Below are 115,343 nucleotides of genomic sequence, written 5' to 3' on the forward strand. Positions count from 1 at the left end.
TTGTGAACAATTGGCGTGAGCTCTGCTATTTATAGTAAGTGTTAGCTATTTTTTTTGTGTTGCAAAGTTAGTTGGTTTTAGGCAATAAAAGATGGTGAAAAATGATATATATGGGTTTAAGTGGTGTTTATTGGTCAATAAGGTAAATAATAGTGCGCACAAAAMCCTCCCGATCACGCCCTGAGCCTGATGATCAGACGGCTGAGCTAGACCGAACAGATCGGCGTATTCTGAAACTGCTTCAGGACGATGCCACACTCTCCAATGTGGCACTGGCAGAGCAGGTGAACTTGAGCCCGGCGGCGTGCTTACGCAGGGTGGAAAGGCTCAAGCGGGATGGGGTAATCAGCAGGGTGGTGGCGCATTTAGACCCGGAGCAGCTGCAGGCGGGGATGGTGGTGTTGATTGGCGTGGTGCTGGATCGCTCGACGCCGGAATCCTTCGCCGCCTTTGAAGAGGCGGCCCAGAAAGTGTCAGGCTGTATGGAGTGTCATGTCGTCACCGGGGAGTTTGACTACTTCATGTTGGTACGTACCCGGGACAGCCAAAGCTTCAACAGGCTGCACGCCGAACAACTGCTCTATCTACCCGGCGTGCGCCAGATCCGCTCATTTATGGGGCTGCGACAGGTGGTCTCGACCCATAAGGTGCTGGTTTAGCTATGAAAGAAAGTGTTGAACATAGGTAAAGGGTTGGGCTTACAGCGATGCTACTTATTTAACAGCCCTACTGATGAACTCCAAAAACCGGTGGTCGTTGGCATGGGCAATATTAATGCGCATTGAATTGGCATCAGTGCTGTCGGGGCGCAGTGAAAAAATGGMGCCTGGCGCAATAAAGATGCCTTTTTCAGAGGCGCGCTTGGCTAGCTCAGTGGTATTGATATGGGTAGGCAATTTGGCCCATAGATAGTAGCCACCGCCGGGCCCAATCACATCATGAACACCTATTTGTCCCAACACTCTTACCGCCGTAGCACTCGCTTTAGCCACTCTCTCGCGCAGTTGTGCGAGGTGGCGGCGGTAGCGGCCTCTGGCTAATAGCTCATGCACGATCATCTCATTGAAGGTTGAAGTGTTTACGACAGTGAGCATCTTAATATCGACCAGGGCGCGAATGATGGATCTGGCTCCTGCGATATAGCCACAGCGCAAACCGGTGGAGAGCGTTTTGGAAAAAGTGCCTACGTAAATAACCCTTTCTAACCCATCAAGCGCAGCAAGATGAGCGCTGCCTTTGGGCAGTATGTCAGCGAAAACATCATCTTCCACTAGGGTGACACCATAGTGGTCGGCGAGCTTTAGCAGGCGATGCATATTACTCAGCGACATGGTGCTACCAGTAGGGTTGTGGGCATTGGGTTGCAAGAAAAAAAGCCTAGGTCGGTACTGCTTGGCTTTTCTCTCAAACTCTTCTAGGTCGGGGCCATCGGTCGTGCGTGGAACGCCCACCAGTTTCGCTTTAGCGAGACGAAGCTTTCCAAACAGTGGGTAGTAGCCCGGTGTTTCAACCAGAACACTCTCTCCTGCGGCTACTAAGTGGCGAATGATTAAGTCGAAGGCATGATTAGCACCAAAGGTCATCATGACTTGATCCTGTGATGCATGGATAGAGCGCCCAGCCAATGTCATGGCTAAGCTCTCGCGCAGTGGTGAGTATCCCTGGGGCATGCCGTATTCGACGTCGCTCATTTCATCGGGTAAACCAGTTCTGCGCCTTACCAGACGCGTCAGTTCAGTGCCGCCCATCCAGCTTGCCGGAGCCCTACCATCGCCCACGCGCACTGCAAAATTCCCGACTAACTGCTCCCGCAGCAGTGACACGCTATCCACCGCCTCTGAAAGGTCGTGCGTAGGCTCATTAATAGGCGTTGGCCGGGGGCGCGAAACAAAAAAGCCTGCGCCCTGGCGAGCGCTCAAATGACCAAGTGCAACTAATTGGTCGTAGGCATCAATCACGGTATTTTTCGATACACCGAATTGTTTAGCGGCTTCTCTGATGGAAGCCACTCGGGTACCAGGCGAGAGGCGACCTTCGTCAATGGCTTTGAGCAGAGCGGTGGCGACCTGACGAGATTTTGACATGAATATCTCTCAATGGCGGTGGAACTGTACCTGTTATTTTATAGGTACAGTACTTCATACACTTCGCATCACTGTACCTTACTCAGCGCCTTGTCTTTCCACAAGCTAGGGCCAGCCTACTTGGGTATACAACACTAATAATGATCTCCGCGGAGAATAGGCATGCCAAATAAAACAACTTCTTACCTAACGGTTTGGGACGATACGGTGACCGGCAGAGACCTGCTGCTCGCCTTAGTAATTTCCACTCCTCTCACACTAGGTGGTTTCATTCTTACCCCTGGGCCAGCGCCAATGCCTCTAATAGTGGGCTTATGCGGCGCACTGCTGGGGTTTGTTATTAATACGGTTTGTTTACGCCCGAAACGACGCCTCGACACTGATGGGGAGGCGTAACCATGGACGCTCTATTACTTCTGCAGATGTTAATGGCTGCCTTAATCGGTGTGGTGGTTTATACCGCGATTGGAGTGGCGCCAGGTACCGATGAGACCGCCGTACTTGCCCCGGTGACGTTAGCGTTGGTGGTGGCAGGTGTTCCCTTGCCAGTGGTATTGGCTTTCTTTATGGCTGCCATCGTAGCCAAAAAGCTTACCGACTCAATACCCGTTTCAGTGGCGGGGATACCCGGAGGGGTGATGTCGGCCCCCATGGTTGAGCACGCAATGATACTAAAGCGTGAAGGTCACGCCACGTTGGCCATTCGCAAAATGGCGTCGGGCTCGGTGATCGGCACGCTTGTTGCCATTCCCGTGAGTCTGCTATTGGCTTTCCTGCTAACGCCGCTGGCGGATGTGCTAAGTCAGTATGCTAGCCAGATATTTTTTGTCGGGGCGGTATTTTTAGCGCTGATGAGCCGTGAAAAAGTGATCAGCTTGATCAGTATCGTGATTTTGGCTGCGCTGATTCAGGCCTTACGGCACTTCTACTGGGGGATGGGTGTTATCCCTGAGGGTCAGGTTGTCTTCATCTCGTTCTTTCTGGGTATCACGATAGGCCCAATGATCTTCAATTTGGCACAGCTAACCGTGCGTGAAGAGCGACAAAAAATGGCTACCGGTGAACCTAAAACAATCAAAATCTATGCGGCCGATGATAGKGATGACAAGAGCCGCTTCCCTAACCCTTTTCGAATTTTGACCCGCCAAGAAGCTGTTTCAGCAACCGCCAGCTCGGTGCTCGGTTCGGTCACTTTCTTTATGAGCCCGGTTGGAATCACCATTTTCCTGGGCGAAGTAATGTCCAGTTGGGTGAAGGGTACCGTTGAAAAAGCCAGTCGTGCGCTTTCTTCAATGGATGCGGTCACCAATGCCGCTTATATCGCAGGCATTCTGATTCCCCTGGCAGCGTTAGGCATCCCCATGAGCCCCATGGCGATTGGGCCAGGTAACGCCTTCTTTAATGCGCCGCCAGTACTTACGTTGGAACAGAATGCCCACCACCTAATGAGCTTTGGTGAAATCGCTGTTGCCAGCATTTTGGGCGCAGGCGTGGCGCTGTTGATTACGTATCCCATCGCTGTTCGCTATGCCCGGCACATTTGTGTGTTTGTTTTTCAGCGTATTCCTCATGAGGCCTTCCTGGCGATGTTCTTCTCGCTGGTCGTGCTGTTGGCTTATATGGATGCAGGTGTGATGGGCATTTTAGGTGTCGCGGTGTTAGCGCTTGTGGCGGGGCTGTTAAACCGCTGGGGCGTGAACTATGGGGTGCAGTTTATGACTCTTTATGCCGCCCCTTGGCTAATGGGCTGGTTGGCTTGAACACTTCCTTTTTAAGTGACGCTACACCAATAGTTTATTCATTTTAGGTAACGGTTATGACAATAAATTCATCGCGGATTCCAGGATTTTACCAACTATCACCACGCGAGCGATTGCGTAAAGTGGCCGCTTTAAGTGGCTTAGATGCTGAAGGGGAAGCCCACTTGGCAGACACCGGTAACCTGCCAGCAGAAACAGCCGATAGCATGATCGAGAATGTTATCGGCACTTTAAACATACCGATTGGCGTTGCCACTAATTTAATGATTGATGGTGAAGAGCCGCTGGTGCCTATGGCAACCGAAGAGTCGTCCGTGGTGGCTGCTGTATGTAATGCGGCGCGACAGTGTCGTGCGTCAGGCGGCTTTTATACGGATACCTCATCCCCGATTATGATTGCTCAGGTTCAGCTACTAGGCGTCGCTAATCCTGACTTTGCCCGGCTGCGTTTATTAGAAGCCCGCGAAGAGATTAAGCGTATTTGTGACGCGACAGACCCCGTGCTGTTAGAGCACGGCGGTGGTTTCCAGGATATAGAGGTGCGTGTACTTGAGGATATGGTCATTGTGCATCTGCTAGTGGATGTGCGTGATGCCATGGGCGCAAATGCGGTGAACTCGATGGCTGAAGCGGTAGCTCCGTCGTTAGCTGAGTGGTCGGGAGGCGAGAGTCGTTTGCGAATTCTGTCTAATCTGGCTGATCGTCGTTTAGCAAGAGTCAGAGCGACCTGGCATCTTGACCAAATAGGCGGGGAGTCGGTGCGGGACGGAATATTGGCGGCTTACCGCTTTGCAGACTTAGATCCCTATCGGGCAGCTACTCATAATAAAGGGGTGATGAACGGCGTGAGTGCGGTGGTGTTAGCGACGGGAAATGATACCCGTGCGGTAGAAGCCGGTGCTCATGCATATGCTGCACGTACCGGGCGCTATCGGTCACTTACCCATTGGGAAGCGGATCATGATGGTAATCTAACCGGCACCCTTGAGATGCCCATGCCAGTAGGATTAATCGGCGGCGCGACGAGAGCGCACCCCACTGCACGACGGTGTCTTGAAATTTTAGGCGTCAACAGCGCTGATCGTTTAGCCCGTATCATTGTCGCCGTTGGGCTAGCGCAGAACTTTGCAGCGTTAAAAGCGTTGGCTACCATCGGTATTCAAAAGGGGCATATGGCGCTGCATGCTAAAAATATCGCCCTAATGGCAGGAGCGGTAGGGGCGGAGGTGGCGTTGGTCGCCGACGAATTAGTGAAGCAAGGGAGTGTGCGTGTTGATATAGCGCAGGCGGCGTTGGCCAAGCTACGGTCTAAACCCGAATAAAGCGGCTTGAATATGCAGTGTGAGCATGCCAGAACGCTACTCTGCAGAGGAAGAAGAAGGCTCTGGCCGGGTAGCCAGCCACAGTGCAATCAGCACCAGCAGAGCGATCACTCCCCAGCGTTGCCAGCCGGGGCCGAGTGACCAGCCGGTGATCAGTGCACTCAATGCGATCATGCTAACGGCTGCCAGCTTGGCGCGGCGGGGGATGGCGCGCTCCTGCTCCCAGGTAACCAGCAGTGGCCCGACATAGTGGCGGGAGCGGATCCAGGCCTCAAAGCGTGGCGAGCCTTTGGAGGCGCAGTAAACCGCCATCAGCATAAACACAGTGGTGGGCAGCAGAGGCAGAAAAATGCCCAGTACACCGATGCTAAAACTTACCCCTGCCAGCACCACCCACATGAGGCGGATCAGTCTCATTCCTGCTCCTAAATTGGCGACCTGTGCAAATGACAACGTACTCCATGGATTAAGTATGAACACATCGAGGCGCGCCGTCAGCAGTGGTGACCTAGCATGAAGGTGACCTTAGATCGCCATTAAGGCGCCAGGGTCGGTGGGGCGCTGATAATCTCTATGTTGCACCGGTGGCCGCTAGCTGCTCAAACACCCCCTTGGGGCCAGCGTGTCCAGCGGCCAGGATTTCGGCGATATCGCCCCCCAAGCGATCGCTGGCCAATGCGGCCCCTCTGGTCAGCCATCCAACCAGCAGTGCTGCCAGCGAGCGTCGTATCAGGCGGGTTGCTTTCATGCCACCGCCTCTTGTTTGCCGAGTTCATCCAGCAACTGCCGCCACTCTCGGCGCTCAGCGCGGCCTTCCTGGCGCTCTGCATAAAGCTGTAGTACCAGCGAGCCTTGGGCATCGAAGGCCTCAATGCTGGTCACGCCGCCGTCGCGGTTGGGTTTGCTGACTTGCCACACTTGGTCGATAGCGGTGTCATCAAGGTGCAGGGTGAACTGCTCGCCAAACAGGTTCAGCCAGCCGCGGGCGCGTTGCGGAGCGGGCAGTATGCCGGTACGGATCTGCACGCAGCCGGGACTGGCGACAAACAGCATCAACGGCAGAGCCCGATGGCTGGCCTGCTCAAGCACCGTTTCCAGTGAGTGCACAGGCAGCGCACGGGTAAAGCGACCCTCCATTAACTGGTTGGCCTCAATGCGCTCCAGGTGATGGCGCTGGAGGAGCGCAAAGAACTGGTGTACATCGCGCATCGCACCCCACTCACTAGCAAGGGAGGGGACTTCGGGGAGTGGGCGCTTGAGACGGGGCATGCTCTGGGTAAATGCCGGCGTGTCCCGCGTTCCCAAGGCTGCCAGTGCGCCCCAAGGGCGCGGCAGCGGGTTTTCCAGAGCAAAGCATTTATGCACGGCGCAGCCATGCTGGTTAAATATCTGCAGGCTCCAGCGCCACTGCGGCTCTTCTGCGTTGCTGGAAGGTAGAGGGTCGCGGATCAAGCAGGCCCAGTGCCAGTGGGTGTAGAGCAAACGTAGATCCAGGCCGCCGGGGTCGAGCAGCAGGCCAGTTTGCGGCCCGCCGCTGAGTTCAGGGTAATCGCCGGTCTGTTCCAGCACGGCCAGCCGGGAGCGGGTCAACGCCTTCACCCGCCCCAACTGGGGCAGGTAGGCGGCAAGCTCGTTGGGCGTGAGCGGCAGCGTCCATACATCGCGGCCCAAGCGAGCGGCTTGGAGTTCACCTTCACTGATCGCTAAGCGTTCGGCAATCTCAATGGCAGGAAGGCGTGGCTTAGCGGCGCGCGCCGCGTCAAGGGCTTCGATAATGGCGATCTGTTGGGAGGGAGYCATGACGCACCTCTTTTATGGTTCACTGGCTGGGTGCGATGGGCTACCTGGCTGGCTTTGCTGTATAAATCTTTAAATTAATCAGGGCCTGAAGTGTTAACAGCTTTAAGCGTTGAGGATTAGCTTGCCGCTTTTAGTGCGGCGCAACACATAGCGGCGCTGTTCATGGTGAATCACCAGTTGGCCTGAGCTACCAAGCAATTCTTTGCTATCTACTTCGCGGGGCGCTGAGGCCGATGTATCCCTCTGGGACGTATCCCCCTGGCGAGTGCCCTTATCGGCTAGCTGCATGAGAGGATAACTCCTGTGTTAATGATAACTATTAGCGTTAATTTAGCAGAGTTGCCGGTATCTCTCAATAGGATTTGGGGCGTCTAGCCCAGCGTTCTTCATCTAAATGCAGCCACGCCGTCATCGTGTTGTCATTTAGCTTCTTTAGTGTCTCCTAACGTTCAATCGTTGGCCTACAAACGATCAGGGGGAGACCATAATGAGTAAAGAGATCGAAGACCATCGCCTGTTTAACCACAGCGGCAACCAACCTTTTGCCGAAGTATTGGCGCGCCATGTGTCACGGCGTGACGTGATGCGCGGTGGTTTGAGCATGGCGGCTGCCTCAATGCTTAGCTTTGGCGGTGCTGCTCAAGCGCTTGCCTCAAGCGGCGCGCAAAAAACACCCCTGACGCTGGCGTTTGAGGCGATTCATGGGTCACTCACTGATGCTGTGGTGGTGCCGGAAGGTTACATGGCCCAAGTCTTGGTGCCCTGGGGAACGCCGTTAAGCGCTGGCGAAAGTTGGCAGTCTGACCAGCCAATGACCGCCGAGCGTCAAGCCTCTAGTGTGGGCATGCACCACGACGGTATGGCCGGTTTTGCCCTGGATGCTGACAATGCCTCGCGTCGTTTTGTGCTGGCACTCAACAACGAATATATCGACCAGGCAGCGCTATGGGCGCCTCAAGGCGGCCCCACCAATGCGGATGAGGGGCAGCGCCCGGCGGAGGAGTCGCGCACCGAAATCAATGCTCATGGCGTTACTATGGTTGAGGTTGAAAAAGACGCCAACGGCCACTGGGCGCATGTGTCGGGGTCGCGCTATAACCGCCGTTTGACAAGCGCAACGGTGATGGATTTGGCTGGGCCTGTGGCGAGCAGTGATTACGTCAAGACGCGCTTTTCCCCAGCAGGTGCTCAAACCCGCGGTACTAATAACAACTGTGGCAATGGGGTAACGCCCTGGGGCACCTATATTGCCTGCGAAGAGAACTGGCCAAACATCTTTGTTCATACTGGCGAGCGCTTCCAGGACGACGCGCGCATCGGCATTCCCACTGAACGCGGCCGCTATGCCTGGGAAACCTCGGCGGGGGACGCTTCAGAGCAGAACGATGAGTTTGCCCGCTTCGATATTACCCCCCGCGGCGAGCGCGCCGAGGATGACTACCGTAACGAAGCGCGTACCTTCGGCTATCAGGTAGAAGTCGATCCTTACAGCGATGCCCTTGCGGTTAAGCGTACGGCACTTGGGCGTTTCCGCCATGAAGGGTGCTGGTTAGGCAAGCTGGAAGCCGGTCAGCCAGTGGTTTACTACTCGGGGCACGATTCCCGCAACGAGTACGTATATAAATACGTCTCCGATGCCGCTTGGGATCCCGCCGACGCCAATCGTCCCGGTGAGCACTATGACCGTCTTGCCATCGGCAGCAAGTATTTGGATAACGGCACCCTCTWTGTGGCCCGTTTCCACGCCGATGGCAGTGGTGAGTGGCTGCCGCTGACACCTGCTGCGCACACACAGGACGGCCGAACGCTGGCAGCGGCCTTAGGCCTGGCTGAGGATGATTTAGCCGGTGTGATTATCAATACCTGCGACGCGGCAGACTTAATGGGCGCCACGCCGATGGATCGTCCCGAATGGGCGACCGTTGATCCGGCTTCGGGGGATGTTTACCTCACCTTAACCAACAACACGCAACGCACAGGTGAAGAAACAGCACCGACCTATACCAACGGTGGTGATAGCTTGGAGCAGGTGGGGGTAGGTTACGACTTGGCACCCACTAATGCGGCTAATCCACGTGCCAATAACGAGGCTGGGCACATTATCCGCTGGCGCGAAAGCCGGTTGCCCAACGCCTTTACTTGGGAAGTGTTTGTGTTTGGCGCCGCCGCTGACGATGCGGATAACCACTCAGGCCTGACAGAAATGAATCAGTTCGCCAGCCCCGACGGACTCTGGTTCGACGAGCGAGAAGACGGTCAGGGTATCCTCTGGATCCAGACCGATAACGGTTATGATGGGGTAACCGAGTACACCAACGACCAGCTGCTTGCCGTGGTACCTAATGGGCTAGACGACATCCAGGGAACCGGCCCGGTCATTAACAGCAGCAACCAGCAGCAACTTAAGCGCTTTGCGGTGGGGCCGAACGGCTGTGAAGTGACGGGTATATTTGCCACACCGGATAAAACCGCCCTGTTTATTAACATTCAGCACCCCGGTAACTGGCCCGCCGACGGTGGCGCGCTGACCCAAGACGCCACCGTTGCGGCCAGCGGCCAAGTACGCCCTCGGGCATCAACCGTGGTGATTCAAAAGCGTGATGGTGGGCCGATAGGCGTCTAAAAGCCAGGCTTTAACACCAGGCTTAAATACTCAGTAGCAAGTCGATACAAGCGTCGAACCCCTCCAGGTTCGACGCTTTTTTGGTGTTAGCTTTGAAGTACATGGCCTGTTTTCTGCCGGGTCTTTAACGCCTGAAGGGCATCGACCTTTAATGGCAACTGGTTGGCCCAGAGAATATCTTCGCGGCAATGGCCAATATCCCGTAGTACCTGATCGTCGTAAGCGAGTAGCGGCAAGATATGGCGGCGAAATAGTCGCCGGCGCCGGTAACGCCACCAGCGCATATCGAGCGCTCGAATCATCCGCATTGACGGCATGGCAGGCATGTAAAACTGCAATTGTGGCGGCTTGGGCGGCGGCGCCAATTGGCTGGCTTTTTCCCAGGCGTTATGGGCATGTTGGATAGGGTTTTCACACTTCATCGCGCACCTCCATTTCCACGCCTGCAGTTGGCTAAACGGCGCATGAGCACCCTTTCGGCAGGTGTGTTTTGTGATTAATAAGTGGAGGGTCGCGACCTCTGGTTATCAGCTTGGCGCTTTACCTTGGATCAATCAAACGAAAAGAACTACACTGTGAGTTAAATTTTTCTGAAAGGTGGGTGTGATGAATCAACTCTCTAGCATAGCTCCCAGCCGGGCCGTCTTGCCGCTACTGGATAGCGAGGTGCTGCGCACCTTTGTGACCATTGCCGAAAGTGGCAGCTTCACCCGCGCCGCCCAGCAGCTATTTCGCACCCCTTCCGCGCTGAGTATGCAGATCAAACGCCTGGAAGAGATCCTCGGCCAGACGCTGTTTGTCCGCGAGGCGCGGCACGTACGCCTGACTGCTGAGGGGGAAGTGCTGCTGGGTTATGGGCGGCGGCTACTGAAACTCAATGCGGAAGCCGTGACCCAGTTTTTAGCCCCTACCATAGAGGGGCGTGTAGGGCTGGGGATAACGGATGACGTGGTAGGGCGTATTTTACCCACGGTACTCGCCCAGTTTGCCCGCTCGCACCCGGCGGTGCAGGTCGATGTCGAGGTGGGACGCAGCAAAGACCTGCTTGCCAGGTTGGACGAGGGGGAGCTTGATCTTGCCCTGGKGATGGCTGGAGGGCCTGGTCAGGCGACGCGGGGAGAGATCGTCCACAGCGAACCGCTAGTGTGGGCGGGCCGTGAGGATGGCGTTGCCGTGCAGCGAACGCCACTGCCTGTGACCCTGGCCCAGCAGGGGTGTGCGTGGCGCAGAATTACCCTTAATGCCCTTGATCAAGCAGGGATTGCTTACCGAATCGCTTACTCCTGCGACCACTGTGCCGGGCAGGAAGCGGCCATGCAGGCCGATTTGGCCGTGACGGCTTTCCCTAAAAGCTTGATCCGCCCGCCGCTCAAACGACTAAGTAATGATTCACTACCGCCGTTGGGTGACTATCAGGTATCTCTCGTCAAGCGTGTGGGTAGTGGCGACGCCAGTGAGGTGCTGGCTGAGCGGGTGGTCGAGGCGTTTCGGGAGAAGTGAGCATTTTTCTCTGTGCTAACCCTCCATTAAGGTGCGAAGCGGAAGCTGCTCTTTATTGATGGGCGTCTTGATAACGATATAGCTGAAGTACTTTTCAATGCCAATTTCGTCCTCGATAAGTGCCTCCATCACGCGTTGATAATGGGCAATACTGCGGGTGATAAAACGCAGTAAATAGTCATAGCCACCGCTGATGAGATGGCACTCCATGACTTCATCAACCTGACGAATTTTTTGTTCAAAGCGTAGAAAATCTTCCCGGTGGTGATCCGACAGGGTGACCTCCGTAAAGACGGTAACGCTTTCCATCATTTTCGATAGATTGAGTCGGGCTTGAAACGAAGTGATATAGCCAGCGGCTTCTAGTCGCTTGACTCGCTGTAGGCAGGGGCTGGGCGATAGCCCGACAGCATCGGCCAAATGGACGTTGGTCATCCGTCCATCTGCTTGAAGCTGAACAAGAATATTTATGTCGATACGATCAAGACGAACGCTAGCCACCATGTAAAGTCCTTTACTTATTAGGGGGCGGTGGAAGTCGCCCCGCGGTTTTTGACTAATACCTTTGTCTAAAGCAATTCTCCGCGTAGAGCAAGCTGGTGTTGATAAATAAAATCACTTAGCGAGATAAATGACTGCGTTTGGGGCTGCTCGGCTTTGGCACTGCGCGTGATACGGCAGTGCCCGCCTCGGCTATTCACTGATGGGGGGCCAGCCGTTAAGAGCAGAACCTGGCTATCCGCCTCCATCTCCCGCAGCTTGGCACGCGCGGCCACAAAGCTGCCGGTGGTGAGCCGCTCACTACCGGAAAGGCCAATGCGCTGATTAAAAGCAAAGAACTCCTGCTCATTCAGGGAAGTGACTACTCTGAGCTGATAGAACTTGCGCAGGTAGTGGATAGCGCCAGGGGCATCTTCATAAAGCGATCCAAAGCCCAGCGAACTGGCGAATTCAATTCCTTGTTGCCAATCTGCCTCCAGCCCCCAACTGCTCGCCAGGGCGCGATAGACCGTGCAGTGGGCAGAAACGGCGCCCATCTGCTCATCCGTCAACTCGTGCAGCGCATGCACATAGTCTGCTAATACCTGCTCCTGTGGTGGCGGGTTGGGCAGCATCGCTAACAGTGGCGTTAGGCCCCGCACAATGTCTCTATCCCGATCAATCAGCACGCCATGGGCATCCATGCATAGCGTCGTATAGTCAGTCAATGGCATGATGTCCTGCTCTCCCGGCGTTGGCGATTAACAAGCATTAGTGCGTGGCGTTGGATAGCGCGTCGTCCAAAATCTCTAGTGCTTCGTCGGTTTGCTGGTCGCTGGTAGTCAGCGGTGCCAGAAAGCGGATCACATTGCGGTATACACCGCACTTAATCACCAGCAAACCCGCTTCACGACAGTGATCAATGACCTGTTGCACTAGCGCAGCGTCTTCAGGTGTTACCCGTGGGCCCTTGAGAAGCTCGATAGCAAGCATCGGGCCTTGCCCACGTACCTCGGCAATCACAGGATGTTTGGCTTGCAGCCGACGCAGCCCTGTTTCCAGGCGTTTTCCCATGGCGATACCACGCTCAAGCAGTTGCTCGTCTGCAAAAATATCTAGCACCGCCAGTGCTGCCGCGCAGCTCAGCGCGCTGCCCCCATAGGTGCCGCCGAGCCCACCCGGCGCGGGAGCTTGCATGATCTCAGTGCGCCCAACCACGCCTGAAATCGGCAAGCCTCCGCCCAGGCTTTTAGCAACAGTGACAAGGTCAGGCTGAATATTGCTGTGTTCAAAGCCAAACATCTTGCCCGTGCGCCCGAAGCCGGTCTGAATCTCATCGGCGATCAGCACGATGCCGTGGCGTTCGGTTAAAGCGCGAAGCGCCTGCATAAACGCGACTGGGGCAGGAAGAAAACCGCCATCACCCTGAACGGGCTCAATCAGGATAGCGGCAACCTGGTCGGGGACGACTTCAGTGGCGAACAGCGTATCCAGCTCGGCAAGCACATCCTCACTGCTAACACCCCGCAGCGCATCCGGGTAGCTAACGTGGTGAATAGCGGGGGCAAAAGGGCCAAAGTTTTGCCGATAGGGCTGGCTCATGCCGGTTAGCGTGGTGCCCAGCAGCGTGCGTCCATGAAAGCCACCGCGAAAGGCAATCACGTTGGGGCGTCCCGTGTGGGAACGGGCAATTTTGATGGCGTTTTCCACTGCTTCAGCGCCGGAGGTAAAGAGCACGCTTTGGTAGGCGTTGTCACCACCGACCAACTGAGCCAGCTGGCTAGCCAGTTTTATATAGCCTGGGTAGGCCGCCACCTGGAAACTCATGTGGGAAATACGTTCCACTTGGGCCTGAACCGCAGCAACGACGCGGGGGTGATTGTGGCCTACGTTGAGTACGCCGATCCCGCCGACAAAATCCAGATAGCGTTGGCCATCCGCGTCGAAGACTTCGCTACCGCGAGCATGGGAAATGACAATAGGATGGGCATTGACCACACCGCGGGGAATGCACTGCTCCCGCTGGCGTAGCATTGAGTGAGAAGGGKGGGCATCGGTATTCATCTGCGGGCTCCTTAAACATTGTCGCGATATAGTCACTATGGTCATGTTGTGGTGTGTTGGCGCTGTCTTTAGAACGTGGAGAGCGAACGCCAMCACCCATACGTTTTTGAGCTTACCGCTGTTAGCAAACCAGATACGCTTGGCATGGCGTCAGCAACCGCGTAATCCTTCGTATTGTCTAGCTTGTGCAGCATGATTCACTGTCATGGGGGAGCGCAGTGTAATCTGCGCCTTAATCGTCGATTTAGACGCACCGCTTCGCTCCACAGCCGCCAAAACGGTATCCGCTGCCTCTCAAACCACCGTAGGATGACGTTTTAGCTAAGGAGACGCTGCTATGGCACTGCTGTATAAATCTGACCCGGTGCGCGGCGCCCGGTGGAAAGAACTTTTTGCCCAATACGCGCCGGATATTGAGTTCCGCCAATGGCCCGATATGGGTGACCCGGACGAGATCCGCTACTTGCTAGCGTGGATGCCCCCGGAGAACATAATGGCGTGCCTGCCGTCCCTTGAGGTGCTGTTTGCCACTTCCGCGGGTGTCGATCAGTTTGAGTTTGACGCACTGCCTCCAGAGCTGCCGGTCGTGCGGATGCTCGACCCTGCCATTGAGCGCGGAATGATTGAGTACGCCACCTTTGCAACGCTATGGCTGCACCGCAGGATGGGTGATTATGCGCGCCAGCAGCGCGAGGGGCAGTGGCAAGCGCATATGCTTGTGCCCACCGAAAAGCGGCGTATCGGGATTCTTGGCTTAGGCCAGTTGGGATGCGCTATTGCCACCCATCTAGCTGGTTACGGTTTTGACGTGAGCGGGTGGGCGCGTTCGCCACGAGAGCTGGCTAATGTTCACTGTCATAGTGGTGAGGAAGCGCTGGATGGGTTTCTGGCCTCAAGCGATATTGTGATCTGCGTGCTGCCACTGACCGACGCCACCCGAGGAATCCTCAACGCAGACCTATTTGCGCGTATGCCTAAAGGTGCGGCCTTGATCAATATTGGCCGTGGTGAGCACTTGGTTGAACACGACCTGACGCAAGCCCTCGACGACGGGCAGTTGAGTGCGGTGGTATTGGATGTGTTGAGCGAAGAACCACCCGCCGACGATCACCCCTTCTGGCAAGACGAGCGGATTTTGCTGACGCCCCACGTGGCCGCGATGACACAGCCCGATAGCGCTTTCCCTGTCCTGCTTGACAACCTGCGTCGTTATCAACGCGGTGAACCAATGGTTGGCCGTGTCGATCTGCAGCGTGGTTACTAGAATAGCGTTTCCCCTCTCGCTCGCTCTGAGTAACGGCGAGCGAGTGGGGTATGTTGGCGTTCGTTAAGTCCGTGTTAGTTCAGCCCGCCCATATGAAACGCTTTCTCTTCCAGGTACTCATCCAGCCCCTGGCGGGCACCTTCACGGCCCAGCCCCGACTGTTTCATGCCACCAAACGGCGCGACTTCCATGGAAATGGAGCCGGTGTTGAGGCCGACCATGCCGAACTCCAGCGCTTCGCCGACCCGCCAGGCCCGGCGTACGCTTTCGGTGAAGAAGTAAGCGGCTAGCCCAAAGGGCGTCGCGTTGGCAATACGAATAGCGTCTTCTTCGTGCTCAAATTGCATAATGGGGGCGACGGGGCCAAAGGTCTCTTCCTGGGTGACCAGCATGGCTTCGGTTACCTTGGTGAGCAGTACCGGCGCCACAAAGCGATCCTGACCACTGGGGACATCGCCGAGCACCCGTTCAGCACCGTGGGACAAGGCATCATCGAGATGGCGGGCGACTTTGCTCACCGCCTGGTCATTGATCAATGGCCCGATGGTTGTGCCTTCCTCCATCCCATCGCCACAGCGTAACGCCTTGATTTCGGTCGCCAAGCGGGCGACAAAGCGGTCATGAATGCCGGATTGAACCAGGATGCGGTTAGCGCAAACACAGGTTTGGCCCGCGTTGCGGAACTTGCTCGCCATAGCCCCGGCCACCGCCAGTTCCAGGTCGGCATCGTCAAACACGATCAGCGGGGCATTACCGCCCAACTCCAGGCTGAGGCGCTTGATATCGTCGGCACTCTGGCGCATCAGCAGGCTGCCCACCCGGGKTGAGCCGGTGAAGGAGAGTTTGCGCACGGTGGGGTTGGAGGTCAGCTCACCGCCAATCCCTTCAGGCAGCCCGGTGACGATATTCACCACCCCGGGGGGGAAACCCGCACGCTCTGCAAGCACTGCCAAGGCCAGTGCTGACAGCGGCGTCAGCTCCGACGGTTTGATGACAATCGGGCATCCGGCCGCCAGCGCGGGCGCGCACTTGCGGGTAATCATGGCGATGGGGAAGTTCCAGGGGGTAATCGCACCACACACGCCCACTGGCTGTTTGAGGATCACAATTCGGCGATCCGCGGTGGGGGAGGGGATGGKCTCGCCATAGGCGCGGCGTGCCTCTTCCGCAAACCACTTTATAAAACTTGCGCCGTACTGAACCTCTCCTCGTGATTCGGCCAGCGGCTTCCCCTGTTCAAGGGTCATCAATACCGCCAGGTCCTCACTGTTTTCCAGTATCAGCGCATGCCAGCGCTCCAGCAGTGCTGCGCGCGCTGCCGCTGTTTGCGCACGCCAGGCGGGCCACGCCGCTTCGGCGGCCTCGATTGCCCGGCGGGTCTCGTTGGCACCCATGCTGGGTATGCTAGCCAGCGCTTCGCCGGTGGCGGGGTTGGTGACGGTCAGCGTGGCCGCATCGTCGGCGTCGCMCCATTGTGCGTTGATAAAGGCCTGCTCACGTAGCAGGTTACGGTCATTGAGGGGCAGCGTCGGCATGCTTTTCTCCTTGTCATTAATAGGGCTAGTGATTAAACGGGCGCGGTTGAGGGCTGCGTATGGGTCGACCATTGGCACCCCTCCAGCCAGCCAGGCTGTAGTTCAGGCACTGAGCCGATCAGCTTGCGGGTGTAGTCGTGCTGTGGCTGGTTGAGCACCGTGCTGCAGGGGCCGAACTCCACACATTCCCCCTGGTAAAGCACCATGACGTCGTCGCACAGCGAGCGCACCGTCGAGATATCGTGGCTGATAAACAGGTAGGCAACGCCCAGTTCACGGCGCAGTTCGGCCAGCAGCTCGAGAATTGCAGCGCCCACTACGGTATCTAACGCCGAGGTCACTTCGTCGCAGAGGATCAGGTCGGGTTCCGCGGCCAGCGCCCGGGCGAGGTTGACGCGCTGCTTCTGGCCACCCGATAGCCCGCTGGGCTTGCGGTCGAGCAACGTGCGCGGCAGTTTGACCAAGTCCATCAACTCTTCAACCCGACGCTGACGGGCATCGCGGCTCATCTGAAAATAGGTTTCCAGTGGCCGATTGAGCAGCCGCCTAACCGAGTGGGCCGGGTTTAGCGCATTGTCGGCGCTCTGAAAAACGATCTGGATACGCCGAAACTGGTCGGGTATGCGGCCACGCAGCGTCGGCGGTAGCTCACGGCAATTGAACTGAACTTCCCCCCGTGACGGTGCCACCAGGCCAGCGACTGCCCGGGCAAGCGTTGACTTGCCTGACCCGGATTCACCAATCACGCCTAACGCCTGGCCGCGATCAATGCGCAGTTGGATATGATCCAGCACGACATTATTCGGCAGCCCATTGCGATCACAGCGCCCGTAGCCCACTTGCAGATCATCAATGCGCAACAATTCGTCGCCGCTTGCCGGAAGGCCGGTGGGCACGCGGGTCTCCGGTCGCGCCGCCGCCAATAAGCTACGCGTGTAGGCATGGCCTGGATTGTCCAGGATTTGCCCAATGGGCCCTTGCTCCTGCTCCTCCCCGGCCTGTAGCACCAGCACGTGATCGGCAATCTGCGCCACCACGGCGAGGTCGTGAGAGACATACAGCGCCGTGGTACCCCGCTCGCGCATAACGCGCTTGAAGGCCCGCAGCACATCGACCTGAGTGGTCACATCCAATGCCGTGGTCGGTTCATCCAGAATCACCAGGGCGGGATCGGTAATCAAGGCCATGGCGGCCATAAGGCGCTGTAGCTGGCCCCCGGAGACCTGGTGGGGGTATCGGTCGCCGATATGTTCTGGGTCGGGCAGGGCCAGCTCGCCAAACAGCTGAATGGCTTTCTGCTGAGCTTGCTGTCGATCCATAACGCCATGGATAAGCGCGCCTTCGATGACTTGGTCCATCAGGCGGCGCGAGGGGTTGAAGGCGGCCGCAGCGCTTTGGGCAATGTAGGTCACCCGGTGGCCGCGCAACGCGCGGGTTTCCACCGCAGAGAGGGTGAGTATGTCGGTCTCTCCCAGCTGCACGCTGCCCCCGGCGATCCGGCAGCCGAGCCGGGCGTAGCCCATCATGGCCAGCGCAATGGTGGTCTTGCCTGAACCGGATTCACCGATTAGTGCCATCACTTCGCCTGGCTTGAGCGCGAAATTGATCTGGCTGACGATCGTGCGCTCCTCCTCACCAGGCGGGGTCGCACAGATATCAAGATCGCGTACGATCAGCGATTCACCTTGCATGGCATCACTCCTTCTGGTTATCGCGGCTGTTCGAGAGGCTGTCGATCAACAGGTTGGCACCGACGGTTAATGAGCCAATCGCCAAGGCCGGGGCAATCACTGCCAACGCACCCTGGCTAAGACCACCGATGTTTTCACGCACCAGGGAGCCTAGGTCGGCGACCGGCGGTTGCACGCCTAAGCCCAGAAAGCTCATGCCGCTGAGCAGCAGTACGATAAACACAAAGCGCATGCCCATATCGGTGAGCACGGGCTGGATCATATTGGGAAAAATTTCCACGGCGGCGATATACAGCCGTCCTTCTCCCCGAGTACGAGCGACCTGCACGTACTCCAGGGTGGCGAGATTTTTGGCCAAGCTATGGGCAATGCGAAAAGAGCCCGGCGCATAGCTGAGCACTGCCGCCAGGATAAGCAGAGGAATAGAGGTGCCAAAGGCGGAGACCATCACCAGGGCCATCATTTTGCTGGGAATCGAGATGAGCGTGTCGAATATCCGCCGAACGCTCTCCTCGAGCCAGCGGGGTAGGAGCACCGTTAACATGCCAAAGCCCGCCCCAACCAGAGTTGACAGCAGCGCGGCCACTAACGCCAGCCCCACGGTATAGCGCGCCCCAGTGAGCATGCGGCTGAGCATATCGCGGCCCATATAGTCGGTGCCCAGCAGGTGTGCCGAACTTGCCCCGCCGTATATTTGGTCAGAGACAAAAGCCCCCATGGGATAGGGCGCTAACAGTGGCCCAAACAGTGCCACTAACAGCCAAAAGCTGAACAAGCTCAGGCCAATCCAGCGGGTGAGTTGCCACCCTGAACGGTTGCGCTGTTTTGGCACTGCTATTGGCAGGCGGCTTCTTGGCGAGACATAGGGATGACGGTTGCTCTTGCTAGCGGGCATTGTCTTGGTGTCGTTCATCGGTTTCGCAGCCTCGGGTTAGAGAGGATCGCGCATAGATCAGCCAGCATGACCAGCAGCAGATAAGCGCCGCAAAAGATCATGGCGCAGGCCTGTACCAGGGCGAGATCCCGGTTGGAAACCGCATCGACCATTAAGCTGGCGATGCCTGGATAGTTGAAGATGGTTTCGACAATGATGACCCCGCCCAGTAGATAAGAGAGGCTCAGGGCCACCGCATTGGCAATCGGGCCGACGGCGTTAGGCAGCGCGTGGCGCAGTACGCGACGCATGGGCGGAACGCCTTTGAGACGCGCCATCTCCACATAAGCGCTGTCGAGCTGATCGATTAAGGCCGCCCGTGTCATACGTGCCATTTGGGCAATTAATACGCTGCACAGGGTGAGCACCGGCATGGCGTAAACTTTCATAAAGGCGCCGAAACTGTCGACGGTGGAGACATAGGAGAGTGCCGGTAACCAGCCGAGTTGCACGGCGAAAATCAGCACCGCCAGGGTGGCGACCAGAAACTCGGGTACCGCCACCATCGACAGGGTGATCAGGTTCAGGGTGCGGTCAAGCACCCCACCCCGGCGCATGGCGGCGGCGATACCCATAGTCAGCGCCACAGGGACAGAGATAGCGGTGGTAATCGCGGCTAGCAGTAACGAATTGGGGAGCCGGTCATTGACCAGCTGTATGACATCCACACCATTGCTGGCGGAGCGGCCCAGGTCGCCGGTGGCAAAGCCACTCAGCCACTGCCAGTAGCGCAGCAAGGGCGGCTGATTAAGGCCTAGCTGGGCACGCAGCGCCTCCACCTGTTCCGGGGTGGCAAACTGCCCCAGCACCTGCTGGGCGGTATCGCCTGGCAGCAGTGAGGTAATCGCAAAGATCACCAGCGATACCAGCAGCAGGGTAATAAGACTGGAGGCCAAGCGACCTAGCACCAGTCCAAAGAGAGAGTCGCGCATCTTTCTTCTCCGGCTCAAGGGCCATGTTGATCATCACCAGGGTAGAAATTAAACGTCCTGGTGATGATGTCCATGGCCTGTGATCACAGTAGGGAGAGCAGGAATTAGCCTTTCCACCAGATATGCTCGGCGAACATATAGCCCATGAAGCTGCCCAGGGGGACGGTGCGATCCATCCCGCCAATGCGCCCATCAAAGCCTTCGATGCTGCTTAGGAAGACGGGGATGCCGATGCCGCCCTCTTCATGAATCATGGTCTGCATATCGGCATACATCTGCTTGCGGGTGGCCTCATCGGGTTCACCTCGGGAGGCAATCACCAGTTGATCGAACTGCTCGTTCTGCCAGCCGGATTCGTTCCAGGCAGCGCTGGAGAGAAAGAACTGGGAGAGCAAAATATTCGCCGTGGGGCGCGGGTTGATATTGCCGAACCCAAGTGGGTGCTTCATCCAGTGGTTCGACCAGTAGCCGTCGGAGGGAACCCGGTTGATATTCAGGTTGAGCCCTGCCTGTGCCGCGGACTGCTGGAGTAGCACGGCCATATCTTCCGACGAGGAAGCCGCAGGCGACGCCACCAGCGGTACTGTTGCTCCACTAACCCCCGCCTTGGCAAGCAAGGAGGCGGCCCGCTCCGGGTCGTACTCGCGCTGGGGTAACCCATCGAAGTAGTAGGGGGAACTGGAGATAATCGGCTGGTCGTTGGCGATCTCGCCATAGCCGCGCAGGGCGACGCGTTTGATCTGCTCGCGGTCGAAGAGGTACTTCATCGCCTCGCGGAATTCGGGGCGACTGGTGGGCTGTTGGTCAAAGCGCATGACCAGGTCGGTGTAGTTACCGGCGTTCGTCGCTTTTACCTGATAGCCGTCACTGGTTTTCAAGCGCTCTGCGGAGTTGCCACTGACTTCATTGATCATCTGCACATCGCCAGAGAGCAGTGCATTGACCCGTGACGATTCGTCGCTAATCCCCACCACCTCGATGGAATCCAGGTAGGGATAGCCATCGCGCCAGTAGTTCTCATTCCGAACGCCGATCGAACGCACGCCGGGGGTAAACTCTTGACACTTAAAGGCGCCGGTACCCAGCCCTTTCGAGAAGTCGGTGGTTCCATCGGCCACAATCACTAGGTGCGAAACGGCCAGGATAGAGGGCAACTCGATATTGGGCGAGGAGAGGTTGAACTCGACACGCTGATCATCCAGGGCCCTGATACTGTCGATTTGCTCGACCATGGAGGCGACCTTTGAACCCGTCGCCGGATCCTGATGGCGCATGATCGAAAAGATCACATCCTGGGGTGTCAATGGTTTGCCATCGTGGAAGGTAACGCCGCGCCGCAGGGTAAAGATCCAGTGGCTGCCGTTATCGGTATTCTCAAACGACTCCGCCAGGCAGGGCTGGGGCGTCAGATCTTCATCGTATTGGGTTAGGCCGTTATAAAACATGTAGGCGCGGACATAGTCGATCGCCGTCGCCCCTAAGGCGGGATCCAGGGTGTCTTTCGTGGACGCCGAGTGTGCCGCGACGCGAATACTGCCGCCGTACTGGGGGGTTGCGCTTTCGCTGTCCGCCGCCCAGGCTGAAGAGAAACCGGGAAAGGCGCCAGACGCGGCGGCAAAGACACCCGCCGCGCCAATAACTTTCATGGCCTCGCGTCGAGACAGCCCGCGCTGCATGGCGTTGTAAACCTGCATGCTTTGTTCGGGAGAAACAAACAGTTCATTAGGATTTTTTTCACGTGTCATAAGCCTTCTCCTTACTGCGATTAAGTGTTTTTGTGAGTCTGGCAGCGCGTGCTTAGTTTTTTATAGCCATTTCTGTTAGTGGCTGTTTTTTATTAATAGCTGTTTTGGTTAGTCGCTCTCTTGGTGAGTCTTGTTTGCAATGTGTGGGCTAGGATGGTGGCTTAATGCAATCGATCCTGTAGTCGGTACCAACTGCCCACCAGGGGTAAAAACCACGGTTTGCCAAAATGACCGGGAATCGCTGGCCACTTGGTATCCTGCCAAGGATGGTTTTGGCGGTTGCCAAGCATCACCTCGGCTAACACATGCCCCATATGCACCGACATCTGTACCCCATGGCCGCTATAGCCCATGGCGTAGTACATGCCGTTGTGCTGCCCTGCATGGGGAAACCGGTCTTGGCTCATATCGACCAGCCCGCCCCAGCAATAATCGAGCCGCACTCCTTTTAGTTGGGGAAAAGCCTCTTCCAGGCCGCGGCGCAGTATCTCGCCGCTTTTGGCATCCGATTGACTGCCGGACATGGCAAACCGTGCCCGACCGCCAAACAGCAGCCGATTATCGGCGGTAAGCCGGAAGTAGTGGCCGACAATGCGGCTAGTGACATAAGAGCGCCGCTGGGGAAGAAGCTGGGCACACTGCGCTGCTGAAAGAGGCTCGGTGACGACGATAAAACTACCCACCGGTACCAGACGGCGGCGAAACCAGCCCAGCGGGCCTGTTTGCGATGCGCCGGTGGCCAGTAGTATGTTTTCGGCGCGAATATTGCCACTGGGTGTGCCTAATCGATACGCTGATTTCTCACGGGTTAAGCGGGTCATCGGCGTATGCTCAAAAATGTGCGCGCCATGCCTGGCCGCCGCTTCGGCTAAGCCGATGCCAAAGCGGCCCATATGCATTTGGCCACCGTTATGTTGCAGCAGTCCGCCATAATAGAACGGCGAATCGACCTCCTCTCTAACGGCGGTTGCGGAGAGCATCTCTACGTCGCTATCCACGTCACGGCGAATGGCGTCGCAGGTACGCGCGAGCTTGTCGTAGTGCTCCGGTTTAGCCGCCAGCTTCAGCTTGCCGTGGTGCAGGTAGTCGCAGTCGATCGCCTCTTCGGCCATCACCTGCTCGACGCTGGAGACGGCATCGGCGTAGGTGGTGTAGTGGGCAATCGCGCGCTCGCGGCCAAGCTGTTCGACCAGACTGGCGTAGTCTTGGGCCACGCCGGTGTTGCACTGGCCGCCGTTGCGCCCTGAAGCTTCACCAATGAGTTGGCCTGCCTCCAGTAGCGCTACACGGGCACCGCCCCAGGCTAGCGTGCGGGCAGCCGATAGCCCGGTAAAACCACCGCCCACCACCGCAACATCGTAGTGCTCTTGGGTGAATGCCTGCTGGCCCCCGGTAAAGGGAGGCGCTGTGGACAGCCAATAGGAGTTGAGTTGCATGGGCGGCTCCTGCGCGGTGGGCGAAACGGKCAGTTTAGAGACCGACTAACGCGGGCAAGTCGCGGATATCGTTAATCTTTGTCGCCCCGTAGCCGTCGCAATAGGGCTCGTGGTTGCGCGCCACAAACGCCTTGTTCTTGATGCCCATCAGGTGAGCTGAAATAAGGTCATAGCGGAAGCTCGATGAGACGTGCAGCAGCTCTTCGGGGTGGCAATCCAGGCTGTCGATCATGGCTTCGAAGGCGGCTAAACGGGGCTTGTAGACTTTGAATGTATCGGCAGTGAAAACCTTGTGAAAGGGCACCTCAAGCTTTTGCACGTTAGCCATGATCTGGCTGTCATCGGCGTTGGAGTAAATCACCAGGGGGATTTTGTCGGCAATTTTTGCCAGCCCCTCAATCACGTCCGGGTGCGGGCCCCAGGTGGGGACGGCCTGGTAATACAACATGCCTTCGTTGTCACGGTACTCGACTCCCCAACGTTTGCAGGTGCGCTCCAGCGCCGCGCAAAGAATCTCAGCGTAGGGCTTCCACTCGCCGAGCACTTCGTCATAACGGTAGGCACCAAAATCTTGTACGAAGCGTTCCATGCGTTCTGAATCAGGGATACGATCGGCAAAAATTTCGCGCGTCATGCGCCCCATCTGGAAGTTGGTGAGTGTGCCGTAACAATCAAAGGTGATGTACTTAGGGCGCATAATCTCGCTCATGTTGTTTGATCCTCTTTTGTCATCATCGTGGTGGTGGGAGAGTTCTTAGCGCAGCCACTCATTTCATTACAGCATTCTCGAGCAGTCGCCAGACGCTGAAAGTACGCGCCTGACTAACACAAACGCGCTTTTTTTTTGGCCCATGCAGCACACAATGCGGCGGCCCATTTACATCATTTCTGGCTGGCGGATACGGCTGCCATCGGAAAAACGTTTGATGTGATAAGGCAGGGGATTAACCACAGGCGAGGAATTGGTGGCTAAATCAGCCGCTAACCGGCCGGCCCCCGGTCCAATGCCAAAGCCATGGCCGCTAAAGCCAGCGGCGACGATAAAGCCGGGGATGGCATCCACCGGGGAGATGATCGGTATCATATCCGGCGTAGTATCGATCATGCCGGCCCAGGCGCGGGCAATATGGACACCTTTGAGCGCCGGGTGCTCGGCCTGCAGGGCAGCCAGGGCAGCACGTGCCTGAGGAATGTCAGGGGTGGGGTCAAGCACGCGCTGGCGCTCAAACGGCGATACCTGATCAAACTGCCAGCTACCCGCCGCTTCTGGCCCGTTAAAGAAAGACGCGCCAATGCGGATTTGCAGCTTTTTGGCTAATTTGCTGCGGTAGGCGGCGTAGAATTTGCTCGCATAGCGAATCCCTTGGGGGCTGATTTCCACCCGGCCAAGCCCTGGCAGCGCCAAGGTGTAGCTGCCATCCAGGCGGCGGCGCAGTGCGACCTTGGGGGTGATCAGACAGCCCGGTGTGATCTCCGGCGCGGCGGTGGTTTGCAGTGCGGTGCCCATGATATTGGCCGAAGGTAGCTCAACGCCGTGGCGACGGCAGAAGCGAGAACTCCAGGCCCCGCCTGCACAGATGACCGTCGAGGCTTTGATCAATCCGTGCTCCGTCCAAACGCCGCCCACACGCCCGTCATGCAGGTCCAGGCCGCGCACCGCACAGTTTTGGTGAAGGTAGGCGCCGTGTTCACGGGCCCCAGTAGCGATGGCCGAGCAGGCCATCGAGGGCTCGGCCTGGGCATCGCTGGGCGACCAGACGCCACCAATGCAGGTTGAGGTAGTGCCAGGCGCCCGCTCACGGGCTTCTTCGGCACTCAACATATGGCTGGTAAAGCCCTGTTCCCGGGCCTGTTGCCCCCACGCCTCCCATTTAGCAAGGCTAGCTTGGCTATCGGTGGTGTAAACAATTCCGTTGCGACGAAACCCCACGTCGCGCCCAATCTCGGTGGAGAACGCTTGCCAACGATCGAGGCTATACATGGCTAGCGGCAGTTCGAACATATCGCGATTCTGCTGGCGTACCCAGCCCCAGTTGCGGCTTGATTGCTCAGCGCCGATAAGCCCCTTCTCCAGCAGCGCCACCGATACCCCTTGGCGAGCCAACTCATAGGCGGCGGTCGTCCCCACAATGCCGCCACCGATAACCACCACATCAACCTGTTCGGGCAGGGCAGGAGAGTCGTGCACGGCGTCTACGTTGATAAACATACTTGCTACCTCTATTTGGTAGATAAAGTAACCATCGAATTCGCTGCGTCACTCACTGGTCGAGATCAATCAGCACGCTTTTATGCTGCAGGCAGGCGTCAAAGGCGGCACGGCCTAGGTCACGGCCTACGCCTGAGCGCTTATAGCCGCCAGTGGGCAGAATGTAGTCGTTGCTGCGGCCGTAACGGTTAACCCATACCGTGCCCGCCGAAAGCCTGCGCACCGTGCGCAGCGCGCGCCCCAGGTCAGCGGTATGAATGCCAGCTGCTAAGCCGTAAACATCGTGTTCGGCCAGCGCTAACGCCTCCTCTTCACTCTCGAAGGTTTGAATGGTCAGCACCGGGCCGAAGATTTCTTCCTCCACGGCGGGATTGTGGCGGTCGTTCGTATGCAGCAGGGTGGGTTGGTAAAAGTGGCCGCCATCATTGCGTTCAAAGCGCTCTCCACCACCCAGCAGTTCAGCACCCGCCTCGCGGGAGCGTGCCACAATGGATTCAATGCGGGTCAACTGGGTAGCGGAAATAATCGGTGAAAACCAACCACCTGTTTGCCAGGTAGGGCCAGGGGTGAGGGCGTTAAAATGCTTGCTCAAGCGCTCAATCATGGGCTCCAACAGTTCGCGTTGGATCAATAGCCGTGAGCCTGCGACGCATACTTGCCCAGCGTTGCCGGTAATCGCCGCAGCGAGGGTTTTAGCGGTGCGATCAATATCCGGGATATCGGCAAACACCAGTTGCGGGCTCTTGCCACCTAGCTCCAGGGTGACCGGCTTGGGTCCGGTTTCTGCACAGGCACCCATGATGGTGCGCCCTGTCACCGTTGAGCCGGTGAAGGTGACCTTGGCCACATAGGGGTGACGGCATAGCGCGTCGCCGGTCACGGGGCCATTGCCTTGAATGACGTTGAATACCCCTGGAGGCATGCCCGCCTTAATGGCTAACTCGGCCAGCCGCACGGCGGTGAAAGGGGTCATCTCGGAGGGTTTGAGCACCACTGTGTTGCCTGCGGCCAAAGCGGGGGCGACCTTCCAGCAGGTCATGCTGAGGGGGAAATTCCACGGCGCTATCGCACCAACGACGCCTAGTGGCTCGGCAATCTGCATACCCAGATGGTCGTGGGCGGTCGCTGCTMCCTCGCCGCCGTGCTTGTCGGCGAATTCCGCAAAGAAGCGAATGCCCTCAGCGGTGTAGGGCACATCCCAGGTCCGGGTCTGATCAATCGGCCGGGTGGAGCCGAGGGATTCCAGCGGGGCGAGATAGTCAATATCGGCCTCAATCAGGTCTGCCCAGCGGCGCATGATGCGAGCCCGCTCCCGCGGCGCGCAGCGTGACCAGTCGCCGCGCACAAACGCTTGGTGAGCACTGGTGACGGCATCATCGACGCGATTGGCATCGGCCATGGGTAGTTCGGCATAAACGGCGCCGTCGGAGGGGCGGGATACGCTGAGCGCGCTGGGGTCAGTTACGCGCTGTCCCTGAATAAAGTGCGCACAGGGCAAGGCAATACGGGCAGGATCGAAACTTGGCATGAGAGTCCTTGAAGGTAGTCCAATAGCATTTTCGTTTAGCTACCATCCTAGGTCGGATGCCCCAGCATGGGGTGCTGAGTACAGGGCGTTTGTGCGCAGGTGATGCGCTCACCTATAGCAGTGACGGTTAAATCTGCTGAATTGCACCAAACGCCCTTTTTCGGCGTGGCACAGCGCCTCCCTGAGTGCCAAAGTAGCGGCAAACCGATCATCACCAGCTCAAGGAAAATAGTGCGATGACTGACTCCCCTTCGATGTCTGCTTCTTTAGCTAGCGCTCCCGCCCGCTTTGAACGTGAGAACTTAACGTGGCGAACAATGACCGTTAACGATCTGGAGGCAGCGCATCGCCTGTCGTTCAACCTCGGCTGGCCTCATCGTGTTGACGATTGGCGCCAGATGCTTGAGGTGGGTGAGGGCGKCGTGCTGGAAAGCGTCGACGGTGAACTGGTGGGCACTGGGCTCTGCTTTAATCAAGGGGCTGTGGCCMCCCTAGGGCTGGTGGTTATTAGCAACGATTGGCAGGGCCTCGGGCTCGGGCGCGAGATGATGGCACGGCTGATGGCGCTGGCGGGCCCACGAACGCTGATGTTGGTCGCCACGAAAGCGGGCCAGCCGCTGTACCAAAAACTGGGCTTTGAGCAGTGCAATCGTATTTGCCAATACCAAGGAGTGGTCACCGGTGCACCGCCTGCGCCACGTGAGCCGGGTTTACGCGCGATGGCGGCAAGCGATCAGGCGGCACTGCTCGCGCTCTCACCCGACAGCCCGGCTCATGCGGTGGCCGTTCAATCGGCTAATAGAGGAGTGGTGATTGAAAAGGCAGGTGTCATTGAAGGGTTTGCGCTAAAGCGTACCTATGGGCGCGGCGAGCATATTGGCCCCATTCTGGCGCGCAGTGCCGAACAGGCGCAGGCGCTGGTGTTGGCGCTGCTGACGGATGCTGAGGGTGATTTTATACGCATTGATTTAGTCGATCCCGACGACGATAGCTGGCTGACGGTGTTAGGACTCACCTGTGTCGATCAAATCACCCGCATGCGCTGTGGCGAGGCTGTCGAGGAGGGGCCGTTAACGCGCTTTGGCATGCTGACTCAGGCGCTGGGCTAACACGGAGGCAGCTTATGAACGCGAATATCGTGGATGCCGCTAACGCCATCGCCCCCCAGCTTTCTGCCCAGCGACGTGACTTTCATCGCTACCCCGAGCAGGGATGGCTGGAGTTTCGTACCGCCAGCCTTGTGGCTGAACGGCTTAGCCAACTGGGGTTCAGCGTTCAACTGGGGCAAGCAGTGGTGAGTGAGTGCGCGCGTATGGGCGTGCCGGATAAGCAAACGCTAGACGAAGCCTTGGCGCGTGCACGCGCCCAGGGTGCTGTTGAGCGCTGGCTGCCTGCCTTGGAAGGAGGCTTTACCGGCGTGGTGGGCACACTGGATACCCATCGCCCAGGGCCGACCCAGGCATTTCGTTTCGATCTTGATGCATTACCCATCGTTGAGTCCACTGAAGATGATCACCGTCCTTACCAGGAGGGTTTTCACTCGCTCAATCAAGGCTCTATGCATGCCTGCGGTCATGATGGCCATGCCACTATTGGGCTGGGGATGGCGGAACTGCTGTGCCAGTTTTCCAGCCAGCTGTGTGGCAAAATAAAATTGATTTTTCAACCCGCCGAAGAGGGCGTTCGAGGCGCCCAATCCATGGTCGAAGCGGGTGTGGTGGATGACGTTGATAGGCTGGTTGCGACGCACTTGGGGCTCGGCCACGCCAGCGGCCATGTGGTCTGCGCCGCCGATGGCTTTCTGGCCACCACCAAACTGGATGCGTACTTTTCAGGCAAAGCAGCCCATGCAGGCGGGCAGCCTGAGGTGGGCCAAAATGCTTTGCTAGCGGCAGCCCAGGCTGCTCTTGGTTTGCATGCTATTGCCCCCCATAGCCAAGGCGCTGCGCGGATCAATGTTGGTCAACTGCATGCTGGTAGTGGGCGCAATATCATTGCTGATAGCGCGCTGTTAAGGCTGGAAACACGTGGTGCCACCGCGGACATTAACAGCTATGTGGAAAGCCGTGCTTTTGAAGTGCTGAAAGGCGCTGCCACCATGCAGGGCGTTAGCGTCTCGATCGAGCGTGTTGGTGCTGCCAGTGCCTGCGCCGCCAGCCCGGCCCTGGTAGAAAAAGTTGTCTCTTGTCTTACCGATTACCCTGGAATCACCCAATTAGAAGGGCATGATATGACGCCAGCGGGCTCAGAAGATGCCACCTCGCTAATGGCCAGGGTGCTGGAGCGTGGTGGTCAGGCAACCTATATGATCTTTGGCGCCGATCTTGCTGCTGGTCACCACCATCACTGCTTTGACTTTGACGAGTCAGTGATGCCACTGGCAGTCGGTGTGTTGATGCAGGTAGCCCTTAATCCTTGAGAGGATGCGGTTGTTATTTTTTGCTAAAAGCCATATCAAAACACCTCGCTAAGCGTTTATGGCGCTTAGCGAGGTGGCTCTGTGTTGTTGAATAGCGGTGATAGCCAGCCCCCCCTCTTGGCTTAGGCAACCTGTCTTTCAAGCTCGCCTGGAATCAAGAAGCCGCGCAGGATTTTTTCCATTCGCTGCCTTGCGTCAGCATGCTCAAGGTCAAGAAAATGCCCCGCATTGGGCACGACTTCGAATGCACACTTCGGCATATAGTCGTCGGCTATCAGAATGTCTTCTGGTGTTGTGTATTCATCCAATTTGCCATTAACGAAAAGCGTTGGTATCTCAATATTACCCAGCAGTTGCTCATAGTCTGTGTCGTTCATGGAAAGTATTTGCTCGATATGAAAGCAAACCTGTTGAAGTTCCTGATCATCTAACCGTGAGAGGTGCCGGTAATTGATATATTTTAATAAGCGGGGTAAGTATTTTCCTACTTCTTCATTAAGCAGGTTAGCAGCGGTTTTGACATCGCCAATTTGAATATAATGGCGAGCACCATTGATATAGCGCAACATGCCGTCGTTAAGCTGAGTTGAAAATGAGGCTAGCACCGCTCTTTTAATCGATGTGGGGGATTGCGCCAATGCCATCATGGCGGCATAGCCTCCCCAAGAAACGGAAAGTAACGAAGTGGGTTGGTAACGTTCAATCAGGGCTAGGAGGATATTAACTTCATCGTCCTTGGTAATGATACCACCCACAGGGTTATGCGGTTTCGACTGGCCAGCAAAAGGCAAATCAAACAGGATAACGTTTAATCCGTCATTCAAGTATTTGACACAATTGGTAAAAGAGGCTGTGGTGGCTAGCGCGCCGTTGACCATAATAATACTTTCAGTATTTTGTGGCTGTTGGTAGGTTTCTACATGCACGCAATGATTGCCTATCTTTACGAGGTCGGTATTGGCTTTCATGATATTTTCCTTGCAGTAATTGGGTCAGTTAATGCGAGTCTAATGCGTGCATGTCTGAGTAATCGATTCTGAACCTATCAAGTTCATTAGCTGTCACAAGTGTGCAAGTTTTTTAGTATTTCTTTATTTATGTCTACATGATTGTTGAAGGTATTGGCGGCTGTGTATGTAGGATATTGCTGATAGTATTTGTAAGAGATTCGCTATACTTATGTAAGAAATTGCTTATAAGTAACTTTTTAATACGCAGTTGTTAATTAATGTGTAGTCGGGTGGTGTTTGGATTAATTCGCGTAGTTAAATATGACTGATGAGTATTGCGGGGAATTAAAGATAACCCCCTCACCTATTTCTGGTGAGGGGGTTATGGGAACTTGCTCAGTACGCAACGCAGAAACGCTGATTGATATGGTGTGAGTTTTCCAGCTCATCGATCATGGCGATGGCGTAATCCTGCACGGAAATACGGCTATTACCTTCGCTATCAGTGAGTAGCGTATCGGTGCCCAGCCGGAAGTTACCCGTGCGTTCACCGGGGAAAATCTCAGCAGCGGGGGAGAGAAATGTCCACGCTTGAGCCGTTTGTGCGCGCAGAGTTTCAAGGGCTGTTTGCGCCCCTTCCGCCGTGGCTCGGTACTCTGCTGGAAAACCCGGTGCATCTAACAAAAGCTTACCCGGTGCTACCTCGAGCGTTGCTGCGCCACCCACTATCAGTAGCCTAGGAACAGAGGCGTGTTGAGTGGCGGCCAAAATCGAATTAAAGCCTTTGAGGTAGTAGTCGTAAACATCCTCCTGGGCATGGCCGCTAAAGGCGCTGATAACGGCCTCGACACCGCGTAGCTGCTCGGCCAGTGCATCGGTGTTTAACACATCGCTTTTAACGCTAACGACATTTTCCTGCGGCGCCACCCGTTCAGGGCGAGTCACTAACGCCGTCACATGATGGCCCCGGGAGAGCGCCTCGGTTAATAGGGCGGAACCGATAAATCCGCTAGCGCCAATCAGTGCAATCTTCATCGTAGTACTCCTTCAGTGGGTAGAGGCTGCATTGTCGGACGCTTTATTGATTTGAAAAATAGCGATGAACGTAATTTACTGTTGTCGATTTCATAACAATCGGGCGCTATATGACCACCGCCAGCGAGTTCGATTTAAACGGTTTGCCGATCTTTGTCGCCCTGGTGGAAGCCGGTAGCTTTACCAAGGCGGCGGAGCGGCTAGGCTGCACGAAAACCCGGGTAAGCCTGCAAATTCGCCAGTTGGAAACGCGCCTGGGTGTAACGCTGTTCCTCCGCACCACGCGGCGGGTTCAGCTCACCCAGGCAGGAGAGGCGCTCTACCATCAATGCCATCCACTGTTAACAGACCTACAGGGGGTGCTTGCCAGCGCAGTAAGTGACACCCAACAGTTGCACGGCGAGTTGCGTATCACGGCCCCTGAAGATTACGCCGCCGGGATGTTGAGCGAAGCGGTGGTAGCGTTTAGCCGTTTGCACCCGGCGCTGCATATAGAGCTACGTAGCGGCGACCAGATAAGCGATATGGTCCAGGACGGTATCGATTTAGCGTTTCGTTTAGGCTGGTTAAAAGACTCCACGCTGCGTGCTCGTCGACTAGGCGCTTTTCAGCAACAGGTGGTGGCCGCGCCTGATTACTTGAAACGCCACGGCACGCCCGTGCATCCCAAGGCGCTGGAAGGCCATGCATGGATCGCCTTTACACCGTTAAGAGCGCCACTAACCTGGACTTTTCAGCGCCGGGATGAGCAGTGTGAGGTGCAAATGAGCGCGGGGTTGGCAGCCAACTCAACGGTGAGTTTAGTCGCGCTGATGGTCGCTGGCGGTGGTCTCTCAGTATTGCCGGATATTACCGCGGCACCTGAGATAGCCGCCGGACGTTTAGTGCGCGTATTGGGCGAGTGGGCGTTACCGGAAGGCGGTGTTTATGCGGTTTACCCGCCAGGGCGGCACGTAACCGCCAAAGCGCGCGCATTTATGAGCTTTTTTGACGCATGGCTGCAAAGAGAGCCCTAACGCGGTGCTGCACTCAGCTCGGTGTCGCCTCCATAGGTAAGATTGGTTTCCCAGCTTTCGCTACTAACGGCAATCGCCGCCTGAACGCCTGCGCTATCGCCTGCTTTGAAAGCGGTATAAATAGCTTTGTGGTCTTTGAGTGCGGTTTCCGGTAATGACCGCATGGAGGTTTCCAACGCTGCTTCAATGAGCTGCAGCAGTGTTTCACCGACGCGAATAGTCATGGGGTTATGGGTACTGTGCAAAATGGCGCGATGGAAGGCGATATCGTGCTGAGAGGTTTGTGCACCTGAGCGGATCGCCTCTTCCATGGCGTCGATACTTTGCTGAATGCGTTGATGATCCTCTGCTGTCGCGCTACCCATCGCTTGCAGGGTATACGCCGGTTCAAACATCAGGCGGAACTCCAGCACGTCCCGCGTCATGCCTCGCGCCAAGATCATTCCAAATGCCATCGGGTCGACGAGTGGCGTGCCTGGTTCGCGGCGAATCATGGTGCCCTGGCCGCGTTTGACTTCCACAATGCCAATGGCTTGCAGCATTTTGATGGCTTCACGCACGCTCGATTTGCCAATCCCCAAACTGTGGGTCAATTCAGTTTCTGAAGGTAGATAATCCCCTGGTTTGAGGTCTCCACGTATCAAGGCGCTTTTAATGCGCTCTAGCAGTTGCAGCGCAACGGAGCTGCGCTCCATCGAATCCCCAAAAGACGTTGTAGTGGTCGAGGTAATCTCGGGCTGGCGTTTAAAACTCATGGGGGCCTCGCGTGGCTCATCGGTGTTTTTTGCATCCTATCAATGCCATAAGCCTAGCGGCTTAAGACATCTGATGGCATATATTTAAAAGTAATTTGTTTATTTTGTTTCGGTTTATATGCCCGACTTGCTAATGGTTTGTGCTTTAGTCTAGTCTGAAATCAGACATCTGATGTCTGGTGTTTGTATTAGCTAGACATAAAACAAGAGAATCTGCATGAGCCAAAAGCACATCGTGGTGTTGACCACGGGCGGCACTATTGCCAGCAAGCCCAGTGATTCAGGGCGTAGCCAGTCAGGGGCATTAAGCGGGGAGCAGCTACTTGATCGGGTGGCGCTGCCCCAGGGCGTCGACGTTACGTTAGAGGTGATGTCGATTCTGCAGAAACCCAGTAATGCCGTCTCCCTCGCCGATCTTGCTGAGCTCCATCGCCAAGGACGAATAGCATTGGCGCGAGCGGATGTGGACGGCCTGGTGATCACTCACGGCACCGATACCTTAGAAGAGACTGCTTACTTTCTATCGCTCACACTGCCCGCTGACAAACCGTGTGTCATCACCGGTTCCCAGCGGGCGCCTCACCAGCTAGGCACCGATGCGTTTAAAAATATCTGCGATGCCATCGTGGCGGCGGCAAGCCCTCAGTTGAATCAGCTTGGCTGTGTCGTGGCGTTTAACGAGTCGCTGTTTGTAGCCCGCTATGCCCGCAAGGTGAATAGCTTTCAGCTCAACGGTTTTGATGCCCCTGGCGCTGGTGCACTGGGTTATATCGATGGGCAGCGGATCAAGCTTTATCACCCGGCAATAGCCATCGAGCCCCCGGTTGAGGAATGGGATTTCCCGCTACCCAGAGTGGATCTACTGCCCGCCTATTTGGATGCCTCACCGGCGCTGTTGAGAGCCTGCGTTGAAAGCGGGGCAAAAGCGGTAGTGATTGATGGTTTAGGGCGTGGGCATGTGCCGCCTAGCTGGATGAACGAAATAAGAGAGCTGGTGGGCGCGGGCGTGCCAGTCGTGGTCGTGAGTAGCTGTGCTCAAGGGCCGGTCAACACCAGCTATGAATTTAGCGGCAGCCTGGCTGATTTAGTGTCGGCTGGGGTGATCGCGCTTAACGATATTAGTGCACGTAAGGCAAGGCTTGCCCTTGCCTTKGTGCTGAGTAGTACTCCGCGCAATGCGCTGGGTCAGGCGATGGAGCGCTTAATGGCGTGAGCGGCCTCTCAACCTTGCTCAATATGCAGTAACAGGAAACTAAAAAAGCAATTCAACATAACTAAATAAGGTGCTGGACATGAAACTAATGCTGACAAAAGCTACCCTCTCTGCGGCGATTGCTGTCGCTTCTTTAAGTGCGGCACAACTCCATGCGGCCGACTATACCTTCAGCTTTGCCCACGTGTTGATCGAAGAAACGCCGAATGGCCAAGCAGCGCTGCGCTTTAAAGAGGAGGTAGAGGAGAAGTCTGACGGCCGTATCGAGATCAATGTCTTGCCAGCCGCCCAGGTGGGTGGCGATGTTGAAATCATTGAGCAGATTCAGATGGGCCTGGTCGATATCGGTATCCCGCCCACGGCCACCCTGGGCAACTTTGAGCCGCGCATGCAGATTTTGGATCTGCCGTTCTTGATTGCCGATTACGACACCATGGTGGAAACCCTGGATGGTGAAGTGGGTCGCGAAATCCTCGATACCCTGAATGGCCATAACATGGTCGGCGTTAACTTCTGGGGTGCAGGTTTCCGCCATATCACCAACAACGATCGTCCGATCGAAACCCCCGAGGATATGGACAGTATCCGTATGCGCACCATGCAGGCGCCGATCATCATCTCCACCTATGAAAACCTGGGCGCTAACGCCACCGCAATGGCCTTCACCGAGGTTTACAACGGCTTGCAACAGGGCGTGGTGTCGGGGCAGGAAAACCCACTGGCCAACATCTACACCATGCGTTTCCACGAGGTTCAGGATTATCTCTCGCTGACGAATCACGCCTACCACGCCTATGCGGCGGTGATTAATCAGGATTCCTGGGATTCGCTGCCGGAAGACCTGCAAGCGGTCATGCTGGAAGCCTTTGATAATGGTCGAGACACGTCTCGTGCGCTAACGCTGCAGGACGAAGAGACCATTATGGAAGATATTAAAGATGAAATTGCCATTAACGAACTCACTCCAGAACAGCGTGAAGCCTTTATTGCAGCCAGTATGCCGGTGCACGAAGAGTATGAAGATATCGTCACCACCGAGCTACTACATAAAGTTTATGACTCGGTGGGTATCGAGTACTGAGCAGAGGTTTAGCAAATCTAGCCCCTTTCCTCTTACCCACTTAAGGGTGTGGATCTCTCATGTTCGAAGCGCTCAATAAATGTCTTGATCGCTTGGAAAGTGTGGCGATGGTCGTTTTCATGTCGATTGCGACCATCCTCACCTTTACCCAAGTTGTCTATCGCTACGGCTTTAGCGGTTCGCTGTTTTGGGCCGAAGAAGTCGTTATCTACTCCATTATCTGTATGAGTTTTGTGGGCGCCAGTATGGGTGTGCGTCATGGCACGCATATTTCGGTGGATGTCCTTAATGCGGTTGCCTCGCCCGCCGTTAATCGCTGGCTGCATCTTGTCGCAGCGCTGATTGGCATCGTGTTCGCAGGCTTTATGACCTATTACGGCTTTGTTCTCTATTTCAGCACGCTTGATCGCGGCCAGTTGACGGCCGCGCTGCGACTACCAATGGCATGGTTCTATCTGCCGATTGGTATATCCGGGGTGCTGCTGATTCTGCGTTATCTATGGGTAATCAATGAAGTTTGGAAAAAGCCTCCGGTGAGTCTCTCCGAAGAGCTTGTAGCTGAGTCGGATAAGCTCATTTAACTCTGGGGAGCGACCATGATTACTGCGTTATTACCGATCTTTTTTGCTGTTCTATTGTTGGGGCTGCCAATTTTTGCCTCTTTGGCATTGGCGGTATTTCTAGCGATTGAATTCTTTGGCACTACCAACCCGGTGATTGTGCCGATGCGCATGTTTACCGGCATGAATAATTTCTCGCTGATGGCGATTCCGTTCTTTATTTTGGCGGCGGAGCTAATGCGCATTGGCGGTCTTTCAGACCGGCTGATCAATCTCGCCAAGGCATTGGTCGGTTGGGTGCCCGGCGGTTTAGCTGCGGCCACGGTGCTTTCGTGCCTATTCTTTGGGGCCATTTCGGGCTCAAGCCCGGCCACGGTGGTGGCGATTGGTTCGATCATGTTCCCGGCGCTGGTGGCGGCTGGCTACGATAAACGCTTTGCGATTGGCTTGATTGCCACCGCCGGTACGCTAGGCCCCATCGTGCCACCGAGTATTGCGCTGATTATCTACGGCTCGGTGACCGGCACCTCTGTCGGGCGACTGTTTGCGGCCGGGCTGCTGCCTGCCATCGTCATCGCTTCTATACTGATCGCCTACTGTATTGTTTTCAGCAGCATCAAAGGTTATGAGCGCTCACCGTTCCCAACGCTACGGCAAATTCTAGTGGCCTTTAAAGACGCCGCCTGGGGCCTTGGCCTGCCGGTGATTCTGCTGGGTGGTATCTACAGCGGCGTATTTACGCCGACCGAGTCGGCGGCGGTGGCCTGCGTCTACGGCCTGTTTGTGGGCATGGTGGTGTATCGCACCATCAACCTGAAAGCGCTAGCGGGGACGTTAAGAAGCTCAGGGCTGATTTCCGCCACGCTGTTGCTGATCACCGCTGGCGCCTCGGCGTTCTCATGGCTGCTGGCGATTACCGGCACGCCGAGCCAACTGGCGGGGCAGGTGCTGTCGTGGACGGACGACCCCTTTCAGGTCATGGCGCTGTTTAACGTGGTGATGATTATTGCCGGTTTCTTTCTCGATAGCGCCTCGGCCATCATCGTGCTCTCGCCGCTGCTTCAGCCTATTGCCGCCCAGGTGGGCGTAGACCCGGTGCATTTTGGCGTTATCACACTGATCAACTTCTCGGTGGGCRTGATTMCCCCGCCGGTAGGGCTGAATCTATTCGTCGCTATGGCGATATCCAAAATGTCGCTGCAGGAAGTGTTTAAAGCCTGCTTGCCGTTGATTGCTTTGATGCTAATCGCATTGATCATTATTACCTACATACCCTGGCTCAGCACTTGGCTTCCCTCGCTTATTTACTAACAAGTAGTGTAATTGTGCTAATCAATAAGGATAACCAACAATGAGTAAAACGATTGAACAGGCAGTGTCGGAGCAGGGCCTTACGTTACCGGCGATTCCAACACCGCGCGGCCTATTTCTGCCCTGGTCCCGGTTAGGCAACCAATTGTTTTTAGCGGGCCAGATTTGCGAACGTGGCGGTGATGTTCTCTATCCTGGCAAGGTGGGTGGTGAGTTCGATCTTGAAACCGGGAAACTGGCGGCCCAGGCGTGTGCTTTAAACCTTTTGGCTGAATTGAGCGATGCTGTTGATGGCGACTTCTCACGGGTGGTGCGCTGCGTGCGTATGAACGGCTTCGTCAATGTGGCGCCGGGCTTTCACGATGTCCCGCTGGTTATCAACGGCGCGTCAGAGCTATTTGTCGCACTGTTTGGCGACGCAGGGCGCCATGCTAGAACCGCCATTGGAGTGGCTACTCTACCCGGCAATGCAGCGGTGGAAGTCGAAGCGATTTTTGAAGTGCGTTAAGCACTACCTCGGAGGTAAGTGAAGCATGCAGGATTCAGTTATATTTCTACCGATACGTGAGCAGCGCGCACGCCTGCGGGCAGGCACTCTTACCGCAACAGCCCTTGCCGAGGCATCACTCGCCGCTTACCAGCAGCGCGGCCAACACGATCACGCCTACCTCACCTGGAACGGCGAACAGGCCCTGGCGATGGCCAAAGCTGCCGACGCTGTACTCGCCCAAGGTGGCGATGCGGGGGCGTTAATGGGCATGGCGGTATCGATTAAAGATATCTACGCCGTGCCAGGGCTACCCACCTATGCGGGCTCTTCCCAACGGCTGCCCAAGTGCTGGGAGCGCCCCGGCCCGGTAGTGAGCGCTTTGCTAAAGCAATTACCTTCCGTGATGGGTAAAACCCACTCCGTTGAGTTTGCCTTTGGCGGGCTGGGTACCAACGCCCACTGGGGAGCGCCGCGCAACCCTTGGGATACGTCTCAGCACCGCACGCCTGGCGGTTCCAGTTCTGGGGCAGGTGTTTCACTTGTCGGTGGTACGGCAAGTTTGGCGTTAGGTACCGACACCGCCGGTTCGGKGCGTATTCCTGCCGCAATGACCGGGGTGGCGGGATTGAAAACCACTGCTGGGCGCTGGTCAACCGAGCAGATCGTGCCGCTCTCCTCCACGCTGGATACGCCAGGGCTGCTGGCGCGGCGAGTGGATGATATAGCCTTTGCGTTTGATGCGCTGGATAGCCAGCTAAGCGGTAGAGAAGAGCAGGTTCCGGCAACGCCGTGCCTTGCTGATCTAACCTTTGGCGTACCAGAAACGTTTTTCTGGGACGATTGCAGCCCAGGTATTGCCGAAACAGTACGCGCGGCTATTAAAAAGCTGGAAGCCGCTGGAGCACGCATTGTCACTCTGGAGCTACCGGGTATCGACGAGGCGTATGAGTTGTTCAAGCTGGGCGGCGTGGCCGCGCCGGAGTTGGCGGCGTTTCTAAAAACCGAACTGCCTGAGATGATCGATTCCCTCGACCCTAACGTCGCGGCCCGGGTCAAAGCGGCTGACGATATGCCCGCCTGGGAGTATGTGCGTCGTCGCACAGTGCTGGATTCGCTCTATCGATCGGCCGCCGCTCGCATGGCGGATGTGGATGCGGTGCTTACCCCTACGGTGGCGATTACGCCGCCGACTATCGAGAGCCTTGCACCGGAAGGTGCCTATCCCAAAGCCAATATGCACGCCCTGCGTAACACCGTAATCCCTAACTTCCTTGGTTTATGTGCGCTAACGCTGCCGGTAGGGATAGACGCTGTGGGCATGCCCGTTGGTCTGCAGGTACTAGGCGGCCCCTGGCAGGACGCCAAACTATTAGCAGTTGGTCAGGCGATTGAAAATGAGTTAGGCACAGGGCTGGAGATTCTTGGTCAGCCGCCAGCGATCTAATCTGAAAGCCTATGTGCTGCCGCCAGTCTGGAGTGTAAAGCCTACATCGTGCTGCCGACGGTAGACATTCTTGCCGCCTAGCCGCCGAATGAGCTCTTTGGCAGCTAAGCGGCCCATCTCCTCTCTGGGAGAGAGAATAGTAGTGAGCTGAGGCGTCACGTGTTGACCAAGGGGCAGGCCGTTAAACCCGGCGATGGCAATATCTTCCGGCACCTTGAGACCTTGACGTTGTGCAGCCAGCAGGGCACCTGCAGCTAAGTCATCGTTAGCAAAATGAATGGCTTGGGTGTGTGGGTAGCTCGCCAATACCTGGGCCAGTCCTTCTGCGCCTGCCTGCAGGCTGCCCAGAGTATCCAGCTCAACTAAGGGTGCTTCTATCCCGTTGGCCTGCAGCACCTCCTTATGCCCTTCATAGCGCATGCCCGCGCGATAATCGTGGGCAAGCCGCGCGCCCACGTAAACAATATGACGGTAGCCTTGATCGATAAGGTGATTGACCATACAGCGGCCTGCTGCCACGTGATCCAGCCCAACGTTGAGATCCATGCCTTTGCCCAATTCCATCACCTCCATAATGGGGTGATCCCAGTTGGCCAGCAGCGTATGGCAGGCCTTGTTATGGCGCAGCCCAGCGGTGACCAGTGCCGAGCATGACCAACCTAAAAACGTACGCACCAACTGATACTCGCGATCCAAGTCGTAGTCGGTATTACCCAGCAGTATCTGATAGCCCTCAGCTTCCAGCGTTTCCTGCAGGCCTTTGATGACTTCCACAAACACGCTATTGATGAGCGACGGCACAATGACCGCAATCAGCCGTGAGCGAGCAGAGGCCAGACTGCCTGCGACTAGATTGGGTACGTAGCCTAACGTTTCTACTGCTTGCAAAACACTGAGACGTGCGCTGTCGCTGACCTTATCCGGGTGGTTTAGCGCCCGCGATGCCGTAATGGGAGAGACTCCCGCCATCTGCGCGACTTGGCTAAGCGTGACCTGATCGGAGCTGCGGCGCTGTCTAGCGGCGTTGGGTGAGTCTTTAGACATTGGTCGTACGTCCCTGATTTTCAGCTTGTCGTAACGCAAACAATAATCTAAAACGAATGGTAGCGCTATCATGACAGCGCTACCATTTTCTTTTAAAAGCTTCTTTTTGAAAGCGCCGCGACGATGGCAGCAAACACAACAAGAAACTCAACAATGAGGTGTCGGCAGGTGAGTCAACACGATAAACCATCACTTCAAGTAGGCGTTATTGGACTCGGTGCTATGGGCATGGGCACCGCAACCGCCTTGCTTCAACAAGGACTGGCCGTAACGGGCTGCGATATTTCTGCAGAAGCGCGCCAAGCCTTTGTGGCGGCAGGGGGCAAGAGCGTTGCCACCCCAGCAGAACTCGCTCACTGCCATATTTTGCTGGTGGTGGTGGTTAACGGCGCCCAGGTTGATGAAGTGCTGTTCGGGGTGCAGGGAGTGGCGGGCCAGTTGGCGCCGGGCAGCCTGATTATGCAGTGCGCGACGGTCGCGCCTAGTCACGCTAAACAGCTTGGCGACCGCTTGACTGCCGAAGGGTTGATGTTGCTCGATGCGCCGATTAGTGGCGGTGCTGCTAAAGCGAAAAGTGGCGAACTATCGGTGATGGCCTCGGGTACGCCTGAAGCGTTCAGCTACGCCCAGCCGGTACTCGATGCTATGGCCGCTAAGGTCTATCGACTTGGTGATGTTCCTGGCGTTGGTTCCAGTATGAAGTTGGTCAATCAACTGCTGGCAGGGGTACATATCGCCACCGCAGCTGAAGCCATGGCGCTGGGCATTCGCATGGGGCTCGACCCCGAGGTGATATATGAAGTGATTACTCACTCGGCAGGTAACTCCTGGATGTTCGAAAATCGCGTGCCGCATATCCTGAGTGGCGACTACACACCGCTTTCGGCGGTGGATATCTTCGTCAAAGATCTCAATATCGTGCATCAAACCGGCCGCGAACTGGCGCTGGCAACGCCCGTTGCTTCGAGCGCTCTGCAGCAATTTACCGCCGCTAGCGGGGCAGGCCTTGGCCGCGAAGATGATTCGGCTGTGATCAAAGTCTACCAGCGGCTATCTGGTATCACTCTGCCCGAAGCTGCCAACGATGCCGAGGGAGCCTGATAAGCATGGATATGGGAGCGAACATCGTCTTAGGCGCCATTGCCGACGACTTCACGGGGGCCACCGATCTCGCCAATAACTTGGTGCGCGGCGGCATGCGCTGTCTACAGGTGATTGGCGTACCCTCGGAAGAGGTCGACCTCAACAATATCGATGCAGTGGTCGTAGCGCTTAAATCCCGCTCCTGTCCGGCGGATAAGGCCGTAGCGGACTCCCTCGCCGCGCTTGAGTGGCTTCGTCAACAAGGCGCCCGTCAGCTGTTCTTTAAGTACTGCTCCACCTTTGACTCTACCGATCAGGGCAATATTGGCCCAGTGGCCGATGCTCTATTGGAAGCCCTTGGCGCTAATCAAACCGTGATGGTACCCGCTTTTCCGATTAATGGTCGCATGGTCTACCAGGGCCATCTGTTTGTGGGGGATCGCTTACTTAATGATAGCGGCATGCAGCMCCACCCGCTAAACCCCATGCAGGACGCAGACTTAGTTCGTGTGCTGGCTCGCCAGACACCCCACTCGGTGGGGTTGGCCAACCGTGCGGTGTTGACTCAAGGGGCAGATGTGACCCGGGCGCACTTGTCAGCGCTGGCTGAGCAAGGCACTCGCCATGTGATCTGCGACTCTTTAGACGAACAGGATTTAGACGTATTGGCTCAAGCTACGGTGCTGATGCCCTTGGTCACCGGTGGCTCGGGTCTGGGACAGGCATTGCCCGCTCAGTACCGAGCACAGGGCTGGTTAGACACCATCTCTGAGCCGGGTCGTTTATTACCGGCTTTCGGTGGTGCGCTGGTGCTATCTGGTAGTTGCTCACGGACAACGCTCGCCCAGGTGGCGGATTTTCTGGCAAAGCACCCTGACGGTGGCTTTGCCCTTGATCCCTTGGCGTTAGCGGAAGGCGAACAGGAGCAAMAGCAGGCGCTAAACTTTGCTCAGCAGCGGCTATCAAACAACGAACCGGTATTGATGTACGCCTCCGCTGATCCAGATAAGGTTAAAACCGCGCAAGCCTCACTCGGCGTGAAGAGGGCAGGTTATCTCGTAGAAGAAGCGCTGAGCCAACTGGCGGTCACGCTGGTCAACGAAGGTGTGGGTCGGTTGCTGGTCGCCGGGGGTGAAACCTCTGGCGCGGTGGTTTCGGCATTAGGTATTACCAGGCTGCGCATTGGCGAGCAGATAGACCCTGGCGTGCCCTGGACCCAAGCCCCATTGCCGAACCGTGAAGCACCGTTATCGCTGGCTCTGAAGTCCGGCAACTTTGGTGGCGTTGATTTCTTTACCCGCGCGTTTGAGGTGCTGGCATGAGCGTTCAACTTCGTCATCATCACCAGAACAGCCTGCGGGAGCAGATCAGCACGCTCGGCAAGTCTCTGTTTGACCGCGGCCTAACCATGGGCTCCAGTGGCAACATCAGCGTTCGCTTGGAAGATGGCGGCTGGCTGATGACGCCAACCAACGCCTGCTTGGGGCGGCTGGATCCAGCCCGCATCTCCCACCTGGATCAAAGTGGCCAACTGCTAAGCGGCGATGCGCCTACCAAAGAGCAGTTCCTGCATATGGCGATGTACGACGAGCGCCCACAGTCTGGGGCCATCGTGCACCTGCACTCTACCCACTCAGTGGCGGTGTCCTGTTTGCCAGGGGGTGATCCCTGCGACTGTATTCCGCCGCTGACCGCGTACTACGTGATGCGGGTGGGCAAACTGCCGCTTATTCCCTATCACATGCCGGGCGACCCCAAGCTAGGCGATGCGGTGCGAGGCCTAGCGGGTAAGCACAGCGCGGTGCTGTTGGCCAACCACGGCCCGGTGGTGGCGGGTAAAAACCTCGAAGCGGCGGTGTATGCCACCGAGGAGCTAGAAGAAACCGCCAAGCTCTACCTGCTGCTGCGTGGCGAAAATCCGCGGGGTCTAACACCAGAGCAGGTGGCGGAGCTGGAAGCACGCTTTCCACGAAATTAATATTATTTCATTTAAAAAAAGCACTTAACAACAAGAGCCCCACGATGATTCGATTAGCCGCCAACCTCAGCATGCTGTTTAACGAGCACCCCTTTATAGACCGCTTTGCCGCGGCGGCGAAGGCAGGCTTTAAAGGCGTTGAGTATCTGTTTCCTTATGCGTTTTCCCCGCAAGAGCTGCGCCAAGCACTGCAAGAATCGCAGTTGGAGCAGGTGCTGTTTAACCTGCCTCCAGGCGATTGGGAAGCAGGTGAGCGAGGCTTGGCGAGCTTGCCGGGGCGCGAAGGTGAGTTTCGCGACTCAGTGGTAGAGGCCCTGCGCTATGCCGAGGCGCTCAACTGCCCTCGAGTACATGCCATGGCTGGGCTGCTCCCGGAAGGCGCCGATGCCACCGCTCAGGCTGAGCACCATGCGACCTATCTTCGCAATCTGCGTTTTGCGGCGGATGAGGCGGCCAAAGTCGGCCGCGATATTCTTATCGAGCCGATCAATACCCGCGATATGCCGGGCTTTTTCCTCTCGCACCAAGCGCAAGCCATGGCGGTGCTGGAAGAGGTTGGGGCGGAAAACCTAAAGCTCCAGTTTGATCTTTACCACTGCCAAATTATGGACGGTGACTTGATTTGCCACCTTCAACGTCAGTTCAGGGCCATCGGTCATATTCAAGTCGCGGGTGTCCCCGAACGTCACGAACCTAACGTTGGTGAAGTGCACTACCCCGGCATTTTTGAACGCTTAAGTGCGTTGGGCTACACCGGTTGGATCGGCTGCGAGTACCGGCCCAAGGCAGAAACCCGTGCGGGGCTAGGGTGGGGTGCAGCCTGGGGATTAACCACTCAGTGAGCAGCCCCAACTGAATAAACAATAACAACAGCGCATAGGAGCAAACGATGCATATTGTCATTACCGGTGCAGCAGGCTTTCTTGGCCAGCGCTTAGTGCAACAACTACTTGCCAGAGGAGAACTTCGCGGACAGCCGATTACGCAGCTAATGCTACTAGATCAGACCAAGGCGCCACTGCCTAACGTCGGAAATGTGGCTGCCACCTCAATGGCGCTGGATATTACCGCTCCCGGCGCGCTGGATAGCGTTTTAACGCAGCGCCCCGACGTTATCTATCACTTGGCCGCGGTGGTCAGCTCCGCCGCAGAAGCCGATTTAGAACTTGGCATGCGGGTTAATTTCGACGCAACACGAGCACTGCTGGAAGGCTGCCGAGCCCAGGCGCTAACCCACACTCGACTGATTATGGCCAGCTCTGTAGCGGCTTATGGTGGTGCGCTGCCGGACGAGCKGGATGATATGACGGCGCTTCACCCGCAGAACTCCTACGGTACACAAAAAGCCATGTGCGAGCTGTTAATCAATGATTACAGCCGCCGAGGGATTATCGATGGCCTAGTACTGCGACTGCCGACGATTGTGATTCGCCCTGGCCGGCCTAACGCCGCTGCCTCCAGCTTTGCCTCTAGTATCCTGCGAGAACCCTTAAACGGTGAAGAGGCCATTTGTCCAGTGCCTGTTGAGCTACCGATGTTTGTGATGTCGCCCGGCAAAGTGGTAGATGCACTCATCCATGGAGCCGAAGTGGCGAGCGAGGCGCTGGGGCCTTTTCGAGCCTTTATGCTGCCGGGTATTACCGTCACGGTCGCTGAAATGCTGGAAGCTCTCCGCGATGAGGCTGGTGAGAATGCACTTTCGTTGGTACACCACGATCCCGATCCCCGCATTGAATCCATTGTGTCGAGCTGGCCTGCGCGCTTTGACACAGCAAAAGCCAAACAGCTGGGTTTTGTGGGCGATGACAACTTTAAACAGATTATCGATGCCTTCGTTTCTGAAGCGTCATGAGTTCCCGTCCTGCCGTTCGCGGTAGGCAACTGCCTGGGCGACTCCCTTAGTCGGGGAAGTTGCTCCAATAATCACCCTCACAACAACACAAAGAGGGCACTACAATGACGAAGCAGCACGTTACACCCACACTTAAACGCCATATTCTGGTAGCAGCGATTAGCGGTATCGCTACAGCGGGTATTGCACTTCAAGCCCATGCCGCGACGGAAGTTAACCTGGGCCACACGCTCTCCTCTACGTCTCATTACTCGGTGGGCGCCGATGCGTTTAAAGAAACGCTGGAGCGCTTATCCGACGGTGAGTTCACGGTGACCGAGCACACCTCGGGGTCACTCGGCGGCGAACGGGAGATGATCGAAGGCTTGCAGATTGGCACCGTCGATGTGGTGATTACCTCGACCGGCCCACTGGGTAACTTTGTCCCTGAAAGTTATGTGCTCGACCTGCCTTTCCTGTTTGAAAACTACGACCAAGCGCGTTGCGTGCTCGACAGTGAGCTTGGCGATGAATTACTGGAAAAAATGGGAGAGCACGACTTGGTTGGCTTGGCGTGGTCTGAAAACGGCTTTCGCCACCTGACCAACAGTCAGCGTGAGATCGCCACACCAGCAGACGCTGAGGGCTTGCGTGTACGTACTATGGAGAACGCGGTGCATCAGGAGGCATTCCGCCAGATGGGCGCTCGCCCAACGCCGATGGCGTTCCCAGAACTGTTTACCGCACTTCAGCAGGGGACAGTCGATGGTCAGGAGAACCCGATCACCGTTATCGTCGCCACCAACTTCTGGGAAGTGCAGGACTACCTTTCTCTAACCGGGCACGTCTATTCTCCAGCCATTGTACTGGGTTCGCCCATCCTGCTGGACGGCTTAAGTGAGGAGGAGCGTGATTGGTTTATGCAAGCCGCAGCAGCTTCTGCCGAGGCGACCCGTGAAGAGGTTTCGCGTCTAGAGCGTGAAGGTGTGGCGCTATTGGAAGAGAACGGCATGACGGTTAAAACCGATATCGACGTTGCTCCCTTCCAGGAAGCGGTAAAGCCCGCCTACGAGATATTTACCTCTGAGTACGGCACCGAAATGCTGGAACGTGTTCAGGAACAAGCCAGCAGCTGCTAAGTAACGCTGTCGAGCGCTTCTTCCACCTCGGCCTCCGGTACTGCCGGAGGTCGCTTTGGCATGGTGAATTCTTATGCTAGCGGTATTTCTTCGTTTTGAGCACCAGTTAACCCGGCTTGCGATGCTGATCGCCGTGGCGATGTTGGCAATATCAGTGACGCTCAGTTTTTATCAGGTGCTCACCCGTTTTGTGTTTAATGCCCCCTCTACCTGGACAGAAGTTGCCTCCCGTGCAGCGATGATCTGGTGCGTATTTATGGCCGCCGCCGCCACTTTTAGGGGCGGCTATATGATGGCGGTGGAAGTCGTCTATAAAGTCGTGCCAGCGCGGTTTCTAACATTGCTCGAAATAGCGATTGTACTGTGTTGCCTGCTGGTTCTCGGCGTGCTGATCCACTACGGCATTCAAATGACCCTGCGGGTGAGTAATCAAACCATGTCCGGGATGAATATTTCGATGGCATGGGCGTATGCCGCAATCCCAATGGGGTCATGCTTTGCCATTGTGGCAGTGATGGCGCGCTTACTGTCGCAGCTCAGCGGAAGAGAAAAAGTGGGGCCGGAGAACAGCGAAATAGCGCCAGAAGCCCAAGATGGGCAGTTACCTGAAGGAGGAGCGAAGCCATGAATATGGTTATTGGCCTATCGCTGATTATTCTGTTTACCTTCGGCGTTCCAATCGCGATTTCAATTATTCTAGCGTCGATTATCGGCATCGAATTCTTTACCCGCCTGCCGCTGCTGTTGGTGCCGCAACAGATGTTTATTGGCATCGATAAATTTCCGCTGATGGCGATTCCGTTTTTTATCCTTGCCGGTAACTTGATGGCAGCAGGAGGGATATCTCAGCGTTTGGTGGACTTAGCAAAATCCATCGTTGGCCGTGTGCAGGGCGGGCTAGCTATGTCCTGCGTACTTACCTGCATGATGTTTGCGGCGGTGTCCGGTTCCAGCGTGGCGACTACCTTTGCGATTGGCGCCATTTTGATTCCGGCCATGGTGAAGCATGGTTATCCAAAACCGCTGGCAGCCTCTATACAGGCATCATCCGCTGAACTGGGCGTGCTTATTCCACCTTCAATTCCGCTGATTCTGTATGGCGTGAGTACCGATACCTCCATTGGCCAGCTTTTTCTCGCAGGCATTGGCCCTGGCATATTGATTGGCAGCGCGCTGATTATCTTCCTGTATCTATTTTGTAAGGTGCGGGGCTACGGCAAAGACGACTATAAAGACAGCACCGGCTTTATGGTCTCGGTAAAGCGAGCCTGGGTCGCTATGCTGATGCCTGTGGTCGTTATCGGCGGTATCTATGGTGGGATATTTACCCCCACCGAAGCCTCCGCCGTGGCGGTATTTTTTGCCCTAATCGTCGGTGGTTTCTACTACCGTGAGCTGAAGCTAGATGACATATGGCCGATTCTGCGCCAGAGCGTGATTTCGACTGCCGCCGTTATGTTGATTATTGCCGCCGCCTCACTATTTAGTTTTCTGCTCAGTCGCACGGGGCTACCAGCGCAAATCGCTACCTTGGTTACCAACACGATCAATGACCCCATTATGTTTCTGCTGGTGGTCAATGCACTGCTGCTGATCGTTGGTATGTTTATCGAAACCTCTGCGGCGATTTTGGTGCTGGCACCGATCCTGACGCCTATAGCCATTCAGTTTGGTATTCACCCCGTCCATTTTGGCCTGGTAATGGTCGTTAACCTGGCGCTTGGCATGATTMCCCCGCCGCTGGGCGTGAATCTGTTTGCTGCCTGTGCCGTCGCCAAAATATCGATTGATCAAATGCTGCCATGGTTGGTGCGCTTTGTACTGGTCGTACTCGCGTGTTTGATGGCGATTACCTATATGCCATGGATCTCCATGGGACTGGTGAATACCTTCTACGGTTAGGTACGGCGTTATTTTAAGTGAACTCAACAATGACAATAAAAGGAGCGTGAAATGTCGTATTCAATGGCCTTGCCACCGCAGCAAGCGCTGATCGGTGGAGAGTGGATAGCAACGGTCGCTACCCTACAGGTAGAGGCACCTGCCACGGGTGAACCCTTGGCGCGTATTGCGCGCAGCCAAGCTGAAGACGTAGATGCCGCAGTACAGGCAGCCCGGCAGGCATTTTCTGGTCAGCTTGGTGAATGGGCCAGTAGGTCTGCCCGGCAGCGCAGCGAATGGCTGCTGCGCTTTGCCGATGTGATTGAGGCGCACCATGAGCAACTGGCGCAGCTTGAGTGTGCGGATACCGGCAAGCCGATGACCCAGGCCAAGGGCGATATTACTGCCTGCGCCCGCTACTTCCGTTTTTATGGCGGTGCGGCGGATAAGCTGCACGGAGAAACCATTCCTTTTGAAAACGATTTTGCGGTGATGACACTGCGCGAGCCCTACGGCGTATGCGCGCAAATTATTCCCTGGAACTACCCATCGCAAATATTTGGCCGCTGCGTGGCGGCGGCATTAGCGGCGGGCAATACCATAGTACTAAAACCCGCTGAAGATGCCTGTTTGAGCGTACTGCGTTTAGCGGAATTAGCCGTGAGCCATGGCCTGCCTGACGGTGCGCTTAACGTGGTGCCTGGGCTTGGTTATGAAGCGGGCGCCGCGCTTGCCGCCCATCCTCAGATTGATCATCTCTCGTTTACCGGCTCGCCAGAAACGGGAACCCATGTTGCCCAAGCGGCTGCGCAGCACCATGTGCCGGTGACGTTAGAGCTGGGCGGTAAGTCCCCCCAGCTCGTGTTTGCCGATGCGGATTTATCGGCAGCGCTCCCGGCAGTGGTGCGTGGGATTATTCAAAACGCCGGGCAGACTTGCTCCGCGGGTAGCCGCCTGCTGGTGCAGCGTGAAATCGCCGCTAGCGTGGTCGCTAACCTCTGCGAGCGCTTCACCGCTCTGCGCTGTGATGCGGGCGAAGCGGATGCCGACTGCGGCCCGCTGATTAATGCGCGTCAAAAAGCCAAGTTGGAAGCGCGCTTGSCGGCCGCAGAAGCCGATGGTATACGCTTAGCAGCAAAAGGCCAGTTAGCGCCAAGCGCACCTACGGGTGGACACTTCGTGCTCCCTCAACTGCTAACCGATATACCCGAAGGGCACGAGGTTTTACGTGAAGAACTGTTTGGCCCGGTGCTAGTTGTGCAGGTGTTTGACGATGAAGCGGAAGCGCTGGAGCTCGCCAATGCTACCGATTTTGGTCTGTGTGCAGGCATTTGGACACAGGATGGCGGGCGTCAGCTACGCCTAGCCAAAGGTATTCGTAGCGGCCAGGTATTTATCAACAACTACGGTGCTGCCGGTGGTGTTGAACTACCTTTTGGCGGTGTTGGTCGCTCCGGCCATGGTCGTGAGAAGGGCTTTGAAGGTCTGCGTAGCTACACACGTATTAAAACTATCGCTATTAAACATTAACGGATGCTTCACATGTAAGGAGATAACAATGACAACATCACGCCAAGTAGGCATCGTCGGTGTGGGTTTGATGGGCCATGGGATTGCCAGCAGTCTGCTTCGCGCAGGCCATCAGATCAGCTTTCTTGAGCACCCAGGCAATCAGCCGGTGGATGACTTGTTAGCAGCCGGTGCCACCGTGCTAAGTTCGGGGCGAGAAGTCGCACAAAACGTGGAGGTAGTCATCTTGTGCGTCACTGGCTCGCCCCAGGTAGAAGCCGTGCTGTTTGAACCCAATGGCGTATTAGAAGGGTTAAAGCCTGGTTGTGTCGTGGTGGATTGCTCCACCGCCTTGCCCAGTTCAACCGAAAAAGTCGCTGCTAGAGTCACGGAGGCTGGCGGGCGCTTTATGGACGCGGCAATGACGCGCACGCCGAAAGAGGCAGCGGAGGGGCGGCTCAACTTGATTGTCGGCGCGCCGAAGGCGTTATTTGATGAAACGCTGCCGTTGTTACAGGGTTTTGCCGAAAATATTGCCCATGCGGGCGATGTGGGTGCGGGGCATACCCTTAAGCTCCTGCACAACTTTGTGTCGTTAGGTTTTTCGGCGGTCTTGGCCGAAGCCACGGCGACATCTCGCAAAGCAGGCATCAGCGATACCGCACTGTTAGAGGTGCTGGGGGCCGGTGGTGGCGGTGGGGTAGTGTTAGAACGCCTGCGTCCCTATATTGCTGAAAACGATCCTTCAGGTTTCAGGTTTACCGTCGCCAATGCCAGTAAAGATCTGGGTTACTATCACACCATGACTAATGAGTTAGGCGTGGAGCGCGGTGTGGCCGGCGCAGTACATGCGCTGTATACCTCTATTGATGACGCTACGCTGGCTGTGCCCGAAGTGATCGGTGTGTTGGAAAAGCGGCGTTAAAGAGGTTGAGAGTAAACTGCGTTGTGGTTCATTTGTTTTTTTGCGCTGCATAACCTACTTTGTGTAAGCAGTTAGTAAGCAATATTGTAATCTCGGTAATTTAGGGGCAGTAAAGCAACCTACCTGTGTTGGCAAATGTGGGTACCCGCTCAGAGGAGCTAACGGTGCTGATGCCTGACAGTGTCACTGCTAAAGAGTAGCACCATGACCGTACGACTATTTTACAAGGATGAGTAAATAGCATGTATCAGCACTATGCGAGACCAGGGCAGGACGCCGATGGTGAGGAGCCAGGCCATGCGGTGGCAATCCTCAGCGTTCAAGGAAGCTCTCCTGGGGTTCATATTGTCGACGTTAATACCGACTATCAGCGGTTATGGGGTGGCAGTCGTGAAGAGTGGCTGGGAGCGGCGCCCATTATCGTTCAGCAAGAGGCAGCCAACCGGCAAATTGTTGACCAACTGCACGACGCGCTGAATCCCTTGCTCAATGATGCGGAAAGTTTTTTCGAGGGCATTGGTGGGCTTGAAGTCAACCGCCGTCACGATGGATCGCGTCGATATGTTGAATGGCGAATTACGGCGATGGGTGTGCGCCACAATGACGCCATTACGCTAGTGTTAACCCAGCGCGATGTGACCGAGCAGATGGAAAAAGAGGCGCAGCTTGAACGGCTAGCAACCACCGATATGCTAACGGGGCTAGTTAACAGGTCACAGTTTGATGCGGTACTGAAAAGCGAGGTCAACCGCCAATGCCGCTACGCTCGACCACTCTCTTTGATCATGCTGGATATCGATTTCTTTAAAAACATTAACGATAGCTATGGCCACGATATCGGTGACCAAGTGCTGGTTGAGCTTGCCCATTTGCTTAAGCGCAATCTACGTAAAGCGGATTGTTGCGCACGCTGGGGCGGGGAAGAGTTTATGTTACTAGCCCCTGAAACCTCCCTTGAGCAGGCCGTGCGGCTCGCCGAAAAAGTTCGCGCCGCCATCAAACATACCGACTTCCCTATTCAAGGCGGTGTTACGGCCAGCTTTGGTGTTGTGGAGGTTTATTCGCAAGAAACGATTAAAAACGTCATGAAGCGAGTGGATAACGCCCTTTACCTCGCGAAAGAGGAAGGGCGTGATCAAGTGTCAACGGGGGGCTTATTACCCGCTGTTAAGCAAGCTTAATCTTGGTCGCGATCGATCGCGAACGGTGACCACGCCTGACGAACGGTCATAATTTCTAAACGATTGATGTTGATATGGTCGGGAAGCGTAGCCAAGTAGTAAAGTTGCTCGGCAATATCTTCCGCCTGGAGTGGCGTGGTGCCTCGGTAAAGCGCATCGGAAGCGGCCTGGTTGCCTTTGGTTCTAACCAGTGTGAACTCGGTTTCGGCCATGCCGGGGGCAAGATCGGTGACGCGCACACCGGTACCTAACAGGTCGCAGCGTAGGTTATAGCTGAACTGCTGCACAAAGGCTTTCGATGCGCCATAAACGTGCCCGCCTGGGTACGGCCACTGTCCCGCCACCGAGCCAAGATTAAGAATGCTGGCGCCTTTACCCGTTTTGAGTAGCAGTGGCAACGCCGCGTGAGTGACGTTGACCAAGCCCGTTATATTGGTATCAATCATCGTGTGCCAATCTTCCAGCGCCACCTTTTGCGCCGGTTCCGGTGCCAGGGCCAAGCCCGCATTGTTGATCAAACACGTCAGTGGCAGGAAGCTTTCCGGCAGGTGGCTAATGGCGTCAGTGACTGCATCACTATCGCGTACATCGAGGGCTAACGTTAGCACAGGCACTTGTTTGGAAAGCTCTTCCTCTAATGCTTTTAGGCGCTCTTCACGACGGCCCGTTAGAATTAACGACCAACCTGCTTTGGCAAAGCGCTGCGCTGCCGCTTTACCAAACCCCGAAGTAGCTCCCGTGATAAGTACGCTAGGCATTGCACTATCTCCATGTTAGTTAATGCTTAATAGGGCGACATTGCCCATGCTTGTTTCACTGTAAGCAACGTTGGCTCAAGCCATTAGGGCCAGTTAACAACAGCCGATGTGACATTGTCTGTCCCGTTGATGTGTTGCGACTGGCCCTACAGCCTCAAGGATCAAACTCACTAGGCTGGCAAGCACACTATTTCCTAATGGATTAAAACAGGGTGCCTGCTATGAATGCCACTATTGCTGCTTCTTATCCACCCACCCGTGATGTAGATAACCGCTATGTACACGGCTTGGATCGTCAGTATGTGTTCCATTCCTGGGCCCAGCAAGGCAGTTTAGACCCCATGGTCATTGCGGGTGCTGAAGGTTGCCGCGTTTGGGACTATGCGGGACATTCGTATTTGGATTTTAGTAGCCAGCTCGTTAATACCAACATCGGCCATCAGCATCCTAAAGTGGTGAGTGCGATTCAAGCCCAGGCCGCTAGCCTATGTACTATTGCCCCGGCGCATGCCAATTTAGCCCGCGGTGAGGCCGCCAAACGGATTATTGCCAAAGCACCTGCTGGTTTCAGTAAGGTGTTTTTCACTAATGCCGGGGCCGATGCCAATGAAAATGCCATTCGCATGGCGCGCCTTTATACCGGGCGCAGCAAAATACTCTCTGCCTACCGCTCCTATCATGGCAATACCGGTTCAGCGATTGCCGCGACCGGTGACTGGCGACGTGTGCCCAATGAGTATGCCAGCGGGCACGTACACTTCTTTAACCCTTACCTCTATCGCAGTGAGTTCTGGGCGCGGGACGAGGATGAAGAGTGTGAGCGGGCATTGACCCATTTGCGTCGGGTGATTGAGTGCGAAGGCGCCAACGCCGTCGCGGCCATTCTGCTCGAAACCATTCCCGGTACCGCAGGGGTGCTATTGCCTCCCAAGGCCTACCTACAGGGCGTTAGAAGGCTGGCCGATGAGTTTGGCATTGTGTTGATTCTCGATGAAGTGATGGCAGGTTTCGGGCGTACGGGGCGCTGGTTCGCCTTTGAACATTACGATATGGCGCCGGATTTGATTGTTTTTGCCAAAGGGGTCAACTCAGGCTACGTACCTGCCGGTGGGGTGATTATTTCAGCACCTATTTCAGACTACTTCGATGACCACTTTTTTGTCGGCGGCCTAACCTATTCCGGTCATCCGTTGGCAATGGCGGCGATAGTCGCGACCCTGGACGCCATGGAAGAAGAGGGCATCGTTGAAAATGCCGATAAGATCGGGAACGGCCTGTTAGCGGAAGGGTTACAGCAGCTTGCCGAGCGCCATGCGGTGATCGGCGATTGGCGTGGCTTGGGCGTATTTCACGCTTTGGAGCTGGTCAGCGACCCAGTACGCAAAACGCCTATGCCTGGAGCGGAAGTGCTAAAACTAAAACAACAGCTGATGGAGCAAGGCTTGCTGGTGTTTACCGTCGAAAACCGCATTCATGTTGTGCCGCCGTGCATTGTGTCAGCAGCGGAGATCGAAGAGGGCTTGGCAATTCTTGAACGTGTTTTTGAAAGCTACGCTTTATCTAGCTGATAATAATTGCTTAAGTACTTAAAGCGTTATCGTAAGCGAGGCCCAGGCGCTGTATGCCTGGGTCGATACGCTCCCTTTCGATGGCGCCAAACCCCAAACGGAAAAAGCGCCGTGGCGGGGCGGCATCGAAGAAGTGTTGAAAACCGGGTTCAATCAACACTCCACGTTGAGCGGCATGCCAGGCCAGCCGCTGGGTATCGATGCTGGCGTCTGCTTCCATCCAGAAGGCGCTTGAACGATTGCTGCTGTGGCTCTGGCAGCCAGGCAAGGCCTGTTCAATGGCGAGTCGCATGGCATCCCGGCGCTGGTCTATCTCTTCCACATGCAGTTTGAGATAGCGCTCGTAATAACCTTGAGAAATAAACTGCGCCAGTTGGTGCTGCAACGCCGCGGGCGGGTGGCGATACATCATGCGGCGTAGCGCCCGCAGCTCGTCAATTAACTCTGCATCTGCCACTACGTAACCCATGCGCAGCCCAGGCGAAAGCGCCTTGGATAAGCTGCCCATGTAGATAATCCGCGCGCTCTGCGCACTGGCTTTCAGCGCTGGCAGCGCAAACTGGTCGCCGTGAATCTCGGCGTCGTAGTCATCCTCAATCACGATTTGGTCGCGGTAGGGGAGTTGGGCCAATAGCGCCTCGCGTCGCTCGCGGCTCATGGTCACGCCCGTGGGAACTTGGTGGCTGGGCATCACATACAGATAGTCACACTGCTGAGACCCTTCCAGGCGCATGCCGTCTGCATCCACAGTTTGGAACTGCAGACTAGCGCCGCGCTGGGCAAATACGTTCATCGCCTCGCGATAACCCGGGGACTCCAGGGCCACGCTCGTCCCCCGATGGCAAAGCAGTTGCGCAATCAAATAGAGCGCATTTTGCGTTCCCATGGTGATCAGTATCTCTTCCGGTCGGGCAAAAATACCTCGACGAGGCAAAATACGCTTACGCAGTTGCTCAATGAGTAAAGGGTCATCCTGATCAATGCGGTCGCGCAGCCACGGTTTATCGCGCTGGGAGCTTAATAAACGCCGGGACACATCGCGCCATTGAGCGAGTGGGAAGAGGCGCGTATCTAACTGACCATAAATAAACGGATAGGCATACTCTGACCAATTGCCGGGTTTAAGAATGCCTTGGTAGTTAGTAGGGCGCTGGGAAATGCGTTTGTGCCAGTTTGGTGCAGCGGTTGAGGCGCTACTGCTCTCAGTGATCGCGGTTAAAGAGGCATTAAGCGCTGATTGAGGCTCATTATAATCAGGGTGTAAGTAATAACCGCTACGAGGGCGACTGATCAGGTAGCCGTCTTCGACCAGTTTTTCGTAAACAATCGCTACCGTATTGCGCGAAATACCCAGCTGTTGGGAAAGCTTGCGGCAGGAGGGGAGTGCGTCATCGGTGGGTAAGCTGCCCATGCGAATGGCTTCTAACAGCGTTTTACGCAGCTGTTCTTGCAGGCAGGGGGCAGCGTTAGGGTCGACCTCAAGACACAGCGTTGTCATCCAGCACTCCTATGATTTCTTGCCTTATCAATAGGCGGTATACCATTACTGCAGTGCATCTTTCATGCCAGTTTTCTGATTCGCAGCTGTCCTTTTAATTTACGCTAACTGGCTCTAATCCCAGCGATGATAAAAATCTAGGGTGAATCAGCTTCTGCAAATCGCCAAAACGTCGCCGCAGCGTTGGCAGTAGCATCGCTGACGGCAATAGGGCTGACGAAAATAGGCGAGTGATGTTTTGACCACTCTTTTTGAAAGCCAGGTTTTGAAAGCACAGGTTTTAAAAGCATAGGTTTTAAAAGCATAGGTTTTAAAAGCACAAGTTTTGAAAACTTAGGGAGTAACGGACGATGAAAAAAATAATGGCATTAGCCTCAGTGTTGAGCATGGGAGCACTGGCTATAAGCGTTCCACTGACCGTGAGCGCTGCGGATTTAGAGGAAATCGAGAGCCGTGGTTACATGACCGTGGCCACCGAAGATAATTACGCGCCGTTTAACTTTATGAGTGGCAGCGACCCGGATGGCTTTATCAAAGATATATTGATTGAACTGGAGGAGTACGCTGACTTCGAAATCCGCCAGGATATTCTGCCCTGGACAGGGCTGCTCGCGTCGGTTTCGTCGGGCCAGTACGACATGGCACTGACCGGCGCGTCGGTGACCGATGAGCGCCTGCGGGTGTTTAATTACGCGCCGCCGTTTGCCTCTGCCCAGCACTTTTACATTAAGCGGGCGGGCGATGACCGTATCAATAGCGTTGAAGATTTAAGCGGTATGACGCTAGGCGTTCAAGCAGGTAGCGCACTGCTATCGCGCCTGCCAGAGCTGGAAGTCATGCTGGAAGAGAGCGGTGGCGAACTGGGCGAGGTCATGCAGTATGAAGCCTATCCAGAAATCTACGCCGATCTCGCCAATGGCCGTGTTGATTACGTTATCAACTCCATTGTGCCGGTAAATGATCTGATCAGTGAGCGTCCTGACGTATTCGAAGCAGGCCAAGCCGTCTCCGGCCCAGGCTATGTGGCTTGGCCGATGCGTAAAGATAGTCCCGAACTGCTGGCCTATATCACTGACTTTATGAGCCACCTGCGTGATTCCGGCCGCTTGGCCGAGCTGCAGGAAAAATGGTTTGGCGAGTCCTTTGACGACCTACCGACAACGCCGATCACCTCAGTGGAAGAGTTCCACGAAATGGCCGGTATGTAAGCCATCACCTTCGCCAGCCGCCTGGGCATTAGCCGGGCGGCTGCTATCCAATCAAGCGAATCAGGGGGTGAGTGAGCATGGACAGTAGCGCATGGGGACTTCTCATTCAGGGTGCCTGGACAACGCTGTGGATATCCGGCATCTCCATTGCCATCGGTGTGGTAATGGGGCTTTTGATTGCATTGCTTAGGGTGGCAAAAATCCCCGTTTTGCATCAATTGCTAGGCGTCTACATTAGCCTGGCGCGGGCAACGCCGCTGGTGACGCTGGTGCTGTTTATCTTCTTAACCGCGCCGACCATGGGTGTTAACCTCAACCGCAATGTGGCCGGKATTATTGCGCTAACCCTCAATACCACTGCCTTTAACGCCGAAATTTGGCGCTCTGCGTTCAACAACTTCTCCAAAGAGCAGCGCGAAGCTGCGCTGGCGATTGGCATGACCCCATGGGTCTATTTCCGCCGCATCATGCTGCCACAAATTACCATTACCAGCCTGCCGGGCTTGGTCAACGAGATGTCGTTCCTAATCAAAGGCAGTCCCGCCATTGCCGTCATCGGCGTGGTCGACCTTACCCGTGTGACCAACCGTATTTCAGCGGTTACCTACGACCCACTGCCACCCATTTTAGCGGCTGCGGCGCTGTATATGCTGATTATCAGTCTGTTGGTGTGGTTTCAACGTGTGGCTGAGCGCAAAGCCAGCCGGCTGGCCGTCTAAGGTGGTCGTTTAGGGAGKCTCTATGAGCAACTGGGAAATTCTTTGGTCATCTTACGATGTGTTTTTTAGTGGTTTTTATAACACCTTAAAACTGTTTGGTTTATCCGCCGTGCTAGCTTTTTTAATGGGCAGCAGCATGGTGTTCTTGTTGGAAGGATCTCGCCCGCGTATGAAGATTCCGCTGCGGATCTTTATTGATGGCATGCGCATGTTGCCGTTTTTGATACTGGCGTATCTGCTCTATTACGGTTTACCCAGCGCAGGCATTCGTATGAGCGCCTGGACGGCCGGTATTATTGCCCTGGTGATTTACCACGGCGCTTACTTTGCAGAAATTCTACGTGGTTGCCGCGCTACTTTTGCCCAAGGTCAAGTAGAAGCAGCCATCGCCCAAGGGTTTTCTCAGACTAAAATGTTTATGCGCATTATCTTGCCGCAACTGATATTAAAAACCCGCGGCTTGCTGGGCAATCAACTGATTATCCTGCTCAAAGACACCGCCTTTCTGGTGATTATCACCGTGCGCGAACTCACCGCGGCGGCGAGCAGCCTGTCGAGTACCTACTTCATTCCCATGGAAGCTTTCATCGTGGTGATTGGCTTCTACTGGCTGATCAGTATTGGTTTAGAACTGTTTATCAAAATGATTGGCCGTTTTGGCGCCAAGCGAGGATTCGAAAATGCCTGAGACCGCCGCTGTTAGTATTCGTAACCTCTCCAAAAGCTTTGATGGCACTGAGGTACTGCGTGATGTATCGCTGGAAGTGCAGCCCGGTGAAGTGGTGAGTATTTTAGGCTCCTCGGGCTCGGGTAAATCTACCCTGCTACGCTGCATTAACTGGCTCGAGCAGCCCGACTGCGGCGATATTCGTATCGACGGTGACCGCATCGGCGTTAGCGATACCGGCAAATCGATGTCGCGCCGTGAGCTGGCGGGTATGCGCGCGCGCTTAGGCATGGTGTTTCAGGGCTTTAACCTCTGGCCCCACTTAAGCGTGCTGCGTAATGTCACCGAGGCGCCTATTCACGTTCAGGGCTTAAGTAATGCCGAGGCCGAAGAGCGGGCCATGGCGCTGCTCGAAAAAGTCGGTATGGCCGACAAACGCGAGCAGTACCCTTACACGCTTTCGGGCGGGCAGAAGCAACGGGTCGCGATTGCCCGGGCGCTCGCCATGCAGCCCAAGGTGATGCTGTTTGATGAGCCGACTTCAGCGTTAGACCCGGAGCTGGTCGGCGAAGTGCTAGGGGTCATCAAAGACCTCTCCAAAGAGGGCTACACCATGGTGCTGGTGACCCACGAGATGGAGTTTGCTCGGGCGGTCTCCGATCAAGTGGTGTTCCTCGATAAAGGCATCATTATTGAAAAATCCCACCCAAGCGAGTTCTTTGAGAACCCTAAAACTGACCGGGTACGGCGCTTTCTGGAACTCGAGGCGCCAGCGGTGTGAGTAAGTAAAGTATTGTTCCCAGTTGAGTCTACTTAGCTATCACTTAAATCAGCGCCTGGTTTCGATGCCTGTTTTACATTGCTAACTGGGTATCTAGGCTGACAGCGAGGGCTGCGTTGCACTAGACTAACTCAAACACACACAGGAGGCGCTTTATGAGCACCCCACTGGATCCGATCATCAGCGAATTTGAGACGCAGGAGCAGTCAGACAGCTATCAACGCTGGTTCCGCGAGAGCGTACAAGCCAGCCTGGATGATCCCAGGCCTTCAATTCCCCACGATGACGTGATGGGTGAAATGCGTGAACTGATCGCTAAACGTCGCGATGCTGCTAGTGGAGTGGCGCCCCCAAGCCCGCGAATCGTTGTTGTGGGCGATCCCTACGCCGCCGAAGCACTTTATCAAGCCATTGAAGAAGCGACCGAGGCGCTACCACAGCATCCCTATTTGTACCGCCCAGGGCGAGTTGTCGGTATGCGTGAAGCCGTGGTCCACCCCAACTATATCGTGGTTTACCGTTTAGCATCAGGCTGTATTGAGATAGTTAACGTCCTGCACGCACGCCAGGAATATCCCTAGCTCGTTCCTCTTTAGCAGACGCTTGAACCGCATCCGCCAGCATATCGGCGGTAATCGCAGAGAGCGTCCAGCCCAGGTGGCCGTGGCCGGTGTTGTAGAACACGGTGGGCAGCTTGCCGCGGCCAACCTTGGGTAGCATGTTAGGCAGCATCGGGCGTAAGCCTGCCCAGGGCACCACGCGGCGGGTGCTGACGCCCGGGAAGCACTCTTCCACCCAGCGGATTAGCGGGCGGATGCGGTTGTCGCGGATATCGCGATTAAAGCCGTTAAATTCGGCGGTACCGGCGATGCGGAAGCGCTCATCCCCAAGGCGGCTGGTGACCAGCTTGGTTTCATCATCCAGCAGGCTGACCGTTGGAGCGGCCTGTTGAGAGGCAGCATCGTCAAGCTGCACGGTAATCGAATAGCCTTTAACCGGGTAGATATTGACCCGGTCGCCTAGCTTGGCAGCCAGAGCACGGCTGCCCACCCCGGCGCATACGACTACGCTATCAAAGGTTTCGCGCACCGGTTCACCACCGAGATCGGTAATATCATCGGCAGTGACCCAGGCGTGCTGCTCATCCGCGCCGATATCCTGCACGTTGTGGCCATAGTTAAGTGTTACGCCGCGTCGTTCAGCGGCTTGCGCTAGGCCATGGGTAAACTTATGAATATCACCGGTGGCGTCGCTTTCGGTGAAGAATCCACCGTAGTAGTTGCCCGCCAGGGTGGGTTCGATGGCGCGCATTTCTTCGGGCGTCACCGGTTGTCGCTCCAATCCGCCTTTGCTGAGTAGTTGCGATACTTTGGCGGCGTGTTCATAGCCCGCTTTATCGCGATAGATATGTAGAATACCTTTCTGCTTTAAATCGAAATCGATCTGCTCTTCCTGCGCCCACTGGAACAGGTGCTCGCGTGCGGCAATGGCCAGCCGTGCGGTCTCGGTGGTGTTGGCGGAGTAGCGAGGGATTGAGGCGATAAATTCGCCAAACCAACTGAGTTTGTGCCAGCTTGGGCGGGGGTTAACTAGCAGCGGTGCGTCGTTTCTCAGCATCCAGCGCAGGCCTTTGATTACCGTCGGCCAGTGGTTCCATACTTCGGCGTTTGACGCCGAGAGCTGACCGCCGTTGGCAAAGGATGTTTCCATCGCCGCGTAGCGATGCTTTTCAAAGACGGTGACGTCATAGCCACGTTTAGCCAGGGCGTAGGCGCTGGTAATGCCGGTAATACCACCACCGATAACGGCAATGCGTTGCATAACTCTCTCCAGATTGTATGAGCGTCGGGAATCCCACCTAACGGCGTAAGCTGCTGGGCGTACCCCTTCCGTCATGGAACCTGAGAGATTCACGCACCCGTTGGGTGCGCTTGCTCCTTCGGTGGGCTGAGTGACGCAGTCATCAGCCGCTCTTCGGAAAGCGAGGGTGATAGCGGTCCGGTTGCCTGAGAGTTTCCGGGGCAGTTGCTCCTTCGGCGCTGGCGTCATCGTGATAGCTGTCAGATGCGTCAAGCTCTCCCGCTACTACCTTGTTACTTATTGCCTTTAACACTGTCAGTTGTAACGTGACTATTTTTAGCATGGAAGTCGACTAAGGTCGTGAACGCTTATTCCACGGGGCTTATTCCAAGGGCTTAGCACGCTCGATGATCGCCGCGCAATCCAGCCCGGTGGGCAGCGTGCCTGTATTGAGACCACTGCGCTCAGCTAGTCGCCCAGCGCAAAATGCATCGGCCACATAGGAGGGGGCGTGCTGTACCAGCAGGGCGCCCTGTAACGCCAGGGCCATGCTGTCCGCCAACTGGCGGGCGCGGTATTGAAGCGCTTGGGTATTCTGCATCGCCCGCTGTAAGTGGTGAATAAAGCGGTCAAGATGCCCGTCGGCGCCTTGCGCTTTGGCAAGTTCGGCGAAGTAGGCATCGAGCACTTCAGGCTGCTTTTCAATCGCGCGTAGGATATCCAGGCACTGAACGTTGCCACTGCCTTCCCAAATGGCATTAATGGGCGATTCACGGAATAGGCGCGGCATTATATGAGTTTCCATGACGCCGCTACCGCCGATGACTTCCATCGCTTCATAGGCGTGATGGGGCGTGCGTTTACAGATCCAGTACTTGCCGACCGGCGTGGCAATGCGAGCAAGCAAGCGCTCGTGCTCGTTGTCTTGCTGATCCATCGCTCGGGCCATGCGCAGCATCAGGGTAGTCGCGGCTTCGCTCTCAATGGCCAGGTCGGCGAGCACGTTTTGCATCAGTGGCTGCTCGCTCAAGCGTGCCCCGAAGGCATGTCGATGAGAGGCATGGTGAATTGCCTGGGCAGTGGCCTGACGCATCCCCGCCGCGGAGCCAATCATGCAGTCGTAGCGGGTCATGGCCACCATCTCAATAATGGTGCGCACACCGCGGCCTTCATCGCCCACCATCCAGGCAAAGGCGCCTCGCAGTTCCGTTTCACTGGATGCATTCGCCACGTTGCCCATTTTGCGTTTTAGTTGCTGGATGTGGAGCGGATTTTTAGTGCCATCGGGCCGCCAGCGTGGCAGCAAAAAACAGCTCAAGCCGCCAGGCGCTTGGGCGAGTACCAGGAAAGCGTCGCACATCGGCGCGGAGACAAACCACTTATGCCCCACCAGCTCAAAAGCCCCACCCGGACCGCCTTGATCAATCGGGTAGGCGCGTGTGGTGTTAAGCCGCACATCGGAGCCACCCTGCTTCTCGGTCATCGCCATGCCGAGGGTAACGCCCTGTTTTTCGAAATAGGGCACGTTGCGTGGGTCGTAATGGGGCGCAGTGATTTTATCACCCCATTGTTCAAGCAAGCTGGGCTGATGGCGTAATGCAGGCAGGGCAGCAAATGTCATGGTGATCGGGCAGCCGTGCGCCGCTTCCACCTGAGTGTTGAGATAGTAGTTGGCGGCGCGCGTAACATGGGCGCCCGGCTGAGGGTTTCGCCAAGGGCTAGCATGCAAGCCGTGCTCTACCGCCGTTTGCATAAGCTGATGATAGGCCGGATGAAACTCGATCAAATCGACCCGATGGCCTTGTCGGTCATGGGTTACCAGCTGCGGTGAATGGCGGTTGGCGTCAAACCCCAAAGCAATCGCCTCGGCGGAGCCAGCCCACTGACCAAATGCCTTGAGTGAGGTGTCGTCAGTAACCCCTTCGCGTTTAACGCCTTCCAGAAGCGCACGATCAGCTGTGTAGCTGTTGTAATTCTCCAGCGCGAGAGGCTGGTTTTCCACCCGGTGTGTGTTGGCTTGGAGTTGGTCGGCAAGCGGGTAGTGGTGAGTCATGGTCATAACCTAGCGCGTAGCGACGGTAATTGTGTTTATTTAAACGAACGTTTTATAGTTCTTATGATAGTTGCTTGGCAGGAAAGACGCTAAAAATTGAAGGCCAAGGGGCGCGGGATTTTGTGCTGCTTTGCTCAGTCAGCGTATTTAACCGACAATGCTGCTTATCCTTCTCATTATTGAGTACTATCAATGCAAGCAAACGCGATGCAGGCAAACGGCTTTTTTGACGAAATCGGCCAGACTATCGGCGAAGCCATCCGTGTGGTGGTTGAGTTTCTGTTAGGTATTTTCACCAATTTTTTTGGCGCGTTTGGTGATTTTATCGATGGCCTAACTAGGTCTTTGGGGATCAACGATTCGTTTTTCAGCATTGCCGTCTTAGTGATTGGACTGCTGATCCTGTGGGGCGGTTTGCGCGCGTTTCTGCGCGGCTCGCTGCTAGGCGGTATTGTGCGTACCGTGTTAGGGCTGTTTATTCTTTCGTGGTTGATGATGTAGGCACACAGAGAGGAGTAGTAAATGAAGCAATATGCATTGGTCGCCTACGACTACACCGATGAGGGCGCCTTGGACCGCCGCTTGGCTTGTCGCGAGCCACACCTGGAAGGCCTACGTACCCTCTATCGGTCAGGTAATTTCGTCAGTGGCGGGGTGATTCTCAACGATGAAGGTAAAATGATTGGCTCAAATGCCCATTTCAGATTTACTACGCGAGAAGATTTAGAGGCTTGGTTAGCGCAAGAGCCTTATATGACTGAGCGTGTGTGGGAACAGGTCGATATACGCGAAGTTAAACTATTTGACCCCTCTGTTTAGCCCTTCTATCTAGTAAGACGAGCGAGCCTGGGGTTTGTTTATAAAATTGTTATAAAAAATGCCCATAGGTAAAAAATCGGTTAGTGGAATCAAAAATGCTTCAGTTGCTGCTCTAGCGCAAAAATATGCGCATCTTCCGCGCCCAGCTCGCGTAGCGCGATGGCTAGATTCACTAAGTACTCGCGGTTGGGGCCGCTGGGGCCATGGGCGTTGGCAATTTGCTGAGCGATCTCGGCAAGCGGCGCCTCGCCCAGAAAGGCAGGGTTATCATCGCTGGCCAAGTAGATAAGCCCTTCACTCTGTTCTGTCCCGTTGCCATTGTCATCAACAAAGGTCAGCGGTACTTTTTCCCGCAAATAACCGTTTTTCTCCCGCACATCCAGTGGTGCCAGCACTTCTGGGGTAATGCGGTAGGCCATGCCGTGGCAAATCGAATCCTGGGSGCGAACCAGTGTCGCCACACGGCCAGGTGCTTCAGGGGTGCCGCGGTGGTCGTGGGAGGCCTGCCAAAATCGACGCTCCCAGCCGTGAATATAAGCCGGGCGGCGCTCCAAGTAGGCAAAGTCAGCCTTCCAAATCAGGGAGCCGTAGCCAAACAGCCATATAGCCGCCTGACCCTCGAAGAAGTTTCTTTGCTGATTTAAGGCAGTGGTGTCAAACATCAGTATCAAGCATCATGTTCTCGGCGTATTTGTTCCAACGTCCATCTTATCATGTCATTGACGATTACTTGGGAGACAGACATGCGCGCGATTTTTCTGGTCGATAATGGCTCCCTGCGGCCCCAGGCAACGCTCAATTTACGCCGTGTGGCGGCTTCGCTTAGCGAGCTTATTGGTGAAACCGTGCAGGCGGCTTCGCTGCTGCACTCTAATAAGATTCCCGCAGAAGAGGTGGGGGGGATTCCCGCTACAACGCTTGGCCCCGCCGCAGAGCACAGCGCCGAGCAGGGGGCAACGGAAATCATTATCCTGCCGTTCTTTTTCGGCCCCAGCAAAGCGCTGACGGGTTACCTGCCTGAACGCATGGCAACTATGCAGGAGCGGTTCCCCCACGTGAAGGTGCGGGTGGCCCAGCCCTTGGTGGATGAGTTCGGGGGTAATGACCTGCGTTTGGCCCACCTGCTGGCCGATAACGTGCGCGACCAGCTTCGACCAGGTTCCAAGCCTCACGTGGCGTTGGTGGATCACGGTAGCCCGATTCCCGAAGTCACCGCCGTACGAAACCGCCTGGCGGGGCAACTTAGTGTACTGCTTGGCGATGACGTCGCCTGTGTTGCCGCTGCCTCCATGGAGCGCCGCGAGGGCGATGAGTACCGCTTTAACGAACCGCTGCTGGAAAACTTGCTAGTGACACCCGAGTTCAAGGCAGGCCCGGTGATCCTGGCGATGCTGTTTCTTTCACCAGGGCGCCACGCCGGGGAGGGCGGCGATATTGCCGAAATTTGTGCCGCCGCTGAACAGCAGCATCCAGGGCTCTCCGTTACCACGACCCAACTGGTGGGAGAGCACCACGGAATTGTCGATATTTTACACTCGCGATTGCGCCAAGCGATTGATGATCAACGCTTTCTGCTCGATATCCCGGCCATCGCCTGATATGACTAAAGTCTGATGGGTGAATACCCGCCCAATAGCGCGTAGAATCGCGAGCCTTTCTATTACTGTTAATGACACGCTAACCGGGCTCCTTTTGTGATCGCAACCGCCAATATCACCATGCAGTTTGGGGCCAAGCCCCTGTTTGAAAATGTCTCCGTTAAATTCAATAACGGCAACCGTTACGGCCTGATCGGCGCGAACGGCTGTGGCAAATCCACCTTTATGAAAATTCTCGGTGGCGATTTGGAGCCCTCTTCCGGCCAGGTGATGCTGGATAGCAGTACGCGGTTGGGTAAGCTGCGTCAGGATCAGTTCGCGTTTGAAAATGAGCGGGTGATCGATACCGTGATCATGGGCAATGTAGAACTCTGGTCAGTCGCGGCCGAACGGGAACGTATTTATTCGCTGGCGGAGATGAGCGAAGAGGACGGCATGGCCGTCGCCGATTTGGAAGTACGCTTTGCCGAGCTCGACGGTTATACGGCTGAACCCCGCGCGGGGGAGCTGTTACTGGGCCTGGGGATTCCCATTGAGCAACACACCGGCCCGATGAGCGAAGTCTCACCGGGTTGGAAGCTACGGGTGCTGCTGGCTCAGGCGCTGTTCTCAGACCCGGACGTGCTGCTACTGGATGAGCCTACCAACCACCTGGATATCAACACTATCCGCTGGCTGGAAGATATTCTTAAAGCGCGCAGCAGCACCATGATCATCATCTCCCACGACCGTCACTTCCTGAACAGCGTCTGCACCCATATGGCGGATCTGGATTACGGCGAAATTACCCTGTTCCCGGGTAACTACGATGATTACATGACCGCCGCCACCGCGGTCCGAGAGCGTCAGCACTCGGACAACGCCAAGAAGAAAGCCCAGATTGCCGAGCTGCAGCAGTTCGTTAGCCGCTTCTCCGCTAACGCCTCGAAGGCCAAACAGGCCACGTCTAGGGCGCGTCAAATCGACAAAATCAAGCTGGAAGATATCAAGCCCTCAAGCCGGGTCAGTCCCTTTATCCGCTTTGATCAGGCCAAGAAGATCCACCGCAACGCCGTTAATGTGGATGGCATTACCAAGGCTTATAACGGCGAGAAGGCATTGTTCGAACGTTTATCCATGACCGTGGAAGCCGGTGAGCGCATTGCCATCATCGGCCCCAACGGCATCGGCAAAACAACGCTGCTGAAAACCCTGGCGGGCGAGTTGCACCCGGATGCTGGCGAAGTGAAGTGGACCGAAGCCGCTGAGGTGGGTGTTTTTGCTCAGGATCACAGCGACGACTTTGCCGTCGACGCCACGCTTTTTGAGTGGATGTCGGCCTGGACTCAAGGTGGTGAGCAGGTGGTTCGCGGTGCTCTGGGGCGGATGCTGTTTTCCAGCGACGATATTGGTAAATCGGTGAAGGTCATTTCCGGTGGCGAGCAGGGGCGCATGCTGTTCGGTAAGTTAATCCTTACTCAGCCCAACGTAATGCTGATGGATGAGCCGACGAACCACCTGGATATGGAGTCGATTGAGGCGTTGAACCTGGCCCTGGAGAACTACCCCGGCACGCTGCTGTTTGTGAGCCACGACCGCGAGTTCGTTTCATCGCTAGCCACGCGCATTATTGATATGCAGCCGGAGGGCATCATCGATTTCAGCGGCAGCTACGATGACTACCTGCGTAGCCAGGGAGTCGTATAAACCAGGCATCGCTAAGGCTACTCGCCAATGATCTGGGCGTAAGTTTCTTCTGTTGCCACATCGTGACTGGTATCCAGCACATTGGCATTGAATAACGTCGCCGCTTCCTTGGCAAGTTCAACAAAAATAACTACTTGCTGGTTTCGGCGTTTACGCAAAGGAGGCTTAACGATCAAACTGATACCTTTGATCGTTTCACTGGCGCCCTCTCTAAAAAGATCGGGCAGTTCGCCGGGTAAAAATGCGTTGGCGATGGTAATTGGGTTAGCGGGCTGCTGCCCGTTAATCAAGAATACTTTTTTGAGCGAGTCGTAATGGGCGCCTTTTTCACGCAACCACTCGGTTAGGCGCTCATCTGAACTTTCATTAGGCTGATCAAAAATTATAAACAGCGAGTGCTGTTTCACCGTTTTGCTGGACTTGGCAGGTTTGGACGGCTCAGGTTCTTCAGGGCTATCCGTTGGTGAAGATGTTGGATTAGCGGCTTTGGCTATTGCATCCGCGCGTTTTTTTCGCCGCCTCCGCCGCCAAGGCACAATCACATAAATAAATATCGCCGTTGCCAGTGCGCCTAATACCAGCGACGCGAAGGCTAATAGTATTATGGTGGTGGTGCGATCCATAGTCTCAAAACCCTTTGTTTTTTAATTAGCACTCAGGCGTTATTTAAGCGAACAATGCTGGCATTGAGCGCCAGTGCAAGTGCTACCCAGAGCCAGTAAGGCACCATTAACCATGCGGCTAGCGTGCTTACTTGGTAAAACAGTGTGATGGCGATAGTAATTAACGCCAGTAACACCACAATATCTACCAGCGCAGCGACAATCTGCTTGCGGCCAAAGAACAGCCACGACCAGGCTGCATTGACTAAAAGTTGCAACGCGTAAACCGCTAAGCTTGCGGTACGCCATACCGATGCGTCGGCCATATATATCCGCCATGCGGCGATCGCCATTAATAAGTACAGTATGCCCCAAGCAATAGGGAAGGCGATATCCGGCGGAGTCCAGGTGGGTTTACGCAGTTCACGGTACCAGCCATCCGGCCGAAAGCGCGCGCCGGTGCTGGCCGTAAGGCCAACAAGCAGTAGAGAGACCAGCAGCGCTAATAGCGAACCAAACATTGATCACCTGTCTGTTCATACGAAAGAATCAATAGCCTAGCAGTGTTTTACAATGGGCAGATATAAAAAAGCATCACCGAAGTGATGCTTTTCCAACGTAAGGGAGTAACAGCAATAGTCGTGTGCTGTTTAACTCATACGGTCATAGCCATTATCCATAAATGGATAGTCGGTGTATCCCTTCTCATCACCGCCATAGAACGTTTCGTGATTCGGCTCGGTGAGCGGTGCTTTAACGCGGAAGCGCTCGGGTAGATCGGGGTTAGCAATGTAGGGGCGGCCGAAAGCCACTGCATCGGTAGTGTTTTCGCTAATGCGGGCCTCAGCGCGCTCTGCATCGTAGTTACCGCAGTAGATCAGGCTACCGCTAAAGCGCTCACGCATCTGCTCACGAAAACCGTCAGGGAAGGTGATATCGCCACCGGCCCAGTTGGGCTCGTTCAGGTGCAGATAGGCCAACCCACGCTTTGAAAGCTGCTCAGCCATGTAGAACGCCATCGCTTCCGGCTCATCGTCGGTCAAACCAAACAGTTCGATAAACGGCGTCATGCGTATGCCAACCCGGTCAGCACCGTAAACGTCAATCACCGCATCAACCACTTCCAGCGGGAAGCGAGCACGGTTTTCCAGTGAACCGCCGTACTGGTCGGTACGCTTGTTGGTACCCGTCGCCAGGAACTGGTTAAGCAAGTAGGCGTTCGCGGCGTGGACTTCGACCATATCGAAACCAGCACGCTTGGCGCGTTCGGCCGCTTGGCGATAGTCTGCAACAATGCCGGGGATCTCGTCGGTTTCCAGCGCGCGGGGCGTGCTGGTGGGGTGCTGGCCAGCGGTGCCGTCTTCAAACTCTACGAAACACTGGGCGCCTTCGCCTTTCAAGGCACTCGGTGCTACCGGCTGTTGGCCGTCAGGTTGAACCATTTCGTGAGAAACTCGCCCAACGTGCCMCAGTTGCAGAGCAATACGGCCACCTTTGGCGTGTACTGCGTCAACAACGCCTTTCCAGCCTGTTTCCTGCTCATCCGTCCAAATACCGGGTGTATACACATAGCCCCGGGCAGTGGGAGAGATGTTGGTGGCTTCGCTGATGATCAGCCCCGCTCCTGCGCGCTGACCGTAATAAGCTTCCTGCATCTTACCCGGTACGCTATCTGGCGTACGTGAACGAGTCAGTGGCGCCATAATGACGCGGTTAGGAATCGATAGGCTGCCCAGTTGGAGGGGAGTAAACAGTGTTTCGAAAGCCATCAATTAAGCTCCTTTTGAATGCTTCGATGAAATAGTACGCACAAGAATAGACCAGTTTACTAGTTAGTGCCAGCCAGATATTTTTAAACGTATTTATGCGCTAGATAACCTTTTATGTGGCATCCAAACTCGCGATCTCTCTGGTACTCTTGCTGCTTATTACCAAGGATGTTGTTGATAGCATGTTAAAAAACGCCCCTCAGCGCCGCCCTTATCAGGTGGCGGAAACCATTAAATGCTGGATCGTGGACAGGCACCTAAAGCCGGGTGACCGGCTACCTAGCGAGTCGGAGCTGATGGAGACCCTGCAGGTGTCGAAAGGGACGGTACGTGAGAGCACGCGAGTACTGGAAGCCCAGGGGTTGGTTGAAACTCGCACAGGGCCCGGAGGTGGCGCTTTTGTGCGTGAGATGAGCGAGGCCAAAGCGGTATCGCTATTAAGCAATTACCTGTTTTTCAAAGAGATCTCAATCAAAGATATCTACCAGATACGCTTGGCGTTAGAGCCTGAACTAGCCGCTTCGTTAGCGGGGAACGTGGCTGCCAGCGATATGACACGCTTACGTGAAAGCCTGCATAGTTACGCAGACCCGGCGGACGATAGTGAGACTGAGCGCCAGCAACATCTTGATTCGCTGCATTTCCACCTAATGCTCGCTGAACTGGCCGGTGGCAATCAGCTGCTGACATTTATTATCCGCTTCACCATACAGGTGCTCTCAGATCTGACGATTTATCACCGTCTCTATGAGCCCGTTACCCACGATTTAGGACAGACTGGCTGTCGCTATCATGCAGAAATTTTGGATGCCATTGAGCTTGGCGATGCCGAAAGCGCCTATAACATCATGCGCGAGCATATGCTTGATGCCCAACAAGTGATGAATCAGCAGGAGGCTCAGGTACGTCGAGGCTTTTTACCTGAGCCACTAACGTAACGGGCTGAGGGCGGAAAACGCTATGGACGTGGCAGCTGCTGTAAAAATGCCATGATCACTCGCGTCGCGACTTCGCCGTCTTCGGCGGTAATAGCTTCGTCTGGGTGGTGGCTAAGCCCATCTTTACAGCGTACAAACAGCATGCCGATATCGGTTAATGCCTGCATCGCTAAGCCATCATGCCCAGCGCCGCTAAACATTCGCTCTGCCGGTTGGCCAACCTGGGTGCACGCCTGTTCGAGGGCGGTCATCATCCAATCGGCACAGGCCACCGCATCGGCGCTGTAGGTGTTTTCAATATTAATGGTTAATCCGCGGCGTTTCGCCACTGTCTCCAACGCTGCTTTTACGGCTTCCCTTCCATATTGGCGAGTCGCCGACTCTGGAGAGCGTAACTCTACCGTGAACGTTACCAGGGCGGGAATCACATTGACCGCGTTGGGATGGACATTGAGTCTGCCCACCACGCCGACCAACTCATCGGTATTCTGCAGTACGCTATCGATAGCAAGCACAATTTCCGCCGCGCCGACTAGCGCGTCATGACGTATGCCCATCGGTGTAGTGCCTGCGTGTCCGGCCTTGCCGCTTAGCGTGACTTGGTGGCGTTCAATGCCTGTTAAAGCCGTAACGATCCCCACGGCATGATCGCGCTGTTCTAGGATTGGCCCTTGTTCAATATGTACTTCTAAAAACCCCAGCGTGTTGGCAGGTTCGCGGGCGTTAGCGGGAATGTCCTCAGGCGTGCAACCGAAGGCTATTAATGCCTCTCGCAGAGAGATTCCCTCGGCATCCTGGGCTTCCAGTTGGTCGGGTGTCACGCTCCCCGCCAGCGCTTTACTGCCGACCAGCGTGGTCGGGAAGCGCACCCCTTCTTCGTCGCCAAATGCGACCACTTCTACCCCGAATGGCAGCGTCACGCCTTCGCGTTTAAGCGCCTCCAAGGCCAATAGCGGTAGGGCCACGCCTAGCATGCCATCGTATTTGCCCCCTTCTATTACTGAATCTTGATGAGATCCCATAATGAAGGTTTTCTCACCCGCTTGAGCTTTGGGGCAGCGACCCACAAGATTGCCAGCGGCATCCAGTTGGGGAGTAAGCCCCGCGTGTTCCATCCAGCGGCTGATTAGCGGCAGCACCTGACGATGCGCCTGGGAACAAAACAGACGCGTGACGCCGGGGCCTGGCTCAGAGTATTGGGCTGCTTCGTCAAGGCGGTCGATTAATGTCTTTCCCAACTCGCCTTGGTTAAAAGCAGTGCGAATAACCGTGTTGGTCATAAACTCTCCGATAGGCGCTGGCACAGGTTGCCAGCAACAGAGTAGACATCCTTTTAGCGCAGCGGCAGTTGGCGCCAAAAGGCTTGAAAGTCGTTGGCCATAAACTGGTCGGCTAACGACCGCAGTGCGCCCACGACGTTTTCCGACCAGTCGACGCGCAAATCGATAGGTGCTTGATGAAATGACTCAATACGCAGCGCTGCCGAGCGGGCACCGCGCCTATCGCCACCTGCGATTAGGGCGGCATCCAGTGCGCCAATGAGATGCTCAAGTAGGTGTTGATCGTGAGGGATAGGGTAGCGGGGTGTTTCTAGGCGTTGGATGGCCGCTTCGCTATTCTCAGCGCTAAGCGTTAAAAATTGCTCTGCCAATACCTGCACGACTTCGGCACTCTGCAGCATGTTGCCAACGGCAGCGACACTGGGAAAGCAGGTTTCAGCCACTTCAAGCACATTCTCTGCACCTGAGTGTACCGATGACCGACCTTGAGCATCCATCACCAAGCATTGGCGCAGCGCTGAGTCGTTATCCTCACTAACGGTGACGCCAAGTGCCTGCTGAGCACTGGCGCCAGCAGCAAGTGCTTTGTATGCCCGAGCTGGATACCACGGGTTGGTAAAGCGCCCTTGGGTGACGCATGCCCCAGTGCCTCGCCAACAGTGATGCACATAGCCTCCCACCGCCACTCCGCCTGTAGCGGTGATGGCCGCGACGGTGCCTGTGGCAGGATTGCAATGAACGAGAGAAAGCGTCATCGCGGTTTCCTATGTTGTTCAGTAACCCACCAAGTGGCCAATCACCAACCCTACCCAGGCTAATACATACACCAACGCCATAAAGGGCATAATCGCCTTCAACCACTGGGCGTATGAGACGCGACCTAGCGCCAGCATGGCGAGTGTGCCGCCAGACGTGGGAACAATCAGGTTCGTTAAACCGTCGCCGACTTGGAATGCAGTGATCATCAGTTGACGGCTCATACCCACAAGATCGGCCACTGGAATCAGAATGGGCATTGTCACCAGTGCCTGACCGGAACCGGAAGGTATGAAGAGGTTGATAATACCCTGCACCACACTGGCCATAATCGCGGAAAATATTGACGGAATGCCGTCGATCATGGCGCTCAGCGAGTTAACGATAGTGTCAATAATCACTGCTTGCTCAAGGATGACCTGAATAGAGGCCGCCACTCCGATCACCAGCGCGCCTGCGGTTACGCTGGCAGCACCCTCCATCATCTGTTTAACAATACCGTTGGCCGATAGGCCGTTTAAGGCGCCAATGATGATCGCCAGGAGCAGGAAAGTACCTGCAATTTCATTGATATACCAACCGCGAGTGAACACGCCAATGAGCATAGCGACCAGACCACCCACGAACACGACCATGGTCAGAATGTTGCGCTTGGTGAGAGAGTATTCGCTAAGCGGTTTGCTCAGTGCTTCCGCGTTATCCGGCTCTTTAAACTCCATTTTGACGACGCGTTTGCAGATATACAGCGAGAGCAGTGCCAGTGACGAAAGCACCAGCAACGTACGCAGCCAAGCGCCAGAGAAGGTCGGCAGTTCCGCGATACCTTGAGCAACCCCAACGGTATAGGGATTGATGGGCGAGAGTGCAAAACCGATCCCGATACCACCGACGGCCATAGCAGTACCCACCAAACTGGAGCAGCCAATGGCACTGGCGATGAGTACCGCAATGGGGACTAATGCAATGTTGTTTTCAAACCCGACGGCGACACCAAAAAAGCCGTAGATAAAGGTACCGACGACAATAATCACGTTACGCCGCTCAACGCCAACACGATTAACCGCTACGCCGATCGCGTTCTCTAACGCACCGGTCTTTTGCAAAATATGAAACAGACCACCGGCGATAAAGACGATAAATAGATACTGCGAGGCGGAGATAAGCCCTTCAGGAATCGCCACAAAAATATTGAAAAGGGGGATATTGGCAACGTCTTCCAAGTAGGCAAAAGAGCCCGGCACCACCACCGTTCGGCCATCTTGGGTAACTCGTTCAAATTCACCGGCGGGGATAATAAAGGTCAGAAAATAGGTAGCAACCAGAATAATAAAGATTAGCACCATGGGGKCGGGAACAGCCTGATACCACTTTTTACGCGAGCCAGAGGCTGTCGCGGTTTGTTGTTCAGCCATGAGGATACCCTTTTTTGTGATGTGTCTCAGCGTTGACGCTCGTTGGCGCCTCACTTTGAATTTATCATGATAAATAGCAGGGTCAAGCAAGGCTGAATTTTCAAACGGCAGGAACACGCCGATTAGACCGATTTGGAGGCCTTAATCGCACGCTTGTTTGTGGAAAAGGGAATTAACGTCGTTGCCAAGGCCAGCGCCGTTTGGCAGGAGTGTCGATCTGCTGGAGCGCACTAGAGAGTGGCAACATAATGGCACCCAGTTGGCGATAGCAGATCGAGCTGCTGAGCACCCCTGGGCACTGTTTGAGTAGCAGCTCGCACTGTTGCGAGGCGATATAGAGCTGTTCGGTGACGGCTGGGGCGAACAGCGGTTTGGCTTGTTGGCAGCAGCGAGTGAGCTCCCGCGCCAGCATGGAAAGCATGCTGGTATCCATCCAGCAGGGCAGCGGGTCTTCCAGGCGGCCAGCAATAGAGTGCTGAACCGCTTCAAAAGAGGTGCGCAAAAATATCAACGTTTGGCGAAGTTGGCGCTGCTCACTGGTCATAGTGCTTACCTTTACCTCAAGTGATCGTCACCTCATATAGATGAGAGAGCTAAAAATAGTGTTTCTCATTTGCATCTGTGATGACGATAGCGCTACTCCATCGAGCTGTCAATACTGTGACTATAAGGCGCAAGATCCTATGAGCGCGCCTCAAACAGCTGCCAGTCGTTATTGGTCAGCGGTGTGGCTCCGCTTTCAGTCACCACCACAGTGTCGCTTATTCCTACGCCCCACTGACCAGGTACGCGCAGGCAGAGCGGCAGGTGAAACACCATATTGGCTTCGAAGGTGCGGTTCTGACCTTTGGCGATAAAGCCGGTGCCCTCCACCCAGCTAGGTGGAAACTGCGCACCCACGGCGTAACCAAATACACCGGAGAAGAAATACTGGTCGCGCTGAGGTGCGAGCAGGGCGTCGGCAGCCTGGGCGGCGGCATCAAAGGTGTTGCCAGGCCGCATGGCGCTGCACAGCGCTTCAAAAATTGAGCGGCATAGATCCCGGGTAGCGGAGAGAGCTGGGCTTGGTACGCCTGTTACCGCGGTGCGCATCATGGGGGCGGTGTAGCGTTGATAAGCGGCGCCAAACTCTAAGAAAACCGGCTCATTGGCCTGGATAACACGCCGTTTATGGTTGACGTGAATCACGCCAATGCGGTGCCCGCTGGTCACAATGGGCTGCAGACTCATAAACTCGCTGCCATTTTCAAGAAGGGCCTTGGCACCCGCGGCGGCAATTGCGTTATCGGTCATGCCGGGGCGAATGCTCTGTATGGCGATCTCTAAACCTAGGGCGGTTATGCGTGCGCTCTCTTGCAGCATCTCCAGTTCAGCAGGGCTTTTAACAATTCTGATGGCATCGACTAGCGCGCCTGCTTCGCTAAAGCGTTCACGGCCAATGGTCTGCATCAGCGCATCAATGACGCCAAAGCGTAGCCCGCTGCTCCAGCCATCAATACCGATTTTTTGGCAAGGGGTAAGCAGATCTGCCAAAGGGGTGATGATTTCATCCAGGTTTTCCCAGCGATAGCCGATGATCTCATCCACTCGGGCGGTGACCACTGCAGCACCGGTTTCAATCGAGGCGACTTGCAGTACTAACCGCTCTTGGGTGCAGACCAGGCAGGCGTGCACCGAGACTTCAAAGGTGTGATAGCCGGTGAGGTAATTGATATCGGCGGGGTCGGTGAGCAGCAACGCGTCTAGCGTTTGCTGTGCCATGGCCTGACGAACCTTTGCCAAGCGCGTTTCGTACTCAGCCGCGGGAAAGGGCAGTTCACTCTGAGCAAGTGTTTCCGCCAGGGCTTCGCGGTAGTGGTGATAATCCATAGCGACCTCCATTGATGGCTATGGACAGTATAGGCATCTGCCGGAAGCTCGCTTTGCTCTTCCTCAACGCTAACGGGTGAGCAGAAATACCCCTTGCAGTAAGTAGAAAACCCCAATACCGGTCACGATCCAGCGGGTCCAGGTGCGGAAGTTGGCATCGGTGAGGCGATGTAAAATGCGGTTGCCGGTGTGGGTGCCAAAGATCGCAAACGGCGCCGCTAGCAGCACAATGCCCCATTCGCCCGCGCTAAGCGCCATGGCGGCGCCAAGATAAAAGATAATTTTAATACTGTGAGCCACTACCTGAATCATCGCCTTGGTGGCCACTACTTGGCGGCGATCCATATGCGAGCGCACAAAGAAAATATCAATCAGCGGCCCGGAAACCCCCGCGGCAATGGTTAAACCACCGGAGGCGATGCCACAGCAAAGGGCGTGACTGGCGCGGTTGGCATCCAGGTGAAACCAGCGCTTGGGTATCCATACCAGAATCGGCATTAGGCCAATCAACAGCGATACGCTGGCGGCATTAGGGCTGTAGTTAAACAGCAGCAGTAAGCCCGCGGCACTCAGCACACCCAACGTCATAAAGGCGACAATACGCCAGACAATAAAGCGCCGCGATAGCCATGCTCGTGATCCATTCGCGGTGAGCTGGATAACGCCGTGTACCGCCATCGCCGTGCCTGCGGGAAAGATCAGCAGCAGAAACCACAGCAGTACCAAACCGCCCGCCATGCCAAACACACCCGACAGCATCGAGGTGAAAAACACCACGCTAACAAAAGCAATGCCTATCCATAAGCTCATAACGCTCTTCCTTGCTCTTGCTTACTCGTTCTTAACTACGACAAAACGGCCAGACCTGATAAAACTTGCGGCACTGAAACTCTGCTTCACAGCTGTTGAGCTGTGATTGATAGCGGTTAGCGCGGGACGCTACTTGCCTGCCTGCACTCAATACCTGAGGCTTGCCACGGTAAGTGCCTCGTTGGTAACCGCCCGCGCCTTCGTGGTAAGCATAATAAAGGTGCTCAGGGTTGCTTAGCGATATCCCCGCCTGCTGCTGGGAGCGGCGGTTGTACCAGCCAATAAAATCGGTGGCGTGCTTCATATGGGTACGCCGGGCAAATAGGCTGCCCGCTTGATCCTCGTACTCCTCCCAAACCGGGTCTTGGGCCTGGGCGTAGCCTTTGGCAGAAGAGGGGCGGGGGCCGGGAATAAAGCCTAGATAGTATTTGCGATCAGGACGGATATGACTGCGAAACGATGACTCCTGCTGAATAAAAGACATCTGGGTGGCGATGGGTGTGCCCCATTTTTCCTCAGACTCCCTTGCGTAGTCGTACCAGCTCGGCTGCTCGCGAAATATCTCGCAGATATTGCTTTGATCCTGGGGCGGGTTGGGGGCAAAGGTGGCGCAGCCAGAGAGGAGGAGCACGAAGCTCAGCGTTACCCACAGGCGTAGCTTAGCGACAGACGACGAGATGAGAGGTGAGGGGCTAGCGGTTAAAGCAGCAGTAAAACCATCAACAGGGTGACGCATAAAATGTCCTTGTGGATAAGCCCTTCTAAACAAGAGCCTATGAATAAGTTATTGATAGCCTGTGGATAAGCTGTGAGTTTTATTATTGAACAAAAGAGGTGACGCAACCCCCCCTCACGCCTATCGCAGCAGTGCCTCCAGGCAGCGACGTAGCCGCTGTGCCTCACGCACCAAGGTTTCACCCGAGAGCATGCCAACGCCCATCACGAGCCCCGAACGTGAGTCACCCTTCGCGCAGACCGGGCTCAGTGGGCGGACAATCAAATGCTCTTTTAACAGCGTGTGAGCAATCTGTACGTCGTTGATAGGCGACTCAAACTCCACGCATAGGCTAATGGCGCTGCTCGGCGGCGAGACGCTGCGCACCTGGGGCAGCGAGCTTAGCTGGCCATGCATCACCTGCTGGCGACCTAAGTAATCGCGTTGAATGCGTCGACACCAGGCATCCAAATCGCCATCAAAAATAAACTGCGCCAGTACGGCTTGATCCAGCATGCGCCCTTCGCGGAAAAGCTCACTGCGCAGACGGTTCATCGGCCCGGCTAAATGGKGGGGGACGACTAGATAGCCTAAGCGCAGCCCAGGAAACATCATCTTGGAAAACGAGCCCACCAGCAAGTGGCGCTCGGAGTTTGGGTCGAAGAGCAGGTTAGCGTGGTCGTCGCGGTTGAACTCGTAATCATCCTCGACAATATAAGTGGGCGCTAAGGCGTCGCATAAGCGCTGTTTATCCATCGCGCTGGTGGGCACGCTGAGAGGGTAGTGGTGCGAGCCGGTCAGGTAGGCCAGTTTGACTGGACCATGATATGAAGGCAGCGAATGCCCCTGGTCGGGGTGCCACGCTACCGGTTCGATTTCCAACCCTACAGCGGTAAATACGTTGCGCGCCCCCCAGTAGCAGGGCGACTCCATGGCCACGGTGTCGCCCACATCGGCCAGCGCCATGGCGCATAGTTCAATACCGTTATGGGTACCATCGGTGATGATGATCTGCTCAGTGTCGCAGTTAATATTGCGCCAGCGTGCCAAAAAATCGCGTATCGCACGCTTTAACGGCCCGTAGCCACCGGTGGAATAGGAGAGCAGCAGGGCGTTTTGTGGCACGGTAACGCTGGCATAGAGCTGCCGCCATTTACGCATCGGGAACTGGGCGATATCGGGAATACCCGGTACGAAGGCACCGCTTTGAATCATGCTCGCGCCGGGGCCATCCAGCACCCGTTGGGCGCGAGAGGAGAGCTGTGCATTGCCACGCAGGGGAGGGCTTGGCGTAATAGGACGGCACGTCCAGGTGCCTTGGCCATGGGCGGTTTTAAGCAGTGCTTCTTCGAGCAGGGTATGAATCGCCAGCGCCAGGGTTTGACGGGCAACACCGAGGGCATCCGCCAACTGGCGGTGAGAGGGGAGCCGCAGTCCGGAAGGCCACTGCTGGGTAATGGCTTGTCGCAAGGCCTGCTCAATACGCACCTGCTTACTCAACCGCTCCGGTTGGAGTGCATAAAGTTGTACAAGTTGGTGCACGACCTCCTTTCGATCCATCTGGATGCCTCCTTAATCCCGCTTAACCCGCTAGCAGCGGGCTCTTAGACGAAAGCAGTATGAAAATATTGCACCCTTTCGGTGCGTCTAAAAAGTGGTCTAGTCGAACGCAAAAGTGGTGCATTCGCGTTTTCGCTCCCGCCTGCTAGCGTGTTGCTATTCTGTTTAACAAGCCCGTTTAAAAAGCGAGGCCGCTAAAACAGGACCAGGATACTGCGCCCCTGAGCGCCTACGACAACATCCAATAACTCGCAGGACATTTACAATGACTACACCCTCATCAGAACAGGAAGGGCTCGTCCGGGTACTGGCCCGTGGCGATGTACTAGCGCTGGCTTTCGGCGCGATGATCGGCTGGGGCTGGATTGTACTCACCGGTACCGCGATTCAATCCGCCGGTAGTCTAGGCGCCATTATAGCGTTTATTATCGGCGGCTTAGCGATTGTCTTKGTTGGGCTTACCTATGCAGAGCTTGCCGCTGCGATGCCCAAAGTGGGTGGCGAGCACGTTTACAGCTACCGCGCTTTAGGTCACTTGCCCTCCTTCTTATGCACCTGGGCGATTATTTTGGGCTACTTGAGCGTGGTGGCCTTTGAAGCCGTTGCCTTGCCCACGGTGATCGAGCACCTGGCGCCTAACTACGCCGTTGGTCATCTATGGACGATTGCCGGGTGGGAAGTGAAAGCCACTTGGGTAGCGGTTGGCGTAGGCGGCTCGCTGGCCATGATGGTGATCAACTACTTCGGCGTGACCACTGCTGCGCTGCTACAGAAGGTCGTCACCGGGTTGATTCTGCTGGTGGGGGTGATGTTTGTCACTGGTTCGCTATTTGAAGGCGAAACCATCAATATGATGCCGCTCTTCACCCAGGCCGATAGCGGCGTGTTCGCAGGTATTGTGGCGGTACTGGTGATGGTGCCGTTCCTGTTTGTGGGCTTTGACGTTATTCCCCAGGCGGCAGAAGAGATCAACCTGCCCTATAAAGCCATCGGCAAAGTGCTGATGATGTCGGTCATTCTGGCGGTGGTGTGGTACGCGCTGATTATTCTGGCCACCAGTCTTGCGCTGAATAGCGATGAGTTAGCGGCAAGCTCGCTTAGCGTGCCGGATGCCATGGGCAGCCTGTTTAACGCCTCGTGGGCCAGTAACCTAATGGTCATGGCGGGTATTGCGGGCATTATCACTAGCTGGAACGCCTTCTATATTGGCGGCTCCCGGGCGATTTATGCCCTCGCTAAGGCAGGCATGCTGCCAGCCCCCTTTGCCAAGCTGCACCCACGCTACAAAACGCCCACTAACGCCATCTTTATGATGGGCTTTCTCTCCTGTCTGGCGCCTTTCTTTGGCCGCCCTGCACTGGTGTGGATCGTTAACGCCGGTGGTTTAGGCATCGTGTTGGCCTACCTGTTTGTGGCGATCTCCTTTGTGGTGCTGCGGGTGCGCGAGCCAGACATGCCGCGCCCGTTCAAGGTTAGCAACGGTAAGTTGTGCGGCACTCTGGCGATCATTCTCTCTTTCGCAATGGCGTGCCTCTACCTGCCCGGTAGCCCCGCGGCACTTAGCGGCGCTGAATGGACCATCTTTGCCGGCTGGGCCGTATTAGGCCTCGCGTTATATGTTCACGCACTGCGCACTTATGGCCGTGATTACAGCGACCGTCATATGAAAGTTGACCTGTAAGTTGTCCACCGAGACTTAAGGAGCCTCTTATGAGCTTTATCGAACAGTGGTTGCACGACGGCGTCCCTGCCCTGATTGGCACTGAATGGCGTACAGGCAAGCAGAGCTTTGCGGTAGATAACCCCGCCACCGGTGAAACGATTGCCCGGGTGGCCGATATGGACGCCGACGATACCCGTGACGCCGTGGCTGCGGCCTACAACGCCGGTGCTGCCTGGCGAGCCACGCCAGTCAAGCAGCGCTCTGCGCTGATGCGCCGCTGGTTTGACCTGGTCATTGAGCACGCCGACGACTTGGCCCGCCTAATGACCTTGGAGCAGGGCAAGCCGTTGGCAGAAGCCAAAGGCGAAGTGATCTACGGTGCGTCGTTTATTGAGTTTTTCGCCGAAGAGGCCAAGCGCATGGCAGGGGAAACCCTGCCCAGCCACGGCGCGGATAAGCGCCTGCTGGTACTGCGCGAGCCGATCGGTGTGGTGGCGGCGATTACCCCGTGGAACTTCCCGCTAGCGATGATTACTCGTAAGTGCGCCCCGGCCCTGGCCGCTGGCTGCACCGTGGTTATCAAACCCGCAGAAGCTACGCCGTTAACGGCGCTAGCCGCTGCTTACCTGGCGCTGGAGGCGGGTCTGCCTGCGGGCACCATTAACGTTATTACCGCGTCAGCACCGGCAGCGGTAGGTGAAGTGCTTACTACTGATCCGCGGGTGCGTAAAGTCTCGTTTACCGGATCTACTCCGGTGGGTAAGCACTTACTTGCCCAGTGCGCTAGCACGGTGAAGAAAACCGCCATGGAGCTGGGTGGCAACGCGCCGTTTATCGTTTTTGACGACGCCGATGTAGATGCCGCTGTTGATGGCGCCATTGCCTCCAAATTCCGTAACGCCGGGCAAACCTGTGTTTGCACCAACCGCTTTTTGGTTCAGGACGGCATTTACGACGCGTTCGTTAGCAAGCTGACCGAGCGAGTGAGCGCGCTAAACGTAGGTGACGGCCTGGCGGAAGGCAGCATCATCGGCCCGCTGATCAATCAAGCGGCGGTGGACAAGGTTAAGCGCCATGTCGATGACGCGTTGAACCAAGGCGCGCGGCTGCTCTGCGGTGGCAAACCCCATGCAGCGGGCGAGCGCTTCTTCACTCCCACGGTGCTGGCGGACGTCACCACTAAAATGGCGGTGGCTGATGAAGAGACCTTTGGCCCGGTCGCGCCGGTGTTCCGCTTCCAGCGCGATGAAGAAGCTATCGCCATGGCCAACGATACGCCGTTTGGTTTGGCGGCCTACTTCTACTCCACTGACTACCGCCGCATCTGGCACACCATGGAGCAGTTGGAGTACGGCATGGTCGGCGTTAATGAAGGGTTGATCTCCACCGAGCTGGCGCCGTTTGGCGGCGTAAAAGAGTCCGGGCTGGGACGTGAAGGCTCACACCACGGTCTCGATGAGTTTACTGAACTGAAATACGTCTGCGTTGGCGGCCTTTAAAGAGAACGATGATGACTAACCAAGAATTAAATGATCTGAAAAACCGCTATGTGGCCAACGGGGCCGCCACGCCAACCACCCAGTTTGCCGAGCGCGCTGAAAACGCCGAGCTGTGGGACGCCGACGGCAACCGCTGGATCGACTTCGCGGGCGGTATCGGCGTGCTGAATCTGGGCCATCGCCACCCGAAAATTGTCGCCGCGGTTGAAGCGCAGCTTAAGAAAGTTATGCACACCAGCGCCGCGGTAATCTCCTACGCTCCCTACGTGCAGCTGTGTCAAAAGCTGTGTGAATTGAGCCCGGTGCGCGGCCCCGAGCGTAAGGCGATGCTGGTCAACACCGGTGCCGAAGCGCTGGAAAATGCCGTGAAGATTGCCCGCGCTGCCACTGGCCGCACCGGCATCATCACCTTCGACGGTGCCTTCCACGGCCGTACCATGATGACTCTGGCGATGACCGGCAAGGTGCTACCCTACAAGAACGACTTCGGCCCGATGCCGGGCGATGTGTTCCGCGCACCGTTCCCCAACCCGCTGCACGGCATCAGCGAAGAGGCGTCCCTTGAAGCCATCCGCACGCTGTTCAAGACCGATATCGCCCCGCACCGCACGGCGGCCATCGTGATTGAGCCGGTTCAAGGTGAAGGCGGCTTCTATATTGCGTCACCGGATTACCTTAAAGCGCTGCGCGCCCTGTGTGACGAACACGGCATTCTGCTGATCGCTGATGAAGTGCAGTCCGGCTTTGCACGCACCGGCAAGCTGTTTGCCCTGGAACATAGCGGTATCGAAGCGGATATTCTGACTACAGCCAAGAGCCTGGCCAACGGAATGCCGCTCTCGGCCGTTGTTGGTAGCGCCAAGGTAATGGATGCCTCCGGCCCCAACTCGCTAGGCGGCACCTACAGCGGCAACCCGCTCTCTTGTGCAGCGGCGCTGGCGGTGATCGAGGTGATCGAAGAGGAGAATATTCTTGAGCGCAGCGAGCAGATGGGCAAGATGCTGGCCGAGCGTTTCGCGGTATGGGAAGAGCGTTTCCCCGCCGTGGCCCACGGCCGCCAACTAGGCGCCATGGCGGCGTTCGAATTGCTCGATAGCGAAGGAAACCCCGATACAACGCTCACCGGTGCGCTCTGTGCCAAAGCCCGCGAGAAAGGCCTGATCCTGCTTTCCTGCGGCTTCTACGGCAACAGCATTCGGATTTTGGTGCCGCTGACGGTTTCTTCTGCGGTATTGGAAGAGGGCTTGAGCATTATCGAACAGTCCTTGGAGGCGCTTAGCTAATACTCAGCTTTAAGAGCCAACAAGCCCGCCATCGTCAAACAGCGAAAGCTGTTGGCGATGGGCGGGTTTTTTGTGCGTTGAAAGCCCAAAGCTGAGATAGTCAGTCGCACTAAGCGCCCTGTGCTAAGCTGGATTTGGTAGGGTGGATGAGAAAAATAGCAAGACAGATGGCCTTCCAATGTGGAGGTGCTGGCAAATGCAGCAGAAGCGCGAGTTTTGGATATGCAGCCTGGAAAAATCATAGGTTTGGAAGAGTTTGGCAGGCTGCATTGTTCGGACAATCATGCCAAATCCTCCATTCAATGATAGAAAGCGCTACCTAATGCCTGTTAGATAAATTGTTCCGTAGTTCCAAAACTAAGGAGAAAATCATGACCGAATGCATCCGCTGCTCAATCGAGGCAACCCACATCCTTGTAAATTACAACCACAGCATTCTTGGAGATGGCGAAGTTTATTGCAGCGATCACGCCTTCAAAGATGGAAGAGAAGAATGTCCCTGCTGTGATGACTATTGGATTGAATTCGATGGTGAAGAATTCTTACCAACATATCCAGCGGGTACCTTAGATGGTGAGGGGTGTTGTTCGGATCACCCATAGTCTAACGAGTGTTTCAAATCGTTCGCTCCGCTCACTGTGGCAGGCTAAAGCCTGTCCCTTAACCAAAGCGTTAGCTGTAAAAGGAAATTCGAATATGGATCATAGGCACGTAGCTGTAGGAGGTGATTTCAATAGGATTTTTGACCATAACGACTATTTAGCAATGATAAGCATCCCTGATGAAGCGACCTGTATTCTAAGGGGGCACCTAATACTAGAGGAAGTTTTAAACCTATGGTCTAGCAAAGTGACTAACACAGAAGACCTATATGCCGGTATCTTCGTTTCTTTTAAAACAAAGCTGGTAGTATCGAGAAACCTTGGCATTAGCGAAGAGCTTTTCACCGTTCTCGATAAGGTAAACGATATTCGAAATAAATTCTCACATCGTAAGGGCTACCAGCTTGAGAAGTCACAGATCGAATCGCTAAAAAATAGAGTCGATGATGTGGTTGAATCTGCAAAGGTGCAGAAATGCGAAACTTTTCACGTGTTTGTAGGTGGTAAAGATGAAAATGGAAACCCCAAGGAGATAACTTATACATGGGAAAATTCCGACAACCGAGTAAAGTTTGCGTTAGTTTTTGTCATTCTAATGCTCAAACTTACACACTGGATTCAAAGCGAGTTTAATAGTCGAGGCATTACTTACACCATCGTATCCACCGAAAACAGCTAACAAAGTAAAGCAGTTCGCGGCTGTCGCCGCCGGACTCGCTAGCGCTCGCCGCTGTTTACGGTGTTATGCATAGTGAGATGGAAAAATGGAAACGCCGCATATAGCTGTTATGTATACTGATGAAGTCCCCGCAGAAGTGATAACAGAGTTTAGAGAACAAGTCGAAACAGAGCATTTGGCAGTGGCGATACATCAACGGCCGTCTGGTGGCGTTTATGCTATTCCAGAGTGGTTCTACCCAACGGCCCTTGCAGTATTCATTGGACAGGCGTATTTCACTGCTTTCCTTGGTGAGATGGGTAAAGACCATTACAACTTGCTGAAGGCAGGGCTTAAAAAATTATGGCAAAAGGCCATTGGGCCGTCAGCGCCACAGGTGTACGCGTTTGGTAGCAAAGGCAAGGTCTCGAAAGATCAGCCGTATTCTCTTTACTTCGCTATTCATGCAGAAGCCGGAAATGGATTTAGTTTCAAGTTGCTGATCCAGAAAGGACTATCGGAGGATAAATATACGGAGTTGGTTGAGGGGTTCCTTTTGTTTTTGGAAGAACACTATCAAGGAAATATCTCCCAAGAATTTATCGAGAAAAGTAAAACTATTCTGGTCGTTGGAAAAACCATATTGCTTACATATAACTTTGACTTGAAAGTTATCGAGCAGGTGAACCCCACTTTAAAATAATCCAAAACCTGGGCATAACCAGCGGCTGCAGCGAACCGCTTTTCCGGCGAGGTGCGTCTCCAAATCGGCAACTGAGGCTAGGCGTTAGGCACTTTCCTGTCAACAGAGTAGGCACATTTCTGCGGCGTGTGCCGGTATTGGCACCGTCAATTAGAGTACGTGCGGCGCTGAGTGGCATCATGAGCTGTATGATAGCTAAGCGTAACAGCTACCCATCCTCCAACCCTCCCTCAYCAAACAGCGAAAGCTGCTGCCGGTTAGCGGGCTTTGCTTTTTTAGCGCGCTGAGCGGGTGGCCGTCTCTGGCTGGCGAGCCTATCCACAATCGCTTGGCTGGCGTCTCGGGCCTCTGGCGTGCGACGCAACTCATAAAGCGTCTTCTTCCAGTGCCGTGCTTCTGCCTCAAAGTCGTTGGGCAGTGGATAGTGTTCGCCGGGCTGAAAGCCGAACCGCTGGCGTAGGCTTTCGGGTAGTGCCCACGGCTTGGCGCGCCMCTCTAACGGCAGGGCGGTTAATTCCGGCACCCAGCGGGCGACAAACTCACCATCTGGGTCGTTATCTTCCGCCTGTTTGATGGGGTTATACACTCGCAGCGCGTTGGTGCCCGTGGCGCCTGCCTGCATCTGCACCTGAGGGTAGTGAATACCGGGCTCAAAATCGGTAAACAACCGCGCCAAATGCAATGCTGGCTCAACCCAGTGCAGCCCAAGGCCAAAAGTGGCGTAGGAAATCAGCATCGCGCGCATACGAAAGTTGATCCAACCGGTGGCGATCAGGCTGCGCATACAGGCATCCACTAACGGCACGCCGGTTTGGCCACGCTTCCAGGCGATCAGATTGGGGKGTTCAGGGTCGCGCTCCCGCAGGCCGCGCAACGCCGGGTGGAGGGTTTGTGACTCAATGCTCGGCTCACTTTCGAGCTTTTGAATAAAGTGGCAGTGCCAGTGAAGCCGGGAGGCGAAGGCGCGCAGCGAGCGCGACCAAGCGGCGTCTTCAGCATGCTTTTTTCGTTGACGGCGCAGCGACTGCACCACTTCGCGCATGGAGAGCGTGCCCCAAGACAAATGGGGCGAAAGCCGCGAGCCAAACTCCCAGGCCAGTAGTGGTTTAGACAGTGAGCCGCGATAGCGCCGCCCGCGCTGGCTTACAAAGCTGCGCCACACTGCGCGGCCTTCGCTGCGGCCACCAGGCTGGCGCTCCGGGCAGGGCGTGGTATCAAACCCTAGCGTTAATTTATGAAGCTGCTCAATATCAATATGATGAAAAGCTTGCCAGCCCTCGGCCGCTCGAGCGTTTTGCGGGGCTGAGAAGGKAGGAGCGGTCATTAACGCTTCCCACTGTTTTTCCCATGCATCGCGCTCTGCCACCCGGGATTTTAGGCCGCGTATTACGCCGTGCTGGCGTGCTTCATGCCATGGCGCGCCGTGCTGTTGGCACCATGCCTTGACGCTTTTATCACGGGCAAAGCTCCAGGCGTTGCCGGTCTCTTCATGAGAGTGAAGAGCAAACTCGCCGTAATGGGTTTTCAGGGCATCAAGCAAATCGATAATATCGCCCTGCCAAATACACAGCGGTAGGCCAAGTGTCTCCAGAGCGTGAGAAAGATCGACAAGTGAGTCAGCGGCAAACTGCCAGTGGCGCAGGGCACTATCCGGCGCTTGCCACTGGCCGGGTTCAATCGCAAAGACGGGCAACACTGGGCCAGCCATGGCGGCGCTGGCAAGCGGCACATGATCATGAATACGTAAATCGCGTTTGAACCAAACAACCTGGATAGGTGCCTTAGCCATGCCGTACCTTGCGGTTGAGGGCTATTCGCCGCTAAGTCTATTCGCCACTGAAATGTGACGTTACCATCAAGCTACCGTTTGCCAAATCAACCCAACAGAGCCAACCCAGCAGGATCAACTCTGCAGGAACAAACCCGTAGGAGAGTAATGATGTATATCGCTATGAACCGTTTTCGGATTGCCCCAGGCCGTGAAGAGGATTTTTTAGAGGTGTGGCGTAACCGCGACTCTCATCTGGATGAAGTGCCGGGCTTCAAACAGTTCAAGATGCTGCAGGGTGAAAGCCAGGAAGATCACACCGTGTTTATCTCCCACAGCGTGTGGGAATCGGAAGAAGCCTTCCGCGCCTGGACTAAGTCAGACGCGTTCCGGAAGGCCCATGCCAATGCCAAGTCACCTGAAGGTATTTATCTTGGCCCGCCTAAGTTTGAAGGTTATGAGGTGGTGCTGTAAGCCATAGCCAATAACGTTTGCGCTGGACAACAAGCAAGTGATGCACGTGTTATCCAGGCGACAAAGCGTTATAAGTTCATCACTACCGTCACACCAATTAGCGCCGCCGCACAGCCCGCTACAACCCACTTGAGCGAGTTGCCTGCGGTGGTTGCTCTATCTTTTCCCATTTCGTTTATCAGAGAGTTTAAGTGCATGCCGAAGATGAACTTGGTTTTGAGATATCGATTACTGACCCTTATCCCTTGATACCAATGGCCGGGGAAGTCGATAAGAGAGGCGGGAATCACCAACCTCTCATAGCGCTCTGCAAGCGGCATACTCTTTGACTCTATGCTGATCAGTTCACTGCGGCGAGGAATCAGTGGGGAGACATCTGATTCGGGTATCTCTTCGAACGCCAACGGCATACAGACGTAGTTGCCTTCATTCGGCCCCAGTAAAAGCACTGGCACTCCGTTTTCGCCGCACTTAAAGCGTGCCAAACAGGGAAACCGTTCATCCGTGTAATCAGGCTGAAAAGGCCCATAGCTGTTGATAATGAAGCCAGGTAGTAACCCTTGGAGATCCGTACTAAAGAGAGTCTTTACGAAGCTGCGACCATGCTGAAAGAAGTTCCAGGCAAGATGATTGACGATACGCTCGCGTAGTTTCTCGCTGGCGAGGTGGGTACCTGTGGTATCGGGTAGTTCCGTATTGGCTTTGCATAGAGAAGCTTCGATCCAGTCCGGATCGAAGACGGCATTAAATCCCATGGGCGTGGTGAAACTGATCTTTACTTCCCAGCGCTCGGCGCTGTCGGCGGGCTCGTCATCATGCGCTGAGTCTTTGGTGATTGTTAGAGCAATATCGTCGGCAACTGGCACGATATCTTGATCGACCATGGCGCGCAGCACATTGAAGGTGCTGAGCTTACTGACCCCCAGCAGGCTGTTCTGATAGGAAGGTTCTGGCACGTCTGGCGTCGCAGACTTTTCTTCCCAGCTCGTGAGCGGTGGCACCCTCATATGCTCGAAAAAGGCCTTAGCGCTGGAGGATAGCTTGCTTAGAGCCTTCGCATTATCGGGTAGTTCTGGAAAGAGTGGGTTGTCCCAATCGAGTTGGTCATCAAATACGTATAGCGAATTTATCTCGCTCGGCTCGCGGTCAGGGGTGTACTCAAGTGCGATATCGCGCCAATACTGAACAGCGCCGTAGGGCAGGGTTTCAGCGTTACCCTCAGGCTCGAAAGAGAATACATCGGCCTCGTAGATGACTTCCTTGCCCCCAGCATCTTCCAAGATAGCCGTTATGCCAAGGAGCTGCATTAAGACTCCCCCAATAGCCAGACCATCATCTTGATCAATGAGGTGTATGCTCAAGTGATAAAAATGGGCGTTGCGAGCCAGCTCGGCAAGGGACAGCGTCTTGATTACTATTTCGCTGTCATCTTCAAGTTTTATGTTGGTCATCGCCTTTTTTAAAGTATCTTGACTGCTGGAAGCGACGTAGCGCTGCTGAGAATCAACCTGAATTAACCCTGGCAGATCCTGGCCTGATGCGTTGCGATAAAAGGCAACATAAAGTTCACAGTTGGCCCAGCTCAGCAATCTACGTTTGTCTTTTTTTATAAGGTCTTGCTTAAATTTAGTGAAAGAGAGCTGTGTAGCAATGTCAGACGTCATATTTCATCATCCTTGATATGGAAGGCATATTGTCAACGAGTGTTGCAAAAGTTAGTGCCGAAGAGTTGGCAACAGAGGCAGACACTCGTTCGGCTGGCGTATTTAGAGCGGCTTAGTTTACCTAAGTAAGTTGGGATTTTCCCTGCACCGGATTTCATGACCGCCAGAGTGTGGATCTGTTTTGAGCTGGGCGGCTGTTAAGTGCTAACTAAGGTCGGTAAAACTTAAAACAGTGCCAAGCCAATCGACAGCAGCACACTGTAGAGCAGCGTCGAAATAGCGGTTTTCTTCAACATGCCGGTCAGCATCCCACCATCATGGGTATGGCGTAGTGTTCTGGCGGCATCGGTCAGTGGCTTGGCCACCAGCAGGCAGCYCCACCCCACCAGCGGTACAGGCAGCACGACTAGGTAAGTTAGCGTCAGTAGTAGCGCAACACCCAGCAGCGCCCAGTGGTAGTTAATCGCGTTGGCGCGGCCAAGCCGAACTGCCAGGGTGATTTTGCCATTGCGTGCATCGCTTTCGATATCGCGCACGTTATTCACATTGAGCACGGCGGTTGCTAACAGCCCGCATGCGGCGGCGGGTAGTAACGGCAGCCAGCTTAGCTGGTGGGTATGCAGGTAATAGGTGCCTAGAACGCCTAACAGGCCGAAAAATATGAAGACGGCAATATCGCCCAATCCACGATAGCCATAGGGCGTTCCACCCAGGCCAACGGTATAGGTCACGGCTGCCAATAAAGAGGCGGCACCTAGCAGCAGGAAAGTGACAATCTGTCCCCACTGGTTGCCAAAGGCGGTCACCAGCAATAACAGCCCTAACAGCGCTGCTACGATTGCCGTAATAACCATCCCGGCGCGCATTGCCTGTGGCGTCAGCAAGCCAGAAGAGACTGCCCGAACCGGCCCAATGCGTGATTGGTCATCGGCGCCGGAAGCCGCGTCGCCATAGTCATTGGCTAGATTAGAGAGTACCTGTAGCGCAATGGCCGTCAGCAGGGCAAGCAAAAGCACCGCGCCATTAAAGGCGTCCACGCTAGCCGCCAGCCCAGTACCCAAGAGTATAGAAGCGCACGCCAGTGGAAGTGTTCGGGGGCGAGCGGCTAGCAACCAGGCTTGGTAGTGGCGGCGCTTAGCGAGTCGTTCCATTATGACGATATTCCTCGATTTTCGTTTAAACATTGGCTGGCGTGGCAATTATCAAACATTCGGCAATGTATGATTAACTGTTAAAAAGTAGACTTAAGTCAAAGCAAATCGTGTCGCCTTGCCCCACACTGGAGGAGCACCACACCAAGAGTTTACGCGATGTTTGGTGACTTATTTAGACAATGCAAATATGCATCGCTAGTCACGCTTGCCTAAAAGGCGAAATATGCACTCCACACACCCTATTGAAGCCCTCAAGCATCAGCTTGATACACTTAGTGATAGCGCTAAAAAAGGGTTTATGCGCCTAAGCACTCCCTGTCAGGTGGATAACCTGATGGGGTGGCTAAACGTGCAGAGCGTTTATCCCCGCCTCTATTGGAAGGCGCGTGATACGAACGCCGTTGAGTGTGCGGTGTTGGGGGCGATTAAGGCGTTTGATTCGTTAGCGGCGCTGCAGGCGGACCTTGCTGCGCTGGCTGAAGCAGGCGTCCAACAGCCCAACTATTTTGGCGGCATGGCCTTCGACCCTGGTACGCCGGGGTGGGAGCACTTTCCAGCCTGCCACTTTTTGCTGCCGCGTATCGAGCTTAAACGTCATCAAGGTGGCGCGACGCTATCACTTAATCTACGTTTCGATGACCGTTCCCCCGGTGCCGAAATCGCCCAGGCTTATGCCTGTTTAGACGCGCTGGTAGCAGAGCAGCCGCTGTCTCGCCTGCAGCCTTTGGTTTACCAGCGTGAAGACCGCCCCAGCCAACAAGAGTGGGCGGCTTGGGTGGGGCAGGTGACAAACCTCGACCACCTAGGGCATACGCCCAAGGTGGTGCTTTCCCGTGAAACGCGCCTGACAACACCTGAAACGCCTAACCCTTGGGCACTACTGTCACGCTGGCAGGCCGGTACCGCTGACTGTTTTCACTTTGGCATCCAGTTGACACCCCATGAGGCGTTTATCGGCTGCCCGCCGGAGCAACTCTATAAGCGTGAAGGTATTCATTTAACGACAGAAGCACTGGCGGGCACCACACGCCGTGGGCGGGATGCCCAGCAAGATCAAGCGCTTGCCGATGAACTGCTTACCGATAAGAAAAACAGCTTAGAAAACCAGTGTGTATATCAGCAGCTTTTGACCCAGCTTGAGCCGCTTTCTTCACAAGTCCAAATGGGCGAGGCGCATATTATTAAGTTGCGCTCTTTGCAGCATATTCGCCGTCTGATTCGTGCCGAGTTACACCACAGCGTCACCGACCAGTCTTTGCTTTCCTCACTGCCACCGACCCCGGCGGKGGGCGGCGTTCCCCGCGAGTCGGCGCTGGCGTTTATTCGACAGCATGAGCGCCATCAACGCGGCTGGTACTCGGGGGTGTTTGGTCGAATCAGCCATGCCAGTAGCGACCTCGCCGTGACCATTCGTTGCGCCTATATCGATTCAGAAATGATCCGGCTTTATGCCGGTGCCGGCATTGTGGCGGGCTCCCAGGCGGACGAAGAGTGGCGCGAGCTGGATACCAAAATAGCCGATATTATGTCGCTGCTAGGGRTGGGATAACACACATGGCAACACCTGTATTGAGCGGTTTTGCGCAAGAGCACGCCACCTTTAATCATGTTTGGTCGGCGCTAATGCTGGAGGAGCTTTATCGCTTGGGCGTGCGCGATGTGATGGTGGCGCCCGGCTCTCGCTCATCACCGTTGACCATGGCCGCCAGCGAGCATGCCGGTTTGCGCTGCCACTGCCATTTTGACGAGCGGGGGCTGGGGTTTATGGCGCTGGGCATTGCCCGGAGCAGTTACCGGCCCGTGGTTGTGATTACTACCTCAGGCACCGCCGTGGCCAACCTCTATCCGGCGGTGGTGGAAGCCAACCTGCTCGGCGTGCCGCTGATTGTGCTCTCCGCCGACCGCCCCATTGAGCTGCTGGATAACGGCAGCAATCAGGCAATCGACCAGCGGGATATCTTCTCCCGTCACACGATTGTTCACCACGMCTTGCCGCCGCCCGATGCTGAGATAAAAGCAGCATTTGTACTTAGCACTATTGACCAAGCGGTTGATCAGCAGCGCCGCACCCCTGGGCCCATCCATATCAACTGCCGTTATCGCGAGCCTCTCTATCCTGGCGACGCTTTAGTGGATGCCAGTGACTATCTCGCCCCGCTGGGGGACTGGCTGATGGACTCCACGCCTTGGAGTGATTGGTCATGGGGTGATGTGCAGGAGCGCGCCACGGTTCCAGCGCTTAGTGACGTATGGGAAGCATTTGTCGGACATCGAGGTATTATTGTCGCAGGAAGCATCGATGACCCGCAGCAGGCACAGCAAGTGGTAGCGCTCTCCAAGCAACTGGGCTGGCCACTGCTGGTGGATGTGCAGAGCCAGGTGCGTTTTGATCCTCACAATCTGATTCATTTTGATTTGGCACTCCACGATGGGCGGTTCTTCGATGAACTGGCTAAGGCAGAGGTGCTGCTGCAGTTTGGCGGTCGGCTAATTTCCAAGCGACTCATTCAGTTTATTGCCCAACATTCCTGGCAGGATGCCTGGTTGGTTGATCCGCTGCCCCAGCGGCTGGATCCTGATTACTGCGTTAAGCGCCGTGTGATATGTTCGCCCGCCGACTTTATCGCGGATTTGCCAGCGATCCCTGAGAAACCTGTTTGGCATCAGTTGGCTAGCCTCCAACGACGCACTAGTCAGCTTGTGGAAGAGCGGTGTAGGTCACTCTCAGAACTGGGTGTTTGCCATCAGCTAGCGCAACTGGCGGAAGGGCAGCTGTTTATCGGCAACAGCCTGCCTGCACGGCTAATGAATATGCTGGGTACGCATCGCCGAACGCCGCTACGGGTATTTGCCAATCGCGGCGCCTCGGGCATCGATGGCTTAATCGCCACGGCGTTTGGGCTCAGTTGCTCCCGCGCAGAACCCACTACCATTGTGCTGGGAGACACCAGCGCACTGCATGATCTCAATAGCCTCGCACTGTTAAAGCAGGCGGCTCAACCCCTGGTGGTGGTCATTCTTAATAACGATGGCGGCAGTATTTTCCATATGCTGCCGGTGCCTAAAGAAGACGATCTGCTGGAGCGATATTATCGCCAGCCCCACGGCTTGAACTTCGAGCATACGGCAAAGATGTTTGGGCTTGGTTATGCAGCGCCTGACTCGCTGGATAGCTTTGCGATAGCCTACACTCAGGCCCTTCAGGCGGGCGTTACGTTGATTGAGGTTAACGTACCCCATCAGCAGGTCGCCGATGATCTTAAGGCCCTGGGCGCAGCGATTCGAGGGGCGTCGCGTGAGCTGTAAACCTCACAAGCAGGCGCCGACCCTCGTACTGCTCCATGGCCTGCTGGGCGATGGTCAGGACTGGGTTGAGGTCATCGCTGGCTTGGAAGGCATTCACTGCCTCGCGCTGGATTTGCCCGGCCACGGCCAGAATCAGCACGAGCAGCTAGGCTCTTTTGAGGCTTTTCACCACTGGCTTGGCGATGCGCTGATAACTCACGGTGTTCGCCGTTACTGCCTGCTGGGCTACTCCCTGGGTGGCCGTTTGGCGCTGTACCATGCCAGCCTTCAGCCGCCGGGTCTGGAATCGCTCTGGCTGGAGAGCGCTCACCCTGGGCTACCCGCCAGTGAGCGTCCTGGCCGTATTGCTCATGATGAACGCTGGGCGCTACGCTTTGAGCAGGAACCGTTGGAAGACGTACTTATCGATTGGTATCAGCAGCCGGTGTTTGCCGATCTCACCGACGTTCAGCGCAGTCGGCAAATGCAACGCCGTCTCGCGAATCACGGGCCAGCCGTCGCCAGCATGCTGCGATCAACTTCCTTGGGTCAACAGCCTTTGCTATGGCGGTGGCTGGAAAATACCACGCTTCCGGTGGGGTACTTTTCGGGGCAGCGGGACGCCAAGTTCCACACTCTTGCCACTCACTTGGCAACGATGGCACCGCGCCTGCGCCATATCGCTCTGAACGGGGGCCACAATCTTCATGTTGAGCAACCAGAGGCGTTCTCACAGCAGCTGAACGCTTGGTTGGGTACTGCAAGCTGACTTCAATCAGCTGATCAGCATTAACCAAGGCAGGCCAATCACCAGCCAAACCACCAGGAACAGCAGCCCAAAGATTGCCCCTAGCCGCCAAAACAGTGCGCTGGGTAAGTAGCCGCTGCCGTAGTAAACCGGGCTTGGCCCTGTGCCGTAAGGGGTGAGAATGCCCATAAAGCCCAGTGTGGGCAGTAGCAGCAGGATAAACATCTGCATATCTAGCCCGGCAATCCCCGACGCCGCCGCCAGAATCACCGGCAGCAGAGCAGTAACGTGGGCTGTCACGCTGGCAAAGAAGTAGTGCAGCAGGTAGAAAATAACCACCAGCGCCACCATGGCCATCAGCGGGTCAAAGTGACTTATCTGCCCGCCGACCACATTGCCAAACCAGTTAACAAACCCCACTAGGCTAAGCCCACCCGCGAGCGCCACCAGGGTGGCAAACCACACAAAGGTATTCCAGGCGGCTCGGTTATCGAGAATATCGCTCCAGGTTACAATACCGGTTAACAGCATGCCGCAGATCACTAGTAGACCAACCAGCGATCCAGAGATAATGTCGCCCGCGAAAATCCACAGCAGCAGGGCGGAGACCACCATAATGATCAGTATTATTTCATGGCGAGTCAGTGCCCCCAGCTTGGTTAACTCCTGCCCTGCCCAGTCGGAAATTTCATTACCCGCTTTTACTTCGGGCGCGCATAGCCAGTAGCTCAGCAGCGGAACTAGCAGAAGCAGCAAAATGCCGGCTGGTGCTACCGCCATAAACCACTGCCCCCAGTTGATATGAATACCGGTCGCGCTTTCAGTTAGCGCGATGGCCAGTAAGTTCGGGGCCAGAGCGGTCAAAAACAGCGAGCTAGTGACGCAGGTAGAAGCAAGCGCGGTCCACATCAAAAAGCTGCCCATGCGCTTCATGCTGGGGTCGTTGGGATGCGAATCGTAAAGCGGCGGCAGGTTACGAATGACCGGATAGATCGTGCCCGCACTGCGCGCCGTATTGGAAGGCGTAAACGGCGCCAGAATGCCATCGGCAATCATCACCGCATAACCCAGGGTCAAAGTACGCTTCCCCATGGCTTTGACTAGCCAGAGCGATATCCGCCTGCCCAGGCCGGTTTTCTCATACCCCAAGGCAAACATAAAGGCACCAAAAATTAGCCATACCGTAGAGTTGGTAAAGCCCGACACCGCCCATGAGAATGCTTGGTTAGCGGCACTGAATCCGTCAGCCGTCAGTTGCTCCGGAGAGAACAGCACCCACCTTGAAAGCAGTGCCACCAGGGTAACGCCGATCAGGCCGACCACCGCCCCAGGCAAGGGCTCGAGAATCAAGCCAACCACGCAGCCAAGGAAGATGGCGAAAAAGTACCACGCGTGAGGCGCTAGCCCCTCGGGTGTAGGTATCAGCGCGACGATAATAGCGACTGCTAACGGTGCTAACAGTTTCCATCGTGGCGAGGGTTGGGCATTGGTTGTCATGCTGCACCTCTCTTTAGTCTTTCTTGCTGTTTTTATTGCCTGGCGGATAGGTATCTGCCCTGCAGTGAGTGGCTTGAAGAGTAGGGCCTGTGGCACGCGGGTAACAGCAATACCTAGTCGATTTTCTACTTGCTTGACGCACGTCAATAGTTCTTTGGACTAATGAGCAGGGCCTGCCAATAGCGTGGTAAGTTCGAAGAATGAAAGGGCACCGAAGAGTGTCGCTACCACCACCTTTGACTTGGCTAACGGAAGGAAACGTCATGCAGCAGCGAGATTTCGATATCGTGATTGTCGGTGGGGGTGGCGCAGGCTTGCGTGCTGCCATTGGGGCTGCCGAACAGGCCAAAACCCAGGGCACCCCTCAGCGCATTGCGCTGCTGTCCAAGGTCTATCCCATGCGTTCCCATACCGTGGCTGCAGAAGGCGGTGCGGCGGCGGTTACCAGTGATGAAGACTCCCACCAGGCGCATTTTGATGACACCGTTTCCGGCGGTGACTGGCTGGTTGAGCAGGGGGTGGCTGACTACTTTGTTCMCCACGCCTATCAAGAGCTGGTGCAGATGGAGCGCTGGGGCTGTCCTTGGAGCCGTAAGGACGATGGTCAGGTGCAGGTGCGCCGCTTTGGGGGGATGAAAACCGCCCGCACTTGGTTCGCCGCCGATAAAACCGGCTTCCATATGCTTCACACCCTGTTTCAGACTTCGCTGAAATACCCTGAGATCGAGCGTTTCGACGAATACTTCGTGCTCGACCTGGCGGTACACGAAGGTGCTGTGATTGGCGTGATTGCCCTACAAATAGCCACTGGCGAATTAACCGTGCTGCGCGCCAAAACGGTGATTTTGGCCACCGGCGGCGCGGGGCGTTTATTCCGTTTCAACACCAATGCGGGCATTGTCACTGGCGACGGTATGGCGATGGCCTACCGCCATGGTGTGGCGCTGCGGGACATGGAGTTTGTTCAATACCACCCCACCGGCTTGCCCGGCTCCGGCATTTTGATTACTGAAGCGTGCCGGGGGGAAGGCGGTATTCTGCTCAATAAAGAGGGCTATCGTTATCTGCAGGATTATGGCCTTGGCCCGGAAACGCCGCTGGGTAAACCGGAAAACAAGTATATGGAGTTGGGCCCGCGGGACAAACTCTCCCAGGCCTTCTGGCAGGAGCAGCAGGCAGGCCGCACCGGTAAGTTTGGCGACAGCGATGTGGTCTATCTCGATCTGCGTCACTTGGGTGAAAAGTACATTCTGGAGCGCCTGCCGTTTATCTGCGAGCTGGCCAAATCCTATATCAACGTCGACCCGGTGAAAGAGCCCATCCCCATTCGCCCAGCGGTTCACTACACCATGGGCGGTATTGAAACCAATCCACAGTGCGAAACCTCCATTGCCGGGCTCTACGCCGCCGGGGAGTGTGCTTCGGTGGGTCTGCACGGCGCCAATCGATTGGGCTCTAACTCGCTGACGGAGCTGTTGGTGTTTGGCCGCCTGGCCGGTGAGCAGGCAAGCAAGCGCGCAGCACAAACCGAGTGGGCCGATGAGCGCCTGCTGGAAGCCCAGGGCGACCGCCAGCAAGCCAAGCTGCTGCGGCTATGTGACGGAACGGGGAGCGGCGAGAACTGGGTGGAACTCAAGCACGCCATGGTGCAGGCCATGGAGAGCGGCTGTGGGATTTACCGCACCGAAGAGGGCATGCGCCATTCGCTGGATACCATGCGCCAACTGCGTGCGCGCTTCAACGAGATCCGCGTTAACGATACCAGCAAGATTTTTAATACCGAGTTACTGGAATGTCTTGAACTGGAGTGTGGACTGGATATTGCCGAAGCGTCTTGTTTGGGCGCGCTTGAGCGCCGTGAGTCCCGCGGTGCCCACCAGCGCTTGGATGAAGGCATGCAGAAACGTGATGACGTTAACTACCTCAAGCACAGCCAGGTCTTTTACCAAGGCGATGCCCATGCCGAGCTGCGCTGGCAGGACGTCGATGTGCAATTCTCTGCCCCGGCGGAGCGGGCCTATGGCGATGCGGGCAAGGGGGAGAAGGCATGAGTATCGATCAGATGAGTACTAACTTAATCAGTACGAAGAATGTCAGCACCAAGCATATTAGCGTCAAACGCTACCTGCCTGATAACTCGACTGAGACGTACTGGCAGGCGTATGACCTGCCGGTGGATGACAGTACCTCGCTGCTGGATGCCCTCAACCATATCAAGGAGCAGCTCGATAGCACCCTGAGCTACCGCTGGTCGTGCCGTATGGCGATTTGTGGCTCCTGCGGGGTCATGGTGAACGGCATTCCCAAGCTGGGCTGTAAAACCTTCCTGCGCGATTACGAGGGCGATATTCGTATCGAGCCGTTGGCACACTTCCCCGTGCAGCGGGATCTGGTGGTGGATATGGAGATCTTCCTTGAACACCTGGCGGCGGTGAAGCCCTACCTGATTGATGACAACCCCGTAAAACCTTACGACCCCAGTGCGCCGGAAACCTATCAACAGACGCCGGAGCAGCTGGAGCGCTACAAGCAGTTCGCTAACTGCATTAATTGCGGTCTCTGCTACTCCGCCTGCCCCCAGTTCGGGCTTAATCCAGAATTCCTTGGCCCGGCGGCATTAACGCTGGCTCACCGTTACAACCTGGACAGCCGAGATCACGGAAAAAAACAGCGCATGGCCGAGCTTAACCGCCACGACGGGGTGTGGAGCTGCACCTTTGTGGGCTTCTGTTCAAAAGTGTGCCCCAAACACGTTGACCCCGCCGCTGCGGTCAATCAGGGCAAGGTCGAAGCAGCCAAACACACGCTTATTGCGCTGTTTAAAGGGTAGGGGAGGAACATCATGGATAAATCATCATCGCAACGCCTGCCGCCGCTGAAACGCAATTGGTGGCTGAAGCACCGCTTTTTTAAACTCTATATGCTGCGCGAAGCCACGGTGCTGCCGCTGGTGTTTTTCACGCTCTGTTTACTCGCTGGTATGGTCGCTCTTCTTCAAGGGGCGGAGAGTTGGCAGGGGTGGATCGCCTTTATGGGCTCTCCCATCGTATTAGTGCTGAATCTTCTGGCGCTGGCCGCCAGCCTGTTTCACGCCGCCACCTTCTTTGTGCTGTTCCCGCGGGTAATGCCGATTCGTATCGCCGGGCATAGCCTGCCCGATCAGGCCATTGTTGCTGGGCAGTGGGTGGGCGTAGTCGTGGTCGCGCTGCTATTTTTCTGGCTATTGGGGAGGAGTGGGGCATGAACAAACATGATGTTCAGCATAAACAAGCCTTTGATGAGCCGCTTTGGTGGGGGCTATTTAGCGCGGGCGGCGTCTGTTTCGCAGTTTTACTGCCCGCCGTGATTCTGTTTATCGCCGTTCTACTGCCTTTGGGCCTGCTGCCTGCTGGGGCGCTGAGCTATGAGCGAGCATCGGCACTGCTGTTCAGCGTACCGGGCTTTCTGTTTGTGGGGGCGGTAGTTTGCTTGCCGCTATTTCATGCTGCCCACCGCCTGCGCCATGGGATGTTTGATATCAGCGTGGGCAATGACGCACTTAACAAAAAACTGATGTACGGTGGGGCTGCGCTGTTAAGCATTGTGGCGCTGGGCTTAGTCGTTACAGGTATGCTGGCTTAAGCGATTCACTGCAAACACCCCATCCCTGATAAAGAAAAACTAACTAAAAAACCTGACAAAGAAAAAGAGACTGGCATGATTAACGGACTCACTGAATCAGAACTCTATGCGCCGGTAGAGTGGCAGGATCGCTCCGGTGGCTATCAGGATATTTTGTATCACACCACTGCCGATGGCATTGCGCGGATCACCATCAACCGCCCCGAAGTGCGCAACGCCTTTCGCCCGTTAACGGTGAGCGAGATGGCCCAAGCGCTTAACCGCGCCCGCCACGACAGCACCATTGGTGCGATTATTCTCACCGGTGCCGGCGATAAAGCGTTCTGTTCCGGCGGGGATCAGCGCATCCGTGGCGACTACGGCGGCTACCAGGATGAAGAGGGCACCCACCACCTCAACGTGCTGGATTTCCAGCGCGATATTCGCACCTGCCCGAAACCTATTATCGCCATGGTGGCGGGTTATGCCATCGGCGGCGGTCACGTGCTGCATATGATGTGCGACCTGACCATCGCCGCCGATAATGCCATCTTTGGCCAGACCGGCCCTAAAGTCGGCTCCTTTGATGGTGGTTATGGCGCCTCTTATATGGCGCGCATTGTTGGCCAGAAAAAGGCCCGGGAAATCTGGTTTCTGTGCCGCCAGTACGATGCCGCCCAAGCGCTTGAAATGGGGCTGGTCAATCATGTGGTGCCCCTGGCAGAGTTGGAAAAAGAGAGCGTGCGCTGGTGCCGCGAGATGCTGCAGCATAGCCCTATGGCACTGCGTTGCCTGAAAGCTGCACTCAATGCCGATTGTGACGGACAGGCCGGGCTTCAAGAGCTGGCGGGTAACGCCACCATGCTCTACTACATGACCGAAGAGGGGCAGGAAGGGCGTAACGCCTTTAACGAAAAGCGCCGCCCGGACTTCACCCGCTACCCGCGCAACCCGTAATGCAGCTGGCGCTTTACCGCTACTCTCTACCGCTACGCCAGCCGTTGATGTTTAAAGGCAATCGGCTGGCCAGCAGAGAAGGGCTACTCGTTTCCATCAATGGCCAGTGGGGCGAGATAGCCCCGCTGCCTGGCTTCTCCACAGAAACCCTCGCTGAAGCACAAGCTGAAAGCCTAGCCTGCCTTAATGCCATTAAGCGCGGCGAGAAAGCCGCTCCAACGTTACCTTCAGTGCAGTTTGGTTTCGACTGTGCCCAGCGCCTGTGGCCTGTAAATCTTCCCGCGTCGTTGTCGCCCTACCCACTGCTCCAAGGTGCGCCCGCGGAATTGATGCTTTCGCTGGATACTATCTTGACCGGCTGGGGGGCTTTGCCGCCGCCTAGACTCAAACTCAAGGTAGCACGCTACGCCATGGAAGAGGAGCTGGCGCTGATCGAACAGCTCGCAGCCCGGCTACCCACTACCAAGCTGATTCTGGATGCCAACGGCGGCTGGACGAGGGAAGATGCCCGGCGTTTCTGCGAATGTCTTCCCCTTGATCACATCGATTACCTGGAAGAGCCCTGCGCTGCCTTTGTCGACACCATTGCCGTGGCTGAGGCAACGGGGGTACCTATCGCCCTGGATGAAACGCTATCCCGCAGGGAAGAGTGGTATGGCCACCCCCAGATTAAAGCCCTGGTGATCAAACCCACCTTGATTGGCTCGCTAAATGCCTGCGAAGCGCTCGTTAAAAGGGCGCGAGCGGATAATCTGCGTGTAGTGATCTCCTCCAGCTTTGAATCCGATTTAGGCCTTGTGCAGCTTGCCCGTTTGGCAAGTGAGTGGGCGCCTGATGAGCCGCCTGGGTTGGATACGGGGCATTGGTTAGCTGAGCGAGTTACCTCTGCCTCCGGTGAGGTAATGACTGATAGCTTGAAGTGCCTTTATCATAACGGCTGAGCGTTTCCGCAATTAACTTCCTCCCCCGATAGCATTATCCATTGATTCGAATTCCAAATCCTCAGTTTTATTAATATCAATATTTACTGCACAAGGCCAACCTGATATTTTGAATAACAATCAGTTCAGTTTGGAGCAGATGAACTGAGATTGATGAAGTTGACGTTTCGTTTAGCCAGCTTCTTTCTATGGGTCTAGTTAGGAAAATTATACCGCCATGGAACAAGCCAAGTTGGGCGATCAGGTTGCTTGCTCTTGTAACGGAGGCCCTCACCGTATTGTCAGTGCGGCTTCGACCGCTTTTGTCGACGGCATACCCGTCGCTCGCGTTGGTGACCGTAGCTCCTGCGGTGCCAGCATCGTGACCGGCCTTGATTGGTACCCAGTTGAAGGTGCCGCGGCCGCTATTTACGGCAGCGAGACCTCATGCGGCGGGGTGGTGATTGCGGCTGCTAGKGCGATCACTGGCCAGCCGAGAGGTGGCGTAAGCACCACATCACTCCCTACCGTTCCGCCGCCGCGCTACAACCGTCGAGTGGTGTTTCGTGACGAATTCGGCGCTCCTCTGGCTCATGAACCCTACCGACTGGTGCTCGAAGGKGGTGATACAAAAGAGGGGAAAACCAACGCCCAGGGGGAAGCCGATCTTATGGATTCAGACCTTGCCGCCAAGGTGGTCGATATTCTGATTAGGGGCAACTGAAATGGCCGAGTGGCGACGTATCGCGCAAACAATTACCACCCCAGCAACGCTGGATGACCCCTTTATTGTTACGGTCCCCTGTCCGCATAGAGATCAGGCGTTGGAAGTGGCTGCCTGGATAGTCGAAGAAATACAGACCAATGTTGAATCCGAAGCCGCCCAGCGCATAAAGCAGCAGAATGCTTACAACGCGCAGGAGGCAATGGAACGTTGGCAACGGGAAGGTGAATCACTAAATAGCGTTCAGCGTCTCGCCCGTGGTATGGCAAGGCCGAAGTTTATCCAGATCGAACGACTCTCCCACAGAGCGGCCCTCGCTAGTTGGGCCTTGCTGGTAAGAGAAGGGGGAGTATGGGATCACAAACCAGATTTCCACAAAGGTGGAAAGAAGGGCGATGAGTTCGACTCTAGAGGTGTCTCAGCTTATCCGTGGCATCATAAATACCAAGGCTATGAGTATTTTTATGATATCTGGTCCAATATTCACTATGGTTATGTAGGTCGTTACATCGGCTTTTCTGAACAGACTTTATTAGACGGCGCTGGCTTGGCGCAGTATCTAGTCGATCGTATGAAATCTGATGTATCACCCACTGACCGCAGCGAAGTCAATGGGGAGGGATATCGCCGTTTTGATGATGTTACCGACCATCTTTCTGTCAGTTTAGGCATATCACTGTTCGAACGTTTTACCCCGCAACAGTTAACTGGTTCTCTGTTGATGAGTGAGGTCGCTCAGGTAGACTATCCAGAAGAACGTGGATCCAAGATAAGTCATAGCTGTCAAGGAGCTAGAAAACGTAAAGAAGAATACGAACAGAGCATGCAACGAGAAGCTGAATTGCAAAGTAGACGGAAGGCGACAAACTAATGACATTCTACCGCCGTAAAATCGTAATAATACCACTTACGATCATCTTTAGCTTTTTTGCTTGGCTAATCTATCTTTGGGCTGTAGATAGCTATCGACCCAGCCAGAATCAAACAAAGTTGTTAACAGAAATCTCTAATGAAATTCATGCCGTTATGCTACAAAAAAATTTAGACTGGGTTCAAATAAAAGATGGGCTGGTGTGGCCAGAGTCACTTGAAGGAGAAGATTTCGAAACGATTAAGGCCGATATAAGGAGTGCTGATAAAAAAATCAATGAAGCAACATTTATATATCAATGCCAAGATAAGTGCTACTTTACTGCCTATTTTTATATTGATGGTCAAGAAGATGAGTTTGTTGACGGAACTTCACGGTACTATCAGTATAATCCTGATGGCTATCTAAAGCGTATAATACCGGGTTACCCTCAAAGTGAATTTACTGAACATCTGCAATATAACCAATATGCGATGGTTGAGGAGTTTGTTCCGTCTATATCTCAGGCAGTAAAATCTGACCCTGATGGAAATAGACATTTATATCTATTTTGCGAGCCTTTAGAACAAAAGCAGTGGCACTACTGCAAAGGGTATCAAAGCAGCTGACCTTTTTAGTCGCTATTGTTTGTTAAAAATGTGCCTTGCGTTATATCTGACTTTTTGTGAGCCTTTAGGACAAGAGTGCTGGGCTTTTTGTCGAAGGGAGTATGATTGAGCGCTGTGAGTTTGTACCTCGTTTTACTTGGCAGCATAATGATGGAATCAAATCACCCTATTATGGGTGGATAAAGCATGCTATTCAGGGGGGAATCGTTACGAAGCCTCATTGTTTATACCCCTCAGAATGGGAGTGCCCAGCGTGATAGATACCTGTCCCATTCACTACTGGGCCAAAGAGACCCCTGAGCATATTGCGGTAGAGGCTGGCTCCGTGCGTCTTAGCTACCGAACGCTTAATCGCCGGGTGGCGTCTTTAGCGCAGCAACTGAAGCGGGCAGGTTTTGTGCCCGGTGATCGATTAGTTGTGCCCGCTAAAGCGGCTCTTAAATCCTTGCTGTTGGCGTGGGCCTGCCTACGGGCAGGGATTATTTTTTGTCCGTTTAACCCTGTGTTCCCTATTTCCCAACAGCTCACTCTAGCCAAACGCTTGCAGGCTGGGCGGGTTTGCCAAACGGAAAGCGACCATCATTACCCTGCCGAGCTTACACCGGTTAGCTTCGATTTTTTGACGGAAGCCGATGTGAGAGAGCCACAGGCGCTGGATAGCAACCAGCTGTGCAACACGATTTTTACCTCCGGCTCCAGCGGTACGCCCAAGGCGGTGCTGCACCGCGTGGGGAATCATTTGGCTTCTGCACGCGGTTCGGCGTCGTTTATTCCCGTTGATCAGAACAGTGGCTGGCTACTGTCGCTGCCGCTGTTTCATATTGGCGGCTACGCGATCCCGTTTCGCGTCTTTCTCGCCGGTGGGCGGCTGATCCTCGACGATGCTCCCGATACGCTGGCGGAGCGCCTTGAGCAGCAGGCAATAACCCATCTTTCCCTGGTGCCCACTCAGCTGTGGCGGCTGCTGAAGGCGGGCTTTACGCCCCAGTGCACCCAACTACGTGAGCTGTTACTAGGCGGTGCGGCGATTCCAGCGCCGCTGGTAGCGCAGATGACATCACTAGGCCTGACGCCGAAAGTTAGCTATGGGCTATCCGAGATGGCCAGCCAAGTCTGTACCGGTATCCCCACTGCGCCGGGTGTGGTCGGCAAACCGCTGCCGGGCCGTGAAGTGAGAGTGGTCGATGGTGAAATTCAGTTGCGCGGTGCGACCCTGTTCTGTGGCTATTTGAATGGCAGCGAAGTTGATCCAGCCCTCAACGACGAAGGCTGGTTTGCCGCCCGCGACAAGGGCCACTTCAATGCGGAAGGCGCGCTGGTGGTGGAAGGGCGGCTCGATAATGGCTTTATCTCCGGTGGCGAGAATATCCAGCCAGAAAGCATCGAACAGCGGTTGGTCGACCACCCCCACATCGCCCAGGCGTTGGTTGTAGCAGTGCCCCACCCCGAGTGGGGCGAGCGCCCGGTGGCGTTTATCGATTGGCACGGTGAGGCCGTCCAAGAGCAGGCGCTAAACACCTGGGTGCGTGAGGCACTGCCCGGCTTTATGGTACCCGATGCCTGGCTGGCCTGGCCGCCAGGGGTGGGCTTTAAACCCTCTCGTAAGCAGTTTGCTGAGCTGGCGCGAAAGCAGTTGGTTAATAAGTAGCCAGCTAGTGTGGTTATGCTATTCCTGGTGGTGTCAGTGGCGGCAAGTAGCGTTCAAGTAATTGAGCAGCATGCAATACCTTAAGGTCTTGATATTTGTCTGCTACAAGGTGCAAGCCTACCGGCAGCCCCTGGTTATCCAGCCCGCAAGGCAGTGATGCGGCGGGCTGTTGGGTAAGGTTGAAGGGATAGCTAAACGGCGTCCAGTCCATCCAGTCTTTATAGCGCTCGCCCGGTGGCACGTTGTGGCCCGCGACAAAGGGCGCAATGGGCATCGTAGGCGTGACCAGCAAATCATAGCGCTTATGAAACGCCGCCATCTGCGCCGTTAATTCGCTGCGCTCACGCCGGGCGGCGAGGTAGGCGGAAAGCGATACATCCTGCCCGCGCCGTGCGATATCCAGAAAACCAGGGTCGAGTGCTGCCTGCTGTTGTTCGTTGAGTTTTTCGAGCGCTTGGGTGGCGCCCGCAAACCAGAGCGTATTAAATGTCTTAAGCGGATCACTAAAGCCAGGGTCAATTCGATCTACCGTCGCGCCCAATGCTTCTAAATGGGCCACGGCTTCCTCAACCCGCTGCGCAATATCCGGTGCTACTTCTACATAGCCAAAGTCAGCGCTAAAGGCGATGCGCCAGCCGCGTAGGTCAGCAGGGGGTGGCGTTAGCCAGTCTGGCCCGAGTGGGTTGCCGGAATAGCCATCCCGCACATCCGGCTGCGCTATCACGCTAAGCATAAGCGCGCTGTCAGCGGCGGTGCGGGTCATAGGGCCTAAATGAGAAAGCGTACTCATGGTGCTGGCGGGCCACTGAGGCACCCAGCCAAAGGTGGGTTTAATACCAAAGGTACCAGTGAAGCTGCATGGGATGCGGATAGAGCCCCCAGCGTCGCTACCCTGATGAAGCAGACCTAGGTTAAGCGCAGCGGCAGCCCCCGCGCCACCCGATGAGCCACCCGGCGTGAGTTGCGTATTCCAGGGGTTGCGGGTAATGCCGTGTAGCGGGTTATCGGTGACGCCTTTCCAGCCAAACTCCGGCGAGGTGGTCTTGCCAATCACAATGGCCCCGGCATTGCGCAGATGGCGGCTGATGGGGGCATCCACTTCCCAAGGGCCATCCGGCGAGGTCGTCGTTGACCCAAGGCGTGTAGGCAAACCTTTGGTTAAGGCCAGGTCTTTAATGGTCACAGGGATGCCATCCAGCGGGCCGCAGGGCCTGCCTGCCTGCCAGCGCCGAGCGGATTCTGCTGCTAACCGGCGGGCCTCTTTGCCGTTAATACAGGTGAAGGCATTGACCTTGTGGTTATCCCGTTCAATACGCGCTAAGCAGCCATCTACCAGTGCCTCCGGCGAGAGCGATTCTTCGCCGAAACGAACCAATGCCTGGACGGCCGTTAGTGTTTCAAAGGTATCGGCCATGATTACTCACCCTTCTCAACGCCGGCCGCTTCAAGCATCGCGTGCAGTAGCACGTTACAGCCTGCATGCACGTGCTCAGGTGTCGCGCTTTCGATTTCGTTATGACTAATACCATCCTTGCAGGGAATAAAGATCATCGCGGCGGGGGCAACGCGGCCCACAAACATCGCATCGTGACCGGCACCGCTGATGATATCCATATGCGAGAGATTGAGTTTCGCGGCCCCCTGACGCACTGCATCAACACAGGCTTTGTTGAAGTGCTCAGGTGCAAAATCCGCGGTGGGGGTTAGCTCGTACGTCAGCCCGTGACGTTGGCAAATTTCCTCAACGGCAGCGGCAACAGACTGGCCCATTGCGATAAGCGCTTCTGGCTCCCAGTGGCGCATATCCAGGGTCATTTTGACCTGGCCGGGAATCACATTGCGCGAACCTGGGTGCAGCGTCATACAGCCGACCGTGCCGCGACCGTGGGGCTGATGATCAAAAGCGATTCTGTTGAGTGCTTGGGTGACTTCTGCCGCGCCCATCAGGGCATCGCGGCGTAGATTCATCGGGGTAGGGCCCGCATGGGCTTCAAGCCCGGTCAGGGTTAAATCAAACCACTTCTGGCCAAGACCACCAATGACCACACCAATGGTAGTGTCGGTGTCTTCGAGAATAGGGCCTTGTTCGATATGCGGTTCAAAGTAGGCTTTTATTTCGCTTGGCGAGACCTCATCGCTACCGCGGTAGTGAATGGCGTCCAGGGCATCGCTGACCGTGACGCCATCGGCGTCGGTGCGCGCCATCATAGCGTCAAATTCCAGCTCGCCGCTAAATACTCCGGAACCCATCATGCAAGGGGGAAAGCGGCAACCCTCTTCGTTAGTCCAGGCGACGACCTCAATGGGAGACTGCGTGGTGATGTTGTGCTGGTTCAGTGTACGAATTACCTCCAGACCAGAAAGTACCCCAAAACAGCCATCATACTTACCGCCAGTAGGTTGGCTATCCAGGTGGCTGCCTGCCATGACTGTTTTGGCGTTGGGATCGCTGCCTTCCCGACGGGCAAAAATATTGCCGATATTATCGATCCGAATCGTGCAGCCTTCGGCGCGGCACCACTGGATAAACAGGTCGCGTCCCTGGCGTTCTAAATCGGTAAGCGCTTGACGGTTCACCCCGCCTTTGGGAGTGGCGCCTAGTTTGGCCATCTCCATTAGCGACTCCCATAGACGAGCGCTGTCGGTACGTAGGTCGGTGCTATCTTTGCTTGGCGTAACGTAGGTGTTCATTTCACTCTCCTCGCAAGATTAAACGGATGCATTTTCCGTCGCTAGGTCGTGTAGCTTGGAACGGTGATTCTGAAGGTTGGGAGAATCGTTGCTGATCAGCATTTGCGCGGCCATTTCTGCTTCCAGCGCGCTCATGTGGTGCTCGGCATCGGCCATATGCTCAGCCATGACCTGCCGTACACGCTGGGTATCTTCAGCCCGGTAGGCGTTCACCAACTGGCGATGGTAGTCCTGGTTGGCGTGATCAAACTGCTTACGCTCGGGCACGTACGCTTTTTTGATCACGACCAAATCGCGCAGCATGTCGTTTAAAAACTGGCACATAAAGGCGAGCAAAGGGTTAGGGCATACACGGGCCAGCAGTTGGTGAAACTCCAGCTCTAAAAAGCGCTGGTGCCGGTGATCCTCTTCATCGCTCGCGCAGCAAGCGCAGGCCGATATATTGGCTTCCAACTGCTGGAAGTCGAGCTCGGTGAGCCTTCCCACCACTGATGCCGCCAGCTCTACTTCCAACAGTTTGCGCAACTGGTAAACCTGCCTGCCATCCAACTGCTGAAAATGCAGAAAGTTACGCAGCATGCGGCTGGCGGGTTCCATGCCTGGCTGATTAATTACCGCGCCGCCTTTAGGCCCGGTTTTTAAAGTGACTAGCCCCTCAACCTCAAGAATCTTAAGCGCTTCTCGCACCGTCGCCTTGGCACTACCGTAAAGCTCCATTAGCGCTTTTTCGTTCGGCAGGCGGTCGCCTTCTCCCAAAGACTCGGCGGCAATCCAGCGTTTAATATCATCGCTAATCAGCTCGGCAAGCTTGGGTCGGCGCCTTGAGGCTGGACCAGTGGTTGAACCAGAGGTTGAAATAGGGGCTTGAGTCATCAACACACTCCTTATCTGTGGTTAGCGCTACTGGTCACTTCTTGGGTATAGGCGGGCAAACGCTCAGGGTGGTACTCAGCATCGTAGTCGTAGCGTGCCTGGGTAAACCGTTCCACTACCGCTGTATCGCGACGGTGCAGCGCATGGCTTAGGCCAACAAACAGCACCGCATTCAACAATAGCCCCCAAATACCTGCGTGGTAACCAAAGGGTGCGCTTAGCGGGCCAAAGGTCATTAATAGCACGCAGGCAACGCCAGCCCATAACCCGGCGAGTGCGGCGGTGGGATGGGCTTTTTTCCAGGTGATGGCACCGATGGTGGGAATAACCAACTGTGCGGTGCCCGCCAGTGCAGCAATGCCAATGGTGACCAGTACTCCCGGTACGGTAAGTGCCATGATATAAGCCGCCAGGGAGAAACCCACCAACGATAGACGACCGATATAAACAATACGTGCCTGGCTTGCTTCACGGTTCACATAGCGTTTATAGATATCCATCGTGACCACAGTGGACACCGCGTGAATCTGCGAGTTAGCGGTGGACATGGCGGCCGAAGCGCCAGCCGCCATAATCAGTGAGGCAAGCAGGTAGGGGGCATACTCCATCAGCATGATGGGCAGAATTTGATCGGGATTTTCCACATTGGGCTCGAGCAGCACACCGGAGTAGCCAGACAGCACCGAGCCCACATAGGCAAAGGCTGCCAAGCCGAGTAGAAACGGCATTAAATTAAACAGCTTGCCGTGTTTGACCGAGTACATACGTAGCCAGATTTGCGGGCCCATAAAGGCGCCAATAGCGGTGATGGCAAATAGCGAGAACCACATGGGGTAGCCCATCGTGCCATTGGGCCCAGGCATGGTGAGATGGTCAGGAGAGGTTTGTTGAAGTTGACTAAATAGCGCTGCAGGCCCGCCTACTTGAGTGGAAATATAGTAGCCCGCGTACAGCATGCCGAAGAATAGCAGCGCGCCATAAATAACGTCGGTCCAGGCGATGGCGCGGATGCCACCAATCCATACGTAGATAATAATGATGAAGTAAAMCAGCAGCGCGGCGAGCCAGAAAGGGATCAAACCACCGGAGGCCACTTCAATTAAGTAAGCGCCCCCGGTTAGCTGAATCTGTAAATAAGGCACGGTAAAAATTAGCGTAATTGCCGCAACGGTGATGCGCAGCGCCTCACTATTATAAAAGTCGCCTATTAAGTCTGAGGGTGTTAAATAGTTAAATCGTTTGCCTAAAAACCAAACCCGCTTGCCAATCCAGTAGTACATAAAACCAAACAGCAGGTTCCAGGCTAGCGCGGTAAGAAATACCGGCCCATTGGTATAAAAGGTGGCGTTAGAACCAAGGAACGCAAAGGCACTCCACCAGGTTGCCGCCACGGTGAAAAATACCGCGATACTGCCCATGGCGCGGCCTTGAACGAAAAAGTCTTCGCTGGTTTCTTGCGATTGACGTGCCGATAAAATCCCCACCATCAAGGGGATAATCATAAAGGCCGCAATAATTAATAAACTACCGGTCATGATTAATCCCCTTGCGATGGCTGTTGAGTGGCGTGAGCAGTTGTTGGTTCGGGGCTGCCCCAATTGGTGAAATAGGCCACCAAAAACAGTGCCGTTAACGCAAACCACCAAAACAGGTTCCAAACCAACAGAAAGGGGATGCCCATCAACATGGGCTCTATGCGGTTAGCCAGCATAATGATGGGGCTTTCCAGCATAAAGAAACTGAAAAGCATGCCGCCATAAATCGATAGCTTGAGCGGGGTTAAATATTTCATAGCGATTTAGCCCTTGGGTTATATTGAACTGTTTGTATTGAATTTGTGAGCAGTGTTTCCAGCACGCGGTGGCCAATAACGGAGCCTCTTGAAAGCTGTGTTATCGGTGCCGAGCACTGTTTGGGCGTGTTCCACTGATTTGTTGTATTTATTCGTATAAATATAATGATTAGGTGTTTTTTTAACCCACGTCAAGGACGAGGGGAATCAACAGGGGGCCTGTTACGTATGGTTTTTCTAACGTGAACAAAAGAAAAGCGTAATTTTATAAACGTGTTCGGTGGCGCATGCTGAGGCAATGACCTATAGCGATGGAGCTGGACACCATGTTTGGAATAAAAAGCAAAACGAAGCCTCAAGCTTCGCACTCTTCTTCGGACGATACGTCTTCAAAAACGGCTCTTAATCAGCACTACTGGATGCCGTTTAGCGCTAACCGCGACTTTCATGCCAACCCGCGCGTGATTACCGGGGCGGAAGGGCGCTATTACATTGATGATCAAGGCCGTAAGCTGTTCGATTCGCTTTCAGGCCTGTGGACATGCGGCGCGGGCCATAACCGCGAAGAGATTCAAAAAGCCGTGGCGGCACAGCTCGGCACCCTCGACTTTGCTCCCGGTTTTCAGCTTGCCCATCCGTTGGCGTTCAAGCTGGCGGAAAAGGTTGCCAGCCTGACGCCCGCCGGCTTGGATCATGTGTTCTTTACCAACTCGGGCTCAGAAGCGGCGGATACCTCGGTCAAAATGGCCAAGGCTTACTGGCGGCTAAAAGGTAAACCTGAGAAGACCCGCATGATCGGCCGCGCCAAGGGCTATCATGGGGTGAATATTGGCGGTACCAGCCTGGGTGGTATCGGTGGTAATCGTAAACACTACGGCCAGTTGATGGACGTAACACATCTGCCGCATACCCTTCAGGCGGGTCACGCCTACACTCGTGGTCAAGCGGAAACCGGTGCCGAGCTTGCCGATGCATTGCTCGATCAAATCGCTCTCCATGATGCCTCCACCATTGCCGCAGTGATTGTCGAGCCGATGTCCGGTTCGGCGGGCGTGATCGTGCCGCCAAAAGGCTATCTGGATCGGCTGCGCGAGATCTGTACTGCCCACGATATTCTGCTGATCTTTGACGAAGTGATTACCGCCTTTGGGCGCAGCGGCGCGACTACCGGCGCTGAAGCCTTTGGCGTAACGCCGGATATCATGAACGTAGCTAAGCAGATCACTAACGGTGCCATCCCCATGGGTGCTGTGATCGCTTCCAGCGAGATTTTCGACACCTTTATGCATGCAGGCGGCCCCCAGCACGCCGTTGAATTTCCCCATGGCTACACCTACAGCGCCCACCCGGTGGCCTGCGCTGCGGGATTGGCCGCTCTAGAAATGATGGAGCATGAGAACTTCCCCGCCCAGGTTAGCGCTATCGCGCCTACCTTTGAGCAGAAGCTGCACGCTCTAAAAGGTCGCAATCATGTCGTCGATATTCGTAACTACGGCTTGGCCGGGGCGATTCAGCTAACGCCCCGCGATGGCGACCCAACGATTCGTCCCCGCGATGCGCATATGGCGCTCTGGGAAGCGGGCTTTTATGTGCGCTACGGCGGCGACACCCTACAGTTTGGCCCGCCCTTTGGCACCACCGAGGCCGAGCTAGAGCGGCTGTTCGACGCGGTGGCGACCACCTTGGATTCGTTGGCATAAGTGACTGATCTAAACTTCAGAGAGTTTAAATATGAGTAATGTTTCCCACCTGATTAACGGTGAATTAGTTCAAAGCCAGCGCACGCTGGATGTCACCAACCCCTCAACGGGCAAGGTGATTCGCCAAGTGGCTGACGCTGATGCCGCTGACGTAGAGCGTGCAATTGCCGCTGCCCAGGCGGCATTTCCCGCTTGGCGCGATACCCCGCCCGCCAAGCGCGCCCAGGTGATGTACCGCTTTAAGCAGTTGCTCGAAGATAATGCTAACCGCTTGGTGCAACTGGTTAGCGAAGAGCATGGCAAAACTCCGGAAGACGCCATGGGTGAACTCAAGCGTGGCATTGAGAACGTCGAGTATGCCTGCGGCGTACCGGAACTGCTCAAAGGCGAGTACTCACACAACGTAGGTCCAGGTATTGATGCTTGGTCTAACTTTCAGCCGTTAGGCGTAGTGGCGGGCATTACCCCGTTTAACTTCCCCGCTATGGTGCCGCTGTGGATGTACCCCATGGCAATTGCCTGCGGCAACACCTTTATCCTCAAACCTTCAGAGAAAGACCCTTCAGCGGCGATGGCGGTGGCTGAACTGCTGCAAGAAGCCGGGCTACCCAAAGGCGTGATGAATGTGATTCACGGCGGGCGCGAAGCGGTAGAAACGCTGCTGGACGCCAAGGCCGTAAAAGCCATTTCCTTTGTTGGCTCTACGCCGGTAGCGGAAGCGATCTATAGCCGTGGCTCCGCTGCTGGCAAACGGGTTCAGGCCTTGGGCGGGGCGAAAAACCACGCCGTTGTGCTGCCCGATGCCGACCTGGAAAACGCCGCCAATACCTTAATGGGCGCAGCGTTTGGCAGTTGCGGCGAGCGCTGCATGGCGATCTCGGTCGCGGTGTGCGTCGGTGATGAAACGGCCAATCGCCTCGTCGAAACCATGCTGCCTAAAATCGCCCAACTGAAAGTTGGCCCCGGCACCAAAAAAGATCTGGATATGGGCCCGCTGGTGACCGCCGAGCACCGCGCTAAAGTGCTCAGTTTTATCGAAGATGGTGTAAGCGCTGGAGCAACGCTGGTCGCTGATGGTCGTGATCTGCAAGTCGCAGGCTACGAGGAAGGCTACTTTGTGGGTGGCTGCCTGTTCGATAACGTCACCGCTGAGATGCGCATCTACCAGGAAGAGATCTTTGGCCCGGTACTCTGCGTGGTACGGGTTGGCAGCCTTGACGATGCCATGCAACTGATCAACGACCACGAATACGGCAATGGCACCTGCCTGTTTACCCGTGATGGCGAAGCTGCCCGACGCTTTACCGATGGCGTTGAAGTGGGCATGGTCGGTGTCAATGTGCCGCTGCCAGTGCCGGTCGCCTACCACAGCTTTGGTGGTTGGAAGCGCTCGCTGTTCGGTGACCTTCACGCCTACGGCCCGGATTCAGTGCGTTTCTATACCCGCCGCAAAGCGGTTTCCCAGCGCTGGCCATCGGTTAGCGAAGCGACGCGAGCAGAGTTCTCGTTTCCCGCCAATCAAAGTTGACGTTCTAGGGTAAATAGGACATCTTCTCAGCACCGTCGCCCTGCGACGGTGCTTTTTTAGTGCCTATCTTCGACGTAAGGAACGAGTGCAGCGTGGCAAGAACCCAGGACGAAATTCGCCAGACCAACGTTAAGAAGATTCTCTTAGCCGCGGAGCAGCTATTTGCCGAAAAAGGCTACGCCGGTGCCTCTATGGGTGAAATCGCCCAGTTGGCCGATATTCCCAAGTCCAACGTGCACTACTACTTCTCCACCAAAAAAGCCTTGTACCAGGATGTGTTACTGGAGCTTTTAGAAGTATGGAAGCAGGATGCGCTCTGCTTCGAGCTCTACGATGACCCCCGCGTGGTGCTCTCCACTTATATCCGCGCCAAGATGAACCACTCTCGCAATCGCGCTCATGGCTCAAAAATATGGGCAGCCGAGGTGATGCAGGGCGCGCCTATTCTTAAAGAGCGCCTGCGTGACAACCTCTACGAATGGGCCAAGCTTAAAGAGTCAAAAATTCGCGAATGGGTGGAGTCCGGGCAGATCAACCCCGTCGAGCCTTCCTACTTGCTCTATATGATCTGGGCCTCCACCCAGCACTACGCTGACTTTGACTACCAAATCTATCTGCTCAACGACGACCAACCGCTGGATGACCTGCAGTTCGAAAAAGCTGTACAGTCGGTCACCTCGGTGATATTGCGCGGGATTGGGCTGACGGCTTAAGTTACCTATGTGCTCTAGCTGATCTGGAAAAGGGTTAATGATGGACAGTATCGGACAGCCTATTATCGGTGTTGGCGCTATTCTTATCCGGCCTGACGGAGCAGTGCTGCTTGGGTACCGCGATAAGCCCGGTGAATCGCCAAGCTGGTGCTTGCCAGGTGGCCATGTTGATGCGGGGGAGTCATTTGAGATGGCTGCTGTTCGCGAAATTGCAGAAGAAACGGGGATTTCCGAGCTGCAACGTCTGCAGCTGCTGGCAATAACCCAGCACTTGAATAGCGCAGTCTCTGTCGTGACAGGAGCAGTGCTCGCCAAGGTGAAGCAGGAAGCTGAAGCATTCGTGCTTGAGCCTGACGTATTTACTGAATGGCGTTGGTTCAGTCCCGACGCTCTGCCTGCTCCGTTATTTCCGGCAAGCCAGGCGGTACTTGCGCACTGGCTGGGAGATGAGCCGCCAACTGGCTGGCAGAAGTACCCCATCGCCCCAGCAGAGTAAATCTCGTTATGTAGAGAGCAAGCTTCCCATCGGTACCGACGTATCAAACTTATGCCGCTTACGCGACAGAAGCGTGCGGAACTTGCGCAGGTTGTCGTCGCCATAAAGCACGCGATCACAAAAGCTGTCGTATTCATCTAAATCAGCGACTGTCACGATCAATACAAAATCACACTCGCCGGTTACCTGATAGCACTGCTTCACTTCAGGGGCGCTCAGCGCTGTTGTTAAAAAACGCTGGTAGAGTGATTTGTTATCCCTCTCCATGGTGACTTCTACCACCATGTGCAAGCACTGCCCCAAGGCGTCAGGATTGAGTAGTGCTACCTCCTGCTCAATGATTCCAGCGTCGCGTAATCGATTAACGCGCTTTAAGCAGGCGGAGGGTGAAAGCCCTATCTCATCTGCTAGTGCTTGGTTGGTCAGGCTGGAGTTACGCTGAAGCTGATCAAGGATTCGTCGATCAATGGCGTCCATGAAATAAAATGTCCTTCCTGAGCTCATAAAGAACGAATAGTGATTGTTAGTGCGGAATTGAAAAGAAGATTCTGCGTGAGCCCCATTATCATAACCGTTGTTCTAAGGATGGCAACGGAGGCTTGATGC

General features: G+C 55.5%; 111 protein-coding genes and 1 riboswitch (1 of these 112 cut by a window edge). Of the genes, 63 read left to right on the forward strand and 48 right to left on the reverse strand.

Going from position 1 to position 115,343, the window contains the following annotated elements:
* The first annotated feature begins 152 nt into the window (after positions 1-152).
* Positions 153-659 carry an Lrp/AsnC family transcriptional regulator gene (locus HALO_RS02860; protein WP_092490809.1) on the forward strand — a complete coding sequence of 169 codons (507 nt, stop codon included), beginning with the start codon at positions 153-155 and terminating at the stop codon, positions 657-659.
* 54 nt (positions 660-713) lie between these two features.
* Here HALO_RS02860 and HALO_RS02865 read toward each other — a convergent pair whose 3' ends face one another.
* Positions 714-2,084 carry an aminotransferase-like domain-containing protein gene (locus HALO_RS02865; protein WP_050713005.1) on the reverse strand — a complete coding sequence of 457 codons (1,371 nt, stop codon included), beginning with the start codon at positions 2,082-2,084 and terminating at the stop codon, positions 714-716.
* Between the two features lie 162 nt (positions 2,085-2,246).
* On the opposite strand from HALO_RS02865, the gene HALO_RS02870 reads away from it, so the two are divergent.
* The 3 genes from HALO_RS02870 to HALO_RS02880 are packed head-to-tail and all read left to right on the forward strand — an operon-like array spanning position 2,247 to position 5,166.
* Positions 2,247-2,480, forward strand: coding sequence for a hypothetical protein (locus tag HALO_RS02870; RefSeq protein WP_081899100.1), 234 nt, complete (start codon positions 2,247-2,249; stop codon positions 2,478-2,480).
* 2 nt (positions 2,481-2,482) lie between these two features.
* A complete protein-coding gene (locus tag HALO_RS02875; protein WP_050713006.1) occupies positions 2,483-3,844 on the forward strand; it encodes a tripartite tricarboxylate transporter permease in 1,362 nt (453 codons plus the stop codon).
* A 56-nt stretch (positions 3,845-3,900) separates the two neighbouring features.
* A complete protein-coding gene (locus tag HALO_RS02880) occupies positions 3,901-5,166 on the forward strand; it encodes a hydroxymethylglutaryl-CoA reductase, degradative (protein WP_035581198.1) in 1,266 nt (421 codons plus the stop codon).
* Positions 5,167-5,202: 36 nt separating this feature from the next.
* On the opposite strand, the gene HALO_RS02885 is transcribed toward HALO_RS02880, so the two are convergent.
* From HALO_RS02885 to hemP, 4 genes are all read right to left on the reverse strand, one after another.
* The gene (locus tag HALO_RS02885; protein ID WP_035581196.1) at positions 5,203-5,583 is read right to left on the reverse strand and encodes a YbaN family protein; all 381 of its coding nucleotides are present in this window, start codon (positions 5,581-5,583) and stop codon (positions 5,203-5,205) included.
* A gap of 154 nt (positions 5,584-5,737) precedes the next feature.
* Positions 5,738-5,914 carry a hypothetical protein gene (locus HALO_RS23025; RefSeq protein WP_157693151.1) on the reverse strand — a complete coding sequence of 59 codons (177 nt, stop codon included), beginning with the start codon at positions 5,912-5,914 and terminating at the stop codon, positions 5,738-5,740.
* A complete protein-coding gene (locus HALO_RS02890; protein ID WP_050713007.1) occupies positions 5,911-6,966 on the reverse strand; it encodes a ChuX/HutX family heme-like substrate-binding protein in 1,056 nt (351 codons plus the stop codon). Before HALO_RS02890 ends, HALO_RS23025 begins: the two co-directional genes overlap by 4 nt.
* A gap of 102 nt (positions 6,967-7,068) precedes the next feature.
* Entirely contained in the window at positions 7,069-7,254 is a 186-nt protein-coding gene (gene hemP / locus HALO_RS02895) for a hemin uptake protein HemP (RefSeq protein ID WP_035581192.1), read from the reverse strand.
* 199 nt (positions 7,255-7,453) lie between these two features.
* Between hemP and HALO_RS02900 the strand changes: the two genes are divergently transcribed.
* Positions 7,454-9,589 (forward strand): PhoX family protein, encoded by a 2,136-nt coding sequence (locus tag HALO_RS02900; RefSeq protein ID WP_050713008.1) that lies wholly within the window; start codon positions 7,454-7,456, stop codon positions 9,587-9,589.
* 86 nt (positions 9,590-9,675) lie between these two features.
* On the opposite strand, the gene HALO_RS02905 is transcribed toward HALO_RS02900, so the two are convergent.
* The gene (locus tag HALO_RS02905) at positions 9,676-10,011 is read right to left on the reverse strand and encodes a hypothetical protein (protein ID WP_035581187.1); all 336 of its coding nucleotides are present in this window, start codon (positions 10,009-10,011) and stop codon (positions 9,676-9,678) included.
* 184 nt (positions 10,012-10,195) lie between these two features.
* Here HALO_RS02905 and HALO_RS02910 point away from each other — a divergent pair, with 184 nt between their 5' ends.
* Entirely contained in the window at positions 10,196-11,089 is an 894-nt protein-coding gene (locus tag HALO_RS02910; RefSeq protein ID WP_050713009.1) for a LysR substrate-binding domain-containing protein, read from the forward strand.
* Positions 11,090-11,104: 15 nt separating this feature from the next.
* On the opposite strand, the gene HALO_RS02915 is transcribed toward HALO_RS02910, so the two are convergent.
* The 3 genes from HALO_RS02915 to gabT (HALO_RS02925) form a co-directional block, all read right to left on the reverse strand.
* On the reverse strand, positions 11,105-11,593 hold the full coding sequence (locus tag HALO_RS02915; RefSeq protein ID WP_035581182.1) for an Lrp/AsnC family transcriptional regulator: 489 nt from the start codon (positions 11,591-11,593) through the stop codon (positions 11,105-11,107).
* Between the two features lie 65 nt (positions 11,594-11,658).
* Positions 11,659-12,303 (reverse strand): hypothetical protein, encoded by a 645-nt coding sequence (locus HALO_RS02920; protein ID WP_051912773.1) that lies wholly within the window; start codon positions 12,301-12,303, stop codon positions 11,659-11,661.
* Positions 12,304-12,340: 37 nt separating this feature from the next.
* Entirely contained in the window at positions 12,341-13,633 is a 1,293-nt protein-coding gene (gabT, locus tag HALO_RS02925) for a 4-aminobutyrate--2-oxoglutarate transaminase (RefSeq protein ID WP_050713011.1), read from the reverse strand.
* A gap of 337 nt (positions 13,634-13,970) precedes the next feature.
* Here gabT (HALO_RS02925) and HALO_RS02930 point away from each other — a divergent pair, with 337 nt between their 5' ends.
* The gene (locus HALO_RS02930) at positions 13,971-14,897 is read left to right on the forward strand and encodes a 2-hydroxyacid dehydrogenase (RefSeq protein ID WP_035581178.1); all 927 of its coding nucleotides are present in this window, start codon (positions 13,971-13,973) and stop codon (positions 14,895-14,897) included.
* A gap of 74 nt (positions 14,898-14,971) precedes the next feature.
* Here the strand turns inward: HALO_RS02930 and HALO_RS02935 are convergent, their stop codons facing one another.
* From HALO_RS02935 to HALO_RS02975, 9 genes are all read right to left on the reverse strand, one after another.
* Positions 14,972-16,432, reverse strand: a complete 1,461-nt coding sequence (locus HALO_RS02935; protein WP_050713012.1) for an NAD-dependent succinate-semialdehyde dehydrogenase — start codon at positions 16,430-16,432, stop codon at positions 14,972-14,974.
* A 32-nt stretch (positions 16,433-16,464) separates the two neighbouring features.
* Positions 16,465-18,123: an ABC transporter ATP-binding protein gene (locus tag HALO_RS02940; protein ID WP_050713013.1), complete on the reverse strand. Its 1,659-nt coding sequence runs from the start codon at positions 18,121-18,123 to the stop codon at positions 16,465-16,467.
* A 4-nt stretch (positions 18,124-18,127) separates the two neighbouring features.
* A complete protein-coding gene (locus HALO_RS02945; RefSeq protein WP_081899099.1) occupies positions 18,128-19,036 on the reverse strand; it encodes an ABC transporter permease in 909 nt (302 codons plus the stop codon).
* Positions 19,033-19,989 (reverse strand): ABC transporter permease, encoded by a 957-nt coding sequence (locus HALO_RS02950; RefSeq protein WP_035581174.1) that lies wholly within the window; start codon positions 19,987-19,989, stop codon positions 19,033-19,035. The genes HALO_RS02945 and HALO_RS02950 overlap by 4 nt, the downstream gene beginning before the upstream one ends.
* 104 nt (positions 19,990-20,093) lie before the next feature.
* Entirely contained in the window at positions 20,094-21,734 is a 1,641-nt protein-coding gene (locus tag HALO_RS02955) for an ABC transporter substrate-binding protein (protein ID WP_035581172.1), read from the reverse strand.
* 161 nt (positions 21,735-21,895) lie between these two features.
* Positions 21,896-23,170 carry an NAD(P)/FAD-dependent oxidoreductase gene (locus tag HALO_RS02960; protein ID WP_035581170.1) on the reverse strand — a complete coding sequence of 425 codons (1,275 nt, stop codon included), beginning with the start codon at positions 23,168-23,170 and terminating at the stop codon, positions 21,896-21,898.
* Between the two features lie 34 nt (positions 23,171-23,204).
* Positions 23,205-23,879, reverse strand: coding sequence for a haloacid dehalogenase type II (locus tag HALO_RS02965; RefSeq protein WP_035581169.1), 675 nt, complete (start codon positions 23,877-23,879; stop codon positions 23,205-23,207).
* A gap of 168 nt (positions 23,880-24,047) precedes the next feature.
* Entirely contained in the window at positions 24,048-25,379 is a 1,332-nt protein-coding gene (locus HALO_RS02970) for an NAD(P)/FAD-dependent oxidoreductase (RefSeq protein WP_035581167.1), read from the reverse strand.
* Positions 25,380-25,431: 52 nt separating this feature from the next.
* Positions 25,432-26,907, reverse strand: a complete 1,476-nt coding sequence (locus HALO_RS02975) for an aldehyde dehydrogenase family protein (RefSeq protein WP_050713014.1) — start codon at positions 26,905-26,907, stop codon at positions 25,432-25,434.
* 236 nt (positions 26,908-27,143) lie between these two features.
* On the opposite strand from HALO_RS02975, the gene HALO_RS02980 reads away from it, so the two are divergent.
* Positions 27,144-28,016, forward strand: a complete 873-nt coding sequence (locus HALO_RS02980; RefSeq protein WP_050713015.1) for a GNAT family N-acetyltransferase — start codon at positions 27,144-27,146, stop codon at positions 28,014-28,016.
* A gap of 14 nt (positions 28,017-28,030) precedes the next feature.
* Entirely contained in the window at positions 28,031-29,326 is a 1,296-nt protein-coding gene (locus HALO_RS02985) for an amidohydrolase (protein WP_035581163.1), read from the forward strand.
* 122 nt (positions 29,327-29,448) lie between these two features.
* Here the strand turns inward: HALO_RS02985 and HALO_RS02990 are convergent, their stop codons facing one another.
* Positions 29,449-30,294 (reverse strand): alpha/beta fold hydrolase, encoded by an 846-nt coding sequence (locus HALO_RS02990; protein WP_035581160.1) that lies wholly within the window; start codon positions 30,292-30,294, stop codon positions 29,449-29,451.
* Between the two features lie 378 nt (positions 30,295-30,672).
* Positions 30,673-31,311 (reverse strand): NAD(P)-dependent oxidoreductase, encoded by a 639-nt coding sequence (locus HALO_RS02995; protein ID WP_035581158.1) that lies wholly within the window; start codon positions 31,309-31,311, stop codon positions 30,673-30,675.
* 110 nt (positions 31,312-31,421) lie between these two features.
* On the opposite strand from HALO_RS02995, the gene HALO_RS03000 reads away from it, so the two are divergent.
* Complete coding sequence (locus HALO_RS03000; protein ID WP_035581156.1) at positions 31,422-32,327, forward strand: LysR family transcriptional regulator; 906 nt, start codon at positions 31,422-31,424, stop codon at positions 32,325-32,327.
* On the opposite strand, the gene HALO_RS03005 is transcribed toward HALO_RS03000, so the two are convergent.
* On the reverse strand, positions 32,324-33,082 hold the full coding sequence (locus HALO_RS03005) for a FadR/GntR family transcriptional regulator (protein WP_035581154.1): 759 nt from the start codon (positions 33,080-33,082) through the stop codon (positions 32,324-32,326). The two genes, HALO_RS03000 and HALO_RS03005, sit on opposite strands and share 4 nt — an antisense overlap.
* Before the next feature lie 217 nt (positions 33,083-33,299).
* Between HALO_RS03005 and HALO_RS03010 the strand changes: the two genes are divergently transcribed.
* From HALO_RS03010 to HALO_RS03035, 6 genes are all read left to right on the forward strand, one after another.
* A complete protein-coding gene (locus HALO_RS03010) occupies positions 33,300-34,295 on the forward strand; it encodes an asparaginase (RefSeq protein ID WP_050713016.1) in 996 nt (331 codons plus the stop codon).
* Between the two features lie 79 nt (positions 34,296-34,374).
* Positions 34,375-35,376, forward strand: a complete 1,002-nt coding sequence (locus HALO_RS03015; RefSeq protein WP_035581149.1) for a TRAP transporter substrate-binding protein — start codon at positions 34,375-34,377, stop codon at positions 35,374-35,376.
* A 59-nt stretch (positions 35,377-35,435) separates the two neighbouring features.
* Positions 35,436-35,957, forward strand: coding sequence for a TRAP transporter small permease (locus HALO_RS03020; RefSeq protein ID WP_035581146.1), 522 nt, complete (start codon positions 35,436-35,438; stop codon positions 35,955-35,957).
* Between the two features lie 15 nt (positions 35,958-35,972).
* Complete coding sequence (locus HALO_RS03025; RefSeq protein WP_050713017.1) at positions 35,973-37,247, forward strand: TRAP transporter large permease; 1,275 nt, start codon at positions 35,973-35,975, stop codon at positions 37,245-37,247.
* 40 nt (positions 37,248-37,287) lie between these two features.
* Complete coding sequence (locus HALO_RS03030) at positions 37,288-37,755, forward strand: RidA family protein (protein ID WP_035581142.1); 468 nt, start codon at positions 37,288-37,290, stop codon at positions 37,753-37,755.
* A 25-nt stretch (positions 37,756-37,780) separates the two neighbouring features.
* Positions 37,781-39,181 (forward strand): amidase, encoded by a 1,401-nt coding sequence (locus HALO_RS03035; protein ID WP_050713018.1) that lies wholly within the window; start codon positions 37,781-37,783, stop codon positions 39,179-39,181.
* A 9-nt stretch (positions 39,182-39,190) separates the two neighbouring features.
* Here the strand turns inward: HALO_RS03035 and HALO_RS03040 are convergent, their stop codons facing one another.
* Positions 39,191-40,225 carry a LacI family DNA-binding transcriptional regulator gene (locus HALO_RS03040; protein WP_035581138.1) on the reverse strand — a complete coding sequence of 345 codons (1,035 nt, stop codon included), beginning with the start codon at positions 40,223-40,225 and terminating at the stop codon, positions 39,191-39,193.
* Positions 40,226-40,393: 168 nt separating this feature from the next.
* Between HALO_RS03040 and ltnD the strand changes: the two genes are divergently transcribed.
* The 11 genes from ltnD to HALO_RS03095 all read left to right on the forward strand — a co-directional run bounded on the left by ltnD (position 40,394) and on the right by HALO_RS03095 (position 51,752).
* Complete coding sequence (gene ltnD / locus HALO_RS03045) at positions 40,394-41,326, forward strand: L-threonate dehydrogenase (protein WP_197671972.1); 933 nt, start codon at positions 40,394-40,396, stop codon at positions 41,324-41,326.
* A gap of 5 nt (positions 41,327-41,331) precedes the next feature.
* Positions 41,332-42,630: a 3-oxo-tetronate kinase gene (otnK, locus tag HALO_RS03050; protein WP_050713020.1), complete on the forward strand. Its 1,299-nt coding sequence runs from the start codon at positions 41,332-41,334 to the stop codon at positions 42,628-42,630.
* Positions 42,627-43,286: a 3-oxo-tetronate 4-phosphate decarboxylase gene (gene otnC / locus HALO_RS03055; protein WP_035581128.1), complete on the forward strand. Its 660-nt coding sequence runs from the start codon at positions 42,627-42,629 to the stop codon at positions 43,284-43,286. The genes otnK and otnC overlap by 4 nt, the downstream gene beginning before the upstream one ends.
* 44 nt (positions 43,287-43,330) lie before the next feature.
* Entirely contained in the window at positions 43,331-44,128 is a 798-nt protein-coding gene (gene otnI, locus HALO_RS03060) for a 2-oxo-tetronate isomerase (RefSeq protein WP_035581125.1), read from the forward strand.
* Positions 44,129-44,175: 47 nt separating this feature from the next.
* On the forward strand, positions 44,176-45,138 hold the full coding sequence (denD, locus tag HALO_RS03065) for a D-erythronate dehydrogenase (protein WP_050713021.1): 963 nt from the start codon (positions 44,176-44,178) through the stop codon (positions 45,136-45,138).
* Between the two features lie 104 nt (positions 45,139-45,242).
* Positions 45,243-46,256 carry a TRAP transporter substrate-binding protein gene (locus tag HALO_RS03070; RefSeq protein ID WP_035581119.1) on the forward strand — a complete coding sequence of 338 codons (1,014 nt, stop codon included), beginning with the start codon at positions 45,243-45,245 and terminating at the stop codon, positions 46,254-46,256.
* A gap of 73 nt (positions 46,257-46,329) precedes the next feature.
* Positions 46,330-46,884, forward strand: coding sequence for a TRAP transporter small permease (locus tag HALO_RS03075; RefSeq protein WP_035581116.1), 555 nt, complete (start codon positions 46,330-46,332; stop codon positions 46,882-46,884).
* Positions 46,881-48,158 carry a TRAP transporter large permease gene (locus tag HALO_RS03080; RefSeq protein WP_050713022.1) on the forward strand — a complete coding sequence of 426 codons (1,278 nt, stop codon included), beginning with the start codon at positions 46,881-46,883 and terminating at the stop codon, positions 48,156-48,158. The genes HALO_RS03075 and HALO_RS03080 overlap by 4 nt, the downstream gene beginning before the upstream one ends.
* A gap of 51 nt (positions 48,159-48,209) precedes the next feature.
* Positions 48,210-49,667 (forward strand): aldehyde dehydrogenase family protein, encoded by a 1,458-nt coding sequence (locus HALO_RS03085; RefSeq protein WP_172821652.1) that lies wholly within the window; start codon positions 48,210-48,212, stop codon positions 49,665-49,667.
* A 28-nt stretch (positions 49,668-49,695) separates the two neighbouring features.
* Entirely contained in the window at positions 49,696-50,571 is an 876-nt protein-coding gene (locus HALO_RS03090; protein WP_035581110.1) for an NAD(P)-dependent oxidoreductase, read from the forward strand.
* Between the two features lie 242 nt (positions 50,572-50,813).
* Positions 50,814-51,752, forward strand: coding sequence for a GGDEF domain-containing protein (locus tag HALO_RS03095; protein ID WP_035581107.1), 939 nt, complete (start codon positions 50,814-50,816; stop codon positions 51,750-51,752).
* Here the strand turns inward: HALO_RS03095 and HALO_RS03100 are convergent.
* Complete coding sequence (locus HALO_RS03100; RefSeq protein WP_035581104.1) at positions 51,749-52,510, reverse strand: SDR family NAD(P)-dependent oxidoreductase; 762 nt, start codon at positions 52,508-52,510, stop codon at positions 51,749-51,751. The two genes, HALO_RS03095 and HALO_RS03100, sit on opposite strands and share 4 nt — an antisense overlap.
* Positions 52,511-52,731: 221 nt before the next feature.
* Here HALO_RS03100 and HALO_RS03105 point away from each other — a divergent pair, with 221 nt between their 5' ends.
* On the forward strand, positions 52,732-54,078 hold the full coding sequence (locus HALO_RS03105) for an aspartate aminotransferase family protein (RefSeq protein WP_231896801.1): 1,347 nt from the start codon (positions 52,732-52,734) through the stop codon (positions 54,076-54,078).
* Between the two features lie 10 nt (positions 54,079-54,088).
* Here HALO_RS03105 and pdxR read toward each other — a convergent pair whose 3' ends face one another.
* Positions 54,089-55,576, reverse strand: a complete 1,488-nt coding sequence (pdxR, locus tag HALO_RS03110; RefSeq protein WP_035581099.1) for a MocR-like pyridoxine biosynthesis transcription factor PdxR — start codon at positions 55,574-55,576, stop codon at positions 54,089-54,091.
* 350 nt (positions 55,577-55,926) lie between these two features.
* Here pdxR and HALO_RS03115 point away from each other — a divergent pair, with 350 nt between their 5' ends.
* The 5 genes from HALO_RS03115 to relB all read left to right on the forward strand — a co-directional run bounded on the left by HALO_RS03115 (position 55,927) and on the right by relB (position 59,532).
* Positions 55,927-56,784: a transporter substrate-binding domain-containing protein gene (locus tag HALO_RS03115; RefSeq protein WP_035581096.1), complete on the forward strand. Its 858-nt coding sequence runs from the start codon at positions 55,927-55,929 to the stop codon at positions 56,782-56,784.
* A gap of 77 nt (positions 56,785-56,861) precedes the next feature.
* The gene (locus tag HALO_RS03120; protein WP_022521643.1) at positions 56,862-57,503 is read left to right on the forward strand and encodes an amino acid ABC transporter permease; all 642 of its coding nucleotides are present in this window, start codon (positions 56,862-56,864) and stop codon (positions 57,501-57,503) included.
* 22 nt (positions 57,504-57,525) lie between these two features.
* Positions 57,526-58,191: an amino acid ABC transporter permease gene (locus HALO_RS03125; RefSeq protein WP_035581093.1), complete on the forward strand. Its 666-nt coding sequence runs from the start codon at positions 57,526-57,528 to the stop codon at positions 58,189-58,191.
* Positions 58,184-58,951, forward strand: a complete 768-nt coding sequence (locus HALO_RS03130) for an amino acid ABC transporter ATP-binding protein (protein WP_035581090.1) — start codon at positions 58,184-58,186, stop codon at positions 58,949-58,951. Before HALO_RS03125 ends, HALO_RS03130 begins: the two co-directional genes overlap by 8 nt.
* Positions 58,952-59,106: 155 nt before the next feature.
* Positions 59,107-59,532, forward strand: coding sequence for a type II toxin-antitoxin system RelB family antitoxin (relB, locus tag HALO_RS03135; protein WP_197671973.1), 426 nt, complete (start codon positions 59,107-59,109; stop codon positions 59,530-59,532).
* Here the strand turns inward: relB and HALO_RS03140 are convergent.
* Together HALO_RS03140 and HALO_RS03145 are read right to left on the reverse strand one after the other, a co-directional pair.
* Positions 59,498-60,847, reverse strand: a complete 1,350-nt coding sequence (locus tag HALO_RS03140) for a D-amino acid dehydrogenase (RefSeq protein ID WP_327050256.1) — start codon at positions 60,845-60,847, stop codon at positions 59,498-59,500. The two genes, relB and HALO_RS03140, sit on opposite strands and share 35 nt — an antisense overlap.
* An 88-nt stretch (positions 60,848-60,935) precedes the next feature.
* Positions 60,936-61,043, reverse strand: a riboswitch (glycine riboswitch).
* 90 nt (positions 61,044-61,133) lie between these two features.
* Positions 61,134-62,804: an isovaleryl-CoA dehydrogenase gene (locus HALO_RS03145; RefSeq protein WP_035581081.1), complete on the reverse strand. Its 1,671-nt coding sequence runs from the start codon at positions 62,802-62,804 to the stop codon at positions 61,134-61,136.
* A 207-nt stretch (positions 62,805-63,011) separates the two neighbouring features.
* Here HALO_RS03145 and HALO_RS03150 point away from each other — a divergent pair, with 207 nt between their 5' ends.
* Positions 63,012-63,305 carry a hypothetical protein gene (locus tag HALO_RS03150; protein ID WP_035583546.1) on the forward strand — a complete coding sequence of 98 codons (294 nt, stop codon included), beginning with the start codon at positions 63,012-63,014 and terminating at the stop codon, positions 63,303-63,305.
* A gap of 21 nt (positions 63,306-63,326) precedes the next feature.
* Positions 63,327-63,623 carry a YciI family protein gene (locus HALO_RS03155; protein WP_035581078.1) on the forward strand — a complete coding sequence of 99 codons (297 nt, stop codon included), beginning with the start codon at positions 63,327-63,329 and terminating at the stop codon, positions 63,621-63,623.
* 89 nt (positions 63,624-63,712) lie between these two features.
* On the opposite strand, the gene HALO_RS03160 is transcribed toward HALO_RS03155, so the two are convergent.
* A complete protein-coding gene (locus HALO_RS03160; RefSeq protein WP_050713023.1) occupies positions 63,713-64,285 on the reverse strand; it encodes a gamma-glutamylcyclotransferase in 573 nt (190 codons plus the stop codon).
* Between the two features lie 81 nt (positions 64,286-64,366).
* On the opposite strand from HALO_RS03160, the gene HALO_RS03165 reads away from it, so the two are divergent.
* Positions 64,367-65,221, forward strand: a complete 855-nt coding sequence (locus HALO_RS03165; RefSeq protein WP_035581072.1) for a sirohydrochlorin chelatase — start codon at positions 64,367-64,369, stop codon at positions 65,219-65,221.
* A gap of 96 nt (positions 65,222-65,317) precedes the next feature.
* Complete coding sequence (locus HALO_RS03170; protein WP_035581069.1) at positions 65,318-66,907, forward strand: ABC-F family ATPase; 1,590 nt, start codon at positions 65,318-65,320, stop codon at positions 66,905-66,907.
* Between the two features lie 17 nt (positions 66,908-66,924).
* Here the strand turns inward: HALO_RS03170 and HALO_RS03175 are convergent, their stop codons facing one another.
* The 3 genes from HALO_RS03175 to HALO_RS03185 all read right to left on the reverse strand — a co-directional run bounded on the left by HALO_RS03175 (position 66,925) and on the right by HALO_RS03185 (position 69,278).
* Complete coding sequence (locus tag HALO_RS03175) at positions 66,925-67,530, reverse strand: cell division protein ZipA C-terminal FtsZ-binding domain-containing protein (protein WP_035581066.1); 606 nt, start codon at positions 67,528-67,530, stop codon at positions 66,925-66,927.
* A gap of 32 nt (positions 67,531-67,562) precedes the next feature.
* Positions 67,563-68,030 carry a TspO/MBR family protein gene (locus tag HALO_RS03180; RefSeq protein ID WP_035581063.1) on the reverse strand — a complete coding sequence of 156 codons (468 nt, stop codon included), beginning with the start codon at positions 68,028-68,030 and terminating at the stop codon, positions 67,563-67,565.
* Between the two features lie 129 nt (positions 68,031-68,159).
* A complete protein-coding gene (locus tag HALO_RS03185; protein WP_050713024.1) occupies positions 68,160-69,278 on the reverse strand; it encodes an alkene reductase in 1,119 nt (372 codons plus the stop codon).
* 182 nt (positions 69,279-69,460) lie between these two features.
* Here HALO_RS03185 and HALO_RS03190 point away from each other — a divergent pair, with 182 nt between their 5' ends.
* Positions 69,461-70,216: a FadR/GntR family transcriptional regulator gene (locus HALO_RS03190; RefSeq protein ID WP_035581058.1), complete on the forward strand. Its 756-nt coding sequence runs from the start codon at positions 69,461-69,463 to the stop codon at positions 70,214-70,216.
* A 20-nt stretch (positions 70,217-70,236) separates the two neighbouring features.
* On the opposite strand, the gene HALO_RS03195 is transcribed toward HALO_RS03190, so the two are convergent.
* From HALO_RS03195 to HALO_RS03230, 8 genes are all read right to left on the reverse strand, one after another.
* Positions 70,237-71,496: an allantoate amidohydrolase gene (locus tag HALO_RS03195; RefSeq protein ID WP_081899097.1), complete on the reverse strand. Its 1,260-nt coding sequence runs from the start codon at positions 71,494-71,496 to the stop codon at positions 70,237-70,239.
* A gap of 53 nt (positions 71,497-71,549) precedes the next feature.
* Positions 71,550-72,251, reverse strand: coding sequence for a DUF1028 domain-containing protein (locus tag HALO_RS03200; protein WP_035581055.1), 702 nt, complete (start codon positions 72,249-72,251; stop codon positions 71,550-71,552).
* 18 nt (positions 72,252-72,269) lie between these two features.
* On the reverse strand, positions 72,270-73,664 hold the full coding sequence (locus tag HALO_RS03205) for a YfcC family protein (protein WP_050713025.1): 1,395 nt from the start codon (positions 73,662-73,664) through the stop codon (positions 72,270-72,272).
* A 172-nt stretch (positions 73,665-73,836) separates the two neighbouring features.
* Positions 73,837-74,208 carry a hypothetical protein gene (locus HALO_RS03210; protein WP_035581049.1) on the reverse strand — a complete coding sequence of 124 codons (372 nt, stop codon included), beginning with the start codon at positions 74,206-74,208 and terminating at the stop codon, positions 73,837-73,839.
* A 137-nt stretch (positions 74,209-74,345) separates the two neighbouring features.
* The gene (locus HALO_RS03215) at positions 74,346-75,533 is read right to left on the reverse strand and encodes a M24 family metallopeptidase (protein ID WP_035581045.1); all 1,188 of its coding nucleotides are present in this window, start codon (positions 75,531-75,533) and stop codon (positions 74,346-74,348) included.
* 69 nt (positions 75,534-75,602) lie between these two features.
* Entirely contained in the window at positions 75,603-76,343 is a 741-nt protein-coding gene (locus HALO_RS03220; protein WP_035581042.1) for a sulfite exporter TauE/SafE family protein, read from the reverse strand.
* Between the two features lie 31 nt (positions 76,344-76,374).
* The gene (locus HALO_RS03225; protein WP_197671975.1) at positions 76,375-77,079 is read right to left on the reverse strand and encodes a transglycosylase SLT domain-containing protein; all 705 of its coding nucleotides are present in this window, start codon (positions 77,077-77,079) and stop codon (positions 76,375-76,377) included.
* A gap of 120 nt (positions 77,080-77,199) precedes the next feature.
* A complete protein-coding gene (locus HALO_RS03230) occupies positions 77,200-78,618 on the reverse strand; it encodes an aminotransferase-like domain-containing protein (protein ID WP_050713026.1) in 1,419 nt (472 codons plus the stop codon).
* A gap of 265 nt (positions 78,619-78,883) precedes the next feature.
* Between HALO_RS03230 and HALO_RS03235 the strand changes: the two genes are divergently transcribed.
* The 6 genes from HALO_RS03235 to HALO_RS03255 all read left to right on the forward strand — a co-directional run bounded on the left by HALO_RS03235 (position 78,884) and on the right by HALO_RS03255 (position 85,026).
* Positions 78,884-80,299 carry an APC family permease gene (locus HALO_RS03235; RefSeq protein WP_050713027.1) on the forward strand — a complete coding sequence of 472 codons (1,416 nt, stop codon included), beginning with the start codon at positions 78,884-78,886 and terminating at the stop codon, positions 80,297-80,299.
* Positions 80,300-80,328: 29 nt separating this feature from the next.
* The gene (locus HALO_RS03240; protein WP_035581033.1) at positions 80,329-81,780 is read left to right on the forward strand and encodes an NAD-dependent succinate-semialdehyde dehydrogenase; all 1,452 of its coding nucleotides are present in this window, start codon (positions 80,329-80,331) and stop codon (positions 81,778-81,780) included.
* Between the two features lie 11 nt (positions 81,781-81,791).
* Positions 81,792-83,063, forward strand: a complete 1,272-nt coding sequence (gene gabT, locus HALO_RS03245; protein ID WP_035581030.1) for a 4-aminobutyrate--2-oxoglutarate transaminase — start codon at positions 81,792-81,794, stop codon at positions 83,061-83,063.
* A 371-nt stretch (positions 83,064-83,434) separates the two neighbouring features.
* Positions 83,435-83,665 carry a hypothetical protein gene (locus HALO_RS23030; RefSeq protein ID WP_152561136.1) on the forward strand — a complete coding sequence of 77 codons (231 nt, stop codon included), beginning with the start codon at positions 83,435-83,437 and terminating at the stop codon, positions 83,663-83,665.
* A 94-nt stretch (positions 83,666-83,759) separates the two neighbouring features.
* Entirely contained in the window at positions 83,760-84,344 is a 585-nt protein-coding gene (locus HALO_RS03250; RefSeq protein WP_035581027.1) for a hypothetical protein, read from the forward strand.
* 85 nt (positions 84,345-84,429) lie between these two features.
* Complete coding sequence (locus tag HALO_RS03255) at positions 84,430-85,026, forward strand: hypothetical protein (protein WP_035581025.1); 597 nt, start codon at positions 84,430-84,432, stop codon at positions 85,024-85,026.
* Between the two features lie 208 nt (positions 85,027-85,234).
* Here HALO_RS03255 and HALO_RS03260 read toward each other — a convergent pair whose 3' ends face one another.
* Positions 85,235-86,815, reverse strand: a complete 1,581-nt coding sequence (locus HALO_RS03260) for a cryptochrome/deoxyribodipyrimidine photo-lyase family protein (RefSeq protein ID WP_050713028.1) — start codon at positions 86,813-86,815, stop codon at positions 85,235-85,237.
* Positions 86,816-86,965: 150 nt separating this feature from the next.
* On the opposite strand from HALO_RS03260, the gene HALO_RS03265 reads away from it, so the two are divergent.
* Complete coding sequence (locus HALO_RS03265) at positions 86,966-87,268, forward strand: antibiotic biosynthesis monooxygenase family protein (RefSeq protein WP_022521683.1); 303 nt, start codon at positions 86,966-86,968, stop codon at positions 87,266-87,268.
* Between the two features lie 68 nt (positions 87,269-87,336).
* Here HALO_RS03265 and HALO_RS03270 read toward each other — a convergent pair whose 3' ends face one another.
* Together HALO_RS03270 and HALO_RS03275 are read right to left on the reverse strand one after the other, a co-directional pair.
* Positions 87,337-88,932: a hypothetical protein gene (locus HALO_RS03270; RefSeq protein ID WP_035581019.1), complete on the reverse strand. Its 1,596-nt coding sequence runs from the start codon at positions 88,930-88,932 to the stop codon at positions 87,337-87,339.
* A 224-nt stretch (positions 88,933-89,156) separates the two neighbouring features.
* A complete protein-coding gene (locus tag HALO_RS03275) occupies positions 89,157-90,083 on the reverse strand; it encodes a 1,4-dihydroxy-2-naphthoate polyprenyltransferase (protein ID WP_050713029.1) in 927 nt (308 codons plus the stop codon).
* 226 nt (positions 90,084-90,309) lie between these two features.
* On the opposite strand from HALO_RS03275, the gene HALO_RS03280 reads away from it, so the two are divergent.
* Genes HALO_RS03280 through menH form a run of 3 tightly spaced genes read left to right on the forward strand, consistent with a single transcriptional unit; the run spans position 90,310 to position 94,140 of the window.
* Complete coding sequence (locus HALO_RS03280; RefSeq protein WP_050713030.1) at positions 90,310-91,635, forward strand: isochorismate synthase; 1,326 nt, start codon at positions 90,310-90,312, stop codon at positions 91,633-91,635.
* Positions 91,636-91,640: 5 nt separating this feature from the next.
* On the forward strand, positions 91,641-93,392 hold the full coding sequence (gene menD, locus HALO_RS03285; RefSeq protein WP_050713031.1) for a 2-succinyl-5-enolpyruvyl-6-hydroxy-3-cyclohexene-1-carboxylic-acid synthase: 1,752 nt from the start codon (positions 91,641-91,643) through the stop codon (positions 93,390-93,392).
* Positions 93,382-94,140, forward strand: a complete 759-nt coding sequence (gene menH / locus HALO_RS03290; protein WP_035581007.1) for a 2-succinyl-6-hydroxy-2,4-cyclohexadiene-1-carboxylate synthase — start codon at positions 93,382-93,384, stop codon at positions 94,138-94,140. The genes menD and menH overlap by 11 nt, the downstream gene beginning before the upstream one ends.
* A 6-nt stretch (positions 94,141-94,146) precedes the next feature.
* On the opposite strand, the gene HALO_RS03295 is transcribed toward menH, so the two are convergent.
* Positions 94,147-95,616, reverse strand: coding sequence for an anion permease (locus tag HALO_RS03295; RefSeq protein WP_035581005.1), 1,470 nt, complete (start codon positions 95,614-95,616; stop codon positions 94,147-94,149).
* 263 nt (positions 95,617-95,879) lie between these two features.
* Here HALO_RS03295 and frdA point away from each other — a divergent pair, with 263 nt between their 5' ends.
* The 10 genes from frdA to HALO_RS03345 all read left to right on the forward strand — a co-directional run bounded on the left by frdA (position 95,880) and on the right by HALO_RS03345 (position 104,944).
* Positions 95,880-97,667, forward strand: coding sequence for a fumarate reductase (quinol) flavoprotein subunit (gene frdA, locus HALO_RS03300; protein WP_050713032.1), 1,788 nt, complete (start codon positions 95,880-95,882; stop codon positions 97,665-97,667).
* Positions 97,664-98,446 (forward strand): succinate dehydrogenase/fumarate reductase iron-sulfur subunit, encoded by a 783-nt coding sequence (locus HALO_RS03305; RefSeq protein WP_172821653.1) that lies wholly within the window; start codon positions 97,664-97,666, stop codon positions 98,444-98,446. Before frdA ends, HALO_RS03305 begins: the two co-directional genes overlap by 4 nt.
* A gap of 12 nt (positions 98,447-98,458) precedes the next feature.
* On the forward strand, positions 98,459-98,860 hold the full coding sequence (locus tag HALO_RS03310; protein WP_035580998.1) for a fumarate reductase: 402 nt from the start codon (positions 98,459-98,461) through the stop codon (positions 98,858-98,860).
* Entirely contained in the window at positions 98,857-99,237 is a 381-nt protein-coding gene (frdD, locus tag HALO_RS03315) for a fumarate reductase subunit FrdD (RefSeq protein ID WP_035580995.1), read from the forward strand. Before HALO_RS03310 ends, frdD begins: the two co-directional genes overlap by 4 nt.
* A gap of 75 nt (positions 99,238-99,312) precedes the next feature.
* A complete protein-coding gene (menB, locus tag HALO_RS03320; RefSeq protein WP_035580993.1) occupies positions 99,313-100,173 on the forward strand; it encodes a 1,4-dihydroxy-2-naphthoyl-CoA synthase in 861 nt (286 codons plus the stop codon).
* A complete protein-coding gene (gene menC, locus HALO_RS03325; protein ID WP_035580990.1) occupies positions 100,173-101,114 on the forward strand; it encodes an o-succinylbenzoate synthase in 942 nt (313 codons plus the stop codon). The genes menB and menC overlap by 1 nt, the downstream gene beginning before the upstream one ends.
* Positions 101,115-101,331: 217 nt before the next feature.
* Positions 101,332-101,817 carry a PAAR domain-containing protein gene (locus tag HALO_RS03330; RefSeq protein ID WP_050713033.1) on the forward strand — a complete coding sequence of 162 codons (486 nt, stop codon included), beginning with the start codon at positions 101,332-101,334 and terminating at the stop codon, positions 101,815-101,817.
* A gap of 1 nt (position 101,818) precedes the next feature.
* Positions 101,819-102,688 carry a polymorphic toxin type 44 domain-containing protein gene (locus tag HALO_RS03335; RefSeq protein ID WP_050713034.1) on the forward strand — a complete coding sequence of 290 codons (870 nt, stop codon included), beginning with the start codon at positions 101,819-101,821 and terminating at the stop codon, positions 102,686-102,688.
* Positions 102,688-103,296: a hypothetical protein gene (locus HALO_RS03340; protein WP_035580984.1), complete on the forward strand. Its 609-nt coding sequence runs from the start codon at positions 102,688-102,690 to the stop codon at positions 103,294-103,296. The genes HALO_RS03335 and HALO_RS03340 overlap by 1 nt, the downstream gene beginning before the upstream one ends.
* A 253-nt stretch (positions 103,297-103,549) precedes the next feature.
* The gene (locus HALO_RS03345) at positions 103,550-104,944 is read left to right on the forward strand and encodes an AMP-binding protein (protein WP_197671976.1); all 1,395 of its coding nucleotides are present in this window, start codon (positions 103,550-103,552) and stop codon (positions 104,942-104,944) included.
* A 13-nt stretch (positions 104,945-104,957) separates the two neighbouring features.
* On the opposite strand, the gene HALO_RS03350 is transcribed toward HALO_RS03345, so the two are convergent.
* From HALO_RS03350 to HALO_RS03370, 5 genes are read right to left on the reverse strand one after another with little or no spacing between them, the layout of a single operon-like run.
* Positions 104,958-106,358: an amidase gene (locus tag HALO_RS03350; RefSeq protein ID WP_035580978.1), complete on the reverse strand. Its 1,401-nt coding sequence runs from the start codon at positions 106,356-106,358 to the stop codon at positions 104,958-104,960.
* A 2-nt stretch (positions 106,359-106,360) separates the two neighbouring features.
* The gene (locus HALO_RS03355; protein WP_035580975.1) at positions 106,361-107,635 is read right to left on the reverse strand and encodes a Zn-dependent hydrolase; all 1,275 of its coding nucleotides are present in this window, start codon (positions 107,633-107,635) and stop codon (positions 106,361-106,363) included.
* Between the two features lie 18 nt (positions 107,636-107,653).
* Positions 107,654-108,508 (reverse strand): FadR/GntR family transcriptional regulator, encoded by an 855-nt coding sequence (locus HALO_RS03360; RefSeq protein ID WP_035580972.1) that lies wholly within the window; start codon positions 108,506-108,508, stop codon positions 107,654-107,656.
* A gap of 11 nt (positions 108,509-108,519) precedes the next feature.
* Complete coding sequence (locus HALO_RS03365; RefSeq protein ID WP_050713035.1) at positions 108,520-110,043, reverse strand: sodium:solute symporter family protein; 1,524 nt, start codon at positions 110,041-110,043, stop codon at positions 108,520-108,522.
* 2 nt (positions 110,044-110,045) lie between these two features.
* Entirely contained in the window at positions 110,046-110,300 is a 255-nt protein-coding gene (locus tag HALO_RS03370) for a hypothetical protein (protein WP_035580967.1), read from the reverse strand.
* Positions 110,301-110,626: 326 nt separating this feature from the next.
* On the opposite strand from HALO_RS03370, the gene HALO_RS03375 reads away from it, so the two are divergent.
* From HALO_RS03375 to HALO_RS03390, 4 genes are all read left to right on the forward strand, one after another.
* Positions 110,627-112,000 (forward strand): aspartate aminotransferase family protein, encoded by a 1,374-nt coding sequence (locus HALO_RS03375; protein WP_035580964.1) that lies wholly within the window; start codon positions 110,627-110,629, stop codon positions 111,998-112,000.
* Positions 112,001-112,031: 31 nt separating this feature from the next.
* Positions 112,032-113,528, forward strand: coding sequence for a CoA-acylating methylmalonate-semialdehyde dehydrogenase (locus tag HALO_RS03380; protein ID WP_035580961.1), 1,497 nt, complete (start codon positions 112,032-112,034; stop codon positions 113,526-113,528).
* Between the two features lie 92 nt (positions 113,529-113,620).
* Complete coding sequence (locus HALO_RS03385) at positions 113,621-114,241, forward strand: TetR/AcrR family transcriptional regulator (RefSeq protein ID WP_035580959.1); 621 nt, start codon at positions 113,621-113,623, stop codon at positions 114,239-114,241.
* 37 nt (positions 114,242-114,278) lie between these two features.
* Positions 114,279-114,737, forward strand: a complete 459-nt coding sequence (locus tag HALO_RS03390) for a nucleotide triphosphate diphosphatase NUDT15 (protein WP_050713036.1) — start codon at positions 114,279-114,281, stop codon at positions 114,735-114,737.
* A gap of 6 nt (positions 114,738-114,743) precedes the next feature.
* On the opposite strand, the gene HALO_RS03395 is transcribed toward HALO_RS03390, so the two are convergent.
* Positions 114,744-115,214, reverse strand: coding sequence for an Lrp/AsnC family transcriptional regulator (locus HALO_RS03395; RefSeq protein WP_035580957.1), 471 nt, complete (start codon positions 115,212-115,214; stop codon positions 114,744-114,746).
* A gap of 125 nt (positions 115,215-115,339) precedes the next feature.
* On the opposite strand from HALO_RS03395, the gene HALO_RS03400 reads away from it, so the two are divergent.
* Positions 115,340-115,343, forward strand: the beginning of a protein-coding gene (locus HALO_RS03400) for a membrane protein (RefSeq protein ID WP_035580955.1). It continues 959 nt past the right edge of the window; 4 of the gene's 963 nt are visible here — the first part of the coding sequence; its start codon is at positions 115,340-115,342; its stop codon lies beyond the right edge, outside the window.

The organism is Halomonas sp. R57-5 (genome assembly GCF_900070345.1).
GTDB lineage: Bacteria > Pseudomonadota > Gammaproteobacteria > Pseudomonadales > Halomonadaceae > Vreelandella > Vreelandella ventosae_B.

Bases quoted from the DNA above. Each gene is read 5' to 3' on its own strand.
- HALO_RS02870 (WP_081899100.1), top strand. From the start codon at position 2,247: ATGCCAAATAAAACAACTTCTTACCTAACGGTTTGGGACGATACGGTG.
- HALO_RS02880 (WP_035581198.1), top strand. From the start codon at position 3,901: ATGACAATAAATTCATCGCGGATTCCAGGATTTTACCAACTATCACCA.
- HALO_RS02885 (WP_035581196.1), bottom strand. From the start codon at position 5,583: ATGAGACTGATCCGCCTCATGTGGGTGGTGCTGGCAGGGGTAAGTTTT.
- HALO_RS23025 (WP_157693151.1), bottom strand. From the start codon at position 5,914: ATGAAAGCAACCCGCCTGATACGACGCTCGCTGGCAGCACTGCTGGTT.
- hemP (WP_035581192.1), bottom strand. From the start codon at position 7,254: ATGCAGCTAGCCGATAAGGGCACTCGCCAGGGGGATACGTCCCAGAGG.
- HALO_RS02905 (WP_035581187.1), bottom strand. From the start codon at position 10,011: ATGAAGTGTGAAAACCCTATCCAACATGCCCATAACGCCTGGGAAAAA.
- HALO_RS02915 (WP_035581182.1), bottom strand. From the start codon at position 11,593: ATGGTGGCTAGCGTTCGTCTTGATCGTATCGACATAAATATTCTTGTT.
- HALO_RS02920 (WP_051912773.1), bottom strand. From the start codon at position 12,303: ATGCCATTGACTGACTATACGACGCTATGCATGGATGCCCATGGCGTG.
- HALO_RS02930 (WP_035581178.1), top strand. From the start codon at position 13,971: ATGGCACTGCTGTATAAATCTGACCCGGTGCGCGGCGCCCGGTGGAAA.
- HALO_RS02940 (WP_050713013.1), bottom strand. From the start codon at position 18,123: ATGCAAGGTGAATCGCTGATCGTACGCGATCTTGATATCTGTGCGACC.
- HALO_RS02945 (WP_081899099.1), bottom strand. From the start codon at position 19,036: ATGAACGACACCAAGACAATGCCCGCTAGCAAGAGCAACCGTCATCCC.
- HALO_RS02950 (WP_035581174.1), bottom strand. From the start codon at position 19,989: ATGCGCGACTCTCTCTTTGGACTGGTGCTAGGTCGCTTGGCCTCCAGT.
- HALO_RS02955 (WP_035581172.1), bottom strand. From the start codon at position 21,734: ATGACACGTGAAAAAAATCCTAATGAACTGTTTGTTTCTCCCGAACAA.
- HALO_RS02960 (WP_035581170.1), bottom strand. From the start codon at position 23,170: ATGCAACTCAACTCCTATTGGCTGTCCACAGCGCCTCCCTTTACCGGG.
- HALO_RS02965 (WP_035581169.1), bottom strand. From the start codon at position 23,879: ATGAGCGAGATTATGCGCCCTAAGTACATCACCTTTGATTGTTACGGC.
- HALO_RS02970 (WP_035581167.1), bottom strand. From the start codon at position 25,379: ATGTTTATCAACGTAGACGCCGTGCACGACTCTCCTGCCCTGCCCGAA.
- HALO_RS02985 (WP_035581163.1), top strand. From the start codon at position 28,031: ATGAACGCGAATATCGTGGATGCCGCTAACGCCATCGCCCCCCAGCTT.
- HALO_RS02990 (WP_035581160.1), bottom strand. From the start codon at position 30,294: ATGAAAGCCAATACCGACCTCGTAAAGATAGGCAATCATTGCGTGCAT.
- HALO_RS02995 (WP_035581158.1), bottom strand. From the start codon at position 31,311: ATGAAGATTGCACTGATTGGCGCTAGCGGATTTATCGGTTCCGCCCTA.
- HALO_RS03000 (WP_035581156.1), top strand. From the start codon at position 31,422: ATGACCACCGCCAGCGAGTTCGATTTAAACGGTTTGCCGATCTTTGTC.
- HALO_RS03005 (WP_035581154.1), bottom strand. From the start codon at position 33,082: ATGAGTTTTAAACGCCAGCCCGAGATTACCTCGACCACTACAACGTCT.
- HALO_RS03015 (WP_035581149.1), top strand. From the start codon at position 34,375: ATGAAACTAATGCTGACAAAAGCTACCCTCTCTGCGGCGATTGCTGTC.
- HALO_RS03020 (WP_035581146.1), top strand. From the start codon at position 35,436: ATGTTCGAAGCGCTCAATAAATGTCTTGATCGCTTGGAAAGTGTGGCG.
- HALO_RS03030 (WP_035581142.1), top strand. From the start codon at position 37,288: ATGAGTAAAACGATTGAACAGGCAGTGTCGGAGCAGGGCCTTACGTTA.
- HALO_RS03040 (WP_035581138.1), bottom strand. From the start codon at position 40,225: ATGTCTAAAGACTCACCCAACGCCGCTAGACAGCGCCGCAGCTCCGAT.
- otnC (WP_035581128.1), top strand. From the start codon at position 42,627: ATGAGCGTTCAACTTCGTCATCATCACCAGAACAGCCTGCGGGAGCAG.
- otnI (WP_035581125.1), top strand. From the start codon at position 43,331: ATGATTCGATTAGCCGCCAACCTCAGCATGCTGTTTAACGAGCACCCC.
- HALO_RS03070 (WP_035581119.1), top strand. From the start codon at position 45,243: ATGACGAAGCAGCACGTTACACCCACACTTAAACGCCATATTCTGGTA.
- HALO_RS03075 (WP_035581116.1), top strand. From the start codon at position 46,330: ATGCTAGCGGTATTTCTTCGTTTTGAGCACCAGTTAACCCGGCTTGCG.
- HALO_RS03090 (WP_035581110.1), top strand. From the start codon at position 49,696: ATGACAACATCACGCCAAGTAGGCATCGTCGGTGTGGGTTTGATGGGC.
- HALO_RS03095 (WP_035581107.1), top strand. From the start codon at position 50,814: ATGTATCAGCACTATGCGAGACCAGGGCAGGACGCCGATGGTGAGGAG.
- HALO_RS03100 (WP_035581104.1), bottom strand. From the start codon at position 52,510: ATGCCTAGCGTACTTATCACGGGAGCTACTTCGGGGTTTGGTAAAGCG.
- HALO_RS03105 (WP_231896801.1), top strand. From the start codon at position 52,732: ATGAATGCCACTATTGCTGCTTCTTATCCACCCACCCGTGATGTAGAT.
- pdxR (WP_035581099.1), bottom strand. From the start codon at position 55,576: ATGACAACGCTGTGTCTTGAGGTCGACCCTAACGCTGCCCCCTGCCTG.
- HALO_RS03115 (WP_035581096.1), top strand. From the start codon at position 55,927: ATGAAAAAAATAATGGCATTAGCCTCAGTGTTGAGCATGGGAGCACTG.
- HALO_RS03125 (WP_035581093.1), top strand. From the start codon at position 57,526: ATGAGCAACTGGGAAATTCTTTGGTCATCTTACGATGTGTTTTTTAGT.
- HALO_RS03130 (WP_035581090.1), top strand. From the start codon at position 58,184: ATGCCTGAGACCGCCGCTGTTAGTATTCGTAACCTCTCCAAAAGCTTT.
- relB (WP_197671973.1), top strand. From the start codon at position 59,107: ATGAGCACCCCACTGGATCCGATCATCAGCGAATTTGAGACGCAGGAG.
- HALO_RS03140 (WP_327050256.1), bottom strand. From the start codon at position 60,847: ATGACGGAAGGGGTACGCCCAGCAGCTTACGCCGTTAGGTGGGATTCC.
- HALO_RS03145 (WP_035581081.1), bottom strand. From the start codon at position 62,804: ATGACTCACCACTACCCGCTTGCCGACCAACTCCAAGCCAACACACAC.
- HALO_RS03150 (WP_035583546.1), top strand. From the start codon at position 63,012: ATGCAGGCAAACGGCTTTTTTGACGAAATCGGCCAGACTATCGGCGAA.
- HALO_RS03155 (WP_035581078.1), top strand. From the start codon at position 63,327: ATGAAGCAATATGCATTGGTCGCCTACGACTACACCGATGAGGGCGCC.
- HALO_RS03165 (WP_035581072.1), top strand. From the start codon at position 64,367: ATGCGCGCGATTTTTCTGGTCGATAATGGCTCCCTGCGGCCCCAGGCA.
- HALO_RS03175 (WP_035581066.1), bottom strand. From the start codon at position 67,530: ATGGATCGCACCACCACCATAATACTATTAGCCTTCGCGTCGCTGGTA.
- HALO_RS03180 (WP_035581063.1), bottom strand. From the start codon at position 68,030: ATGTTTGGTTCGCTATTAGCGCTGCTGGTCTCTCTACTGCTTGTTGGC.
- HALO_RS03190 (WP_035581058.1), top strand. From the start codon at position 69,461: ATGTTAAAAAACGCCCCTCAGCGCCGCCCTTATCAGGTGGCGGAAACC.
- HALO_RS03195 (WP_081899097.1), bottom strand. From the start codon at position 71,496: ATGACCAACACGGTTATTCGCACTGCTTTTAACCAAGGCGAGTTGGGA.
- HALO_RS03200 (WP_035581055.1), bottom strand. From the start codon at position 72,251: ATGACGCTTTCTCTCGTTCATTGCAATCCTGCCACAGGCACCGTCGCG.
- HALO_RS03210 (WP_035581049.1), bottom strand. From the start codon at position 74,208: ATGACCAGTGAGCAGCGCCAACTTCGCCAAACGTTGATATTTTTGCGC.
- HALO_RS03215 (WP_035581045.1), bottom strand. From the start codon at position 75,533: ATGGATTATCACCACTACCGCGAAGCCCTGGCGGAAACACTTGCTCAG.
- HALO_RS03220 (WP_035581042.1), bottom strand. From the start codon at position 76,343: ATGAGCTTATGGATAGGCATTGCTTTTGTTAGCGTGGTGTTTTTCACC.
- HALO_RS03225 (WP_197671975.1), bottom strand. From the start codon at position 77,079: ATGCGTCACCCTGTTGATGGTTTTACTGCTGCTTTAACCGCTAGCCCC.
- HALO_RS03240 (WP_035581033.1), top strand. From the start codon at position 80,329: ATGAGCTTTATCGAACAGTGGTTGCACGACGGCGTCCCTGCCCTGATT.
- gabT (WP_035581030.1), top strand. From the start codon at position 81,792: ATGACTAACCAAGAATTAAATGATCTGAAAAACCGCTATGTGGCCAAC.
- HALO_RS23030 (WP_152561136.1), top strand. From the start codon at position 83,435: ATGACCGAATGCATCCGCTGCTCAATCGAGGCAACCCACATCCTTGTA.
- HALO_RS03250 (WP_035581027.1), top strand. From the start codon at position 83,760: ATGGATCATAGGCACGTAGCTGTAGGAGGTGATTTCAATAGGATTTTT.
- HALO_RS03255 (WP_035581025.1), top strand. From the start codon at position 84,430: ATGGAAACGCCGCATATAGCTGTTATGTATACTGATGAAGTCCCCGCA.
- HALO_RS03265 (WP_022521683.1), top strand. From the start codon at position 86,966: ATGTATATCGCTATGAACCGTTTTCGGATTGCCCCAGGCCGTGAAGAG.
- HALO_RS03270 (WP_035581019.1), bottom strand. From the start codon at position 88,932: ATGACGTCTGACATTGCTACACAGCTCTCTTTCACTAAATTTAAGCAA.
- HALO_RS03295 (WP_035581005.1), bottom strand. From the start codon at position 95,616: ATGACAACCAATGCCCAACCCTCGCCACGATGGAAACTGTTAGCACCG.
- HALO_RS03305 (WP_172821653.1), top strand. From the start codon at position 97,664: ATGAGTATCGATCAGATGAGTACTAACTTAATCAGTACGAAGAATGTC.
- HALO_RS03310 (WP_035580998.1), top strand. From the start codon at position 98,459: ATGGATAAATCATCATCGCAACGCCTGCCGCCGCTGAAACGCAATTGG.
- frdD (WP_035580995.1), top strand. From the start codon at position 98,857: ATGAACAAACATGATGTTCAGCATAAACAAGCCTTTGATGAGCCGCTT.
- menB (WP_035580993.1), top strand. From the start codon at position 99,313: ATGATTAACGGACTCACTGAATCAGAACTCTATGCGCCGGTAGAGTGG.
- menC (WP_035580990.1), top strand. From the start codon at position 100,173: ATGCAGCTGGCGCTTTACCGCTACTCTCTACCGCTACGCCAGCCGTTG.
- HALO_RS03335 (WP_050713034.1), top strand. From the start codon at position 101,819: ATGGCCGAGTGGCGACGTATCGCGCAAACAATTACCACCCCAGCAACG.
- HALO_RS03340 (WP_035580984.1), top strand. From the start codon at position 102,688: ATGACATTCTACCGCCGTAAAATCGTAATAATACCACTTACGATCATC.
- HALO_RS03350 (WP_035580978.1), bottom strand. From the start codon at position 106,358: ATGGCCGATACCTTTGAAACACTAACGGCCGTCCAGGCATTGGTTCGT.
- HALO_RS03355 (WP_035580975.1), bottom strand. From the start codon at position 107,635: ATGAACACCTACGTTACGCCAAGCAAAGATAGCACCGACCTACGTACC.
- HALO_RS03360 (WP_035580972.1), bottom strand. From the start codon at position 108,508: ATGACTCAAGCCCCTATTTCAACCTCTGGTTCAACCACTGGTCCAGCC.
- HALO_RS03370 (WP_035580967.1), bottom strand. From the start codon at position 110,300: ATGAAATATTTAACCCCGCTCAAGCTATCGATTTATGGCGGCATGCTT.
- HALO_RS03375 (WP_035580964.1), top strand. From the start codon at position 110,627: ATGTTTGGAATAAAAAGCAAAACGAAGCCTCAAGCTTCGCACTCTTCT.
- HALO_RS03380 (WP_035580961.1), top strand. From the start codon at position 112,032: ATGAGTAATGTTTCCCACCTGATTAACGGTGAATTAGTTCAAAGCCAG.
- HALO_RS03390 (WP_050713036.1), top strand. From the start codon at position 114,279: ATGATGGACAGTATCGGACAGCCTATTATCGGTGTTGGCGCTATTCTT.
- HALO_RS03395 (WP_035580957.1), bottom strand. From the start codon at position 115,214: ATGGACGCCATTGATCGACGAATCCTTGATCAGCTTCAGCGTAACTCC.